Below are 115,343 nucleotides of genomic sequence, written 5' to 3'. Positions count from 1 at the left end.
GTCCGCGTGACGGCATAGCGCCGCGCCCCATACGTCAGTACTATGAGCGCTGCTATATTCGAGGTGATGTCGATTTTATTTTCGGCTCGGCAACCGCGGTATTTATGGATTGTGAGATTGTGTCTTCCGGCAAAGGCTGGGTGACAGCCGCGTCCACGTCTGAAGACGTTCAATACGGATACGTGTTTATTGGCTGTAAACTGACGGGGGATGCGCCTAGTGAATCAGTCGGACTTGGAAGGCCTTGGCGGAATTACGCCAAGGTGGCATTCGTGCGCTGCTGGCTGGGCCCGCATGTGAAGAAGGCAGGCTGGGACCGATGGAACGAGCGGGAAAGTGTCGAGGCACTTACTTTCGCCGAGTATGGGAATACCGGGCCTGGCGCGGATGTAGGGGAGCGGGTGGAATGGTCCAAGCAGCTTACGGAGCAGGAGGCGGAGGCGCTTGACGTTGACCGCATTCTTGCGGGGCGGGATGGATGGAGTCCACGAGCTGCATGGGTTGATCGGCGTGGATGACACGCACTTCTCGGTATCGAGGGCATTAGTTGAAATAGAAAGTCGATAGCTTCAATCGCGTTTGCGGTTTGGGGTATCGGCTTTTTTGGGTTGCGACTCGGAGGCTCGGTTACGAGGGGACCGCACTGATTGCGGTTCTTCGGATCGAATAGATGGAAAAACTACCGTTATTCTGCACTGCTCGGTGGCAGGGGATGAAATAGCGGCAGAAGCTCCATCTAAATCACGTGTAACTGGATGAAACCTGCTAGATCTGGCGGAATTAGTGGTAGAAACTGCAGTTATTTGGGTAAAAATGCAGTATTCACTGAAATTAGCTGGAGGAATCGGAGTTAATTATGAAAAGTGAGTCCATGAGATCATTGACAATCGTTATCATTTAAAATAAAATGAATACTATATTATAATAATTATAAATAAGAAGTTATTATCCAATAAGAGCGCACTCAAGCGCCTTAAAAATAGATCATAAATCGCAGAGGAGGTTCCACAATGGCAAAACACGATCTGAATCAAGCGCTGCAGCGCATGCGCGCCAAAAACATTCCCTTAACTCCGCAGCGTTACGCGCTGTTGGAATTTATGTACGACCAAGGTAGTTACACAACGGTCAAAGAGATTTGTGAAGCATTAGTCGTCAAATATCCGACGATCAATGCGATGACGGTGAACAGCTCCCTGCATGTGTTCAAACAGCTAGGTTTGGTGAAGGAGCTGACCATGATCGGAAGCTCCATGCGGTATGAAGCCGCGTTAAGCTCATAAGCATGAGCGGTGGTTAAAACAAAAAAAGCGCCCCAACGCTACGAAGAAGCTCTCTCACAGCTTCGCGTAGTTGATGGGGCGCTTTTGCTATTCTCACTTAAAATCAGACAACGGAATCGGAAACTCCAGAATTCCGAGCGCATAAGGGGCATACTCGTAAAGCCCGAAATAAACGACGACGGTGTCATCTTTTAAATAAAAGCCTTGATCGTTACGAATCGATTCGAACGGTTCAATAAGTTCATAATCATTCGCTTTTAATTGCTTCTTAATCTCTTGATTGATAATACTCTTGTAGGTCGTGTTATTCGAAGTCACCTGCTGAAGAGTCAGCTCATTCCCCGTATCCAGATCGAACGTATGGGCGTCCCAGGAATAGAACCCATGCGCACCGCCAGAGAAAGTGTAAACGATAAAATACAGACTTAGCTTATGGTCCTGATTATAAGTAATTCGATAATTGACATCGAACGTATTCGGAAAATCCGGTTCAGTCCCGCTGATATCCTCGGTCAGATCAGCTAACTGTTGGATGGCCGCGGCTCTATATTTGGCAATCTCATTTTGGATGAATGTGTTAATTTTCGTGCTAGCAGCTGAATTCGCCCAGCCTTCGATCTGAGGATACTGCAAGCTGATGCTTCGGTTATCGCTCTTCGTTTGCGTCTCGGACTTGTTCGTCAGCTTAAGCTCGTTTTCTTTGACTTTAGAAATACTCACGACACGGCTCTCATCATTGTAACCGATCTTGTAGCCCATTTGCTCCAGCAGCAGACGAAGCGGCAAGTAGGTAGTTCCATCGATAATGACGGGAGGCAGAGGTGCGAAAAAGGTGTGACCATTCAGCGCGTATTGCGTGCTTTGGTTTTGCATGCTCATTGTCTTGTTAGGCCCGCTGACAGTGACGGTTTTGGTCGCTGCATCCCACGAAGTCGTCAAGCCCAATTCCTTGCTAAGAAAAGCGAGGCCGACATAAGTGTCCCCATCCTTCGATTTTCCGCCAGGCACACTAAGCTGTTGATCGCCGATTTGAATATTAATCGTTGCGAGCTGTACGCTGAAATCCACGCTGTCGGATTGGGCATACACACTTGCCTGCTGCGGGAGAAGAGCAGAACTTGCAGCGACTAGCAGGGCTGTAGCCAATGCGATTTTTGCTGAGAACATCTTCTTTTTCATTTGAACTCTCTCCTTTTTGAAGTCATCTATTTAATTAGACGATATTTGTGGGGAAAAGTTTGTGGTATTCTTCGGATTTGTCGAAAAAAAGATGAGGGTCTATTTCTATTCTATACCCGAATACCGAACAAGTCTAACCCTGATGTGAGAGTGAAAATAGAAAGAATGAATCAAAAGTTAGTTTTTGGAGAAAAAAACAGCAAAAAACGAACTATTCAAAAGATTTACCTAAAAATCGTTCGTTTTTTGAAATTGACATGACACGTCAGTTGGTAGTAAACTAGGGAAGCGGGAAATGAAGCCGCACTAATTGAAAATGTCGAATCAACTCGTATAAAATCAGGGATAAGGCCTGAAAGTTTCTACCCAAAAACCATGAATTTTTGGACTACGAGGAAGCGAATGAGGGAAACCATAGGAAGATGATGGTCTTTTTGCATTCGGTTCTTTTGCTGTCCAGCGGATAGAATCATGTATTCTAGCTCTGGGCATTTTTTGGTTTAGAGGGTTTGACCATATTTACCATACAATAGAGAGTGGGTTAGTGATGACGGTACGTGTTGGTGTCATAATGGGAAGCCAGTCGGATTGGGAAACGATGAAGCACGCATGCGACATGTTGGAAGAGCTGGGAGTGCCTTATGAGAAAAAGGTTGTTTCCGCGCACAGAACGCCGGATCTGATGTTCGAATATGCAGCCGCAGCGGCAGGCCGCGGCATTCAAGTCATTATCGCCGGAGCAGGCGGAGCGGCACATCTACCAGGAATGGTAGCAGCCAAAACGGAGCTTCCGGTTATTGGTGTTCCAGTCAAAACATCGACGCTGAACGGTCTCGATTCCTTGCTTTCGATCGTGCAGATGCCGGGCGGCATTCCGGTTGCTACGGTGGCGATCGGGCATGCAGGCGCAACGAATGCAGGCCTTCTGGCTGCGCAAATCCTGGGCGCTTTCGAGCCTGAGCTGCAAGCGAAGGTCAGAGCCCGCCGCGAGCGCATTGCGCAAACGGTGATGGAAAGCAGTGACCTGTTATGACAGAGGCAACAGGTGGTAAGGTCATCAAGCCCGGCGGCACGATCGGCGTCTTGGGCGGCGGGCAACTAGGCCGCATGCTGGCCTTGGCCGGTCGCAACATGGGGTATCGCTTCGTAACGCTCGATCCCACAGAGGATGCGCCATGCGGACAAGTCGCAGATGAACAGATTCTTGCGAACTTCGATGATGTCGAAGCGGCGCGGAAGCTTGCGGCATTATCCGATGTGATCACTTACGAATTCGAGAACGTGGACGCTCACGTGACTAGCATTCTTATGAATGAGTCCTATGTTCCGCAAGGAAGCGAGCTTTTATATACGACTCAGCATCGCCTTCGCGAGAAGAGAGCTATTGAGGCGGCAGGCGTTCCGGTTGCCCCTTATACAGAAATCAAGAGCGCCGCAGAGCTGAAAGTCGCGGTCATCAAGTTCGGCACACCGTGTGTGCTCAAAACGGCAACGGGTGGTTACGATGGCAAAGGCCAATGGGTCATTCGCTCTTTAGATGAAGTAGAGGAAGCCTACGAAACGCTGAGCCGTGCCAAAACCGAGCTCGTTCTCGAACAATTCATTCATTTTGATAAAGAATTATCCGTTATTGCAGCAAGAAGCCCTCGCGGTGAGGTGAAGGCATTCCCAGCAGCGGAAAATATACATGTACATAACATCCTGCATCAATCCATCGTGCCTGCCCGCATCCCAGCGGATGTGCAGCAGGAAGCCGAGAAGCTGGCGACGCGAATCGCCGAAGGACTTGGCGTGATCGGATTGATCGCCGTAGAGCTGTTCCTGACGAAGGATGGCCAGCTATACGTCAACGAGCTTGCGCCGCGTCCGCACAATTCCGGTCATTACACGATGGAAGCGTGCCGTACGTCACAGTTCGAGCAGCATGTTCGAGCCATTTGCAACTTGCCGTTAGGCTCGACGGAGCTTTTATCCCCAGTGGTTATGGTGAATTTGCTCGGCGAGCATATCGAACCGCTTAACGGTCTGATCGACCAGCCCGGTTTCTTGGAGGATGCAGACTTAGGCGTTAGCGCCAAGGTTCATCTGTACGGGAAAAAGGAAGCAAAAGAGAAACGCAAGATGGGACATATCAATTTGCTGGCAAGCGATGTGCAGCAAGCACTGACTTGGATAGAACGCACGACGATTTGGGAAAGTAAGTAAATGATAACTATTGGAGGAACGGCAAAATGATCGAACGTTATACACGCCCCGAAATGGCGAGCATTTGGACTGAGCAAAACAAGTTTCAAGCATGGCTCGAAGTTGAAATTTTATCCTGTGAGGCTTGGGCTGAACTAGGCGTAATCCCGAAAGAAGATGTGAAAGTGCTGCGCGAGAACGCAAGCTTCAACATCGACCGCATCTACGAAATAGAGCAAGAAACGCGTCATGACGTGATTGCTTTCACAAGAGCGGTATCCGAGACACTGGGGCCTGAGCGCAAATGGGTTCACTACGGATTAACTTCAACAGACGTTGTAGATACGGCACTTGGTTACTTGCTAAGACAAGCCAACGAGATTTTGGACAAAGACATTCAAAACTTCATAGAAATCCTTCGCAATAAAGCGATTGAACATAGAGATACAGCCATGATGGGCAGAACGCATGGTGTGCATGCAGAGCCGACGACGTTTGGACTCAAAATGGCGCTGTGGTACGAGGAAATGAAACGTAACCTGGAGCGTTTCCGTTTTGCCGCTGATGGCGTACAATTCGGTAAAATCTCCGGCGCAGTAGGCACCTACGCGAACATCGATCCGTTCGTAGAGCAGTACGTGTGCGAGAAGCTTGGCACGAAAGCAGCCCCGATTTCCACACAAACACTTCAGCGTGACCGTCATGCTGAGTACATGGCTACTCTGGCGCTTGTTGCTACGTCCCTGGACAAATTCGCGACAGAAATTCGTGCCCTTCAAAAGAGTGAGTTCCGCGAGGTGGAAGAGCCGTTTGCAAAAGGTCAAAAGGGTTCATCCGCAATGCCGCACAAACGCAATCCGATCGGTTGCGAGAGCATTTCCGGTCTATCCCGTGTCATTCGCGGGCATATGATTTCTGCTTACGAGAACGTGACGCTTTGGCATGAGCGCGACATTTCGCACTCCTCCGTTGAGCGTGTCATCCTTCCGGATGCTACACAATTGCTGAACTATATGCTGAACCGTCTTGGCAACATCATCAAAAACTTGACGGTGTTCCCAGAGAACATGAAACGCAATATGCGCAGCACGTACGATGTGCCTTTCTCTGGCCGCGTCATGACGAAGCTGATCGACAAAGGTTTCTCCCGTGAGCAAGCCTACGATACCGTGCAGCCTAGAGCGATGCAAGCTTGGGAAGAGCAACGTTCGTTCCGTGACATCGTAGAGAATGAGCGTACAATTACCGAAGTATTGAGCCCGGCTGAAATTGCGGATTGCTTTGATCCAAGCTGGCATTTGAAACATGTGACTACAATCTTTGACCGTTTAGGTTTGAAATAGAAGGCACTTTGGGAGAGAAGGGATGGGTTGTCTGTGGCAGGTAAAATCCTTGATTCAGCGGTTGAACTCGTAAAAGCGCCTCTGGTACACAAAGGCAAGGTACGCGAGCTGTATGATTTGGGTGAAAATTTCCTGATCGTCGTGACGGATCGGATTTCAGCTTTTGATTACATTTTGAAGCCGGGTGTTCCTGACAAAGGATACGTGCTTAACGCGCTCAGCAAGTACTGGTTCGATATCACTAGCGGTTATATGAAAAATCATATCGTTCACACGGATGTCGAGCTGCTCCAAGATATTATTCCGGATGCGGCAGCGAGAGAGCTTCTGAAAGAGCGTATCATTGTAGCGAAAAAAGCGGAGCGCATCTCCATCGAATGCGTCGTTCGCGGATATATCACAGGCAACGGCTGGAGACAGTACGAGAAAACCGGCGAGATCAACGGCCGTAAGCTGCCTGAAGGATTGCGCAAAAACCAACGTCTGCAGGACCCTATTTTCACCCCAGCGGCGAAAAATGATGTCGGCCACGACGAGGACATCTCCATCGAACAGATGGTTGAGCTGGTTGGCGAAGAGTTAACGTACGCGCTGCAAGAGCGCAGCATCATGCTTTATACGCTAGCTCATTCCATTTGTGAGCGCAAAGGCATTATTTTAGCGGATACGAAGTTTGAATTCGGCTTTTATGCGGGTGAACTGATTATTATTGATGAAATTTTCACGCCGGATTCCTCTCGTTATTGGTCGGAAGATAAATATGCCTTGGATATCGAGATTGATTCCATGGACAAAGAGCCTGTTCGTACGTACTTGGCGGGTTCTGGTTGGGACAAAAACAGTGAGCCGGATGAGCTTCCAGCATCTGTCGTGGAAGAGACTGCGAACCGATACAAAGAGATTTTGCACCGTTTAGTCGATTCAAAAAATTAGAGCAAGCACATACGAGGAGGAGAATAGAAAATGAAAGCAACGGTCTACGTAACGATTAAGCAGAACGTATTGGATGTGCAAGGAACAGCGGTGCAAGGAGCGCTTCATTCCATGGGTTTCGAGGAAGTTGGTAAAGTGCGCATCGGGAAATATTTGGAGTTGGAACTTGGAACAACGGATAAAGCAGAAGCGGAAGCACGCGTGAAAGCTATGTGCGAGAAGCTGCTAGCGAACACAGTTATCGAAGACTACCGCTACGAGTTGGCCTAATAGAGATCAGGAGAGGGAGGAAACGTCATGAATTTTGCGGTTCTTGTATTTCCGGGATCGAACTGTGACATCGACTGCTACAAAGCAGTTGAAGACACGATCGGACAACCGGTTGATTATGTGTGGCATACGGCGGACGATTTGTCCAAATACGATTGCATCCTCGTGCCGGGCGGATTCTCTTATGGGGATTACCTGCGCTGCGGAGCGATCGCGCAATTTACGAATGTGATGAAAGCTGTGGCTAAAGCGGCGGAAGAAGGCAAATACATTCTAGGTATTTGTAACGGATTCCAAGTCTTGACGGAAGCTAAATTGCTGCCAGGCGCTTTGCTTCGCAACAACGGCATGAAATTCCGCTGCCACCAAGCGGTTTTGAAAGTGGAAAACAACACAACGGCCTTCACGCGTGATTACGCCGAAGGTGAGCTTATCAATATTCCGATCGCACATGGCGAAGGCAACTACTATTGTGACGATGCTACACTGAAAGAACTGCAAGAAAACAATCAGATCGTTTTCCGTTATGAAGCAGGGGCTAACCCGAACGGATCCCTTGACGATATTGCCGGAATTAGCAACAAAGCGGGCAATGTTGTAGGTATGATGCCCCATCCGGAGCGCGCCATTCATGAGATTCTGGGCTCCGCAGACGGCAAGAAAATGTTCACATCTATTCTAAGTGCTTGGAGGGAAAAACATGACGCAGCAGCTATCCGCTAAGGAACCAACAGCCGAACAAATCGCGGAACAGAAAATTTACAAACAAATGGGCGTAACGGACGAAGAGTTTGCCAAAATTTGCGGCTTCCTTGGACGTAATCCTAACTATGTGGAGATCGGCGTATTTAGCGTAATGTGGTCCGAGCATTGTTCTTATAAAAACTCCAAACCTGTTCTTCGTAAATTCCCGGTTACAGGACCTCGCGTTCTGATGGGACCTGGCGAAGGCGCAGGGATCGTAGATATCGGGGACAACCAAGCGGTTGTTTTCAAAATTGAAAGTCATAACCACCCTTCCGCGATCGAGCCTTACCAAGGCGCGGCGACAGGCGTGGGCGGTATTATTCGTGATATTTTCTCCATGGGCGCACGCCCGGTGGCTTTATTGAACTCTTTGCGTTTCGGCAAGCTGCAAAATGACCGCGTGAAGTACCTGTTCGAGCACGTTGTATCCGGTATCGCTGGTTACGGTAACTGTATCGGGATTCCGACAGTCGGCGGCGAAGTGATGTTCGACGAGAGCTACGAAGGTAATCCGCTCGTTAACGCGATGTGCGTTGGTCTTATCGACCACGACAAAATCCAACGCGGTGTTGCCAAAGGTGTAGGCAACCCTGTCTTCTACGTCGGTCCGGCAACAGGCCGCGACGGTATCCACGGTGCGACATTCGCATCCGAGGAATTGACGGCTGAGTCCGAAGCGAAACGCCCAGCGGTACAAGTGGGCGATCCGTTCATGGAAAAGCTTGTGCTGGAAGCGTGCTTGGAGTTAATCAATTCCGGCATCGTGCTCGGAATTCAAGATATGGGCGCTGCAGGCCTTACCTGCTCCAGCGCGGAGATGGCAAGTAAAGCCGGCAACGGCATGGAGCTTTACCTGGATGAAGTTCCGCAGCGTGAAGAAGGCATGACAGCTTATGAAATGATGCTGTCCGAGTCGCAAGAGCGCATGCTGTTCGTTGTTGAGCCGAAGCATGAGGCGCAAGCGAAAGGCATTTTCGAGCGCTGGGGTCTGCACTGCGCGAAAGTCGGTAAGGTAACCGACGACGGTTACCTGAAGCTGATCCACCACGGTGAAGTCGTGGGGAACATGCCTGTCGGCGCACTCGTCGATGAGTGCCCGGTTTACAATAAGCCGAGCAAGGTTCCGGCTTATTATGAAGCAAGCGCAGCGATCGACACGACGCGTTACCCAGAGGTAACGAAGCTGACGGATGCGCTGAAATCGGTGCTCGCGTCCCCGACGGTAGCGAGCAAAGAGTGGGTTTACAACCAGTATGACCACATGGTTCGTACGGATACAGCTGTGCGTCCGGGATCGGATGCAGCGGTTGTGACCATTCGCGGCACGCGCAAAGGTCTTGCGATGACAACCGACTGCAACGGACGTTATGTGTACTTGGATCCGGAAGTTGGCGGACGGATCGCGGTATCCGAAGCAGCGCGTAACGTTGTCTGCTCCGGTGCTGAGCCTTTGGCTGTTACGGACAACCTGAACTTCGGTAGCCCTGACAAGCCTGAGATCTTCTGGCAGTTGGAGAAATCCACTGACGGTATGGCGGAAGCTTGCCGCTTCTTGGATACGCCGGTTATCGGCGGTAACGTTTCTCTTTACAATGAGAACGCCAAAGGCGCAATTTACCCGACACCGGTTATCGGGATGGTAGGTCTGGTGCATGACATCGACCACATCACGACGCAAAGCTTCAAAAAAGAAGGCGACATCATCATCCTGCTCGGCGAGACGAAAGCAGAACTCGGCGGCAGCGAATTCCAATATGTGATTCACGGCGTAACCGAAGGCCGTCCTCCAGTGCTTGATCTGGCGGTGGAGAAACGCCTTCAAAACACAGTGCTTAAAGCGATCCAAGAAGGTCTTGTCGCTTCTGCGCATGACCTGTCCGAAGGCGGCTTGGCCGTTGCTTTGGCGGAAAGCTGCATAAGCGGCCGTGTAGGTGCTGAGGTTAACGTAGCTTCCGAGCTTCGTCCTGATTTCGCATTGTTCAGCGAATCGCAATCCCGTATTTTGCTAAGTGCTTCCCCGGACAAAGCGGATGCCCTTAAGCACTGGGTTGCTTCGCAAGGCGTGCCTTATCAAGAAATCGGAACGGTTACGGGTACAGAATTAACTGTTAAAATCAACAACGAACAGCGTCTCCAGTCTCCGGTAAACGAGCTGGCGAAAGTCTGGAAGGATGCGATTCCATGTCTAATGGCATAAAACAATCCAAGGCCCTAAAGCTACCTGCGGCTCCCCTGGTTAATCTAGGGGATCAGCAGCACGAGCTTTGGACAGGGGAGTACTTCAACGAAGGTGTAGGCGGCCATGGCGGATTGTTTGATAAGCTGAATGAAGAGTGCGGCGTTTTCGGCGTGTATGGTCATTCCGAAGCTTCCTCTCTATGCTACTATGGCCTTCATGCTTTGCAGCACCGTGGACAGGAAAGCGCTGGTATTTGTACGGTAGAAGACGGCAAGTTTAACTACTATCGCGGTATGGGGCTTGCCAAAGAGGTATTTACGAACGAGAATTTGTCACCTCTGACAGGTTCCACAGCGATTGCACATGTACGATATTCGACTGCAGGCGAAAGCAAGCTGGCGAATGCACAGCCGTTAGTTTTCAAATATCGTGAAGGCGATCTTGCGATTGCGACGAACGGTAACTTGGATAACGCGAACATTATCAAACGCGAACTTGAGCGTAAGGGTTCGATTTTCCAAACGACAAGCGATACGGAAGTTCTGGCGCATCTGATTGCCCGTTCGGAGCATGACGATATCGTGGATGCGGTCAAAGACGCTTTGACGCAAGTGATTGGCGGATTTGCCTTCCTGATTATCACCAAAGATAAATTGATTGCTGCGCTTGATCCGAACGGTTTGCGTCCATTCATGATCGGCCGTCTCGGCGATTCCTACTTGTTCGCTTCCGAGTCTTGCGCTTTCGATGCGGTGGGAGCTACGTATTTCCGCGATGTTCAACCAGGCGAACTCATCGTGCTCGATCGCGACGGTTTCCGTTCCGAGCAGTTCACGGAGAGCGGCCGACGCGCCATTTGTGCGATGGAATATATCTACTTTGCTCGTCCGGACAGCGACATCGATACGGTAAACATTCACTCCGCGCGTAAGCGGATGGGGAAAAGGCTGGCGATGGAAGCTTTCGTTGATGCGGATGTAGTAACCGGCGTGCCGGATTCCAGTATCTCGGCGGCAATTGGTTTTGCTGAACAAACGGGTATCCCTTATGAGCTGGGGTTGATTAAGAACCGCTACACGGGCCGGACGTTCATCATTCCTAGCCAAGAGCTTCGTGAACAAGGTGTCAAAATGAAGCTGAGCGCCGTTCGCAAAGTAGTTGAAGGCAAACGTGTTGTGATGATCGATGATTCCATCGTTCGTGGCACAACGTCCCTTCGCATTGTTAATTTGCTTAGAGAAGCTGGAGCTACAGAAGTGCACGTGCGGATTTCTTCCCCGCCTTTCATGAATCCATGCTACTACGGCATTGATACACCGGATCGGAAAGAGTTGATCGCTGCGATGAACTCTATCGAGGAAATTCGTAAGGCAATCAACGCGGATTCCCTGCATTTTCTAACCAAAGAAGGGCTGCTCGATTCCATTGGTCAAGGATCGGCCGGTTCCCAGAGCGGGTACTGTACAGCTTGCTTCGATAATACGTACCCAACGGAGATTGTGGATGTAACGAAGGTTGGTTGTGCTTGCGATTAAAGGATAGGGGAGGCTTCGGGCCTCCCAATATATATAGACAAATATAAGGAGTGGTTGCGAAGTGTCGGATGCTTACAAAAAGGCCGGAGTCGATATCGCGGCAGGTAACGAAGCAGTAGAACGGATGAAAAAACACGTCAAACGGACTTTCCGTCCTGAAGTGTTAACGGACCTCGGCGGCTTCGGCGGGCTGTTCAGCTTGAACAAAGACAAGTATGAGGAGCCTGTGCTTGTATCTGGAACGGACGGCGTGGGCACGAAGCTGAAGATTGCTTTTGCAATGGATAAGCATGATACGATTGGGATCGACGCGGTTGCTATGTGCGTGAACGATATTATTGTTCAAGGCGCTGAGCCGCTTTTCTTCCTTGACTATCTCGCTTGTGACAAAGTAGTTCCAGAGAAAATCGAAGCTATTATCAAAGGGATCGCTGACGGTTGTGCGCAATCTGGTTGCTCACTGATCGGTGGCGAAACGGCGGAAATGCCGGGCATGTATGCACAAGGGGAGTATGACATTGCCGGCTTTACGGTTGGAATCGTCGACAAGAAAAAGATCATCGACGGTACGACAATCCGTCCTGGAGACGTAGTGTTAGGTCTGGCTTCAAGCGGTGTGCACAGCAACGGGTTCTCTCTTGTGCGCAGGCTTTTGCTGGAAGAGAAAGGGTACACGCTTCAAGGGCATGTGGACGAACTGGGCGATAAGCTTGGCAACGTGCTGCTAGAGCCTACTAAGTTGTATGTGAAGCCGATTCTGGCGATGCTGGAAGACGTAGCGATCAAAGGCATGGCGCATATTACAGGCGGCGGTTTTATCGAAAATATTCCGCGTGTTCTGCCTGACGGCGTGAACGTGGATATCCAATACGGCTCATGGCCGATTCTGCCGATCTTCTCTTTGATGCAGCGTGAGGGCGGCATTTCGAACAACGATATGTTCCGCACGTTCAACATGGGGATCGGGATGGTGATTATCGTGAATGCAGACGATGCGGAGAAAGCAATTGCCGCAGCGGAAGCGCAAGGCGAGAAAGTTTACCGTTTGGGCGTTGTTACTGAAGGCGAGCGTGTCGTAACGTTCCAAGGAGCTGAGGTGTAATGCAGCCTTATCGAATAGCGATCTTTGCTTCGGGCAGCGGCTCGAATTTCCAAGCGATCGTGGATCAGGTACAGAAGGGGAAGCTTGATGTCAGCATCGAGCTTCTTGTCTGTGACCGTCCGCAAGCTTATGTGGTGGAGCGTGCCAAGGAAGCGAAAGTACCTGTGTTCGCGTTCCGTCCCAAGGAATATGCAAATCGCGAGGCTTATGAGGCTCTTATTTTGAAGGAGCTGCAAGACCGCCAGGTTGATCTGGTCGTGATGGCAGGCTACATGCGTATTATTACGAATGTGCTGGTTGAGCCGTTTTTCGGCCGGATGATTAACATCCATCCATCGCTGCTGCCGTCCTTTCCGGGCGTGCGCGCGATTGAGCAAGCCGTCGAGTACGGCGTGAAGCAAACCGGCGTCACCGTGCACTTCGTGGACGGAGGGCTGGACTCCGGCCCGATCATTGCGCAGCGTGCGGTGGAGATCCACGAGCACGAGACGGCGGAATCGCTCGCAGAGCGGATTCATGCGGCCGAGCACGTATTGCTGCCGCAGGTCATTCGATGGCTGCGCGAGGGCCGCGTGATCATGGATGGCCGCAGGGTTGGCATTCGGCTGTAGGTTTTATATATATATATAAAAATTACTTTTCTGGGAGGAAGAACCGTGGCAATCAAAAGAGCACTGATCAGCGTGTCCGATAAAACGGGGATCGTTGAGTTCGCGAGCGAGCTTGCGAAGCTGGGCGTTGAGATTATTTCTACTGGCGGTACGCAAAGTTTGTTGAAGGATAAAGGGGTTCCGGTTATCGGGATTTCCGAGGTTACAGGCTTCCCTGAGATCATGGATGGCCGCGTCAAAACGCTGCATCCGGCTGTTCACAGCGGTCTGTTGGCAGTTCGTGACAACGAAGAGCACCAAGCGAGCATGAAGAAGCTGGGCCTGGATTATATTGATCTGGTTGTCGTGAATTTGTATCCTTTTGCTGAGACGATTGCGAAGCCGAATGTCTCTTACGAAGACGCTATAGAGAACATCGATATCGGTGGTCCGACCATGCTTCGTTCAGCGGCAAAGAACCATGCGTTCGTATCTGTTGTTGTTGATGCAGCGGACTATGCCAAGGTGCTTGAAGAAGTACAAGAGACTGGCGATACAACGCTTGAAACGCGCAAACAACTTGCGGCTAAAGTGTTCCGTCACACAGGCTCTTACGATGCTTTGATTGCTGATTACTTGTCCAAACAAATGGGCGAGCCTTACCCAGAGCGTTACACAGTCACTTACGAGAAAATGCAAGAGCTTCGCTACGGAGAGAACCCGCATCAAAGCGCGGCTTTCTACCGCAAGCCGAATGCAGCTGCTGGCAACATTACAACGGCTGAACAGCTTCACGGCAAAGAGCTTTCTTACAATAACATCAATGATGCCAATACGGCGCTTCAAATCGTTAAGGAATTCAGCGAGCCTGCCGTAGTTGCAGTTAAGCACATGAATCCTTGCGGTGTAGGTATCGGTACGAACGTGCTGGAAGCTTACCAAAAAGCGTACGCCGCTGACCCTACGTCCATCTTCGGTGGTATCGTAGCTGCGAACCGTACGGTTGACGAAGCAACAGCGCAATTGCTGCATGAGATTTTCTTGGAAATCGTTATTGCGCCAGATTTTACACCAGAAGCACTTGATATCCTTTCTAAAAAGAAAAATATCCGTCTGCTGAAAGTAGTCGGCTTAGATACAGTGGCTGGCCGGAAGGCGGAGCCAGTTGTTACAACCGTTGAAGGCGGCATGCTCGTGCAAGACAGCGATGCTTACCAACTGACGGAAGCGGATCTGAAGGTTGTTTCCGAACGTCAGCCGACAGAAGAAGAAATGAAGCAATTGCTTTTCGCATGGAAAGTAGTTAAGCACGTTAAATCTAACGCCATCGTACTTGTCGCTGACGACATGACGGTTGGTGTAGGTGCGGGGCAAATGAACCGTGTCGGTGCGGCTAAAATTGCCATCGAGCAAGCTGGGGACAAATCGAAAGGCGCTGTTCTTTCCTCCGATGCTTTCTTCCCAATGGGCGACACGCTTGAAATGGCTGCGAAAGCAGGCATCACAGCGGTTATCCAACCGGGTGGATCGATCAAAGATGAAGAGTCCATTCGCGTAGCGAACGAGAACGGAATCGCGATGGTTATGACGGGCGTTCGTCACTTCAAACACTAAAACAACTGAGAATGCTCACGATTCGAGTGCGGACCGTGGGCATTCCCCATGAAAGGGACTGGTGACATAGATGCGTGTATTAGTAATTGGACGAGGCGGGCGCGAGCATGCCATTGTATGGGCGCTGAGCAAAAGCCCGAAAATCAGCAAGCTTTTCTGCGCACCGGGGAATGGCGGCATTGCCGGATTGGCGGAGTGCGTGCCGATTACGGAACTGCAATTCGAAGAGATCAGCACATTTGCGAAAGAGCAAGCGATTGATCTGGTTATGGTAGCTCCTGACGATCCGCTCGCTGCCGGCCTTGTTGACCACTTGGAGTCCAAAGGGATCGAGGCTTTCGGACCTCGCGCGAATGCAGCGATTATCGAAGGAAGCAAAGTATTTATGAAGGAGCTCCTGAAAAAATACAACATTCCTACGGCGGCTTATGAAACTTTTGACGCGTACGAACCGGCACTGGCCTACTTGCGCTCGCAAAAAGCGCCAATCGTTATCAAGGCTGATGGATTAGCTGCTGGTAAAGGCGTGACTGTTGCGCAAACGATGGAAGAAGCGGAGGCAGCGCTTCGCGATATTATGGTGGATCAAGTATTCGGTAAATCCGGCGCAAGCGTCGTGATTGAGGAGTTCTTGACGGGGCAAGAGATGTCGCTGCTTGCTTTCGTGGATGGCTCTACGGTTCGTCTGATGGTGCCTTCGCAGGATCATAAGCCGGTCTTCGATAACGATAAAGGGCCGAATACGGGCGGAATGGGCACTTACTCACCGCTGCCGCATATCCCGGAGTCCATCGTGCAGGAAGCACTTGTGAACATCGTCCAGCCGACGGCTGACGCGATGGTGAAAGAGGGCCGACCTTTCAAAGGCGTGCTCTATGCGGGGTTGATTTTGACTCCGAACGGTGTGAAAACAATTGAGTTCAACGCGCGTTTTGGCGATCCGGAGACGCAGGTCATTTTACCTCGACTCAAAACAGATCTGCTGGATATTTTCCTTGCCATCAAGAACGGAACGTTGGCTGAGCAGCCAATCGAGTGGAGCGAGGATGCAGCGGTTTGTGTGATCGTGGCTTCCGGCGGTTACCCAGGGCCATATCCGAAAGGATTGCCGATTACAGGGCTGGAGAACGTGCAGGACTCCTTGGTGTTCCACGCAGGAACGACGTTGGAGAACGGTCAAATCGTGACGAACGGCGGACGCGTTCTGGGCATCACGGGCATCGGCAAAGACATTGTTGAAGCTCGTCAGAAAGCTTACGCGGATGCGGACCGGATCCATTTTGACGGGAAGCACTACCGGACGGATATTGCGATGAAAGCTTTGAAATAGAACAATGAAAAACACAGTGTCTTTCTTGCGGGAAAGGGCTGTGTTTTTGTTTTTTATGGGTACTAATCCTTGCCGCCGCGGATATATTTGTCTTTGTTTTTGTATTCGTACCAGATGGCGAGGAGCACGCCGACGATGAGCGCGAGCGATATCCAGTGATCTACGATAAAGTTCCAGAGGGTGTTCATGCGATTGCCTCCTTGGGATGCCTTTCGACTAGTTTTGGCTGCCGCTCTGCGTTTCATGCATGGTTAGATAATAGATAGGAGAGAACGGTGTGATGATGGTGGGAAAAAGGGCGATGCCGTTGGTCGCTATGGGTATGTTGGTCTTGGTGGTTGGTTGTGGCGGCGTGCAGCAGGCGCCTGAGATGACGGCGATTCAAGAGTCTGCACCGGTGTCAGTGGTACAGGGGAAGGAGTTGGTGCCGATGCCTGCTGAGCGTACGGCGGAAGCTGCGGAAACAGTGGAAACCGCGGAAACAATAGCACAGTCAGCTTCTGTAGCAACGCCGCCTGTGGTGCGCAAGCTGGTTATGCTGGACCCGGGGCATCAGCGTCATGGCAACAACGAGCCCGAGGCCGTAGGCCCGAATACGCGAGAAATGAAACCTAAGGTCAGCTCCGGTACCGTCGGCGTTCGTACGAAGAAACCTGAGTATGTGCTGAACCTGGAGGTTTCGCAGTTGGTTAAGGCCGAGCTGGTAAAGCGCGGCATCGAAGTGGCGATGACCCGCGAGTCGCACGAGGTCAATATCTCCAACAAGCAGCGCGCGGAGATGGCGAATGAGGCCGGCGCAACGCTGGCCGTGCGCATCCATGCCGATGGGGATAGCTCGCCGAAAACGATCGGATTTTCGGTTTTGTATCCATCAGCTGCTTCGGCAGCGCTGAAGCCCATTGCAGCAGAAAGCCGGCAAGCTGCCGGTTTCATTGCTGAGCACTTAAAGGCGGCGACAGGGACAGCCGGCAGAGGGCTGTCGGCGCGCAGCGACCTGTCCGGTTTTAACTGGTCCAAGGTTCCAGTTGTGTTGGTTGAGCTCGGTTTCATGACTAACCCTGAAGAAGATGAGCGGCTGTCGGAAGCGGAGTACCAACAAAAACTTGCCACTGGGATTGCTGACGGGATTGAACGGTTTTTGAATGCTGGTAGCTAGCCCATCGGCACGCAGGCTACAGCCTCCGAACCCACCTGTACCAGGCCTCCCAGCCATCCCGTTGGACAAAATCCAACAGAAAGACGGATTTAGCTGCTTAAATCCCTATTTCATTGGACGAAATCCAACGGGGTGGTCTTTTTTCGGCTCTAAAAGCCGATTTTTCTAGACCCCATTGGAATTTGTCCAATGTAATGTAAGAGGAAAGCCTTAAATGTGCCCCTTCATTGGATTTCATCCAACGGGCACTCAACAAAACAGATCTTACGGATGACAATCCGCGGGTTTTATTTCGTAACACTGGAGAATACTGTAGAATATTGGTAAAATGTTTCCAATCCGGAAGAAAGGGTGATTCGTCATGCTGCCAGCCTTTTTTATCGCACATGGAACACCGAACTTGGCTATTGAGCAGCATGCTTACACCGAGTTTTTACATAAACTGGCGAAGAGCATTCCGCGGCCCAAAGCGATTGTTGTATTCAGCGCGTATTGGGAGAGTCCTGTGCAGGCGATTAGCTCAGCGATTCATCCGGAGACGATGTATGATGTTTCGGGAGCATCAGATAAGGTTTATAGCATTAAATACCCAGCTAGGGGCGATTTGACGCTGAGCTTGCATGTTCAGCAGCTGCTTCAAGAGGAAGGCATCCGCTGTGAGTTGGATGATGAGCGAGGGTTGGATCATGGGGTATGGGCGCCCCTGTACCTGATGTACCCAGATGCGCAGATTCCCGTAGTGGCGCTCTCGGTGAATCCGAGACTGACGCCGGAAGAGCATTACCGCATCGGTGCGGCGCTCGGCTCTTTGCGGGAGGAGGAAGTTCTCATCCTCGGAAGCGGCGGCACCGTGCACAATTTGGAGCGGTTAGACCGCAATAATCCGGTGCCCCAGCTGTGGGCGGTGGAATTCGATGAGTGGCTGGCGGAGCAGCTCGAAACGTGGAATCTTGAGGCGCTCGTGAGGTACGACGAAAGAGCGCCCCATACAGCTGCGGCGGTGCCGACGCCTCAGCATTTTGCGCCTTTGCTGCTGGCACTAGGTGTGGCAGACGGTGGACGCCGGGCGAAGCTGCTGCATCACAGCTTCCAAATGGGCACGCTCAGCCTATGCTGCTGGATGTTCGGCGGCTTGAAAAAGCCGGAGCGCTTCCTGGATTAAGCGCGTGCTGTGCTGCAGCGCTATTCAAGGAAGCGCTGCTTGAACTCAGGCTTCGGCAGCATGCAATGCTCAGCCTTGCCGAACCAGCGATAGCGATTGCTCGCGATGTAGGCATAGACTAGATTCCGCAGCGGAGGCGGAATAATGATGGCCGCATACGCCAGCGGATAAGCGCCGCGCAGCCGCCGGGCAATGCGCAGCGCCGCCGTCGAGCGGGTGTAGGCGCGCCCGTTCTCAATCAGCACAATCGTGCTGATATTGTCCGTGGGCAGCCGATGCTGTTCGAGCAGCTTTTGCCCGGCAGCCGACTGCAAGGACGCGAAGCGGAAATGGCCCTTCGGGTCGTTCCGCAGGATGAACTGCACAGCTCCGCTGCACAAATTGCAGACGCCGTCGAATAGAATGACGGCCTTGTCATCAGTTGGCTTGGTCATGGGCAACGCCTCCTTGGGTGTGCATCGAAATTTACTATACTTTTTACATGATGTTCGTCCGCATCTTACTGTCACCACATCGTTCTCCCTCTACTATATCTAATTACGTTGAAATCCTCCATCATGTAAAGTAAGAAGGGGGAACGCCCCCACCCAAAAAGTCTTCTATTTCTCTCTTGCCTAGCATATACATTTTCATAGAACAATAGATGAAGAGAAGAGGTGCCTATTGATGAAATCATTGTCCCTATCCCGCCGCAAAAGAACGCTCAGCGCCTGGCTCGTCCTCGGCTGCTCGGTCATAACCCTTGTCGGCTGCAGCGATACGCCGGTTTCCCTGCCAACAACGACGCCGGATACTGCAGCAGCAACGCCATCAGCTTCAACGCCAGCCACGAAGCCCGCAACTACAGCCGTAGAATCGGAGCTGCCCTACAAATTCCCGCTGACTGGTCTTCCTTCGGCTAAAGAAGTGAAAAGCCGTCCTTTCATGGTCATGGTTGAAAATGCTCCACAAGCCAGGCCGCAAACTGGCCTTGATCAAGCTGACATCGTCTACGAAATTCTCGCAGAAGGGGAGATTACTAGATTTGTCTCCGTGTTCCAAAGCCACGAGGCCACAACGATCGGTCCAGTGCGCAGCATCCGGCCTTATTTTGTAGAGATCGGCGATGCGCTCGATGCCGTTATCGTTCATGCCGGTTGGAGCCAGGAAGCGATGGATATGATGGCGGGCCGCAAGCTGGCTCATCTTGATGAGGTCTACGGCGATGGCGCTTACTATTGGCGCTCGACGGACCGCAAACCTCCGCACAATCTCTATACCTCTGTGGATAAAATGAAGAAGGGCGCCGAAGCACGCAAATTCCGCTCGGAGTGGAATGGACCGCTGCTTACTTTTGCCAAGGATGATGGTCAAAGTAAACTTACCGGCGCTGCCGCGCATTATATTCTTATTCCTTATCTCCAAGGATATTTCGTTTCCTATGAATACAATCCTACGGAAGGCTTGTATATGCGCAGCATGGAGGGCAAGCCGCATCTCGACAAGGAGACCGGCAAGCAGCTGCAAGCCAAAAATCTGCTCGTGCTGGAGAGCAAGCACAAAATCGTAGACAAAGAAGGGCGCCGCGAGGTCGACGTGTTCGGCCCTAACAAAGGCGTCATCCTGCAAGAAGGCAAATCCCAGCAGATTACATGGGAACGCAAAAACGGCATGCTGCGCGCCTACGCGGAAGACGGCAAAGAAGTGCCGCTGCTGCCTGGCAATACGTGGGTGCAAATCGTGCCCGAGGGAACCGCACTTAAGATGGAGTAGACGCAGCATGCAGATTTAACACTCTCTTAACATGCCAATAATCATGCTCATACATTGATCCCCTATGATTAAAAGTCATGGGGGGGAATATCATGAATAAATTTCAACGTAAAGTTTCAGTACCCATTTATACGATGTTTATTTTGCTGCTGTTTGGCATTTTTGGAATTAGCTATACAATCTGGGGGAACCAAAGCGGAGTCAGAGGAGGCAAAGCTGGAGCTGCAGAAGCCGTCTCGGAGTCGACCGTTGGGGTTACGAAAATCGTCTGGTGGCACGCGATGAGCGGCGAGAACGGCAAAGTAGTGGACAAGCTCGTCTCTGCGTTCAATGCATCGCATAAAGATATGAAGGTGGAAGCCGTCTATCAGGGCTCTTATTATGATAGCCTGACGAAGTTGAAAGCGTCCATCGGTACAACAATTGCACCTACCATGGCACAGGTGTATGACATTGGCACCCGGTTTATGATTGATTCGAAAGCCATTACACCGATTCAGACGTTTATCGATCGGGAGAAGTACGACACATCTCAGATGGATGAAGCTATTATTAATTATTACACAGTGGATAATACGCTGTTTTCGATGCCTTTTAACGCATCCAATCCGATCTTATACTACAACAAAGATTTGTTCACGGCAGCAGGACTGAATCCTGATCAACCGCCCGTGTTGTATGAAGACGTTAAGAAAGCAGCAACTAAGCTGACAAAAGGCGGCGTAACGGGCGCTTATTTTGGCACACATAGCTGGTATATGGAGCAGTTTGTCGCCAACCAAGGCGCAGAGTGGGTAAATAACGGGAATGGTCGCGATGGCTTAGCTACCGCATGGCAGTTGAACGGGGCAGAGGGCGTTAAGGCGCTTGCTTGGTGGAAGGAGCTTGTGGACAACAATGTAGCGACCTACTCGGCTGGTAAGGGCGATACCTCGAAGAAAGCGTTCGCCGAAGGCAAGGTTGCGATGATTTTCGATACAACGGCCGCATTGCGTGATATCCTGGACTCGGTTGAAGGCAAATTCGAAGTGGGGACAGGCTTCTTTCCGAAACCAGCTGAGACGGCGAGTGGCGGCGTAGGAGTTGGAGGCGGCAGCAACTGGATTCTGAACATTAAGTCCGAGGAGGAACAGCAGGCTGCATGGACGTTCATGAAGTTTTTGTCAGAGCCTGAACAACAAGCCATTTTTCACGTAAACACGGGCTATTTTCCAATCACGAAGAAAACCTATGAGCTGCCAATCGTGCAGGAAAACATGAAGAAATATCCGCAGTTCAAGACAGCGATCGAACAACATCATGCTTCAAAATTAAATAAAGCGACGCTAGGCGGCATTCTTGGCGTATATCCTGACGCAAGGAAGCTTACGGAGGAAGCCGTCAATCAGGCACTTAGCGGACAGCAGTCGCCGCAGGCCGCACTTGATGCGGCAGCAGCCGAAATTAACGCCAAAATAGCAGCGTATAATCAGGCATTACAATAAACCTAAAAAAGCACCCCGATTCGGGATGCTTTTTTTTATAGCTTTGTTTTGCGGTATTCGCCTGGGGAGGAGCCTGTGCGGTTTTTGAACATCCGGTTAAACGAGGAGATGTTGCGATACCCCACTTGAATACTGATTTCTTGGATATTCAAATCGGTCGAGTGCAGTAATTCCTTCGCATTGCTTACTCTTCGATCATGCAGATGTTCCATGAAGTTGGCGCCCGTCTTCTCCTTGATATACGTCGAGAGGTAGGAGGTGCTTAAATTCAGCTGATCGGCTAGGACATCGAGCGAGAGATCCTCTGCGAATTGCTCATGAATCACGCGCAGAACACGGTCAACGATGGGATCATTGGCTTCTTTTTTCTCACGTATAATCTGAGTAACGGCACGGAAATAAGCATGGAACGTGATTTCATATTCCGCGAGTGTGCAGCACTCGTCCAGCTGAAGCAGAAGGGGTTTAAGCTGCCATAAGGCTTCCCCTTGGACTTTGTAATGCTCCAACACCATCTTGGCCTTGTCCGTCACAGCAAGTGTCATGTGCCTAAACACATCAACTGACGCTTCTTTGTGATCAAGTTCTTGTAACCACGGGAGGAATAGATCCAGTGTTTCCTGCTCTTTGCCAGCCTTTAGAACGGCGGTTAATTCTTGCTCCTGCGAAAGTGTTAAGACATACGTAGAGCGGTCCGAGCGGAACTCGGTGATCGTTTGCGTTTCGTTCAGCAGCCTGGCTTGCATGGCCATTTCATTGACTTGGCGGTAGGCATAGCCAAACTGGATCGAATGTTCGAAAGCAGAACTTACGGCCGCCGTTACTAAACAGTAGCGCTTATCTTGATCCAGAACCTGCTTCAGCTGCTCTAGCATGGCGATGATGCGTTCTCTTTCATTACCCGGAAAAACAGATAGAAATTGATGATGCTCAATTTGAAAAGTATGGGATCCAGGAATGGTTTCATCCGCAAACTGTTTGAGCTGCGCACCGATCGACTGTGAAATTTGTTCCTTGCTCATTGGGACATCTACAAAAGCAGCCGCTCGATAGCGAAGCTCGTATAGAACGATGGTGTAAGTCTCTTCGGTACCTTGAATATGCGGCCATTCGCCTGATTCCAGATTAATATTTTTCAACTTATTGATGAAGTGATAGTTGGTCAGCTCGGACTGCTGCTCCTTCAGTTCTTGTTGAATTTGCCCTTTTTCCTTCAGCAGCTGACGTACAGGATTGTTAATCCTTTTGCTGAAAAAAATCGAGACCACGAAAGCAATGAAGATCGAAATACCCAGCAGGATGATCATCAAATTATCCAAACGAAAGATTTTGCCTGCGAAATCTGGATTGGTAACCCGCATGATGAAATGCAGGTTGTCTTCATTTTGATAATCGACATAATAAATCCCTTTTTCCAGTAGATACGGTTGTTCAGTGGGTGGGGAAGACAATAACGACTCAGGCAGCTTGGTTCCACTACGATTGGTCTGATAGATGAGCTCTTGTCCCGGTCCTACGATGGTTAAATCCAGATTGGGATTCTCCTTGAGCATCGCGTCCCGCAAACGGTCTGCGTCAATCATGGCGATCAACATATTATCGGCCAGTGAAGGCTTGATGGAATAAGGAATCATGGTTTTGAATGTTGGATCAGCTTGCGTAGCGCCAAAGTCAGCAGCCGGATGAAGCACGAAATTCTCCGAACGCTGAAACTGTGACTGCCAATAAGAAACAGGGTACAGCTTGCTGGCATACAGTCCTGTAAACAATTCTTCATTTGTTCCCGGACCAAATTTATTAACGGCAAGATTCGCTGAACGAAACAGAAGGATCATATTATCCAGATAAAGCTCTGAAACACCCACGATACTTTGGATATCCAGGACAATGGGACGAGTGGTTAGCGTCTCGGCATCTTTCTTAAGAATCACTTGATTATTAAGGGTAATGACATCTTTATCTGTGTATTGTTTGAAAAGGGCTTCTCTGATTTTATCCAATTGAAACTGATAACGCTCCGCCACTTTCTGCAAAGTGAGGTGATTCTGTTCGATCATTTCGCTGCGAAGGTGGCTTTTTAGCATCCAATAGATGAGCAGGCTGAAAGAGGAGAAGATCAGAATCAGGATGATGAAGCTGGTTAAAACATGTCGAAACAATGATTTATTGATGGAGAAAATAGTCATAAATCGCTGGCCCCTTTAATCGTTACGCTGATGACTTCCGGCGAGTTATATTCACTTAATTGTAGACGATTATCCCCGGTAAGGGTATGGGATTTTTTTTGGAAACTTTGCATTTTTTACGGATGGGGCGTTCATAAAAGCTTAAAAAACCAATCGAAACAATCGACAAAGATCGAAAATCATGTGTATAGGCAAGGCAGCGGCTCCACGGATATGATGGGCAAGTAACAAGCGAGGCTCATGGGAAGGAGAGGCGGTTTAAGGTTCGAATGAGCAAGATCAGTTGATGAAGATGAATGAGGGGATAGGAACGAAATGAAACACATGCGTGGTAGAACCGTGACCAACATCTATAAGAGCTTTTTTGCTATTACATTGACGGTAATCATAGGCATGACCTTAGCTGGTTCAGCGGGAGCCCATTTCTCCTCGACCGGGTATTCCGATATCAAGGTGGGTGCGGACACGATCCAATATCACCTGTCGATCCTGGAGAGCGACTTTGTTCATATATTCCCGGACAAGCCGGACGGCGGCGACAAGATCAGCGATAAACAGCTGACGAGTTCTATGGAAACTTTAACGAAGCTTGTAGACGACGGTCTGATTGTAACGGGAGACGGAAAAATAGGAAACGCCGTTATTACCGGTGTCAAACATGAGAAACGAGCCAGCATGGATATGATCGGTATCGATATTCGATATAAATTCGCTGCCACTGTGAAGCAATATTTGATGCAGTACAATTTCTTCTGGTACAGCGGAGTCGATGTCAACCATAGTAACTATGCGACGATTCAGGTCGGTGGCCAAACCATCCAGCAAGTACTTGGCAGCCAGAACTATATTGTCCAGATTCAGGGGCCGGGCGCAGCAGCAGGGAATCCGTCAGCAGCGGCACCACCTACAGCCCTTGATGCAAAACCTGCAGTTAATATGGAGGCGACTTCTTGGCTAAGTACACTCAAAACATACGTCCTCATGGGGATGGAGCATATCTGGTCGGGACTGGATCACATGTTGTTCGTGCTTGGACTCCTGTTAGCCGCTGAGCAAAGGGTCTGGAAAATAGTGCGACTGATTACCGCCTTTACAATAGGTCACTGCATTACGCTAGTCCTATCTTCTCTAGAGGTCGCTTATCTCTCACCTAAAATCGTTGAACCCTTAATTGCCCTTAGCATTCTGTATATTGCGGTAGAGAACATATGGAAGCGAAAAGAGAGTGCGCGCGTAATCGTTACGTTGTTGTTTGGCCTTGTGCACGGGTTTGGTTTTGCCGAGGTGCTGCGAGGAACGTTGTCTGGACATATGGCCCTTCCTTTATTTTCATTCAACCTGGGGGTTGAAATTGGACAGCTTGTCGTTGTAGCGATTGTGATTCCAGTGCTTCTGTGGATAAGACGTTTGCCATTGCAAATTAAATGGAATCAATACGCTTCGGGGATCATTGGCGTGTTCGGGCTTTACTGGTTGATTGAGCGCATTATTAGTCAATAAAACTTTTTATGATGAGGGGACGTTATCAAGTTGGTTAAAAAGAGTTTCAAACGATGGATATCCAGCGCGACCGTAGCTGGGATGATGTTCAGCATGCTGATGCCTATGGCGGCACAGGCGGATGAGACGCAAATCAGCGAGGTCGATTATTCGAAATTGCCTAAGCTGATGATTACGGAGCTTGTTCCGGATACAGCGAATATCAGCAGTTCAGACGCTTATGAATTTATTGAAGTTTATAACAATACGAATAAAACGCTCGATTTTAAAGATTACAATTTGGTGTACCGATATCCCGGAACAAGCACCGTTTGGGGATCTTATCAGAATGGGAATCCCAATGGGAGCATGAAGATACCTGCGCAATCCTCCATCGTCCTGTGGGTGATGAATACGGATAAAGGGATTAATTTAAATCTGCAAGCATCGGATTTTAATCAGAACTTCCATACGAATCTACAAGAAAATGTGAACCTTTTCCGTGTTGACGGCGGCGGCGGTATGCACAACAGCAGTCCAAGAGATTTGGTCATTCAAGAAAAAGACGGCACGGATATCTCGGTTGCCAGCTACCAAAACGATGAACAAACGAAACCGGAAAAAGGGATCTTCTATCGCTTCCCGGCGGATGGAACGAAGAACATGGTGATGTATGGCTCGGGCGCTGACACGACTGCAGCCGCTGCCACCCCAGGGACTATCGACCCTACTCAGGTTCCGCCTGTTCCGCTGTACTTCTCTGATCCACCTGTCATCGGCCACACGCCGGTTGCCCAAGCTGATCAGAAGAACGACTTGATCTTGCAAGCTCAGATTGCTAACACAGAGCAGAATGAAACGGTATCTGCTTCCGTTTATTATCAGTTGGCGTCGCAAACGAGCTATGAATCCGTACCTATGACAGTGACGGGCAGCAATCAATATCAAGCTGTTATTACGAAGGACAAGCTAACTGAAAGTCAATTGAATTACTATATTCAAGCAAATGACGGCTTCAGCACGGTGAGATCGAACGTTTATAACGTAAATGTTACGCTTGATCAATCCGACTATTCGAAAGTTCCACCACTTATGGTGACCGAAGTTGTACCGGATTCCACGAATGTGGGCTCAGCGGACGGTTATGAGTTCATTGAAGTTTATAACAATACGGATCAACCCGTTAACTTCAAAGACTATAAAGTCGTCTACCGTTACACGGATTCGGGTCCGGATGCGGACGTTCCATGGCCTGCGGATAAAGAAGATATGATCATTCCTTCAAAAGGGACGCTCGTCTTCTGGATCATCAACAACCAGAATGGGAACTCGACAGCAGCTGACTTCAATGCCAACTACGGAACGAACCTGGTAGAAGGCACTAACCTTGTGCGCGTGCACAGTGATGGGATGGCGAACGCCTCCAACCGTGGTCTTGTGATTGCTACGAATACGGGTGTTGAGCTTTCTACAGCTTATTACATCAACGGCGATTCAAAGGCCAATAAAGGGATTTTGTATAAATATCCAACGGATGGCGGCAAAACGATGATCAAATACAGCTCGACCGTTGCAGCAGCAACGCCGGGATCCGTAGATCAGGTTCAAGTGCCACCACAGACGGTGAAGGTTACGCCGGATACTCTTAAGCCTACGCTTAATGATTTGACGAAAGAGAGCACGCTCGATCAAGCCTTAGATCTAGAAATTATCGGAGAGGCTAAAGACGAAACATCGCTCAAAACCGTAGCTCTCTACTATAAAACAGAAAAGCAGTCCCAGTACAATAAGAGATACTTGAAAGAAAGCTTCGCGGATACGTTGTACCACTATATGGTTTATTCGCCTGAGCTTATCGGAAACTCTTACCTGGATTATTACTTCACAGCGTCCGACGGAACGAATGAAACGGTTACTCAGACGAAGCGTGTTCAAATTCAAGGTGGATCAGACCATTCCAGCCTGCGCTTGAATGTGAAAGACGGTGACGTCGTTTCGCAAACGAAAGCGTTGAAAGGAACAGGCGAGGGTGTTAGTCCGGATAGCCTGAAACTGGCGATCGACGGCAACGAGCTGACACAGTCGACTTATCATGCCGTAGAGCATGATGCTTTCTTCGCATTTGAAGTCATGGGCGTGAACTACTATTTCAAAAACGGGATTACTCAAGGGCAGGAAATTCTCTCGATTTTCCAAGATCCTATTAATAGCTACAAAACCTTATCCATTCCATTAAAAGCCGAGCGTCTCAAAGAAGGCAGCAATGCGTTCCAGATTCGTGCTGGTTCCAAGGCTTCACCGTTTGACGATCGTCCTGAAGAGAATAAAGATAATTTTGAAGTAAAGAACGTTCGTCTTGTGTTTGCAGACGGTACGGTTGTGTATGATGCGAAATATAGCGATCCTAATAAGGTGATCAAAATCGGGGATTCCTCCGGTCTGTCGCCAGTGATCGATTTCAACTTCGTCATTCCGTCAACGCAATTGGCTTCCAAAGCTTATGATTGGAACACGACGTTAACGAATGATGGTAATCATCAGGTTACAGTAAGCAGTACCACATATGGTACGATTACTTCCAACGTTCAGGTAGATAACACAGCTCCTGTTGTGCAGCCTTCCATTGAGGAAGGAAAAATGTACCGCGGAAGCTTCACGATCGATGCGAATGTAACGGATGCATTGGCTGGTGTAGACAAGGTTGAGGCCACGCTGGACGAGCAGCCGATTACGCTGCCGATGGCTACTTCATCCGCACAACTGCCGGGTGGAGCGCATGTTTTCAACGTCAAGGCTACGGATAAAGTGGGGAATGTGAAGGAAGTCACCGTTCATTTCGAAGTGCCTAACGAGGCACCGGATATGCCGGTATTGATCTCTCCGAGTCAAGGTGCGAGCAATGTGGATCCGAACGCTTCCCTAAGCGTGAAAGTAAGCGATCCAATGAACGACGACTTGAAAGTTACGTTCAATCAAGGCTTCAAATACGATGCAAGCACACAGGGAACGTTCACTGGCTATCGAGGCGCTGCGGATACAGAGCCTCCGAAGCAGGAGAAGCCTGCAAGTGAAGCGGCTATGACGCCTGAAGATTACAGTAAAATTAGCAGCGTAGACGGCAATTATCTTACCGATGATGCTGTTGAGAAGTTCCCTTATCAACGTTTTGAGGTTGCATTGGATCCTGCGATTCAAAGCACGGATGAAGTTGTCATTGACTGGAAAGGGAAGTCCTTGGAAGGGCGTAAAGTTTCCTTGTATGCTTGGAGCCCAAGTAAGCTGGAGTGGGTCGCTTTGAAGACCGTTATCGCGGGTAGCGAAGACTTTGAACTCAAAGCGAATGTTCAAGCCGGTGATTATGCTAATAACGCGAAAATTCAAGTGATGGTGCAGGACGAAATTGCTATCACACAGAATCAAGCCGCTGATACCGACTATGATTTCTCCTTCGTGTGGATGTCCGATACCCAGTACTATTCCAAGAGCTATCCATACATCTATCAAAAAATGGTGAAATGGATCGCCGATCACAAAGAAGACAACAAAATTAAATACGTCATTCATACTGGCGACATCGTCGATAACGCCGATCAAGAGTACCAATGGATTGAAGCTGACAAAGATATGAAAGTTTTGGAGACGGCAGGAATCCCATACGGGGTGCTTGCAGGTAACCATGACGTAGGCCACCAAGACAATGATTACAGCTATTATGACAAATGGTTTGGTGAGGATCGTTTCAAAAACCAACCAACCTATGGAGAATCTTACGATAACAATCGCGGCCACTATGACTTAGTTTCCTCGAATGGTAACGATTTTATCATGGTTTACATGGGCTGGGGTTATGGAGACAAAGAGATTGATTGGATCAACGAAGTGTTGAAAAAGTATCCGAACCGCAAAGCGATTCTGAACTTCCATGAATTCATGCTCGTTTCCAATAACCGCGCGCCAATGGCGGAAAAAGTGTTCGAACGCGTTATTAAGCCGAATAAGAACGTTATTGCCGCTCTATCCGGTCACTATCACGACGCTGAGTTGAAAGTCGATCCGATCGATGATAACAACGATGGCATTCCAGATCGTAATGTGTATCAAATGTTGGCGGATTACCAGGGCGCGCCTGAAGGCGGACTTGGGTATATGAGATTAATGCAATTTGATTTGGCTCATGGCAAAATCAACATGAAAACTTATTCGCCTCATTTGGACGATTACAACTACTACGATCCGAGTGAATATCCTGGGAAAGACGAGTTCAGCCTGGATCTGAATCTGGATGCTGTAACCAAACGTGTAGCTACCGATTATATCGGTGTGAATGTGTATACGAACAAAACGATCGGAAGCGTAGCAACTGTGAAAAGCGGAGAGAACGCCTCGGTAACGTGGCCGAATCTTGCTCAGAATACGACATATCAGTGGTATGCTGTCGCAGAGGATGCGTACGGCGGTTTGAGACAGTCGGATATTTGGAAGTTTACGACTGGAACGTCTACGACGGATCCGTCTGATTCTGTGAATGATCTGAGCGGACTAAGTCTGAGCACTGGAGCTCTCAACGAGCAGTTCGTGGCATCAAAAATGAATTACACACAATCGGTTGCGAACAACGTTGAAAGCGTGAAGGTAACTCCAACAGCAGCCGGTGCTGCGGCAACAGTGAAAGTGAATGGCGTGCAAGTTGCAAGCGGCCAAGAGAGCAGCGCGCTTCCTCTTCAAGTAGGGGAAAACACGATCACCGTAGTTGTTACGGCAAAAGATAACACAAGCAAAATCTACACCATCGTTGTCACAAGGTTGAGCAACAATGCATTGTTGAGCAATATGACGACAGATAAAGGCGTGCTAAGTCCTGCGTTCACTTCTACACAGTCTGATTACAATGTAGATGTCGCTTATGGGGTTACAAGCTTGAACCTGAATGTAACCAAAGATGAATCGCACCAACAATTAAAGGTAACCGGTGCTGAGAATGGCTCTGTTTCTGGTAATGTGTATACTTACACAGCTTCAAATCTGGTGGTTGGTTCTAATCCAGTTACTTTTGAAGTTACTGCGCAGGATGGAACGAAGAACTCGTACAATTTGACAGTAAAACGTGCAGCTGATACAACATCGGGATCTGACTCCGATTCTGATTCAGACTCTGGCTCAGGTTCAACTTCACCATCTACTCCAGTTGATACTAAAGTTACCTCGACAGATGGTAAGTTAACCCTACCGGTAGGCAGCACGGGTGAAGTAAGCTTCGAAAATGCGGTTACCGTTGCAATTCCGGCGGGCGCTTCTATGAAAGAACTGAAGTTGACCATCGAGAAGCTGAATGAAACGAAAGATCTTTTGAAGAATAATGAAGTGCTAGCTAGCCCGATCTATGAGATCCTCAAAAACTTCACCGAGAACTTCAATAAGCCGGTAACATTAACGTTTACATTCGACCCGGCAAGCTTGAAGGGCGACCAAAAAGCAGCAGTCTTCTATTTTGACGAAGCGAACAAGCTGTGGGTGCAAGTAGAGGGTGGCAAGGTTAATGGCAATCGCATCAGTGTAGAGGTTAATCACTTTACGAAGTATGCGGTTATGGCAGTTGGTTCAGCTGTCGTGGATCCTACTACGCCGGCCGTTACCTTAAACGACATCAAAGGACACTGGGCAGAATCTAACATTCTTGAACTAGTAAAAGCGGGTTCCATTAACGGTTATGAAGATGGCACATTTAAACCGGAAAACCGCATCACGCGTGCTGAGTTTGTTTCAATCGTTGTGAAATACCTGAAATTGAACGAGCAAGGCAGCAGCAATAAGTTTGCGGATGCAGCGAACCATTGGGCGAAGAATGCGATCGCCACTGCTGCAGCGCAAGGCATTATCACAGGTTACACGGATACAACCTTTGGTCCGGATGATTTCATTACCCGTGAGCAAATGGCGGAAATCATGGTTCGTGCCGCTCATTTGGACAAAGTGGCAGGGAATACGAGCTTCACCGATAACGCTGCGATTTCTGAGTGGGCACAAGCGGCAGTAGCTACGTTAACCTCCAAAGGCTTCATGAACGGTTATGAGGACGGTACGCTGAAGCCGCAAGGATTAACAACGCGCGCAGAAGCATCTACCCTTATTCTAAGAGTATTGAAAAAGTAAAAATGAAAAGGCTCCTTCGTCTGATAAGACGGGGAGCCTTTTTTTGCTCGCAGAGTCTCTCTCGTGGGTAGGGAGGGGAACTACAGGGCACTATTTTGCTCAAAACTGCTCTATGAGCGGGGGAGTGGGGACTGTGATCCGCTAATTAGCTGATCTGGGCAGGTTTTTTGGCGAAGGCAACGAAATAAGAGCCTGTAGTTCCCCTTCGCCTAGTGAAACTCCACGTTCCCCCTAAATAAGGGAATGGAGTTCCCTTATCATCCGATTATCTGCGTTTGCGCTTCGCTGTTCCGGATTTGGAACCGCCTTTGCGTCTGCGGGCCGACCCGGATTTCTTACGGCGTTTGCGTTTCGGTCTGAATACCTCAACCGAGTCTCCCGAGGCGACTTTGCCTTTACCAAGAGCACCAAAAATCGTTTTCACCATCGGAGCCATTTGCTGAAAGCTGGACATGAACTTCTGAACCTTGCCCATCGTGCCGAGGATGCCGTCGATGCCACCCATCCGCTCAACGAAGCCGGAGATTTGCTTCATGTTGAGGCCGCTCAGCGGGTTGGAGCTTCCGCCAGTTGCAGCGCCACCACCGCCACCCCCAAGGAGGTTGCTGAGGAAATTACCGCCACCGCCACCGCCTCCTCCTGTGGCACCGGCATTTCCGCCGCCGCCTCCGAAGAAGCCGCCACCGCCACCACCGGTGTTACCACCGCCGCCAAAAAATCCACCGCCACCGCCGGCATTACCGCCGAAGAAATCGCCGCCTCCTTGGAAAGGAGTAGGGAACCCTCCGCCTTGAGAGAAATCCGAGAACGGATTGCCGCCGCCTAAGCCTGGATACTGGCCGAATGCGCGATCATCACCAATTTGCGGAGGTAAAGTGGTGAGGCTTCTTGTATGCACTTCAGGACGGTTACCGCCATTACCAATGATTTGTCTAGGGTTAGTCACTGGGATTCACGATCCTTTTTATCAGATTTGTCTCCTACAGGATATGTCACTTGCCTATCGTTGGTATGGACGAATGTCACGGGTCCTAGATATTTGTCACAATTCAGCTCATTAACGCATAGAAATTTTAACGTTTCGCAATCCTAAAGGCAGGATTTAAAGCGGGCGTGTCGAATGATACTCTGGAGCTTACTATAATAAGCTAACATGCATTTCTACCAGGAGTTGATAACGTATGCAATTAAAAAAATTAAATGATAAAGCTATAGACCAACTTTTTGAGGCCATACTGACCCTTAAGGATATAGAGGAGTGCTACGTCTTTTTTGATGACCTGTGCACCGTGAACGAGATTCAATCGCTTTCCCAGCGTCTGGAGGTAGCTCGCATGCTTCGCAAAGGCTGCACATACAATCAGATCGAAGCGGAAACGGGCGCATCTACAGCCACCATCTCCCGAGTTAAGCGCTGCTTGAATTATGGAAATGACGGTTATGTATTGACATTAGATCGTTTAGGTCGTTAAATATTTGTATCATAAAAGAATTCAAGATCCTGCATTGCCAAGTGTAATGCGGGATTTTTCCTGTTTATAGAGAGCTCAATTGACATGTGGGAACACATTCGTTAGCATAGGATTGTAGCCATGGATAGAACGGGTGGGGAGAACATAATGAGTAAGGTTGGTGTCCTGGTCATAAGCCATGGATCTAGGGATAAAGGCTGGGTTGACCTGGTCGACGAAGCTGTATCTGCGGTTCACATGCCGGAAGGAATGCCAATCTATGCCTCCTATCTGGAACTGGTGGAGGGCCGGTTGATTCAAGACGGTATTTACAGCTTAGAGGCACAAGGTGTGACGGATATCATCGTCGTTCCCCTGTTCGTGTCTTCTGGAAGTACACATATCGATGAAATCAGCTACGCTTTAGGCGTTATCGAAGAGCCGCTGCTGGAAACGGACATGGAGCCTTTTGAAATAAAGGCACGGATTCATTTTACATCCCCGATTGATGACGATCCTGTTATAGCAGAGATTATGTATGCCAAAATCAAGGAACTGTCCGAAGAGCCAACGCAGGAAATCCTTCTGCTAATTGGGCACGGAAGTCAAGAAGAAGGCTTTCATCAGAAGTGGCTTCAAGGCTTGGAGCAGCTCGCAGAGCGGTTGAAAGCTTTGGGTGGCTTTGACGAAGCGGATGTTGCCATGCTGTTGCCAGATCAAGTGCATGCCAAGATGACAGAGTGGGCGGTGAAGAAGCCTGGACATGCTGTTATTGTGGCGCCGCTTTTTCTGAGTGAGGGCTATTTCACGAGACAAGTAATCCCTTCCCGATTGAAGGGATTTGCATATATATATAATGGACGGGCGCTGCTGCCAAGTCCGCTAATTTCCAAATGGATGGAGAAGCAGATCGCTTCCGCAAATTCGAGACGGTGAACAGGTGATGAGACACAATGGTCAAAAGAGCAAGACTGATCTATAACCCGACTTCCGGCCGGGAAGAAATGAAGAAACGCCTGCCAGAAGTTCTTCAGCGCCTAGAGCGCGGAGGCTTCGAAACATCTGCTCACGCAACAATCGGTGAAGGGGATGCCACGCTTGCCGCGGCTGAAGCTGTGAACCGTGGCTTTGATCTCATTATCGCCGCTGGCGGAGACGGCACGCTGTGCGAAGTCGTGAACGGTATGGCCGAGAAAGAGGGGCGTCCGCCGCTCGGCATTTTGCCGCTGGGGACGACCAACGATTTTGCCCGCGCGCTGGGCATTCCCAAGAACCTGGAGCAGGCATGCGACCTGATCATCCAGCAGTACAGTACAGATATTGATGTAGGCAAAATCAACAACCGCTACTTCATTAATATTGCCGGCGGAGGCTCGATGACCGAGCTGACGTACGAAGTCCCGAGCAAACTCAAAACCATGATCGGCCAGTTGGCCTATTATATGAAGGGACTCGAAAAACTGCCTAGGCTCAAGCCTATCGAACTGTACGTTAAAGCAGGCGATCTCGAATTTCACGATGAAGTCATGATGTTCCTTGTCGGCAACACGAACTCCGTCGGCGGGTTCGAGAAGCTCGTGCCGGAAGCCCGAATGAATGACGGATTGTTTGACGTTTTGATACTGCGTAAGTGCAATCTTGCGGAATTTATCCGAGTGGTCACACTCGCGCTGCGCGGGGAGCATCTGAATGACCCGAATCTGATTTATTTTCAGACCAATCATATCGAAATTAATTCACCGGACTACGTCCAGTTGAACTTGGATGGCGAATTCGGCGGCACGCTGCCGTGCGTCATGACGAACCTGAAAAGCCACCTACAAATCATCGTCGATGAGTCGGGTCAGTCCATTTATAAGAAGACGCTGATTGAGACTTTGACGACGCCGTTTCAATTGAAGGAGCGGATCGGGGATGAGGAGCATGACGGGCATCATCCGCATCAGCCTAGGGAGTAGTTCTAAATAATGGAAGAACAAGAGTGAGGGTATTATGAGTGTAAAAGATAAAAGGGCTGCGAAGTCCAACGGGAAATCTGCGGATCGGAGAGCGGGGAGTTCTGCAGGACGTTCTAGGGAAAGAAGAGCAGGGAATTCTACGGGGCAAAGAGTAGGGAATTCTGCGCCCAAGGCGGCGCCGGCCTGGATGGCGGATCTGCCGGTGCAGATCGGGCAGCAATACGAGGCTGAGATCATCGGGATCAGCCATGATGGGGAAGGGGTGGGCCGTGTGAACGGCTTTACCCTTTTTGTCGCTGGTGCGCTGCCAGGTGAGCGTGCTCTGGTGCGCGTGGAGCATGTGAAGAAACAGTATGGGTATGCGCGACTGCTGCAATTGGTGGAAGAGAGCGCGGAGCGCGTCATGCCGGTTTGCAGCATTTATGAGGAGTGCGGCGGTTGTCAGCTGCAGCACCTAAGCTATGAGGCGCAGCTACGCGTGAAGCGGCAGCAGGTAGTGGATAATTTGCAGCGGATTGGGAAGCTGGATGTGCACTCAGAAACTTCTGAGGGGATAGTTGTCCATCCCACGCTTGGGATGTCCGAGCCATGGCGGTACCGGAATAAGGCGCAGGTTCCTTTTGGGGAAGAGCGCGGCGGCCTCATTGGCGGATTTTATGCGCAGGGAAGCCATCGCATCATTGATATGGAGGAGTGCCTGATCCAGCACGAGGCGAACGACGAAGTTGTCGCTCGGGTGAAGGAGATCGGCGCGCGGCTGGGTATTACCGCTTATCGGGAAGAGACAAATGCCGGACTGCTGCGCCATGTCGTCGTCAAAGTCGGCTTCCGCACGGGTGAGATTATGGTCGTTTTGGTGACCAACGGCAGCACGATTCCGCGTGTGGACGAGTGGATTGATGGTATTAGGGCTGCGCTGCCTTCAGTGAAGAGCATTTGTCATAACATTAATGTGAAACAGACGAATGTTATTTTTGGGGATGAGACTCGCGTCCTGTGGGGCAGCGAGGTCATCTATGATTATATCGGCGATGTGAAATTTGCTATTTCCGCGCGATCCTTCTTTCAAGTGAACCCCGTCCAGACGGAAGTCTTGTACGGGAAGGCTCTCGAGTACGCCGGGTTGACCGGCGATGAAGTCGTCGTCGATGCCTATTGCGGCATCGGGACGATCTCCCTGTTCCTGGCGCAGCGCGCGGGACAGGTCTACGGCGTTGAGATCGTCGAAGAGGCGATCGCGGATGCACGGAAGAATGCCGAGTTGAACGGCATGACGAACGTGCATTTCGAAGCGGGCCCAGCGGAAGTGGTCCTCCCCGAGTGGACACGTCAGGGCATTCGCCCCGACGTGATCGTGGTGGACCCGCCCCGCAAGGGCTGCGACGCCGCACTGCTCGCGACGATCCTAGAGCTGCAGCCGCGCCGCGTCGTCTATGTGTCGTGCAGCGCATCGACATTGGCTCGCGACTTGCGCGTGCTGGTTGATGGGGGCTACGGCGTCGCGGAGGTGACGCCGGTGGATATGTTTCCGCATACGGTGCATGTGGAATCGGTTGCTTTATTGGTGAGGGATGATGTAGATAATAAATAAACCCATGCTATAACAAATAAAGTCTTGCCAAAATCGTAATAAACTCCTGCGATTCCCTATCGAGAGCCGGAACAAGAGCAGGTAAAAGATCCTAATTTTCTTCTCAAGCATTACCCCAATCCGAGCGTTACTCAGGCTTTACCTCCTGATCTCGCTCGGCTTTTTTATTCCCATCATAAGAATAAAACGATTCGCCGCGGCACCGAAACCCTTGATATTCCTATGTTTTCCCCAGGCTTATTCTCATCCAAATGCTTTTCCCAATCAATCCCTAATCATTTACTCAAACGCATTTCCCATGGTTTTACCCGATCAATTATCCTGGATGCTCCAATATAGTCAGCACAAAAACGAAAATATAAGAGGAATAGCAATTCTTATTGAATGATGAGAGTAAATTTGTTAGAGGACATGCTCATTCAGCTTTACATGACATAAAAATGTTTTGTAAGTAGTCACGCTTCAGAGATATCTCTGAGGCGTTTTTTTATTGAGGGGGTGGGTGGCGATTAATCCCAATTTAAAATCTTCAGTCAGCATAACCATTATCGATCCTGTATTAGTTTTTCCTCATCCTTGGCTTTTTTATTTTTTACTCGCAATATCCGCTAAATTTACTCTTTTATTTCTCTGTAACTATTCTATTTTAGTAAAATTATTTGATTTTAATGATTTGCTAACAATCTTTTAAATCTTTGATAACAAAATTCAAATATGGAACACAATGATTTTGAAATGATCACAATGTTTAACACTTAGAAAACAGACAATTGCACTTTCCTGTCGTACCATGGCAATAGACAGCAGAATTAAGCAAACTATCGAAGGTGAATATGATGCGCAAGTGGCTCAAATTGTTGTTTAAGATAGGTCTTGTCATTGCGATTGTAGCCGGTGCGCTTTATTATTGGCTGCGTCCGCTTTTGGTCAGAATCGAAAGCACGACGCTGGCTAGCGGCATACATGTAAAGTTTAGGACCCAAGGAACGAATGTAGAAGAATACACGAATCAAGCCTGGCAGCCCTATTTCGCCAAGGGGATTAATATGGGGGCGACGATCCCCGGACATTTTCCCGGTGAATTGGCCATTTCGGAGGATGAATATGAGAGATGGTTTGGCATGATTCAGGACATGGGCGTGAATGTGATTCGGGTGTATACGATCATGATGCCCGAGTTTTACGAGGCGCTCTCCAAATACAACATGAAGCATCAGAAAGATCCGCTTTTCTTCCTACAGGGCATATGGAGCCCGGAGGAACAGCTGATTGAAGGGCAAGATGCCTTCGATCTCAAGATCAAGGAGAAATTCGAGCAAGAGATTAAAGACGCGGTTACGGCGGTTTATGGAAAAACGACACTCACGCCCGAGCCGCATTCGGGAAAAGCAGGAGGTGCTTATAAATATAATGCAGGTCCTTATCTGATGGGCTGGATTGTCGGGACGGAATGGGACCCGAAGATGGTGAAGGGGACGAATGACGGGCACGCGGACACACCGGACTATGCAGGGAAATATTTCCGTACGAAGCCGGGCGCGAACGCTTTTGAGAAGTGGTTGGCCCTGATGGTCGACACGGCGGCACAGACGGAAATTCAGTATGGCTGGCAGCATCCGATGGCCTTCGCCAACTGGGTGACGACGGATCCGATTGCGCATCCGGGCGAACCGCTCGTTGAAGAGGATCTGGTGAGTGTCGATCCGACGCATATTGAGGCGGTGGATTGGGAAGCAGGATATTTTGCCTCGTATCACGTGTATCCGTATTATCCGGATTTCTTTGCTTTCGATAAGTCGTTTCAGGAAATGGCCAACAGCAAAGGAGAAGCCGATAGTTACCTCACCTATCTGAATAAGTTAAAAGCAGCGCACCCCAATATGCCGGTCATGGTTACGGAGTATGGCGTGCCGGCTTCCTTGGGCGTAGCCCACTTGGGCGCGCTCGGCCGCAATCAAGGCGGTCATAACGAGCAGCAGCAGGGAGAGATCGATGCGGACTTGCTGCAGGAGATTCACGGAGCCGGCTATGCTGGTGCGATATTGTTTACGTGGCAGGACGAATGGTTTAAGAAAACGTGGAACACCCAACGCTACGATGAAGCGGATCGCCGGGCTTACTGGTATAACACGCTGACGAACGAGTCTTTCTTCGGGGTACTCGGGATGTTCCCGGGCAAAGACGAAGCGATTCACATCGATGGGGACGCCTCGGACTGGAACAAACTGAAGGATAAGAAGAAGCTTGATGTGCAGGCTCCCGGCTTTGAGGAGATTTGGGCCACGCATGACGAAGGCTACCTTTACTTGATGGCCAAGCTATCGGAGCCGTTCGACCCGTCTAATGAAAGCATCTACTTCGGGGCAGATACGCTGCCTGGTGGCAATCGTCACGGACCCGAGCTTCATGGCATGACACTTGATGAGGGGCTGGAAACCTTAATTGAGCTGTTGGATAAAAATAAAAGCCGTATGACGATCGCTTCCAATTACGATATTCATGCCCGCTTGTATGAGCGTTCCGGACTACCGGACATCGATCCGAAGGAAAAACAGGATGATTCGGGGATTTTCAAGCCTTGGAAGCTGGCAGTCAATTATCTGCTGGAATATCCCGATTCCCGGGTGAACCACCCCTTTGGGGATGTCGAGGTTGGCCTTTTAGAGAAAGGTTACAGTGATCCGGCGCGTCCCGACTACAATTCGAAGGCGATGTGGCAGGTTGGGGGGCAGGTGCTCGAAATGCGGATTCCGTGGATGCTGCTGGGATTCAGCGATCCAAGCTCTCTGAGCGTATTCAATTACAACGCCCCGAGTAAGAATACTTTTGAAGTGAGACATGTGGAAGGCGTCCGTTTTGTTCCTTGGATTGTGAAGAATGATCAAGTCGTTGGTCGGGATAGCTCGGCAGCGGCGCAGCCGGTGCAGGTAACCACGATGCCGCTATACACCTGGCAGGGCTGGGAGGATAAGGTGAATTATGTGGAACGGCCGAAGCAAAGCTACTACATCATGAAAGAGGCGTTGCATAAGATCAATGGCCCCGTTATCTCTACCAATTAATCGGGTAGCTGAAAAAGAGGAGAGTGCAGGTGTGTACACCAATCTTCATACAGCCATACAAGCGTTATATATCATTTTAGCTTTTAATCTGGTTTGTGTGGCTATTATTTATGCCATTAAGTTGAGAAGTATTAGAAGGAGAAAGCTGAACGATCGCTTCAAAACGAAGTTCAAGGATTACCTGACGTATGTGCAAGCCAATTTGGATGGGATAGAGCCATTAAGGGTCCCTCCCTGGACGATGAACCCAGTGGAAAGAGAGGCGATGCAGGAAAAGCTGAATGATATGATGGAAATCTTCTCGGGTGAACAGCGGCACAAGCTGGTTCAGCTTTGCGTAGATCTAGGGCTCGTGCAGCACCATCTAGCGCGTTTTAATAGTCGAACTTATCGGGTGAAGCTGGATGCCGCTTATCATTTGGGGTGCATGAGGGTGAAGGAGGCAGTGCCGGCGTTACTGGACATGTTAAAAGAGCATCCGCTCAATTCGGCGCTGTTTGTCGTCGCCCGAGCGGTCGCCAAGTGCGCCCGCAGCCAGCAGGAGCTCGAAGCCATGGTGCAGATTCTCCTTCAGCACAACAAGAACTGCTACGAGCTGATTGTGGATATGATCGCAGATTCGGAAGTGGATGCCGGCTCTTTGTACACGGGCTATGTGACTCACAAGAATCAGGCTTACGTTCGGATTGGGCTGATTGGGCTCCATGTCTACACCGATCCGGCAGCGGCCTCTGCGGTCTACCGTCTCATGGATGCCGAGCAGGAAGACATTCAAATCAAAGCAGTGGATTTGTACCTGAAAAGCTCCCGCCTGCTGCCTAGAAACGTCATTAGCAAGCTGCTGAGTCATCCCAATCTGGACATTCGCCGATTGACGATAGAGACTTTGGCCAACATCAAAAATCCGGCTTACGTCGAACTGATGGAAACCAGTCTGGGTGACACCGATCAGCGCATCGTGTATGCGTCGGGCCGAGGCTTGCTCCGTATGGGAGAAGAAGGTATGGTAGCGCTCTGTGAGCGTGCAGCAGCGGTGCAAGGGACGGATCGTGGGCAATTTATGCAGCAGCTGATTGAGGATGAGATTAAGCAGCTGTCTATGCAGCTTCACAATTGGGAGAAGCTCACGCAATATAACCTACTGATGTATACCTATGACAAAATATTTCGCAAGTCTACACGTATCTATCGTGTCGTATAGGAGGGTTGTGTAAACATGTGGGTTTTCGGATATCAAGCGGTTTTGGATTCATTTCTGAACGGGCTAAGGGAGTTTTTGCTCTATTACAGCTACGCCGCTCTCTTTTACGTTGTTCTCGTTACTCTGCTCTATTATTTTATCTTCGGATTTTCGATTCGGCATATTTTCTCGATCAAGCGGGGAATCCAGTACAACCGGATTAATAAGCTATCCAGTTCCAGTCAGCTCCCGCCGGTTTCCCTCTTGGTGCCGGCCTATAACGAGGAGTTAACCATCATTGAGAATGTAAGGTCACTGCTGGCGCTCAATTATGCGGAATATGAGGTGATCGTCGTCAATGACGGTTCACAGGACCAGACTTTGAAGGTCATGCTTGAAGAATTCAAGCTGGAGCTCATTCATCCGGTGCTTTCCAGCAGCATTAAGACCGGAAAAATCAGAGGGGTGTACCATAATCCCGAGTATCCCAATCTTTTTTTCATAGATAAAGAAAATGGAGGGAAGGCGGATTCGTTAAACGCAGGCATCAACCTTTCCCACTTTGCGTTGATCTCGACGATTGACGCAGACTCATTGCTAGAAAAGGACGCCCTAACGCGGATTGCTCGGGTCTACATGGAGAACCCCGAGGAGACAATCGCCGTTGGGGGCAATGTTCGAATCGTGAACAGCTGTACGGTGGAAGACGGCATTGTGAAGGATGTTCAATTTCCTCGTAAGCTGCTGCCGGCACTGCAGCACGTCGAATACACGAAAGCCTTTCTCGGCGGCAGGATCGGTTGGGGCGCCGTCAATGGCCTCATTATTATCTCGGGAGCCTTCGGCGTGTTTCAAAAGAAGATGGTCATCGCTGTCGGCGGTTACCGTGGGGGCTACCCTGGTGAGGATATGAATATTGTGATTAAGCTCCACCGTCACTGCTTGGATAATAAAATCCCATACCGGGTAGCGTTTTGCCCGGATGCCGTTTGCTGGACACAAGCCCCTGATTCGTACCGGATCTTGAGCAGTCAGCGCAAGCGTTGGGGGCGGGGGAATCTGAAAAATATGATTGAGGAAGGGATTTACATGTTGCTGCGCCCGAAATACAAAATATTCGGGATGCTGACCATTCCCTATAACATCGTGTTTGAAACACTGAATCCGTATTTCCGACTCAGCGGCTTGTTGGCGATATTGGGCTACTGGATGCTGAATATGACGGATTGGCACACCATTGTTATCTTTTCGTTAGTCAATTTCTTATCCTGTTTTGCCTTAAGCCTGGGTGCCTTGTTTATTGAAGAGACGGCCTTTAGCCGGTATCCCAAGCTGGGTGACCTGAACAAAATGATCTTGTTTTCGATCTTAATGTTTGCGGGGTATCGGCAAATTGGTGTTTGGTGGAGGTTAAACGGACACGTCGAATTCCTGCGCAATAACAACTCGTGGGGAACGATGGTCCGTACCAATTTTAATAAATAGCAAATCTAAACAAAGACAAGAGGAGTGGAGAAGATGGCTGTATTAGTGCATGATCCGATTCAAGAAGCAATGTTGCAATTAGCAGAACAAGTTCAGGCTTCGTATGAAAAGGGTGCTCCATGCGGGATGATTCTTGCGCCAAGCGCAGAGGTGGGCCAGAAGGTACTGGAACATATGCAGTCCTATGTGAGCAGCTTTGAGCCTGAAGTACCCCTTCATGGCTTCTACTTGGATCCCAGCGGCCTTCTCGGAATCGTTCTGTCCGGGCAAAAGCTGATCAACACGCATTATACATCGCTCGTGCTCAAAGAGTTCCTGGAACAGCAAAATTTGCTCGAAGGTCAGATGGTTGTCGCCAGCTTCCCGGAGAGTGGCGAGCTGACGGAACAGTCGATGTCACAGCTACTTCATACAACACTGCAAGGGAAAGGGGAGAACAGAGACATTCACCTGTTCATGCATCATGGGGTTCAACAGGGAATCACCTCGATTCTCATCGCCGATCCGGACGAGGTGAGCAGAGAGTTTGTCAAGCTGCGGCTTGAGATAGGCGGCTACAAGGTCGAAGAGGCCAAGGACGGCAGTGAAGCGCTCGAGAAATTTGAGAAAACCATGCCGGACCTGGTGATTACGGAGCTAAACCTGCCGATTCTTGACGGATACCAGTTGATCGACAAAATCCAGAGGGACCATGCCGGCGAAGGACAAGTTATCGTGCTTACGGATAAGCAGTTACCGAAAAGTATGGACCGTGCCTTTGAATTAGGCGCATCTGATTATGTGACGAAGCCCTTCTCCATTTCAGAGTTGGAGTGGAGAATCAAAAAGCTGGTTTCCCGTCTGGGCTAATCCACGTGAAAACATAGGAGGGAGAATTACAATGAACGCATATACCAATTTAAAATATAAATTCCAGGCAGAAACAGCCGAAATCGGGGTCATCGGTCTCGGCTATGTAGGGCTGCCTCTCTGCATGGAGATGGCAAAAGGCGGGTTTACGGTATACGGCATCGATCTCGATTTCCGGAAGGTAGAGTCGCTTCAAAGCGGCCAATCGTATATTCAGGACGTTCCGAACGAAGAAGTGGCGAAAGCGGTCGAGTCCGGCCGGTTCATTCCGACCGACGACTACCATACCGTTCAAAGGCTGGATGCGATCTCCATTTGCGTACCGACGCCGCTCAGTGAAAACCAAGACCCGGATACCTCTTATATTCAAAGTGTTGTCCGGGAAATTAAGAAAAATCTCAAGCGCGGAGCCCTGATCATCCTTGAGAGCACGACCTATCCGGGAACGACGGAGGAGCTCATCCAGTTCGAGCTGGAAGCACAGGGACTCAAGGTGGGCAAGGATTTCTTCCTCTGCTTCTCGCCGGAGCGGGTCGATCCAGGTAATCCCAAATTCAACACCTTTAATACGCCTAAGGTGATCGGTGGTACGACGGAAGCATGCATCGACCTCGGCGTCACCTTATACAGCCATGTCGTGAAGGACGTCGTACCGGTCTCCTCGCCAAAAGTAGCGGAGATGTCCAAGCTGCTGGAAAATACGTTCCGCAGTATTAACATTGCGTTCATTAACGAAATGGCCATGATGTGCGACAAGATGGAGATTGACGTCTGGGAGGTCATTAAAGCGGCGTCGACGAAGCCGTTTGGCTTTATGCCATTCCATCCGGGGCCTGGCATCGGCGGTCACTGCATCCCGCTGGATCCGATGTATTTATCGTGGAAAGCCAAGGAATTCCGCTTCTACAGCAAGTTTATCGAGCTGGCGCAATCCATCAATGATAATATGCCGGAATATGTTCGGTATAAGGCTTCGCAGGTGCTCAATATGTATACGAAATCTATTCGCAATTCGAAGATTCTTATTTTAGGCATGGCGTATAAGCCGGATGTAGATGATCTCCGTGAATCGCCGGGACTGGAGCTGTACGAGCTTCTTCGGGAGAGCGGAGCTCAAGTGGACTATTACGATCCGCATGCCGTTTCATTCTTCGATAAAGTTGGGGATACGGTACAATCCGTGAACTACGATCTGTCCGCTTTTGCCGAGTATGACTGCATGGTGCTGATCACGAATCACCGCAACTTCAATAGCCGTGAACTCGTGGAACTGGGCGTGCCGATCATCGATACGCGCAATGCATTTGCCGACGTCCAAGGGGACAATATTTATAAATTAGGTACAGGTATTCGCAAGCAAGAAGTGAGGATCGCCGTAGGCGTTTAAACTCATCCTAGAAGAGAGAGGAGATAACAACGATGTGTGGCATTGTAGGGTATATAGGAAAGCGAGATGTACAGCCGATTCTACTGAACGGATTAAGCAAGCTGGAGTACAGAGGGTATGATTCCGCGGGGATCGCGGTACTGGTGCAGGATCAGGTCAAGATTAGCAAGGCGGAAGGACGGCTTGCCAACTTATCGGTTCAGCTGGATAAACAGCCGTTGATCGGATCGATCGGTATCGGGCATACGCGTTGGGCTACGCACGGCAGACCGTCGGATGCCAACTCCCATCCGCATACGGATATGTCGGGTAAATTTACTGTCGTGCACAACGGCATCGTGGAAAACTACATGGAGCTGAAGAAAGAACTGGAGGATAAAGGCGTCACCTTTACTTCCGAGACCGACACAGAGGTGATTGCTCACTTGCTTGCCGAGCATTATGAAGGCGACATCTACATCGCCATGCTTGCGGTCATTCAGAGATTACAAGGGGCTTATTCGCTTGGTGTCATGACGGAGTACGAGCCGGATAAGCTTGTTGCAGTCAGACAATCGAGTCCGCTTGTGATTGGTGAGGGTCAGGGAGAGTACTTCCTTGCATCGGATATCTCGGCTCTAATTGAGCATACCCGTAAGGTTTATATTTTGGAGGATGGCGATTTGGCTATCCTTACGCAGGAGGGTATCTCCATCACGAAGGTCGAGACAGGGGAGCCGGCGGCGTGTAAGCTGCTGCATATCGATTGGAGCGCGGATCAGGTGGAGAAGGGACCGTTTGAGCATTTCATGCTGAAGGAAATTCACGAACAGCCGTTAACGCTGCGGAATACGATGCTCGGGCGCATCAACGACCAAGACGAAGTGAGTTTCCCGGAGTTGGCGCACGCAGCAGGCGAGTTTCAACAGGTGGATAAAATCTTTATCGTGGCTTGCGGCACCGCTTATCATGCCGGACTTGTCGGCAGCACGGTCCTTGAGAAGCTAACGCGAATCCCGGTGCAGTGCGATATCGCATCGGAATTCCGATATCGTGACCCGATTATCACGGAACGAACGCTCGTCATCGTCGTGAGCCAATCGGGGGAAACGGCGGATACGCTGGCTGCCCTGCAAGAGAGCAGAAGGCAAGGCGCTAAAGTGTTGGCAATTACAAATGTGCCAACCAGTTCAGTTGCGCGAGATGCGGACTATGTCATCGCAACGAAGGCCGGACCGGAAATTGCAGTGGCATCCACGAAAGCGTACACCGCTCAGCTGCTCGCCTTCTATTTGTTCAGCATTTACTTGGCCCAGGAAAGAAAGACGCTGTCTGATGAGCTTCATACGGAGCTGATCCAAGGCTTGAAGTCGCTTCCTGTTCAGGTGGAGAAGGTGCTGGAAAACGCCAACGAAGTGAAGCGGTATGCGGAATCGATCAAGGATGCGGACAGTCTATTCTTTATCGGTAGGGGCTTGGACTATGCCGTTGCGCTTGAGGGTTCTCTCAAATTGAAGGAAATCTCTTATATCCACTCGGAGGCTTATGCAGCCGGAGAGTTAAAGCACGGTACATTGGCGCTGATCGAGAAGGATACGCCGGTGATTGCGCTAGCTACGCATATGGATCTGTACGAAAAAACAGTTAGCAACATTAAAGAAGTCAAGGCCCGTGGAGCCCATGTCATGGGGATTACGGTAGAAGGCAATGTGGGGCTGCTGAATAGCGTCGATGAAATCTGCTTCATCCCGCCGACCCTCCAACTTCTGGCACCGATATTGGCTGTCGTGCCGCTTCAGTTAATCTCTTATTACGCCTCCCTGTCTCTGGGGAACGATATTGATAAACCGCGAAACTTGGCCAAAAGCGTGACGGTTGAATAACCATTCAGAGGGGAGTTGAACCACATGGAAGCATTCGCTATTCTGTTAGCTGCAGGCAAAGGTACACGGATGAAGTCGGAGCTGCCCAAAGTGCTTCATCCCGTCGGAGGCGTGCCGATGATCGGCCGCTTGGTGGGCAAGCTGGAAACGATGCCGATTACCCGTATTGTGGCGGTGATCGGGCATCGGGGAGAACTGGTGAAAAAGTGCTTGGGAACGCGGGTTACCTACGTCCAACAGGAGATTCAGCTTGGAACGGCACACGCCGTTCATCAGACGGAGCCTCTGCTCCGTAAACGCAGCGGGTCTACCTTGGTGCTGACTGGCGATACGCCACTCATCCGACAATCGACCATCGAACGGCTACTTGCCGCCCAGCGGGCAAACATAAGCGCCGGTGTAGTGCTAACCGCGATCGTTCAGGATCCAACCGGCTATGGAAGAATTATTCGAGATCCTGCAAGCAGCGAGGTTGTCGATATCATTGAAGAGAAGGACGCGACGCCTGAGCAGAAATTGATTAATGAAATTAACACAGGGATTTTCTGTTTCGATAATGATAGCTTGTTTCAAGCGCTCCCTGGCATTACCAATGATAATGCGCAGCAGGAGTACTATTTGACCGATATCGTGAAGGTGATGCGACAGGCCGGAATTTCCGGGGGCAAGAAGCGATTTGAGGCCATCATCCTCGAGGATCCGACAGAGGTGATGGGGATTAACACTCCTGAACAATTGGAGGAGGCAAATCGTGCCTTTTATGAACACATGGGGATTTTTGCATAACAAGTCATAGGGAGGAAAGCTAATATGGGAGCTATTTTCGGTACGGATGGCGTCAGAGGGGTTGCCAACCGCGAGTTAACGCCAGAGTTGGCTTTTGAATTAGGGCTTATTGTTGGTTACATGCTATCCCGCAGCTGTGGAAGTATTCGGCCTACCGTCGTCATCGGACGGGATACCCGCATCTCCGGGCACATGCTGGAAGCAGCTTTGGCTGCCGGGTTGTTATCCACTGGGGCGGATGTCGTAAGACTGGGCGTACTACCGACGCCGGGTGTGGCTTATGTCACACGGCACTCAGGTATAGATGCAGGGGTGATGATCTCGGCATCTCATAATCCGGTGGAGGACAACGGGATTAAATTTTTTGGCAGGGACGGATTCAAAATGCCGGATGCGTGGGAAGCGGAGGTAGAGAGCCGCCTGGAGGGTGACGAACATTGGATTTCCCGCCCTACGGGAGCAGGAATTGGCACCCTGCGTGATGATCCGCAGGGCGCGCAAGACTATGTGAGCTACTTGAAGTCGACGGCTACGGCGCCGCTGTCAGGCTTCAAGATCGTGCTTGATTGCGCGAACGGGGCTGCTTCCTTGCTAGCTCCGCAGCTATTCACAGAATTGGGTGCAGAGACCATTCTTTTGTATCATCAGCCGGACGGTTTAAATATTAATCAGGATTGTGGCTCAACGCATCCGGAGCATCTGCGTAAGGCTGTGCTGGACCATCGAGCCCATGCGGGGCTCTCGTTCGACGGTGATGCGGACCGGTTGATTGCGGTTGATGAACGGGGCGAAATTCTGGACGGGGATCACATCCTCTATATCCTTGCCGCTCGTCTGGCCAAGCAGGGACGGCTGAGGCAAAACACCGTCGTTTCTACCGTCATGAGCAATCTTGGCTTTCATCAAGCGCTGCAAACCATCGGTCTTAACTCGTTAAAGAGCAAGGTCGGAGACCGGCATGTCATGGAAGCGATGCGGATAGGCGGGTACAACTTGGGCGGTGAGTCGTCCGGACATATCATTTTACTGGATGAATCGACGACAGGGGATGGCTTGTTATCGGCTGTTCAGCTGCTGCAGGTCATGCTTCAAGAAGGAAAACCTTTGTCGGAGCTCGTGTCCCCTGTCGTAAAATACCCACAGCTGGTGGTAAATGTACGAGTGATGAATAAATACAAGCTGGAAGGCAATCGCCGAATTGATGCCGCAATCCGTCGGGTGGAAAGTGAGATGGCCGGTCGAGGCCGTGTATTGGTGCGGCCTTCGGGCACGGAATCACTGGTGCGTGTGATGGCGGAAGGACCGGATGAAAGGGAGTTGTCCGGTTATATTGAAGGCATTGTAGAGGTGGTAAAGGAAGAGCTTGAATATAGCATGGTTTAATCCGTTAGTCCCTATGAGAAAGATGATTGTATGCTTGGTCCTTGTACAAATTTTAACAAGTGGTCCTTTGTTTCTCCCGGCATACTCTCTTATCACTGAGCTTGGGGTGGAGGTCAACGGGGAAAAGATTGCCTTTACGGATGTCCAGCCTTACATCGATGAACAGACAGGTAGTACGATGGTGCCGGCTAGAGAAATTGCCGAAAAACTAGGTGCTGAAGTGGAATGGGATCGTTCCCTGGAACAGGTGACCTTTCGCAGTCAGCACGCTACAACATTATTAACCATTGGTCAGAAAGTTGCTTCGGTTGATGGCAAGCAGGTGGAATTGGACTCTCCCGCTGTCCTTAAAAATGACCGAACCATGGTTCCGCTGAGAGCTGTTAGTGAGAGCCTCGGAGCCGATGTCGATTGGGTGGGAGAACGGAATTTGGTACTGATAACTTCGGCGGACAAAGCGCAAAGGTCCACTTGGATCTGGGACAGCAAGTTAATTGAGACGGATGGTGACCGCATCCTCCAGTTTGCGGCGGACCAAAAACTGACTTCCATTTATGTGCGCTATGAAACGTATCCAGGTCAAGACGTTTATCGGAATTTCATCCGCAGAGCGAGTGGTCAGGGCATCAAGGTTGAGGCGCTGGCCGGCAAATCAGATTGGATATATGAAGATAACCATATTTATATCCGGCAATGGATTGCAGCGGTTACGCAATATAACGCTTCGGTAGGTGCGCTAGAACGCTTCCAAGGCTTTCATTTTGATATTGAGCCCTACACATTGGACATGTGGAAGAACAATCAGACCTGGGTGCTCGAACGGTGGATGGATACAATCAGATTCATTGAATCGGAAGTGAAAAGCTCTGATCGCAGCATGACGATGGCCTTCGATATTCCCTTTTGGATCAACAGCTGTACCGTTCCGGGATCCAGCTACTCCTTTAGCGCTTGGCTGCTGGAAAAGGCGGATACTGTCGTCATTATGGCTTATCGTAATACGGCACTAGGCAACAACGGCATCATTGCCAGAGCCAAATCCATTATTTTAGAAGCAGCTACGCTGAAGAAACAGGCAGTCATTGCAGTGGATACGTTGCCCAGTACGGAAGCCGATTATACGACCTTTTATAAGTCCAACTCTTCGCTTATGGAGTCGGAATTGAAACAGGTCAAGGAAAGCCTCTCCCTTTATCCGAGCTATATCGGCATCGCTGTCCATGATTACGTGAGATGGATCGAGCTATTGAACGCTAATCGTTAAACGGGTTCGATGAACAAGAAGGAGGAGGATGCAAAATGAAAAAAGCAGGTTTGGTGATCACTCTGTTGGCTAGTGCGGCGCTCGGCGTCTCAGGAGTGGCTTTTGCTTTCGCAAGTGGCCATGAGACGGCTGGAACCTTTCAGGAATCGTCTTTACCGGGAGGAGGACTTGAGGTCCCTCATAATGATCGGATTCATCTTTCTACCGATAAGCAATGGATCTCCTCGGAAGGCCATTTGTCGGATCTCATTCGGCTGCAGTGGACGAAAGACCGAGCGAAGCCGGCCATCGCTTGGCTGGATGAGAATGGAAAGGACAAGGCGGCTATCATTGCTCATGCCAAAGCGAATAACCCGGAGCAGCACGATCATAATCATATGTCGTTCGAAACGACGATGTCACCTGACGGCAAAAACGCAAATGAGCTGTTTACGCGTCTGGAAATTCCGTTCGATCAGGATGTGGCCGAAATTCGCACGCATTCCTCTAATTTCAATGTAATGGACGGGATTCTACGGATAGCCGGAACCGGTGGCGTCAATCGTGATCTGACTTGGGCCAAATCGGATGATGGGAATGTGACGACGCCTCGCTGGGCGATGCGTGCAGATACCTCCGAGGAAACAGGAGGAAATGCCGGCTCCAATCTGCAAATTATCCGTTATTCGGATGACGGTAAAGCACTCGACAACCCGTTAACGATTAACCGCAGCAACGGCAATATCGGTATTGGAAATTCGGACGCCAAGACCAAGCTGGACGTCAGTGATGACAGCATTCGCATCAGGAAATCTATGACGCCGGCTTCGTCTACTGCCCCCGGAGAAGTGGGGCAGATGGCATGGGATGACGGGTATGTATATGTTTGTGTAGCACCTAATACATGGAAAAGAACGGCACTATCCTCGTGGTGAAAATAACTCCTTTCTTTCCGAAACATTCAAAGCATTTAGCCTCGACGACTCATTTTTCATTCATATTAGTTCAGAAGGTAAAGCCCTCTATTTCATAGAGGGCTTTTTTTGAGCGATAAGCGGAAAATGCCTTGTATGACGCGGGGGCTGACGGCATTCAACGCGCTTCCAAAGCGGCTTTTTGACACATTTCTTGAAGGTTGTTATGTGGTTTCTATTATGCAATATAAATCATACAACTTCGAATACCCCCTTAAAATGTAAATAATTTCAGAAGTCTATGAGAGGATCATAGAAAGGTGTGAACCGCTTGTGACTTGGAAAGTGTTGATTGTGGATGATGATCCGAATGTGAGAGAAATCATCCGGCTCTACTTCCGTCAGCAGCTTATCGAATTAATCGAGGCCCCAGATGGCGTCTCGGCCCTGACCATGTTAGCGGAAGTTAAGCCTGATATCGTGATACTAGATGTGATGATGCCCGGACTCGACGGTTATGAAACGTGCCGGGAGATTACCAAGCGTTATGATGTGCCGGTCATTATGTTGACGGCGAAGAACGATGAGTTTGATCGGGTGCTGGGTCTTGAGTTGGGCGCCGACGATTATATGACCAAGCCCTTCAGTCCGAGGGAGCTGGTGGCGCGCATTAAAGCGATTTTTCGCAGAATGCAGAAGGGACAGTCGATTATTGAGGTGGATGCACCCGTCCAATATGAGTTTGATAATTTAGTCATACATGTGAACCGCCGAGAGGTGCTCTCGGGGAGTATGAAAATTGACATGCGCCCCAAGGAGTTTGAACTGCTCGCATTTTTTGCGAAATCTCCGGGCAGCGTGTTTACAAGAGAACAGCTGCTGGAGCAGGTGTGGGGATATAATTTTTTAGGCGATATGAGAACGGTGGACGTTCATATTAAAAAGCTTCGTGAAAAGCTAAGTACGTGCCATCATGTTTGTATTCATACGGTCTGGGGAGTGGGCTATAAATTTGAGGTAGCAGCATGTACCTAAATCCAAATAAAAGCATTCTCCGCAAAATGTTGACCAGCTCCATCGTTACGGTGCTTCTTGGGCTATGTGCGGTAGGAATCGTTATTTCGTTGTTTGCCAAGGATTATATCGTCAACTCCAAAAGTAATGAGATGATCCGGCAAGCCAAGCAGGTTAATCTCGCCATTCAGAATCAGACGGAACCGAATGATAGATTTAAGGAGCAGCTGCGTTTTTTCGATCAAGCCTTTGATTCGCGTATTTGGATATTTGACTTGAACGGAAACATCGTTACTACATCTTCAAAGGATGAGGTGAACGTAGGCAAGACCGTCAGCACTGAAGTTGTAAAACAGGTCCTGAATGGTGAACCCGCCATATGGAATTTATCCGAAGGTTCTAAGGAAGGCATGCTTTCGATTGCCGTCCCATGGGGAAAAGACAACGACGTATACGGTGGTATTGTACTGCATTCGCCTCTTAAAGGGATGAATGAGACCATCGCGCAGCTTAGAGAAACCATCCTTTGGGTTACCTTGCTTGGTATATTCTTTTCATTTGGTGTATCCTCCTATTTATCCTGGTCCATTACCCGACCCATCCAACAGATCGACAAGGCGGCAGCCAAGATTGCCGTCGGTGATTACAGTGAGAGAATTCAAATAGATTCCAAAGACGAGATTGGTGAGCTGGCGACAACCATTAATCACATGGTGGAGCAACTTGCGCGCGTTGATCTGGAAAAGAGACAGCTGAATCAGCTGCGGCATGACTTTTTGGCTAATGTTTCCCATGAGCTGCGAACGCCGCTTACGGCGATGCAGGGTTTTTTGGAGGCGCTTCAGGATGGTTTGATCGAAGAAGGAGCGCGGGAAAAATATTACGAGATCATGGTTAACGAAACGCTTCATATGAACCGGCTGGTCGATGATATTACCGATTTAATGAAGCTGGAAAATAAGGAAATCGATCTTGTGTGGTTGGCGGTCGATGTTCAGGCGATGCTGTCCAAGCTGTCCTTTAAATTCCAACCGGAAGCAGAACTCCGCGGGACGGTTATTCACTGCCTTGAAGATGAAAATTCGCCACAAGCTCACGCTGATCCGGATCGACTGGAACAAATTTTTAATAATTTGATCAAAAATGCAGTTAAGTTCACCGAGAACGGAACGATAGAATTGAAGGCGATGGCGGTTCCGTCGGAAGGGTGTGTCCTCATCACGGTAACCGATACGGGAATCGGTATATCACCGGAGGATCAAGGGCTCATCTGGGAGCGCTTCTTCAAAGTGGAGAGAGGCAGACCAGTGAAGCATAAAGGCTCATCCGGCTTAGGGCTCGCCATTGTGCGAGAGCTTGTAGAGCTTCACAATGGAAGCATTCGCGTGCGAAGCGAGCTAGGGATGGGAAGCGCCTTTGAAGTCAGAATTCCGCTTTATGACAGCCGTCAGTATGTGCGGCCGTTGGTAAATTTGGATGATGTTGGATAACTCGTGTCTACCTATCCTACCTATCGCTAGAACCCAACAATCCATTAAATAAATAATGCATGAGCCTCCATCTCCTTCACAAAGGGTTGGAGGCTCTTTACTTAAGCAGGCGTCCTTGCAAAATTCGAGCTTCTTAGACGAGTTAAAAAGAATTCGCGCCTGCACAGTGGAACTATCTATATCAAATGTTCTAAAATATCGAGAGAAGCTCATTCGAAGATATGACCTTGAACAATTCCCTCGTGGATAAAATGGGAGTTTATGGACCTGGCTGCGCGTTCTTCCTAGATCGCTATCTTCCCACTTCAGCCGGCGAAGGCAGCTAATTTTATTTTACGTTGTCCAAGGTTGACAATGGAACGGATAGCTAATAAATGAGATGAATTGGGATATTGAACAGTCCTGATTTCCATAGAGAGGTTTATGATATGATCAATAATTTTTGGCGCGAATTGCCACGACCTTTTTTTGTATTGGCTCCCATGGAAGATGTAACGGATGTTGTGTTTCGTCATGTCGTGAGCGAAGCGGCAAGACCCGATGTTTTCTTTACGGAGTTTGCGAACACGGAGAGCTATTGTCACCCGGAGGGGAATCACAGCGTTCGCGGGCGTTTGACTTTCACAGAGGATGAACAGCCTATCGTCGCACACATATGGGGAGATAAGCCGGAATACTTCCGGCAGATGAGTATCGGCATGGCGAAACAAGGGTTTAGAGGTATCGATATCAATATGGGCTGTCCTGTAGCCAACGTTGCGGAGAATGGGAAAGGAAGCGGCTTGATCTGTCGTCCTGAAGTTGCAGGGGAGATCATTCAAGCAGCCAAAGTCGGAGGACTGCCCGTAAGCGTAAAAACAAGGCTGGGTTTCAGTGCTATAGACGAATGGCACGATTGGCTAACCCATATCTTGAAACAAGATATCGTTAATCTATCCATTCATCTGCGCACAAGAGAGGAAATGAGTAAAGTAGACGCTCATTGGGAGCTAATCCCGGAGATTAAGAAGCTTCGCGATGAGGTGGCACCGGATACGCTGTTGACCATTAACGGAGATATACCTGACCGTGAAGTCGGGTTACAGCTCGCACAACAGTATGGTGTAGATGGAATTATGATCGGGCGTGGTATATTCAATAATCCTTTCGCCTTTGAGAAGGAGCCGAGGGAGCATAGCAGTGGGGAATTGCTTAACCTTCTACGGTTGCATCTGGATCTCCATGATCACTATTCAGCACGGGAGCCGCGTCTGTTTAAGCCTATGACTCGCTTCTTTAAAATCTATGTCCGTGGATTCCGAGGAGCTGGCGAATTAAGAAATAACTTAATGAATACGAATTCAACGAGTGAAGTGCGTGCATTGCTCGATGAGTTTGGAAGCAAGTAATTGTAAATTGGTGATATAATAAGGCGGTAGTTGCAAGTTGTTAAGTAAAGAATGATTTTATTGGAGCAAGGGGGGCATTAATATGCTTCAAAACATGATAGATGCCATAGATAATGAAGTAATTGAAGATGATGTTTATTTAAGCTTAGTAAGCTTTGTAGTTAATGGAAATAGTATAATACTCACTCTTGAACTTACCTATCAGGATGATGAGAACGTACTTCAAAAATGGGAAATTCAATGCAATGATTTTGGTGAACACAAACTTGAATTGTTTTACTTTTCTGATTTTAAGGTTTTAGATGAACATGTATATTTGTGGGACTACAATAAAGACTATTTTGAACTTTATTTCAATGGACATGTAAAAGATAGCAAGAAGATAATTGGAGAACTTTACATTGCCCATAGAGATATTACAAATAACCTAATACCTTTTGGAACATATATGAATGGAAATATAGATTGGTTATTAGGATTTGATTTAGGTTTGTTCGCGAAAGCCCCAGTAAATCTTATTAAGGAATATTTTAACGTGCTGGAGGATAACGGTTTAAAAGGCACATTACTTCCAACCAAAAGTGATAAACAGTGGAACGGTAAGCAAACAGATTACAAGGTCTTAATTTTTGGTGATTCGTATGTGGTTGCCAAAGAATTTATTGCAATTCAACTAGATAATAGTTAAATGCACGATTTTATAAAGAGAGGGTATGGTTTCAATCAGGGAAGTGGACTCTTATACCTTATGGATTGAAGCAGAAAATTGGGCTGAAGGAGAATGGGATGAGCTTGACTCTAACACGGATGTGATTGTTAACTTTCCAGATGCGTCAAAATGGATTGCTTCTTTTTTTACCTATAAAAATATGAATACACTCGTTGAAAAGAACATAAAAAGTGGCGAGTGTTTGCAGGGTAAGTACTACTGGTCAAGCGACATGATATTTATTCAAAAATGCAGTAGAGATTTAATTGAAGAAGTGATCGATTACCTAATTGAGGAAAATATCTTTTCAACTCTATTTAGGAGAATTCATCCAACTGACTTAGAAGGTGATTCAATATTTTTAGGGAAAGATTGGACAGAGTTATCGCTTCATTTTGGGATTATTGGTGTGGAATATAATGGTGAGAACGATGAACAAATACTTATTAAGACAAAGAAGTTCTTAGAATCCATAATATTGACTAATAGAGAAAAGGAAATAGCAGATGATATTAGACAGTTTCTGAAGATGCTTTATCATAACACCGATGGATACAAGGAAAGTTCGTCTATTTGGAAAAGTATGTTGGAGATGGAACACGATTATAATCTGATAAAGTACACAATAAGATTGCTTGATTGTATGTCGAAGTAGATTAATAAAGAGAGTAATCAGTCAAACGTCTAATTCATGTTAACTGTGATATAATGGTAATAAGCGTAGGGAGGGGACCAACTTGAACTTTGGTAAAATAGATATATTAAAAAATGAATTAGATAAATTGCGTCCTCTACCAGCGGCTGCTGTACGAAATTTGGAGCAAGTTTATAGGGTCGAATGGACGTACAACTCTAATGCCATTGAAGGTAACACATTAACACTTTTAGAAACCAAATTGGTTTTAGAAGAAGGTTTAACAATAGGTGGTAAAAAACTGCGTGAGCATTTTGAAGTCGTTAACCATTCAGAAGCAATTAATTACGTACAAGATGTAGTAAATAGAAACATGGAATTGACTGAATATGTCATAAAATCAATTCATCATCTAGTACTTAAAAATATTGACGATGAGAATGCAGGGCGATATCGGATGATCAACGTTTTGATATCAGGCTCTGAGCATATCCCTCCAAACTTTTCAGTGCTTGCGGAGAAAATGGAACAGTTAATTCAATGGTATGATGAACACAAAGATAAATTGCACCCAGTTGAACTAGCAGCGGAATTTCACTTCCGTTTTGTATACATCCATCCATTTTCTGATGGTAATGGCCGTACAGCACGGCTTTTAATGAATTTAATTTTAATGAAATACGGATTTCCACCAGCTATTGTTAAAGCTGCAAATGATGCTCGTTTGAAATATTATGAAACTTTAGAATTAGCAAGTATGGGGAAAAATTTAGAACCATTCGTACAATTAATTGCCGAATGTGTTGAGGAAAGTTTGAAAAAGTACATAGGTGCGGTTAAGTGACTTAGGGTACTAAATTTATATAAATTGTCTAATAGCCAGCGAAGGAACTCGAGCCCTTCCCTGGCTGTTTTTAATAAGGGAACATGTATTTGGTGACAAGTAGTAGTCAAAACTTTAAGCTTGGTAACACTGTTTATATTATTGGTGAAATGGTAGCGTTATTTTATAACGGATGAGTAGGTGAAATCTATGAAGGTATATATTAAAAGAGGTTTTGATAACGAAATTGCCAATCATAATTTTTACGCGGCTTTTGATGGGTTTAAACAAATGGGATTTGAAATTCAATATTTTAATGAGATCAACGACATATCAGATCATAACAAGGAAGATATCATTGTTGGTTATGTTGATGATGTTAGAACAGTATTCTCACAGTATAGAATAGTCCCGCCCGAAATTGATTATCCAGAAGAATTACAAAGCTACTTGGGTAGGAGAATTTGGAAGTCCAAACTAAGCTTAATAGCAAACAACCCTGAGAAATGGAACGTATTTATCAAACCGGTAGAGGATAAAAAGTTTACTGGAGCTGTAATTAGAGGTACTAAAGATTTAATGGGGTGTGGTGTATACGGTGAAGACCCGGAGATTTTTTGTTCAGAAGTAGTAAATTTTGTGGCAGAATGGAGGTGTTTTGTTAGGCACGGTAAGATTTTAGATATCCGTCGGTATAAAGGGAATTGGAGAGTACACTTTGATTATAAAATAGTTGAAAATGCTGTATCGCAATTCACATCTGCTCCTCACGGGTACGCTATTGATTTTGGACTAACAGATAAGGGAGAAACGTTATTAATCGAAGTTAACGACGGGTATGCGTTAGGGCATTATGGATTATTTTCTTTAGATTATGCAAAGTTACTATCGGCACGATGGGCGGAGTTAACCAATACGATTGATGAATGTAATTTTTAAGCAAGTAATAATTGGGTACATATAAAAAATTGGTGGCAAAATCTCTCCTAAACTAAGGCCTCAGCGGACTACAACAGACTCTATTAAACTCTTGATTTCCCGCATACCGTTCACGTAGAATAGGTGGCGTTGTTGACCTATAACGTTTAGCAGGCTTCTACACAACAAAACCCAGCCTTTATGAGGGCTGGGTTCTTTAGTAACCAATTAATTTGATTGAGCAGAGTACATTTCCATCTTTTTAAGATCAATGATCATTTCACCGCTTTTTAATAGGTCGAGACCAATCAATCCGTTAATATGAGTAATCTCTTCATGAAAAACACCAAAATCAATAGGTATATCTGTTAGAATTAATGAGCCTAATTGGATGTGGTCGACACGTTTTTGAAATGAATACTCGTCTCCGCCGATACCAAAGCTTCGTACAAGCTTGTCCGATTTGCATCTTACCGGCCTCTGTAGAAAGCATTTTTTCTAATTTCTATAGTAATCCGATCTTGACCTGTATGATAAACAATATTATTTTGTCTGCACTGTAAAAGTTCTTTTGTTGCCTCATCGGGATCTGCAATAGCTTTAATCAATGCGACTTCATCAACGTACTGAATGCTTTCTTCTGTATGGGAATTCAAAATTTCGAGAAGGACGTATTGATCAGGGTAAATATTGCGGACTTCCTGCCATTGCATAGTAATCACACCTCTCCATTTGTATTAACCTTCTTAATTATATCATACTATCGGTTTTGTTGGCTTTTCTCAGGTACGGAAACGAGTCCCACTCCCCTCACCTCTATACTAGTAACCTACTCTGTGAGCGATTTTCTTCCTTTTTGAGGAAACGTATTACAGTTCTCAACTCAGCAATGAGTAAAGTTTGTTAAACTTCGACTACTTATACTAAAAAACTCGGCCTCCTCTCCCAACGGTAAAATACCGAAGGAAGGGTACCAAGTTTTCTTGTCGCTTTTATTCCAGATTGGCATGATTCTTAAACATAGTCGCACCTTGAAGTTCTTTTATCTCCATAAGGCTTAGTACGACCGTATCCAGCAGCAGCAGGAGGGCTTGTTCGAATAAGCTTCCCATAGGCTGCCTGGAGCTGCCCGATGTGCTTTCTTTGGTAGAAGCGGGAATGCGTACGACCGTAGAAGATAATGTACCTAAGGTTGATTCTGATACAATTGTAATGGCAGCAACCGAGGCTCCTGTGCTTTTGGCTTTGGATGCCATTGCCGTCAAGCTTTTGGTCTCGCCAGACCCTGACCCAACCAGAAGCAGGTCACCTTGGGTAATACCTGGGGTTATGGTCTCTCCTACCACATAAACACGGAGTCCCATATGCATAAGTCTCATCGCGAATGCGCGCATCATCAGCCCAGAGCGTCCTGCTCCTGCTACAAAGATCGTTTCAGCTGTTAAAATCTGATGAGCAAGCTCATCAATCTCATTTGGTTGAATACCTTGAAGTGTGCGCTCCAGTTCTTGAAGAATAGAGGATACAGATTGCAGCGTACTCATTTCCATTATCTCTGTCTGATCAGTTGATGCATTTGAGCTGCAACTGCTGGTTTGTCTTCAACGCCGGTAATACCGCCGCCTACGATAACCAGATCAGGCTGTGCGTGGATGACTTCAGGCAGTGTCTGAAGTTTAATGCCGCCAGCGATTGCTGTTTTTGCCTGTTTTACGACACGCTTAATTGTAGCCAAGTCCTGAAAAGAGTTTTTACCCTCTGCTTGATGGTCGTAGCCGGAATGTACACAGATATAGTCAACGCCAAGGTTGTCGATTTCTACTGCACGTGCGGCAATATCTTTCACATTAATCATATCAACCATGATTTTTTTGTTTTGTTTCCGAGCTTCTTCCACAGCGCCTCTAATCGTGGAATCATCGGATACACCAAGCACGGTAATGATATCAGCTCCTGCTTCGGAAGCTTTCATCACCTCATAACCGCCGGCGTCCATGATTTTGAGATCGGCGAGTACTTTAAGCGATGGGAATTCTGCTTTGATTTCTTTAACGGCGCGAAGCCCTTCGTTGATCACAACTGGAGTTCCAATTTCCACGATATCGATATAAGGCGCTACCTCTTTTATAAGTTGTTTTGCCTCAGGGATGTTGACCAAGTCGAGTGCCAGTTGAAGTTCCATATAATGAAATGTCTCCTTTAGATGAATTATTATTTTAGGGCTGAGTTCATAGTAGGACGATACCGAAATTTATGGAAGTACGCACTTTCAAGTAAGTCTGTATCCTGTAGGATACTGTAAAGCGCAAAAAAGCAGACTCCATGCGGAGTCTACCGGTTTGTAATAGATATTTGCCCGTTTATTTTTCAGTAGATTGAAGTGGTATTAGCTCAGAATTAGAGGTTCTGCCGAGCACTTCTTCGCCATAATTTTTCCCCCAGTTGTACATCAGCTTAAGAATCGGGACGAGGCTTTCTCCATATGGAGTCAGCTTATATTCAACCTTTGGCGGGACAACCGGATACACGGTTCGCTCGACAAGCTGGTCTTCTTCCAGTTCGCGGAGCTGGTTGGTTAAAATCTTTTGCGTGATATGGGGAATGAGCCTCTGAAGCTCACTAAATCTCTTAGTACCGTCGATGCCCAGATGCCAGAGGATAATAAGTTTCCATTTGCCTCCGATTAACGCGAGAGTGAGTTCTTTCTCACAGTTAATTTGATCAATTTCAATTCTTGAACGGATATCTTTCGCCAAAGTTTAAGCACCTCCACATTCCTATAGTGTCACAATAGATTACAGGATTATAGGGCACATGTCTATGGAAGAAGATGTCGAGTATTATTCAGGAAGATTGGGGTTTGCTAGATGAACTCCGAACTGAGAAAGCAGTTGTCGCAGAGTATCCTCTGTGATGGCTGCTTTTTCTTTTAGGGCTCCGGCCACATAATATCTGACAAAAAGGGAGAAGTCGAATGGCAACCAGCGCTGAATTTGCAAGAAAGATTGTTGATAATGATCGGATACATCGAGATTGTCACCATTAAAATCCCCCAGCGATGCCAACGATGATTGAGTCAAAGGCGTAAGTCCTATTTTGCTCAGAATTTGCTCAGAACGGTGTGCTATGGTTAATGGGTATATGACAAAAAAATACACAATGCGACAGAATTAATAACTGGGCCTTGTGCAAAGGATTGGGGATATCAATGAAGAAAATATCTGTGTTTCTCATCATGGTTGCCATGTTATTTGTTAATTGTTCCTTTGTATCTGCTGCTGTAAAAACGGGGTGGGATATAAGCGCTGCTCGTGGCGTGGCGGTTGACGCAAGCGGTAAAATATACGTCGCGGATCTGGGGAATCATCGGGTTCAGATTTACAATAGTGACGAAAGTTTATATAAGACGCTTGGTGTTAAAGGCGCAACCGGTTCAGACAACAGCCACTTTAACTCGCCGAGGGCAGTTGAAGTCGAGAGGACGACAGGGGATATCTATGTCCTAGATAGTAACAATAATCGTGTACAGGTGTTTGACGCGCAAGGTAACTGGTTGCGAACTATCGCGCTGCCGCCAAATGCTAGCCCATCACCAATACCCGAAGCAATGACACTGGATGGCAATGGGCATCTATTCGTGTCAGATCAAAATATTAATATCGTATACCGATTTGACCTCGATGGGAGCAATAAGATCGTCGTTGATTCTTCCGGGGTTAGTGGAAGGCCTATGGGGCTGGCCGTGGATGATTCAGGAAATCTGTACGTCTCACAATATAATTCTCAAGTTGTGTTCAAATACCAATATAACTCAGGTTCGGGTACGTACTCAAAAGTGAAAACGATGGGGGCTCTGAACGCTTCAGGTACAGACAATAGCCACTTTAATGGTCCTTGGGGTTTGTACACGGATAGCAGCAACCGACTATATGTTACAGACCAGACTAATAAACGCGTGCAAGTTTTTAATAGTGACGGCAGCTATGCGTTAACATTGTCCGATACAGGTTTTATAACTCCGCATGATGTAGCTTCAGATAGCAGTGGGAATGTTTATGTGTTGGATAGAGGGGCTAATAAAATATTTTTATTTAAACCGCAAGAAACCTCTGGTACAGCACTTGGTCAAAACATCGTTCCGACTTTTATAGGTAGTATCACGACCCTGACTGTCGATCAAAATTCCGGTGCTGCCGATATTGCAAGCTTATTGCACGCCAGCGACACGGATCTCGGCCAGATCGTGACATGGACAGCCAGTACTCCACCTTCCCATGGTACACTGAGCATCACCAATGTGACAGCAGCCAGCGGTGGTGCTGACATCGCTCCAGGCAACCCGATTACGTATACACCGACAGCGGGATACTCCGGTACCGACAGCTTTACGGTACAGGTAAGCGACGGAGTCGGAGGAACGGTAACCCGTACCATCTCGGTGAACATAAGAGGGCAGGTTGCAACGCCGACAGCCAATCCGGTAAGCGGCGCTACGGTGGCGAACAACAGCAAGGTGACTTTGGGATCCGCAACAAGCGGAGCGACGATCTATTACACGACCGATGGCACGTCGCCAACGACGGGCAGCACGAGCGGAACAAACGTGACGATCAGCGGCGGTCCTGGCGCAACCGTAACTGTCAAAGCGATAGGGGTAAAGGCAGGTAGTTTGAACAGCAGCATGGCAACGTTCACGTATACGATTCAAGCTCCTGCGCCAACAAACTTGACGGCAGCAGCAGGAGACGGCCAAGCGACGTTGAGTTGGACCGGGGTTCAGGGAGCAAATACGTATAGTGTTTATCAAGGAACATCTAGCGGTAGTTACGATTCGATTCCAGTGGCAACGGTGAACGGTGCGCCTTATACGGTAATGGGATTGACGAATGGCAGCACTTATTACTATGCAGTCAAAGCCAATTACGCAGGAGCAAGCAGCGGCTACTCTAACGAAGCCATTGCAAAGCCTAAATCAGGCGATGCGAATTTGAGTGGCATGGCATTATCGAGAGGTACGTTGAATCCGATATTTTCGCCGAACATGACCAGCTATGAATCAGATGTAACGTACGACGTGACCAGCGTTACGGTAACGCCGACGGTATCCGATCTCGGCCATGCTACGGTAACGGCGAGCGTTTACACCAGCAACGGTGATCTTAAGGGCGGACCGTTTACTTTGACGAGCGGTACGGCTTCTCCTGCGATTACCCTGGACGAAGGAAGCAACGTGATTAAGGTAGTTGTGACAGCGCAAGATAGCACAACGAAAACGTATACGGTGACGGTGTCAAGGGATTCCGCACCTGCGCCGACCAATTTGACGGCAGCAGCAGGAGACGGCCAAGCGACGTTGAGTTGGACAGAGGTTCAGGGAGCAGTTACGTATAGCGTTTATCAAGGAGCAGCTAGCGGTAATTACAATTCGATTCCAGTGGTTACGGTTGGCGGTGCGTCTTATACGGTAACGGGATTGACGAATGGCAGTACTTATTACTATGCAGTCAAAGCCAATTACGCAGGAGGAAGCAGCGACTACTCTAACGAGGCCATTGCAAAGCCTAAATCAGGCGATGCGAATTTGAGCGGCCTGGCATTATCGAGAGGTACGCTAAATCCGATATTTGCGCCGAACATAGTGAGCTATGAATCAGACGTAACGAACGACGTGACCAGCGTCACGGTAACGCCGACGGTATCCGATGTCGGCCATGCTACGGTAACGGCGAGCGTTTACACCAGCAGCGGTGATCTTAAGGGCGGACCGTTTATTTTGACGAGCGGTACGGCTTCTCCTGCGATTACCCTGGACGAGGGAAGCAACGTGATTAGGGTAGTTGTGACAGCACAAGATAACGCAACGAAGACGTATACGGTGACGGTGACCCGCGTTGGGAGCAGCAATGCGAACTTGAGCGGCTTGAGTCTGTCGAGCGGGTTGCTGAGTCCAGTGTTTGCATCGGGTACGACGAACTACAACGCGACTGTGCCTAATGATGTATCAGTTACCACAGTCACCTACAATACTGCTGATAGCCATGCAACTGCGGATTTACGACTTAATGGAGCTTCGGCTAACAATCCAGTTAATCTGACCGTGGGCTCAAATATCATTAGTGTTGTTGTTACTGCGCAGGATGGAACTACGAAAAGCTATTCAGTGACAGTTACACGTGAAGGTTCAAATAACGCAGTCTTAAGTTCGCTGAACTTAAGCGGCATTACGCTAGATCAACCGGTAACAGGAAATGTTTATGCGTATACCGCGACCGTGCCTTATGAGGTTTCTGTTACTACAGCTACGTATGCAACTACGGATAGCCATGCCACTGTTGCTTTGAGTTTAAATGGAGCACCAGTTAATAATCCGATAAGTTTACAAATGGGCTCAAATATCATTAGTTTTGTAGTGACTGCTCAGGATGGAACGGTGCAAACCTATACAGTCAATGTTACACGGGAACCCCAACGGGTTGTTAATATTTCAGTGTCCAGTGCTAGCGAAACCATGTACGTCGGAGACTCACTACAATTTAGTGCAAGTGTAACTCCTGACAATGCAACGGACAAAACACTTAGCTGGTCGGTAGTTCCAGGTACGGGGGCGGCAACAATCAATGAGGATGGTTTGCTCGTTGCAACTCAAGTGGGTATGGTTACCGTTCAGGCAACTGCACAGGATGGTTCCGGTATTGTAGGAAGCAAAGTTATTACGATCTCTAACAGATCTACTAGCGGCGGTAGTCATTCTGATTCTCATACAGACACTCAATCGCCGTCTGCACCTGTACAGACTCCTGAACCTGCTCAGACACCGGATTCGACACCAAAACCTGCAACAGATGTGTTTAGGTCAAATGTAGTAGAAGGCGACAATAATGTTGTTAAGAACATAGAAACACGGATTCAGGAAGCTAAAAAAGACCCGACTATAGCTAATCTTTCGGACACTAAAGGACATTGGGCAGAAAAGACAATTGATATTTTCGTAAAACTACATGTGATTGAAGGTTACGACGATGGTGCGTTCAAGCCGAATGGTGATATCACACGCGCTGAATTCGCAATGATTCTGAGCCGGGTATTCGATATCAATGGCGGCGACAATACTAGCACTGTCTTGAAGGACGTTGGCAGCCACTGGGCGAAAGGCGCAATCGAGAAATTTGTAAAAGCAGGGGTAATCAGCGGCTACGAGGACGGTACGTTCAAGCCTGATAAAACGATTACTCGCGAAGAAATGGTAGTCATGTTGTCCCGCATAGTAAACCTTAGCAACGTAGCGAAGGACACTTCCAAAGGCAATTTCAATGATTTGGAGGGGGCTTATGCAACAAATGAGATTAAAGCTGAAGCGCAGGCAGGAATCATTAGTGGTAAAGCGGATGGGAAATTTGATCCCAAAAATAATGCCACACGCGCTGAAGCTTTGCAGATTATATTGAATACGCTGAAGCTCAACCCGCAATTGAAGACGTTATTGGATTCGTTTAATAAAATAGGAATTTTCACTCTTAAGTCCGAGAAATCGGGCTTTTTTACTTTTCCATGTATTGACAATGGCGCGTAAAGCTATATAATAACAATTAGATATTAACAAAATGTTATTAACAAAACAAAAACAACAGGTGGCTAAGATGACAGAAATAATCATGAGAGACCGCAACGGGTTGACGGAGCGGGAATTTTTGCAAAAATACGATGCCAGTATATATGAACGTCCTTCGGTTACCGTGGATATGCTTATTTTTACTGTTTTTGATAAAGATCAAGATAATTACCGGAAGCTGCCCGAGAAGTCTTTGCAATTGTTACTCATTAAGAGGGGAGAGCACCCTTATTTGGGTCAATGGGCATTGCCAGGAGGATTCGTATCTGTACGTGAAAGCATTGAAGAAGCCGCGCAAAGAGAATTGAAAAGCGAAGCCAATATCGAGAACCTCTATATGGAGCAGTTATTTACATGGGGCGACGTGGGGCGTGACCCGAGAACGCGGGTCATCAGTTCCTCTTATATGGCGCTTGTGGACCGGACGTCTCTAGATGTTAAGGCAGGTGACGACGCAGAGGATGCGCGCTGGTTTGAAGTCAAACATCAAGTTTTTCAAGAGAAAAAAACGGTTCTGGAAGATGGTTACGAATTTGAGCGAATCATAAAAATAACGCTGAACCATGAAACGGAGCTTCTAGCCGCAACGGTGAAGATAACGACGATGATTACTGGTCGGACGAGGAGAGTCAGCCGCGAAATTGTCGAGTCGCAGGGGCTCGCTTTTGATCATGCCAAGATTATTGAATACGCCGTAGAGCGGTTGCGCAATAAAATCGAATACACCGACATCGCGTTCCATCTCATGCCTCCGTTATTCACGCTGTCAGAGCTTCAACAGGTTTACGAAGTCATTCTCGGAAAAGAGCTGCTTGCTGCAGCATTTCGAAGAAAGATAGCGCCTATGGTTACAGAGACGAATGAATTTACAAAAGATGCCGGGCATCGCCCCTCCAAGCTTTATCGTTTTAACCCCAATTGGGAGAACATTTAACCATGCGAGGACGGATTTAATATGGAAAAGTTCACTTTTTTCTATCCCAATTGTACGAGTTCGCCAAGGAAAACCAATGTTCAGTAGCACTTCCCTACAAAATTGGCTGCGACCGCGGCGGTGGGGATTGGCATGTTGTTTTAGGAATGATCAGTGATATTTTCACGGATGTGGAAATTACACTATATAAATTGGAATAGGAAATTGGATTAAACGGAAGTTCAAATAATGGAGTGAGTTGTATGAATTTACAAAACAATAATAGAGAAATAAGATCGCAAATAGCGAAAGAAACGTTAGCTATTCTAGAAAGAGGCTACTACCTTAACACGGAAGAGAACACAATTACAATACAACAAGAGGTAGAGACGGCTATACGTGACTCAAAGCTATATTCACCAAATGGATTACAGATAATTAAGCAGGAGGCAGTATCCCGGATAAATGATCATCAGGGAATTCAGGCAAAAATTGAAGTGACGGACGAATCTACATTAGCTGCCGCGCGAAGACTTGTGGTACAGGAAGGTTTGCAGAACACCTTGTGTCTTAATTTTGCCTCTGCGAAGAATCCGGGCGGGGGGTTCCTTGGGGGAAGTCAGGCTCAGGAAGAAAGTTTAGCTCGTTCCTCTGCTCTATACCCCTGCATTTCACAAATGGATGAGATGTATACCTATAACCGAAATCTTAAGACTTGTCTGTATTCAGATTATATGATTTAATCCCTAGAATTCCCGTCTTCCGAAGCGATGATTGTACACTTCTAGAGAGTCCGTATTCAGTTTCCATCCTCACAGCGCCAGCTGTTAATGCTGGGGTTGTCCGTGAGCGGGAGCTGCAGCAAGTGAATATGATTGAACCGGTCATGCTGGAGAGAATCCGGTACATTCTTTCCGTAGCGGCAAAACATGGGGAGAAAGCCATCATTCTGGGGGCATATGGATGCGGCGTTTTTAGAAATAATCCTAGTGATGTTGCTAGAATATTTAAGCATGTGTTGATCGATGAGGGCTATCGGACGTTATTTGATCATATTGTTTTTGCAATCCTAGATAAGACTGACGAAAAGAGAGTTGTTAACCTATTCAAGAGGGAGATGAAATTCTATGAGTCTGACTAGCAAAATTAAAGGCGGTCTCTACGGAGTAGCAGTAGGCGATGCATTAGGCGGGACGACGGAATTTATGAGCACCCGAGAAATCCAGAAAAAATACGGATATCTCACCGATATCGTCGGTGGCGGCGTTTGGGATCTCACGCCAGGAGAAGTAACAGACGATACTATGATGACCCTTTGCGTTGCGGAAGGAATTCTAATTGACCCACATGAACCCAAGCAGGCGATCGGCGAGAAGTTTCTCGAGTGGTACAGATCAGATCCCAAAGATATCGGAAATATCATTAGAAGATCTCTAAGCAACTATCAAGGTAACTGGTTTGAGGCTGCGTTTTTAGCTGACTTGGATTTAGGACAAAGTGCAGGTAATGGCTCTCTTATGCGCTGTCTCCCTGTTGGTCTGATCTACCCTAATCTTTCGGATATTGAAAGGGTATCTCGTTTGCAATCGAAAATGACCCATTACGATGAACGTTGCAATCAGGCGTGCGAGATATACAACCGAATCGTTTGGAGATTGCTGCAAGGTGAAAAGCTTACAGAGGCCATTCAAAGAGAGATCATGAACACGGAATACGAGGATATTTTAAATGGGACTCCTGATTGTGAACCAAGCGGTTTTGTCGTCCATACGTTTCGTCACGTTCTCCATTTGTTGCTGACAAGAGACTCGTTCTCGGATGTTGTTGAGCGAGCGGCTAACTTGGGAGGAGATTCTGATACCATTGGGGCTATAGCAGGAGGTCTTGCTGGGGTCCACTTTGGATATGAGGGAATACCTGAGCAGTATTCGGGTGTGATTCTTATTAAGGATAGGCTTGATGTTTTGTCGGAACGGATTTTTGAGTTGCGTAGTGGGTTGGTTTGAGTTGTTGAAGTAGGGTGTAGGTAGAGTGATAAGTAATACAGAGTTAAGGATAGTATGCTCTTAACATTTTTCGATTCCAAACCATCATAGATCCAGTATAATAAAACAGGAAGCATCTTCTAATTCTAGGAGGAACAACATGAGAGAACATCAAGGAGTATTCGAAGAGATATTACATAAAAACAAAGAATATCCTTCTAATCAAATTACATATAACCTATTGCCACAGAATCATAACAATGCATTGATACAGCAAGTCATGAAGGATATCAGTAAATCGTTTAAATATTTAGCAGATCAAAACCAGCATGCTAAAATACTAGAATTAACGAATCAACTAAGGGCAATCATTCCTGATTTGGACTCAAATGAGTTGGATATGCCGCTTAAAGCAATTCATTACAGGAATGATGATATTTCGTTGCCGATGTATCCTGAATTATTCCTATCGCATCCACTGCTACTAACGAATTCTACTTCTGACCCTATACATTTATTTAAAGCCCTTAAATATGAATTGTTAACCGCGGACAATGCATTTTTTATGGTTAGCTTTGTGCGGTGGTCAGGATTACAACTGCTAATCAGAGCCCTAGATGATCTAAGAAAAGAAGATCCATCTAAGAAAGTCAAGATATTAACATCAACTTATCTCAAAATCACAGAGCCTAAAGCGCTTCGACGCTTGTTAGAGCTGCCAAATGTAGAGACAAGAGTATTTGACTCTGGTCGAGTATCTTTCCATACCAAGGCATATATGTTCGAACGTAAATCTAGTCTAAATACGGTGATAATTGGTTCTTCTAATTTAACGTACTCTGCGCTACAGACAGGACATGAGTGGAATGTGAAATTACCAGGTGATTCTTACTATTCGATCTATGAGAATGCCAGAAAAACGTTTCAAATGTACTGGGATGATCAGAAGGCGATCCAGCTAAATATAGATTTAATTACAGCTTACGAACATGAATATAACAATAAAAAAATCATGTTAGTCAATCCCTACTTAGCCGCGCAACACGTTGATCTAGTAAATGTTATGAACGACGACAATAGCCCAACAAAGAAGGAGATTTTACCGAATAAAATGCAGGAGGGAGCTCTTCAGGCACTAAAGCAGACTAGATTAAATGGTCACAACAAGGGTGTTGTTATAGCTGCGACTGGAACTGGTAAAACGTATCTTTCTGCTTTTGACGTGAGAAATTTTGGGGCGGATAGAGTATTATTTCTTGCCCATAGAGATGAAATATTAGAGAGTTCTAGAAAAACATTTGCGAAGATATTTGATGAAGCCAATAATTTATGCGGCAAGCTCACTGGAGTTGAGAAAGATTGGGACAAACCGTACTTATTCAGTACTGTTCAAACTCTTTCTAGAGATGGCGTGTTAGAGAAATTTACTCCAGATTATTTTGATTATATTATCGTTGATGAATTTCATCATGCTGAGGCATCTACCTATAGAAGGGTAATTGATTATTTTAAACCTAAGTTCTTACTAGGACTTACGGCGACCCCTGATCGAATGGATGGTAGGGATGTTCTAGCAATTTGTGATAATAATGTCGTATATGAAATACGTTTAAGGGATGCACTTAAGGAAGGGCTCTTAACTCCTTTTCGGTATTTTGGTTTGAGTGACCCTACGATTGACTATGCACAGATTGAGATGCTAGGTAGTGGTCAATTTGTTGAGAAAGAGCTAGTACGTGCTCTGAACACGCATGAACGTGTTGATTATGTAATTAATATGATTAACAAGTTTGGACATGATGGTAATGTTATGACGGCATTGGGTTTCTGCGCTTCAATTGAACATGCTCGTTATATGACGGATGAGTTTACAAGTCGAGGCTATAGGGCAGCGTATCTAACAGGTAATGATTCCCCTGACGTTAGACAAGATCTCATTAGTAAGTTGGAAAATGATGATAATCCATTTCAAATCATATTTACAGTAAATATTTTTAATGAAGGTGTAGATATTCCTAAAGTGAATTTAATCTTATTTTTGCGACCGACGGAATCGGCAACTATTTTTATACAACAACTTGGTCGGGGATTGCGGAAAGTCCCAGGAAAAGAATATGTAACCATTTTAGATTTCATTGGGAATTATCAAAAAACATTTATTGTGCCGCTAGCTCTATCTGATCAACATAATCATAAAGCATTTGACCGGGATTCTCTGCGAATCGCTATTGAAACTGAGTTTGCTGATTTACCAGATGGCTGCTTCGTAGATCTAGAAGAGGTATCACGGAAAGAAATTCTCAAGAAGATCGAGAATATTCGTATGGATCGAGACCTGCTACTTATGGAGCTTTATAATCAATTTAAGAGAGAGTTGGGCTATTCGCCTGAATTAAATGACTTCTTATACTATGATGGAGCTCCTAGCCTGCACTTTTTTATAGCGAAGTATGGTTCGTGGGTCGAAACGAAAAAGAAGATGAAGGATGTTAGTTCATTCGACGTCGAGCTATTGAATAATAATGAAATGCTAGAAGTAGTTCAAAGACTAGAAGATATGTTGCCGCTTAAATGGCCTTATGACTTTTCAGTTATTTCTGCAGCTTTTGAGAAGGAAACTATTACAAGAGGCGATGTACTAGATGATCTGGCCTACAGATTCGGAATACGTGTTTCAGAAGAAATACATGGTAATAAGATTGATAAAGCTATGGAAAAGCTAGCAACTAAACTGGCTAAGCAGCAATGGACTTTCGGTAATTATGATAATGGTAGTTTCTCTGGATCAAGTGTATTACAACAAATTAAAGCAAATAAGGAATTATTTAATTATATTAAAGATCGCTTAGAATATGGTTTGGCTGAATTTAGAAGGTTCTATAGACCTGATGTATTTTTTGAAAGTCATAAGAATGTAGTACGTTATCAAAACTACACACGAAATGATCTCATTTACTTGTTTGAGTCACCTGCGAAGGAAGGTACTTGGCGAGAGGGGGTAAGTCGGGTTGGAGATCATTATTTACTCTTTATTAATTTAAATAAAGGGGAGAAGGTTGCCGATCACTTACTGTACCACGATTATTTTGTAGATCAGCAACACTTCCATTGGCAAAGTCAAAATGCAACTTCTCACGAATCTCCCCGTGGACAAGAATATATTCATCACACCAGTAAGGGGATTCATATACACTTATTCGTTAGAAAGTTTGAAAAGATGCATAACGAAGTTCTACCTTTTACATATCTAGGTGAAATCGATTATGTGAGTAGCCATGGCGATAAACCGATGAATATCACTTGGAAATTACATGATCCTATTCCGGAAGCCATGTACACCGATTTTATTCGTTAATCATTGATTAGCAAATGACTGCAAGGGTGGGTAGGTCGGCAGGCGCCCACTCAAGCTCTTTAAGTTTATTTAAAGGCAACCAAAGTAATTTCTCATGTTCATTAGCAACTGCGACGCCATCGATAATTTTAGCTTTATAAGTAATTAATCTTACAATAACGTTGGGATACTCATGAGTAGCATCTGCAACAAGTTCGCCAACCTCAATTGAACAGTTCAATTCTTCTTTAATTTCACGGGCAAGGCTTTCTTGAGGGGTTTCATTGTCTTCGATTTTCCCTCCAGGGAACTCCCAATAACCAGGCAATGACATTTGTTGAGAGCGGAGTGCACATAGCACTTCGTTCTTTTCGTTATAAATAACCGCTCCGACAACATCGACTTTTTTCATGTTTTGTAATCTCCTACTCTAATTTAGATGTACTTATATTATAGCTTTAAATTAATGAGGTTCAAATAATAGGATAAATCCAATTTAACTAAGAAAAGAGCGACCTCGAATACCAATTCGATGTCGCTCTTTTGATTTCATTTTTTCGTAAGTAGAATATCCCTAGATATTTTATGTATCAATTTTATTTCATCAACGCTTCTATCTTCAAGGAATTGTTTATGTACCTCTAATACTGCCGTTTTATCAAAATCATTGGATGCAACGTCAATTTCATTAAAGTTAAAGAAAGTTCCAAGGTCCATATCAAGAGCAGCTATGATCTTGTCCAGTGAATCGAGAGAGATATTTCGAGCGCCTCTTTCGACATCCCCGATATATGAATTCTTTAATTGAGCTAGTTCTCCGAGCTTTTCTTGTGAAAATCCTCTTTGTTTTCGAACCATTCTAATGCGTTCGCCAACTAATTTACGTAAGTTACCCATAATAACCACCTCAGTAATAGAGTAGGTTTTAAATAATGTAGCAAACAGACCTTTAATAGTGTATATTATTAATAATTACACTTATAAGTTATTTTTTTTGTTCGAAGAAGCACCGATTATCTGGATTTACAAATGATGATACAGAAAGGAGATTATTTCCTCATTTTCGCAGGAGCCTGCACTATAGCTATTGCGAACTACTATTCTCAGCATTAACAGAAAAGAATTTGGTTAAACATTGCCCATCATCGGAGGTGAACCACATGAACGATATCCTTATCAAATACAATGAAGCCATTAAAGAAGAACAAATACTTATTCAAAGAATCAACGTGTGTAAAGAATTCGTGGACGTTATACTAACGTACATCTCCGAGAAGGCAGATTCTATTCATATACTTACGGCAGAGGATATTGTTACTGCGGTTCATACCATAGGTCAGGATTTGGATACGGAATTGCTTCATTTAAGGCTTGAGAAGGGAATTCTGGATAATAAGATTAAAGGGCAAATGGATTAACAGGGTCTTCAAAACCTCTCAAGTTGAGAGGTTTTTTTGTTCTTTTGCTGAACGGAAAACGCCCCGACAATACTTTCAATATCAACTCTAGTATGTTAACGTAGAAAACAGATGTCTATGTAGGAAATATATGTATTTGCGCCATGCGGATGATATCCAAAACTAAAATCTTTGAGGTGACAACATGAAGAATGTGCTCGCTATTTTGTTGTTAGGTTCTCTTCTTGCTATTAGTGGAACATTGGCCTACAACCTGTATGAGAAAATCACGGCCCAGCCTGTCTACGTAAGGTCAGAACTACCTTCCCCCATACCTCCTGGCCAGAACGCCAATGAACCGGTGACGGATATCGCCTCCAAGTCTGGAGAGAATGGCGCGGCAACTGAAAGCATGCCAGCGACTGCATCGTCAGTGCCTGCCAAAGCGGATAAGCCTGGCGCTGCTGTGAAGGAAACGACGGTCAAAATGTCCGATAAAACATACAAATACATAGGTGAGGTAGTAAATGGTGTAGCGCATGGACAAGGGGCAGCTTACTACCCGAACGGACAAAAGCGTTACGAAGGCGAATTCATAAACGGAAAAATAACTTTGGTCGGTAAAACATTTTTCGAAGACGGGAAGCTGCGCTCAGAAGGGAAAAAGGTCAATGGAGTCATTCAGGACATAGGCTACAATGAGGACGGCAGCGTGTATTCGGAAATGACACGTCCGGAGAATAATAAATTGGGGGATGCCAAGATTTATGCGCCTGAAGGTTATCTGCAATACGCTGGGCAGGTTACTCCAGATTCGGTCATTCCTGAGGGAACGGGAACTGAATATCATTCGAATGGAAAAAAAAGATATACGGGAACGTTCAACAACGGTACATACAACGGAACGGGTACATTTATTTCCGACGATGAGCGGGATAAGTATGTAGGCCAGTTCACAACTGGAGCTATGTCAGGGAAAGGCAAGTTCTACGAATACGGAACGATTTATTATGATGGAGAACATCAGGATGGTATTTATCAGGGTAAAGGCAAATTTTATATGAATGGCGCGATTGCATACGACGGCGATTTCGTGAATGGAAATGCCAACGGAACCGGCAAGATGTACGATAATGGCAAGCTTGTGTATGAAGGAGAAGTTGTAGACAATATACCAACGGGCAACGGAACAAACTACTTGGGAAGTACCAATCTGAAGATTAGCATCACGATACGGAATCCTAGCGTGCAGCAGTCATCCGGCGTATCCTCCTTTAATGTGCCTCAGGGAGTCCGTATTCCGACAAAGGGTAATATAGTGAAGTAAATGAATTTTTTAGTTTCTAATATCAGTTTCAATAAAATGAAACCTCCAATTTCCACTTTATCACATCTTTAAAACATGAAGGAAATACTATTATTTTTGAAGTTCCCCCATCCGGAAAAATAAACACTTCAAGTACAAACGTAACGGGTCCTATGAGATTTTATTATGTTGATAAGAAGGGCACACAAAAAGAAGTTCCTGCTAATGTGGAAATGATTCATGGTGTCTCAACTACCTCCGGAACAATAGGAAAGGCAGATGGCAAATCAGAAAATATAGCAGAAAAACTTAGCTTTTATGTAGGTACAAAAGAACAGTGGGATCAAGCAAGACCTTATAAAGAACTATAAGTCCTGCATCTTAACTAAAGTAAGTAGGAGCCCTTAGGGGCTCCTTTCTCATAGCTGAGGTTTTCCATAGTGTTAAAAGAAAGAGTATGTTAAGGTATCTGTAGTCTGTTAAATATTAAGTATGCATCATAGTACCGCGGGTATTTAATGGCACTGAATTCAAGATGGAGGAATAACATTGAACAATCTTGAGAGGTACAAGCAATATAGACAAACACAAGTCAAACTACATACAAAAATTTTGGATGATTACATTGATGAAGTTAATTTCAAGCAGGCCGGTCATACTCTGGGTGTTCTTAATAATCGGAATCAAGTGGTCATGGAACATGAGACTGAGTACGATGCTCTATATGACTTTAATATTTATGAAAGATTGCGTGCTGGCAAGAGTTCATTATCTCTTTTCGCAGAGAACTATTCCCCCGAGGATCAGATAGAAAACGAATTAATAGCATCAATGCTGCAGTCACAGGCTTCCTTATACGAGGTCATACACATCGATAAGACAGAAGGAGTGCTTGTGCTAAAAGACATTTTAAATGATCTAAACGAGCTTGTTAAAATTATTGATATTAGTTTGAGCAGTAACACTATAAGCAATCCCCTGCTCTTTACACGAGTGCTCAATCTTGAGGGATTTAGCATGACATCTGGCTTAGGTTTTGTTTTTTTCATTGACCATAAAGACTATATTTTGAATCGCAGCCGGAAAATGATTAAGAAGATGAAAAGCAGCGATACTTCGCTGAACAACTTTATCACCTATTTTCATCTGAATCGTTCGGACGGGATTTCTATGAGGTTTGAGAATGTAAAGTGAATTGAAAGAGAAAGGAGCAGCCATTAAAAGGCCTGCTTCTTTTTTTTAACCAGTAGATATCTTTTCATTTATTAAATTTCAACAAAGTCAGAGGGGAATTCTACATGTTGACGAAGTCATTAGAGTTGCTATTCAAGATTAAAAAGGGGAGAAACATATTGAAGTTTAAAACAAAGCTACTCAGTGATGCAGAAGTAAATGGAACAACTACTTGTTATATTCCGTTAACGAAGCTCGAGGAGAACTGAGATGCCAGATTTTGAAGCAAGAAAAAGATTAATGTGTTTAATTATTGTATTGCTTTTTGCAGTAGGGTGGCCGATTATGAGTTCAACATACCTTCTATTTCACCCGTCCTACGGAACAGAGGATAATAATTTAAGTTTCGGTTTTAGCTTGGTCTTGGAACTTCTCGGATTAATCTTATTGAGAGTGGCACTCAAAAGCCAGGGGAGAAGCTTTAAAGAACTCGGCTGGACCTTCAAATTTACCGATATTGGTCACGCGTTATTACTATATCTCTGCTTTTATGTGCTCGAAATTGTATTGGTTCTATTCGTTCCCCACTTAAGGTCTGAGCCCGAGAGCATTGGATTCTTAAAAAGCAACATCACGCTGTTTTATTTTCTTTTCATTATTGTGAATCCTTTCTTTGAAGAATTAATTGTTAGAGCGTATGGAATAACTGAGTTTCTTCACTTTTTTAAAAAGGAAGAGATTGCTGTGCTTGCAAGTACGCTGATCCAAACTTCTTATCATTTGTACCAAGGTGCAGTACCCGCGATATTAAACGGATTACTATTTTTTATTTTCTCTATTTATTTTGCTAAAAAGAGGCGTATTATTCCCATTATTCTGGTTCATGGATTTTTTGATATTTATGCGATGTTTCAATTGCATGGAACGTGATGGAAGTGTACTTTGAGGGTCAGTTTGGCAAGTTGAAGGAGGATCTAATGGAATTAATTAATGTATGGTTCCCTCTAATCCTTATTATGATCGTATTTAACTTAATAATTAGGCTATTAATTCGCTATAAATTTAAGAGCATGACTCGGCGTTTTGAAAATACTTTAGTATGCGTTGGATTGCTCCTTATCCTTTATTTCTACGCATGTTATGTATGCTATACATAATTCACATAACCCGGAATCTCCACATATAAAAATAGGTGAATCACACTTACTTCATTATGAGGAGAAGTACATGATCGTAATCGAAGGCATCAACTATATAACCTTTGGGGAAGGTATGCTGTCTGAGCTGGAACTAGCCATTTTCCAAAAGAAGCAGGCCAGTCCTTATGAGTATCGGTATGACTCCATTCATGATTTGCTTTTTGAACTGCACATGCGAACGCAGATTATGGAATCGGCGAAGGAGCTGAGTGGAGCCGGTGTCTATTTTGCCGGATTCCAAAAAACGCTGTGCAACCCGACCTATTGGCATTTAACGAACGAGGGAAGGTTCCAGTTGAATCATGGAGTTAAGCCGCGAGACGCGATAAGGGATATTTTTGAAAATGGCGGTTCCTACGGGTTCGAGTGTTCAATGGCTGTCATCGTTGTTATGTATCATGCCCTGTTACACTCCATAGACCCTGCTCAATTCGACCATTTATTCGCGGGTCTTTTATTATTTGATTGGCATTCCAATGGCAAATTGAACCTCATCGACCGATTCAATAAGGAGGAGGCGGTGGTGGGGGATGTGCTTTATTTTGAAAATCCCGACGTTGAAGAGCTGCTTCCCTGGTGGAAAGGTGAGAATGTCGTGCTGCTGGAGAACGAACTCTATTATGGACATGGTCATGGCCTCGGAATTGCATCTGGGGAAGAAGTCATTAATGTCCTAAATAAATATAGAATGCCTGGCAGTACAAAATCAGCATTTCTGACGGATCGTTATGTTCATCCGGATTTCTCCTACTTCTCAGAATTTCAGCATCCTTTGCGGGAGAAGCCACTTATTACGAAAATCGGAGACTGGATTCATGTTCGTAAGGCTGGGTTTTTCACGACTCTTGGTAAATGAGCCCATTTTCTATAGACATATAGCCTAATGGCGAAACGATGCATAGGATGACGTATGCCTACTTCAGGAAGGGGAAAGAAAATGCCAAAAGACAGTCTGCGGGCGGAGGATAGCCTCCCTATTTATCAAGTTGGAACAAGAACAGAGAAACTCCCAAAAGCTCAACCGATTCAACCCGTTACACCAGCTCAGCCGATTCAACCCATTCAACAAGCTCAGCCAGTTCAACCGATTCAACCGATTCAACAAGTTCAACCCGTGCAACCAGCTCCACAATGGTCCGGAGATAACCTCCCGATCTACCAACAACCTATCGTAGCGCCAGTAGGTCATGCTCCAACGCAAGCCCATCACGCACAAGCACAAGCTCAAGTTCACCATGCCCAGCCTCATCACGGTTACCATCCGCAGCATCATTATGCCTATCACCCACACCATGTTTATCATCCTATGCATCATATGGCTTACCATCCGCAGCATCACTACGTTGCCTATGTTGCACATCCCTACCATGCTTATATGCATCATCATCCCATGCACCACCTTCAACACCATGTTCAGCACCATCAACATACCGGACATCAAGGACAGCAGCATCACACGGGCCAGCATCACAACATGGGGCAACACCACCACACTGGGCAAAATCAACAACATTATACGTCTACACAAAATAATTAATACGGTCGCCGAATTCAAAATAGACCCTGGAGGCTTCAAGCATCCGGGGTTTTATTCCTGTTCGCTGATGATTTGTTCCGACAATATTCGAGAAAACTGATATAATTATAGAGATTTTCACTTTCTTCCACTTTGCATAAAAGCTAGAATCTGATAGTATATAATAAAATACCGATGGATTTAGTAAGAATTAAAAGGAGGCACCTTTCCATGCAAAAACTGATGCTTGATTCCATACAAGAAATGACGCATCTGGATCAACTCGAAGCTGAAGCGATTTATATTATCCGAGAAGTAGCCGCGGAATGTGAAAATCCCGTGATGCTGTATTCGATCGGGAAGGATAGTTCCGTGATGCTGCATTTGGCGCTCAAAGCTTTTTATCCCGAAAAGCCGCCGTTTCCTTTCATGCACATTGATACAACGTGGAAGTTCAAAGAAATGATCGAGTTCCGCGACCGCAAAGCGAAAGAGTTCGGAATCAAGATGATCGTTCACTCCAACGAAGAGGGGATTGAACAAGGGATTAACCCTTTTGATCACGGTTCCGCGTACACGGACATCATGAAAACCCAAGCCCTGAAGCAGGGATTGGACAAGTACGGATTTACGGCTGCATTCGGCGGCGGTAGACGTGACGAGGAGAAGTCGCGTGCGAAAGAGCGGATTTTCTCCTTCCGCAATAAGAACCATGCCTGGGATCCGAAGAACCAACGCCCGGAGATGTGGAAACTTTTTAACACAAGAATTAATAAAGGCGAAAGCATCCGCGTATTCCCGATATCCAACTGGACGGAAAAAGATATCTGGCAATACATTCGCAGAGAAAATATTGATATTGTGCCGCTCTATTTTGCCCAAGAAAGACCTGTTATCGAACGCGACGGCCATCTCATCATGGTGGATGATGATCGCATGAAGTTGGAGCCGCACGAGAAAATTGAAATGAAGAAGATGAGATTCCGCACATTGGGCTGCTATCCTCTTACTGGTGGAGCCGAGTCGGAAGCGAATTCGTTGGATGCTATTATTGAAGAAACGCTTGGCGCGGTTTCATCCGAACGGACAACCCGGGTTATTGACCAAGAAGCGGCGGGAAGTATGGAAAGACGCAAACGGGAGGGTTATTTCTAATATGAAAAGTCTGCTTAAATTTATTACATGCGGAAGTGTGGACGACGGGAAATCCACTCTAATTGGGCATATGCTTTATGAGGCAAAGCTTTTGTTCGCCGATCAGGAAAAAGCGCTAGAACTCGACAGCAGACTTGGCAGCCGCGGCGGCAAAATTGACTACTCCTTGCTTCTTGATGGATTATTGGCTGAGCGTGAACAAGGGATCACGATTGACGTAGCCTATCGATATTTTACGACGGACCACCGTTCCTTCATTGTAGCGGACACACCGGGGCACGAGGAATATACACGTAACATGGCCGTAGGGGCGTCCTTTGCGGATCTTGCCGTCATTCTTGTGGATGCAACCAAAGGGATCATTACTCAAACCAAACGCCATACTCGCATTTGCGCACTTATGGGCATTAAGCATCTTGTTTTAGCTGTGAATAAAATGGATTTAGTTCATTTTGAACAAAAGATTTTTGAGCAGATTAAAGATGAGTTCTTCCAAACAGCTGGTGAGTTCCATTTCCAAAGCATAGAAGTAATCCCTGTTTCGGCAACAGAAGGGGATAACATTACGAAGAAATCACAACATACCCCTTGGTATGAGGGCCTTCCTTTATTATCTTACTTAGAAAATGTGGATGTTCTTGAGACAAATGACACGAAACAATTCATGATGCCGATCCAGCGTGTATGCCGACCGGACCATACGTTCCGCGGTTTCCAAGGCCAGATTGAGGCTGGCAGTATCGCGGTCGATGATGAGTTGACGATTCTGCCGAGTCGTGAGAAAGCGAAAGTCAAACGCATCTTAGTGACAGACAAAGATAGGGAATCCGCCTATGTTGGACAACCCGTAACGATTCAGTTGGATCGTGAAGTCGACGTTTCTCGCGGTTGCGTATTCACGAAAGACAGTGAAATCAAAGAGGCTGATCGTTTTAGCGCGACGATTCTGTGGATGGATGACTCCGTACTGACTCCGGGTAAAAATTATTTGGTCAAAGTAGGAACGAAAATCCTGCCAGGTACCGTGACGGCGATTAAGCATAAAATCGATATCAACACAGGAAATACAGTTTCAGCCGATCAAATTGTCAAAAATGAAGTGGCAAAATGTGAATTTTCCTTATCGGACGACATTGTTTTTGATTCCTTTGAACAGTATAAAAGCATCGGCGGATTTATCTTGATCGATCGTGTTACCAACATGACATCCGCTTGCGGAGTCATCGAAGAGGCACTGCAAAGCTCTGACAGCGTTGTAAGCTTAGATGCGGAAGTCACCAGAAACGTTCGTGCTGAGCAAAAAGGACAGAAGCCTTTGACCCTCTGGTTCAGCGGTTCAGTTTCGGATAACTTAGCCTTGGCTAAGGAAGTCGAGAAACGTTTGGTATCGACAGGCTACCATACGATGTTACTCGAGAATAGCCGCGGAGAATCGTCGCTACGAATCGCGGAAGTTGCCAAATTGATGAACGATGCGGGACTTATCGCCTTGGTCGTGAATCAGAATGAAAATGACCATGCAGCCGTGCGAGACATCATTGGGCAAGAGCTGATGGAAGTTGATTCAAGCAACTCGATTGAAGAGGCTGCGGGTGTTGTGAAGCGGGTTGTGCGGTTTTTGATTAATTAGTGGTAAATTTCGAATGAAATAAATAGTTTTGAGAAAAGAATCTCTACATCAGCGATGTAGGAATTCTTTTTTTTTGTTCCCATAGCATAGCCAGAGACTTATTAATTCATGTGTTTTACAGAACGTGTGAAGCTAAAGAAGATTATTAAACTGAGATAGGTCTTGTTTGAAGGAAACTGGTGGTTCTATTTAGGAGCATATTAATGAAAGTAATCTAATTATTAATGTTCTGTTAAAATGTCGAATGCCGTGAATTTATCGTGGAAAATACTGGGTTCCTATAGTATGATTCAATTTAGTAGAAAAATAAACAAAATATAGAAGGGACATCGTACATGACACTTGGAAGAAAGAAATGGCATCTATTCGTGTTATTTTTATTAATGTTGTTTAACTCATGGGCAATTGTTGCACCTGTAGCCAGCGCGGACACACCAACGGCTGCTCTAGAGCTTTCGCTCCCGAATGACTTGACAGACTGGATTTTAGATGAAAACGCGGGATATATATATGCAATCTCGAGCACGTCGAATAATCTTTATTTCATTCGACTTAGCGATTTGAAAATTGAAAAAACGCTTAATATTGGTTCAAACCCTTATTCTCTTGCGAGGGATGGGCAGTCTCTGCAGATTGCACTTTCTGGAGCGACTATGATCAAGACGGTTAATCTTGCGACTCAACAAATTTCCGATACGATTATTACCAGCACCATTCCATACTCAGTAGCAGCCTCTTCTAACTATCTTTTTTACGGGAGTAGAGACGGGAAGATCTACAAATATAATAAGGTTACTCATACAAGTAGTTTATTATTTAGTAATTTTATATCTAATGATTTAGCTCTATCGTTTGATGAATCAACGAACACACTTTACTTTGGCAATGTGTCCTCTTATGGTGGTATAACGGCTATTAATGCTGATACCGGAGCAAAGCTGAGTAAGGACATAGACGATGATATGGAGATTGGTGGCCCTTCATTATCACTTAAGCATATTTTTATAGACGATCAATCCGTATATTTTGGTGGACATCAATTTAATAAAGCGAACCTCTTGGAAACCACTGGCACCTACTCAAGAACGAACAACGACTACACCTATCTTGAATCTGTCATACTGGGTGTAACAGACGCTTATGTACTCACAACGAAAGGGGTATATGATAAAAATACTTATACGCCTTTGGTTCTGTTCCCTTCTAACAAGAGGTTTGCCCTGCTTGACTCGCAAGGACATGCCTATCTTGCAGGTATTGAGAATTGGTTTACGGATGCAAATAAAATTACTCGAATCGATCTTTCTATACCACCGAGGATTACCGCTAACTTTACAACGGATTCCTATTCGATCAGAAGCGATCAAGCGATTAAGGATTGGGCTACCACAGACAATTTACCTTATATCTATGCCATTACGGCAAGTACCAACGAGTTGGTCATTATTCGCAAGAACGATATGAGTTTAGTCAAGAAGATGATTATCGGTTCTAACCCGAGTGAAATTAAAATCCTAAACAATAAGGTTTATATTATTTTTAATGGTGAAAACCATATAAAGGTAATGGATATTAATGACGGTATTCTCACAGAAGCTAACTCTTCCAAAATCACTACGAAGAACTATCCGCTTCATGTTTATCCGGATAATAATAATCGGATATTGTACAATGGGGGTGCTTTTGCTGGTGGCATCAGCGTGACCTCTTCAGTCTATACCTCTGTTACGGATACGGTATATGAAAAGAATACAGGAATTTGGACCCCTGACACTTATACGTTAGACCCGAATAGGAACATTCTCTACGGCGGAGATGGTTCTAGCCTATATAAATATAACAGCCAGAACTTTAATTTAATTGAAAGAAGAAACTTGAACAATTCATCCAATTATTACAATATCTTTTTAGACGATAACTATCTGTACTATGGCAATCGCAGGTATGATGCGACTGTAACTTCCACCGTATACGGGACATATCCAGAAAGCGTGATTTACGCACGCGGAAGTTATGTGTTCAGTAATAGTGCAATTTACGACAGAGACAGCTTTAAGAATACCTATAATTTGTTAACGTTCATCACACATGCATATGTTGACACAGATCATAGCATTATCGTTTCTTCTGAAAACCGGTTATATAAATTTAATAATATCGAAGAGATGCAGCGAGTTATGACTGAGAATCGCTTGCCTTCTAATGCTGTTTTCGTAGATGAAGATTTGACATCTGATCGCATAGACGGGTACTTAACCTTTGATCCGCCGACCGATCAGGATGGTCTTAAGGGGTATTCCGCGTACTATCTTGATCAGAATGGCAATAAACTTCAACAGATCGGACTATATAAGAATGCGGAATTGTCGACTGATTCACGCTTTGTTTATGAGATAACATATTCGACCCTTCCCAGCGGTGCAGTTAACATTGGGTTGTATCCGGTCGTTTCTGTTACTAATGGAATCGATCGTATGCTGGACGTCCACCTCTCGGTTCCCATCTATGATGCACCCAACTATTTGCCTGTAGACATGTCACTGACAGATATGAATCCGGACCCGAACAAGTTTGCGGGTGTAGTTACATGGAAGCCGGGAACTGCTGAATTACCAAATGCTCGTTATTACCTGTACTTTATTAATGAACAAGGTCCTATTGGAGATAAGATAGTCGTTGTGAATGGTGGGCAAAAGGTATATTCCGTTACTATTTCCGAGAAGGATGTGCCGACGGAAGCGTTAGGAATTGGTCTTTTCATGGAAAATGATGATTTTGCATCACCATTTTATAATAGAAAACTATTAGAGGATAAACGAACACCAGCAATCCCGTCATCATCTATTACTGTTCATAAATACATGGTACAAGCGGACAATATTGTCGTGAACAATCTTGCGCCTGGGGATATTATTCGTGTGTACAATGAGGGACAAACCGCCATTATTGGGGGCGGGATCGTTGCACCGAGCCAGAATTCCATTACAGTTACCATTGGGAATCTAGGAAACCCAGGAGACAAACTGCTTATAACTCGACAAACTTCCAATAGGGGTGAGAGCACGGGGACATTAGTTGTTGTACCACCGCTTACGAATGATAATAATGGTGTTGGTGGTATCGGTGGTGGAGCTGGAGCTGGAGGCGGATTCGGCGGAGGAGGAGGCGGAGGAGGCGGTGGCAGCACAAGTCGTCCATATACTGATCCTAATGGCAAAATGACGTACGAAGTGCAGCCAGGTCACGTTGACATGCTAATTGCCCTTAGCACTGATGCGAAGGAACTTGTATTGGACGCTACAGCTAAACAACATCTTGATATCACCACTGTTAGCTTTGATGGAGACATTGTGAATAAAGCGGCATTGAAGGGGAAAGCAATTGTTATAAAAGCGAACGAAGTTCAACTCAAATTCCCTATTAATGCTATACCTGTAGCAAACGAAAACAACATGGTGAAGTTCAAAGTATCGTCTGAAGCTGCACCTGTACTCAGTAATTTTAATGCTGTATCTTCGGTTTTGGAGTTCACATTGGCCGAGAAGGACTCGAAAATTACAAACTTTAATACACCGATTGAAGCCACTTTCCACTATGACCTGTCCAAAGTGAAGGATGCAAGTAATCTTGGTGTTTACTGGTTAGACGAGACAACGAACACGTGGACTTCCATAGGAGGGAAGGTAAATGGCGATGGAACTATTACGGCTAACGTGCCACACTTCTCCAAGTACGCGGTCTTAGAGAAAACAGGAAATACACCAACTTCCTCAACCGATGCAAAAACATTTGATGATATTCAAGGGCATTGGGCACAAAAGGACATTGAGGAGCTTGTAAGTAAGCAGATTATTGATGGTATGAGCGATAAGCTCTTTCAACCGAATCTTGAGATGAACAGAGCTCAATTAGTTACGATTCTTATGAAAGCAATGAAACTTCAGGACCCGAATATGTCCAAATCCTTCGATGATGTTGCATCTGATGCTTGGTACAAGGATGCCGTGTACGCTGCTTACAATGCCCAAATCGTAAGTGGGGTTACCGACAACTCTTTTGCTCCGAATGCGAACGTAACTCGTGAGCAGTTAGCGGTTATGATTGTAAATGCCTACTTGAACGCAACTGGTAAAAAGTTGATCGATGTCGAACCGGCACAAGTACCTGGTTATGTTGACGCCATTACTATTAGCAATTGGGCTAAGCCATATGTGAGCGCAGCTACGGCTCTCGGACTGCTGAACGGAGTGGATGACTCTCACTTCGCACCAATGGAACAAAGCACAAGGGCACAAGTTGCTGCGGTTATGGTACGTATGCTCGGGATGCTCGCGGAAGACAAGTAAGTCTTAAAAAAGCCCCCTACATCACAGTGATGTAAGGGGCTTTTTTTCTTGCCTCTGCATGGGGAGGAATAACTCTTAGATCAAATCCAAAACGGTAGTCTCATTAAGGAGAAGAGCTGATTGTAACTCGGCAGAGGACATCGTCACCGCGTGTACACCTAGCTAAAAACTAATTCCACCCAGTAATCCCCATTTTTTAATCATCAAGACAACCCTCACCAAAATACATATAAGGGCATAGCATTTTAGAAATGTGAATGCCCGTGACCCACAGACAAATTTGACGGTGGTTTTGTTTGAGGAGGTGGAGTGGGAAAATGCAAACATTCCAGAGGGGGGCAGAGTCTTTTCAAGATCAAATAATTACATAAAAATGGGAAGCAGATTGCACAAGGAAATCCTTTTTAATCCTAGTTGGTGAATATGAAGGAGGAAGATACATGGAATGGTATTCGAAGGTGTTGAAAAACTACGTTGGATTCTCAGGTAGGGCTCAACGCAAGGAGTACTGGATGTTTGTGCTTTTTAATCTGATTATCTCCATCATCCTTGCCATATTGGAATCTTTGTTGGGGATTACAAATGTTTTGACTGGCCTTTACTCACTGGCGGTTCTATTGCCATCCTTGGCCGTTGCATTCCGGAGGCTTCATGATACCGGGAGAAGTGGCTGGTGGATTTTGATTGGTTTAATTCCACTTATCGGAGCTATTATTCTTATCGTATTTTACTGCCAAGATAGTGATCCTAATGAGAACCAATATGGTCCTAATCCTAAGTAGTTAGCATGAGCAGTGGTGTTAGAATAGAACCCCATCCTAAATAGGTGGGGTTTATTTGGCGTTCATATGTTGTATGTTATAATTAATAAAATTACTTGTAAAAGGGGGATTTGTGATATGAGATGGTCTGAGATTTGTAACCATTACCCCGGCCGCTTCGTTTTAGTTGAAGCAATTAAAGCAGTGTCTAAGAATCGCTTACGAACAATTGAAGAAATGACGGTTGTCGAGGAATATGATAATCCAGTAACCGCTTGGGAAGGTTATAAGCTTCATCATAAGGAAAATCCTGAACGTGAATTCTATGTTTTTCATACCAGTAAACAAGAAATTGAAGTTATTGAAGAATACTTTACAGGAGTTCGCAAATAAAGATAAAAGCTTAGTAAGAAGTAAGCATAAGCAAGTGGAATGGCATCAGAACAGAACCCGATCCTAAATCGGTGGGGTTTATTTGGCGCTAGCTTATTTTGAAATATAAAAGGTGTTGTTTTCAAAGTTTAGATCGTAAAGTAGGCAATTAATGATCCCACAAGAACAAGGGTCAGGCATACAAAAAAGTTTGCTTTTTTTTTCACTTAGCTTTGTCTTTTCAAAAATAAAAATAACTACTCCTACTAGAAATAAATATTGAACAGATGAAAGAATATCGTTACTTGGAAATATGAAAAAGATATTCTTAAATAATTGAGCTAACCCTGCAAAGACACATAGTACTAGGAATATTAAGGGGGAAACGAAGTTTCAAAAAAACCACCTCTCATTATTTTAGGGATTTAACATTTGAAAAAGCGTGTTATATACATTTAAACCATAATAGCATGTAATTTCCAGTTTAAGTTAAATCCTGAAATAAAAAGACACCCGTGTGGGTGTCTTTTGTCTTCCTCTCTTTTTCCCCTACCAACCCCACTTATGCTGAAGTTTCGAACTGACACTTTTTCAGTTCTCCATTCAAGCGCTGAATCGCTATTGAGCTGGGGTTAAACTTTGACACTTTTAGAATCTTATTTAGAAATATAAAAAGTGTTGTTTTCAAACTTTATAGCTAAACCCAGTTCATCAACCGCATAATGCCATGTCATTGGAAAATAGGTTACATCATTTAGCACCAATAACGGGTATTCCTCGGAACCATTATCAATCCAAGCATCATTCACATAGATATTAAAATCAGGTTGACTAGCATACAGGTTAGAGCTAGTACTGCCAAAGTCCAATTCAAGCTTTCCAGCCTTATTGGAAGTCTTGCGAATGACGAATCCAGTTTCAGCGTCCCATACTGTTTCTAGTGCAAGTGCTTGAGTAAACTTAAAGGTCATTGGAAAATACGTAATGTCCTTATAAGAGATGACGGGATATTTAAGGGATGAGTTGGTGATTGAAGTGCCATTTACGTTAATTGTGTATGTTGGCTTTTCAACTTTGACATACCCACTTGGAACTGTTTCTACTGGAGTTGCTGCTGGTTTAGTACTGGAAGTTGACCCACCGGATGATGTTGATGATGAACTGCTACCGTAGGAAGATCCACCATTGTGATAGTGGTAGCCCGTACATAATCCTTTGGCCTTGGAGCTGGCTGAGCAATTATGCCCTCCGTTTGCGTCTGTTCTACCTGAATGTGCATAAGCGGATTGTGAGAAAGTCGTTACTAAAACGAATGTTAATACAAATAGTCCGATTTGCCTAAATTTCATTGCTGTTCATCTCCTAAAATCTAGTAGTTTTTACCTACGTGATAGTACCAGATATTTCAAGGGTTTTCAAATATTATTTTTATGTTCTATTTAACTAGAACACTAAACGTGGTCCAATGAGGAGTGATGATATTCGGAGTTAAAATCAAAAAAATCAAAGTCGTAATACTTTCGCCATGTTCGCGCCATCCAATTTGTGGGAAGATTACACCAAGAAACATCCCATCGCTTCAGGCTATTGCCGTCCTTCCTTCTACAACTTCCCTGACTTTAGGGCGGCAGCTTCCCTGAACAATCAATCAGGCTATTGCATCTCTTCCTTCTAAATCATTGGTCGATATAGAGATGCAAGTTACCTGATTTTATGAAAATCCCAAGAGGAGGCGTTATGCCGCAATGAGAAATACCGTTTATTTAAGAAGAAGTAGGAAGCTCATTGTACATCCAGGTCATAGCCGCCTTCCTCGAACATACATCGCTACAGCAATGAAAAACATAGAGTACTTAGGTTTTACTTTTTCCAAAGAGCTTGTGGAAGTACTTCAGACTTTATCTATTGAGACGTTTACTGAGCTCTACCATCAGCTTGTGATGGATTTGAAATCGCTCGTAGGAGCGAACGTCAGCTTCAAACCAATGTACCCTAATTTTCCTAAACAAGTGATGCTGACAGGTGAAGCAGAGCTTTACCTAAACGCCATTCTTCACTATTTAACGTTTCAGTTGCCTGAGCATGTAGCTTTGGATAGATTTCCTCTATTGGATCAAGTTGATCTGGAAACTATCGATCTCGGAAGCCCAGCGAACTTTGATCAAAGCATTCGTAATCTCATCGAGGCAAAAGGCTCGATCTCCGAAACGGACAAGGAAGATATCGAATGGGTAATTTCAACGTTTGATGATCTAAGCACAATACTGCCTGATGAAATTCCCATGAAAGAAAATGTTGGGTTCGTCGTGGGAGCGCTCCTCACATATCAAAAGGCCAATATCAAGCACATTGCCAAATACATGAAGACTGCTACGGATGTATTGCGGTTAGCTGTTGCTCTATCTGATGGTGATGTAAGTCTTGCGACGAATACAAAATTTCGGAAGTTTAAGCGCCCTGAAAGGCGGTTGCTTTTGGAGCTTCTGGAGCAATGCGGCAATAGGGTTGAAGATATGCTGCGCTATAAAAATCGTTGGATCCGTCTTGGAGAAATCCTACACCCTGCTGATTATAAAAATAAATATGAAGGCTGCAAGGAAGCCTTTGATATCCTTCGAAATAATAAGCCTTTTGAGACATTCGGTGGCAGGGTGGAACATGCGCTCCGCATGCAAGATACGAGATTAGCTGCCGATCTATTGAAAAATCGCGCAGGGGAGTTCGCTAGACGGCTGGATCACTTGCTTAGAATCAACAAGGATTTCAAGCCAATTGTTGCAATTTTTGCTGAAGTCGCAGGACATATTTTAACTCCCGTATTACTTCAAGTGATGGCTCATTTCGGCCATAGGAAGGAAAGGCATGACCTGCGGACCTTCTTTCCGAAGGGGAATGTAGCAAAAGCCGTAGCTATCCCTAATACACTTCCCGAGATTGAAGATAAAGCGTGTGAAATGATCGTACAAACGTGCAAAAACACGTTAATGACGCGATTCGCTGAGCTTCCTTCATTGGGAGATGTGTATGTCGACGCCAGATTAAAGCAATATGTGATGCCTTTTTCACAAAGATCGGCAAGTAAAGCACTTCGCACGATCGTTCGTGGCAGCCGGTTAGAAATGCCGGAAGGCGACACAATCCGCTTTTTCTTATGGTGGAAAGAAGGAACAGTTAGTGGTGGAAAGCATACAGGAAGAGTCGATATTGACCTCTCGGCTGTCATGTATGATGAGCAATGGCAGTATATCGAACATATCTCTTACACGAATCTGCGCTCGTATAAATATAACGCGGCTCATAGTGGGGATATCACTTCTGCGCCTTTTGGGGCATGTGAGTTTATAGATTTGGATATTCCCTCTGTTATTAAATATGGTGGACGCTATGTTGTCGCCTCATTGAATGCTTTTACGGAGCAGCCTTACTGTGATTTACCTGAATGCTTTGCGGGGTGGATGATGAGGAAGCATCCTAACTCTGGAGAGATTTTTGAGCCTTCGACTGTGATGGATCGCATTGATATTGCTGCAGATACGAGAATTGCTATTCCTGTCATTCTAGATTTAGTGGAGCGGGAGATCATTTGGTGCGACTTAGCCTTGCAAAACCATCCTAACTACTACAACAATGTGGAGGGCAATCAAAAAGGTATGGTCCTAATGGGAAAAGCAATGACCTCGTTAATAAAGCCTAACTTGCATGATTTATTCATGCTCCATGCTGCGGCTAGGGGGCGAATCGTGGAAGATGCCGATAGTGCCCAGACGGTGTTTTCAGTGAAAAAGGGGATTACTCCGTTCGATATCAGCAAGATTCTAGCCGAGTTCATTGCTTAAGCAATTACTCGTTGACAATATCTGGGGTTGCAGTTAATATTTCAGTAGCTAATAAGATAACGAAAGGAGCACGATGAAGATGAAATTATTCCAATCATTCAATTCAAAGCATAGTGATCAAAGTAAATTCAATTTGGATAACGGAATATATTCATCATCTCTCATCGGCTCATCTGGTATTTGCGCACGCGGATTCAACTAGGCATTTTTGCTGGTTTCTCTGTGTGAACGGTTTGTACCTGGTCATGGACTCTTGAGTCCATGGCCTTTTTTTATATTTTAATATCCAAGGGGAAGATAACGATGGCTATTGTCCAAGTAAGATCGACCAACCCGCAGCTTTCTTTTATTATCAAAAAAAATCCAAATTCCGGCGTCATGCTCCGATCTATCCGGAAGGGAATGGCTTATGGCTGGTACACGGATGCCTCTGCGTTCAATGTGTATTTCAAGGATGCGGATAATGAAATCTCGTATAAACAGAACGAACAAGAGAACTTTGAATATCTCAATGTGTCTCGCTATAATACGCCTTTATTTCCGTTAAATGCAATTAACGAGTTTTTTTTGGCTCCGCTTAAGGCACAGGACGAGCGGGATGCGGAAGGATACGAGCATACGTTTTATATTAATATGATTCATATTGAAATGGTGCGGTATGTGGAATTTTTCCAAAAATATTTGAAAGACTTTACGTTTGAAATCGTGCATCAAGCTCACAAAAGCTACTCGCTTACGGTAACAACGCGGCGAAGCCTCTATCACCTGATGCATGCCGTGAGTGTGCTGTGCTTGTTCTTATCCATGTTTGGCAATGAATATATCGATATCTCAGATAGCATTTTGGATAAATATATCAAGAGTATCAATGTAATCGATGCGCCATTTTATATTCGCAGTTTGTTTGTTCGCCACTTCTTATCTTCGAAAGAACGCTTTAAGAATTACAAAACGGAGCTGGAGAGCACAAGCCGATACGATATTCGTTTTGACTATGGGGGAACGGGGCTGCAGCGGAGGAATTATATTGCTCGTGCGCTTCCTTTTGATAAGTCTATCCTGGACGTTGGATGTGGAGAGGGCTTCTATGCGATTCCGTTCGCAAAAAAGATTGAAGATAGCTATTACGCCATTGATATTAATGAGGAATTGCTCGAAACGGTAAGTCGGAAAGCCAGATCCAAAGAGATCGACAATATCGTTCCGTTCAGCTCGATTGATCGTTTCTTGGAGGCTTATAACGGGGAACAGGTCGATATTATTATGACGGAAGTCATTGAGCATATGAGCGAGGATGAGGCCAAAACGCTGATTCGGCACATTTGTGAGCAGGTCGATTTTGACCATTTTATTATTACGACGCCTAACTCTGACTTTAATATCTATTATGAACTTCCAGGATTCCGGCATGAGGATCATAAATGGGAGATGGGGCAAGCGGCGTTCCAGCAGTGGCTGACAGATGTCATTCGTGAAACCGGACTGGTCCATGAATTCGTTGCCATCGGGGACGGGGTCAATCATATCCAGACAACGCAAGGCGTTATTCTTAAGAAAAGGGGGGCGTAGAAGGTGGAGATTCAAACCAAAGTTCATACGATTTTCATGCTGATTGGTTCGACGGAGTGCGGAAAAACGACTTTTGCGAAGGAAGTTTTGATTCCTGGGTTGAGGTTCGCTGATGAGTCCAGGAATGTAAAAGCAAACGTGCAGTATTTATCTTCCGATAGCCTCCGCCAAGAGGTTTTGGGTTATGACTATGATAAATATGACCAGGTGATGCTGGAGGCGAGCGATCAGGCGTTTCACCTGTTGTTCGAAAAGCTGAAGATGGCGACGTCATTCCCGGTCAACGCAGAATTCGTGATTGTGGATACGACGGGGCTGGCCGAGGAATTCCGTGCTAAGGTTCGGGAGATTGCGCGAGCTAATCACTATAACTTGGAAGTTATTTTGTTTGATTATCGCAAGCGGGAGGACTACTACGCCTCGGATCGCTCGAAAAAGTTGATTACAAACCACATTAACCGGTTGAGAAAAGAAGTTTTAGGTTCACTCTCTAGAGAAGACTACTCCAAAATTCATAAGATCCGGTTTAAGGATTTTTACTCCGTGACGGAGGGGCGAGCGAATCCTGCCTACCAAGTGATGATTGATGATCGAGAGGAGTACCTTTCCACTATTCTTCCGCAAAATATGAAGTACATTGTCATTGGCGATATTCATGAATGTGTGGATGAACTCAAAGCGCTGCTGCTGAGCTACGGTTACCAAATCGAGGGCAACAAGCTAGTGGTGACAGATAAAGTGCGGAACACGAAAGTGATTTCTGTGGGAGACTGGATCGATAAGGGGAAGAAAACGAGAGAAATCATCGAGTTTTTGCATGACAATCAGGAGCATTTCTTATTCGTAATGGGGAATCATGAGAATTTTGTATATAAGTACATGCAGGGAGAGATCGGCGGGGTCGATCAAGAACTGCTTCATACCTACTTCGATTCCACACAGGTGTTATCGCAAGATGCAGAGCTGCTTGAGAAGTTTAATGAACTGGTAGCGGTTGCTAAGCCATTTTATCGATTGAATGGGCTGAATAATCCCTCCTTCTATGTGACCCATGCCCCGTGTAAAAACAAATACATTGGCAAACTGGACGCGAATTCGGTCCGTCATCAGCGTAATTATCGCATTGATCGTAATGCGCCATTGGAGGAGCAGCTTACTTTTCTCCGAGATGAAGCGGTGAAGAATTATCCCTATCACATCTTCGGGCACGTTGCCGCCAAAAATGCGTTTCGTATCAAAAACAAAATTCATCTGGACACAGGAAGCGCGCATGGTCATATGTTGTCTTCCGTCAGTATTTCATACAAACCCTTCATGAAATCGCAGAAGTCCGAGCAAACCGTGATGACGGATGCACTTCAAACTTTGTTTCACGAAGAACGCAAGGTGTCGCTGCAAGATATGGGTGAGGATGAGATTCGCAGACTGCATTACGTATCCAGGAACAAGGTTAACTTCATCTCAGGGACAATGTCTCCGGCCGATAAGGATGAGGCTGCGCAGGATCTGGAATCTTTGCGCCGTGGCTTGGGTTATTTTGCTGAGCGGGGTGCTTCGCAGGTTGTTCTGCAACCGAAATACATGGGATCACGCTGTAATATTTACTTAAATAAGGAGATAGACGAGTGCTTTGCGGTCAGCCGTAATGGTTATCGCATCAACCAGATTGATTTGACGGAAATCTATGTAACGCTGCTGCATAAGTTCGGCGGCTATATGGAAGAAAATCAGATTGAAATGCTCATTCTGGACGGTGAGCTTTTGCCGTGGAAAGCGATCGGCGACGGATTGATTCAAAGGCAGTTCAAGCCAATTGAGAAGGCTCTGGAAAGTGAATTGGCATTTTTACAGCAAAATGGGTTTGAGCATGCATTTGGCAAGTTGACGGCCGATTATCGGGCAAGCGGGTTTGAGAAGGATCAGTACAATATGTCTAAGACTTCGCTCAGCGACAAATACGGCTCACATATCTATCAAAACTATAAGAATATCCACGATATTCTGAACTCTTATGTTCCGTTGGAGCAACATGTTCAAGCGTACCAAACCTACAGAAGGCAGCTTGAAATTTATGCGGAAGATGGTGAGCTTACTTACAAACCATTTGCTTTGTTGAAAATTATTTATGAAAATGGCGAGGAGTGCCTACCGGACTGGAAAGCTTCGGAGGTATACAGCTTTTTGTCGGAGGATGATTTTCTACTGCTGGATCTTGCTGATCCGGATTGCTACGAGAAGGCTGAACGCTACTTTTCTAGGCTAACTGTGGATAACTATATGGAAGGCGTCGTGATCAAGCCCGAAGTCATCCAAGCAAATTTGGCGCCTTATATGAAAGTGCGAAATAAGGATTACCTGTCGATCATTTACGGTTATGACTACCGTTTCCCGCACAAGTACAAGAAGCTGATGAAACAAAAGAATATAAATCAAAAGCTTCGTACCTCCATAAATGAATATCGACTAGGGGAACGAATGCGCTTGATTAGGTTCGATGAAATCACACCGGAGAATGACAAGTATAAGGAAGTTGTTGCGAATTTATTATTCGAGGTTGCTGGGGAGAGGGAGATGGATCCTCGGTTGTAGCCAAATAAAACCGTCAGGGTGAAACTGGCGGTTTTTATTTTTTCGATCCCCCCACTTACGCCAAAGTAACTAACTGACAACTTTTTCAGTTCTTATGCAGCTTTTCCTTTGCCTGTATAATAACAAGTGTAAGTAAATCAGTGGATGGAGGACGGAAGATGAACGTTAGAACGCTTGGAAAAACAGGACTGCAGATATCGGAAATCGGATACGGCGCATGGGGAATAGGTAAAACGGCTTGGATTGGCGCTTCCGACGAGGAATCCATTCAAGCACTGAATCGCTCGATTGAGCTGGGGTTGAACTTTATTGATACGGCTTTGGGTTATGGCGATGGTCACAGTGAACGTCTTGTCGGGCAAGTGGTGAAAGCTCATAATAAGCCGATTTATGTAGCGACCAAAATCCCTCCGAAAAACAGACAATGGCCGGCACGCGATGGCGTACCTGTGGAGGAGACTTTTACAGCGGAGCATGTCATAGCAAGTACAGAGCAAAGCCTGCGCAATCTAGGTCTAGAGACGATTGATGTGCAGCAGTTCCACGTCTGGTCGGACGAGTGGGTGGGACAGGGAGACTGGCTGGAAGGGGTCCGCAAGCTGAAAGAGCAGGGCAAAATCCAACACTTCGGCATATCAATTAACGATCACCAACCGAACAATGCGCTCAAGCTGATTGAAACGGGGCTCGTGGATACGGTGCAGGTGATTTATAACATTTTCGATCAAAGTCCTGAGGATCAACTGCTTCCTGCCTGTGCAGCGCACAATGTAGGCGTTATTGTCAGAGTTTCGCTGGATGAAGGCGGTCTCACGGGACGTATTACACCTGACACGACGTTTAGCGAAGGCGATTTCCGCAACAACTATTTTCGGGGTGATCGCAAACAGCAGGTGTATGATCGCGTTCAGAAGATTACAGCTGATCTGGATATTTCTGTTGAGCAAATGCCGGAAATCGCACTGCGGTACGTGCTAAGCCATCCTGCTGTGTCGACGGTCATTCCGGGTATGCGTTCTGTTCGCAACGTGGAAGCAAATATGCGTGTTGGTGACGGACAGGGACTGACCAAGGAACAAGTGGAAAAGCTGAAAGCCCATCGTTGGATTCGGGATTTTTATAGAGGTTGATTAGATATAACGAGGAGGATTTAGGTTTCATGGATAAAAAGAGGATCATTGTAACTGGCGGCAGCGGTAAGGCGGGCCAGTGGATTTTAAAACATTTTGTGGAAAATAATTATGATGTTATTAATTTGGACGTGAAAGCTCCAGCGGAACCGATTTGCCGGACGATTATTACTGATCTTAATGATTTGGGTCAAGTACATAATGCGATATCGCAATTCAGTACTGGCAATCGGAAAGAGGTCGAGGGTATTGTGCATTTTGCCGCTATCCCTCAAGCCTACACGCATACCAATGAGGTATGTTTCCGTAATAATGTGATGAGCACCTACAATATATTGGAGGCGGCGGCCAACTTGGGAGTCAAGAAAGTCGTGCTTGCGTCGAGTGAGTCCTCGTATGGCATTTGTTTTGCCAGTGAGTTTTTCGAGCCTCAGTATTTACCCATCGATGAAGATCACCCACAATTGCCGGAGGACAGCTATGGCTTGTCCAAAGTGGTGAATGAAGTGACCGCGCAGGCGTTCAATCGGCGTACTGGTATGCAGGTGGTCAGTTTCCGCTTAGGCAACATTCTGGTGCCTGAAAGTTACGAGCAGTTGAAAGCTAATTTCGATAATACGGACGCGCGCTTGCGCATCCTGTGGTCCTACATCGATGCAAGGGACGTAGCAACTGCTTGTCTTAAAGCCATTGAGGTCGATGGGCTTGGCGCGGAGGCGCTTATCATTGCAGCAGATGATAGCTCGTCGAATCGACCAACGCTGGATTTAGTGGCGAAGTACCTGCCAGGTGTCAAAGAAATTCGTTCCTCGTTAGAGGGGAGAACATCCCTCATTTCCAACGCGAAGGCGAAAAGATTATTGGGCTGGGAACCACAAATTAAACTAATGGAGCAGTAAGGGGAAGAGCGGTCAATCCTTTGGGATTGGTCGCTTTTTTTGTATTTCAGACATGATATTGCAGGACTTGGACAAAATAATACTGGATTTCCATATTTATGCTTACCGGGGGGTCATAACCACGTCTGATATTCTTACTTCCGTCTATAGTTTAAATGAACAAGAAGATACTCTGTCTTTATTCGAACGCTTAAAAAAAGCTTTTGCGGATTCTGCCGACTATGCGACGATATTGATCGGAATGGAGAATGCGGCCGAATTGTATTTATGTTTTATTTCATCCTTATGCTCCGCACAGAGGTTGGATTTTCTGCTCGGTACCCCCATCACCGGAGATTTGTCCGCGAGGCTTGAGCGTTATAGAGGGACTGGATTTAAGGAAGGGACTTTCGAAAATTGCGTGCAAGCGCTCTGCCACGGCTCAGCCGTTATCTGTAAAGCAAGATCGTCTTCCGGACTGATACTGAATTTATCGGAAAGCCAGCAAAGATCGGTAGGGTCGCCGGTAACTGAAAATGTTCTTCAAGGCCCTATGAACGCTTTCAACGAAAGTCTTGACGTCAATACGGCATTAATTAGACAACAAATTCGTTCTTCCCAATTAAAACTGTGGGAAACGATTGTCGGCACGGCCAGCCACACCCGAGTCGCTCTGTTTTCATATAGTGATGCCGTCGATCCCGATCTGTTGTCACAGCTCAAAGAAAAGCTGGAGCAGATTCAAACGGATGGCATTCAGGACAGCGCACAACTGCTGCGACTGCTAATGGCCAGAAAAAGAATGTTGCTGTTCCCATTGGCCGTCTCCACGGAAAGACCTGATCGTGTATCGGAATCTCTGCTGGCAGGCAAGGTGATCATCATGATAGATGGTTCTCCGTTCGCCTTGATTGTGCCTTCTGTTTACACAGATTTTTGGCGTTCACCCGAGGATAAATATGTCAATCCGCACGTTACCTCTTTTCTGCATACGCTGCGCGTTCTGGCCATGTTTATTAATTTGTTTCTTCCCGCTATGTATGTGGCGCTTACATCTGTCAATGTTGATGTGAACCGCTTGGAGATTAGTCTCGCCGCAGCAGCGAGTAGGGAGGGCGTCCCCTATCCTGTTTTTGTGGAGACACTCCTAATGCTTATAACGACAGATTTCATAACAGAGGCGGGGTTGCGTTTGCCCAAGACGATAAGTTCGACGGTTACGATGGTTGGCGGTGTTGTCCTAGGACAAGCGATTATTCAGGCTAATATTGTCAGCCATCTGTTAGTCATTGTTGTGGCAGCTACGGCCATCACTAATTTTATCGTTATTGATTATCAAATGGGGCTAGTACAGCGAGTCCTGAAGTATTTTGTCGTGATTGGCGCTACGATCGCTGGCCTCCTAGGTATCGTATTCTGCTTAGTGTGCTTAGTTATCTATCTAAGCTGTCTTGAATCCTTCGGAACTCCTTACCTCACACCCTTATGGCACAAGAAGAAAAGGTTGGGATCTTCCTAGCTAGTATTTCAAGAAAGGAGCCTTTGTAATGAAAACTTCTTCCGGCATAACTGGCTATGAAATGTTTGTGATTCAAATGCTGTTCTCAGGTGCCGCGGCAGGTTTCATCTATCCGAGCTTTCTGATTCGCAGTACGTCAGGAAGCTATTGGATCCCGATTGCTGTCTGGGTCGCGGGCGCTCTGCTCAGCTCTTGGCTTTACAGCAGAATGCTGGCCAGGCTGGAAGATAACAAGCTGATTGCTGCCATACGATCCGCGCTTGGCAGCGTGTGGACAAGCATTCTTTGTCTACCCGTATTACTATTCCTGTTCGGAACACTCGTCGTGATGTTGAGAGCCTATTCGGAAATTGTTACGATGACGATGCTGCCCACCACGCCAATATCGTTTTTGAATGGAATGCTCCTTGCTCCTGCTGCACTTGCCTTGGCCGGAATGATGCCAATTGTGAGGGCAGCGAGGGTTTTCTTTCTGTTGGCGTTTATCTGCACATTGGCGCTGCTGATTCTAGGTTTTAGTGATATTGAGTGGACTTTAGGTACACCCTGGCTTCGGACGAACGGCGATTTTCTCCTCAACAAGCACTTTTATGCCGGATCGTTTGTGTGGATGGGATTTACGTTTACCTCACTGATCGGATCATATAGGATGCAGTCCGCAAGGCGCGCCTGGAGAAGCTACGTTGTTGCCCTCCTTTGTGCGCTTCCTTTGATTGCAGGCTATGTTTATTTGCCGGTTATGACCTTTGGAAGGGATTTAAGCCAACGCTTGACCTTTCCTTTCATTTCCAAAATGGATTCGATCTATCATTACTGGATCGTATTTGAGAGTATGACCGCCATTTTTGTTTCCGTGACTATGCTCTATGTTCTGATCACTATGGCGCTGCAGCTGCACGCCTTGGGAGAAATGATCAAAACTTTAATGCCGAGAGCGCACAATGGCCTGATTTACGTCATTATCTTCATTTTTGTTTATACGGCGGCCACGTTATTGTCTTCTTGGAGAGAGGTCGAACATATTGTCTTAGTTACGATTGCCATTCGTCTGTATATCATGTTTGCTTTTCCTTTACTTGGCATGGCTGTCCTGGTTTTTGCTCGAAATCGGAGGGGAAAGGGTAATGAACTATGAGGCGAAAACACCCGATATGGAAGTTAGCCATCGTATGCTTCCTGACGATGACGGTCGGATCCGGATGCTGGGATTCCAAAGACATTGATAATCGGCTCATGATCGGTGTAATAGGATTGGAGAAAGCGCCGGAGACGGGTCTCCGAGTATGGTTCCGATTCCCTCTTCCCAGGGCAGGACAGGAAACGTCGAAAAAAGATTTCTTTACGATGAGCCAGAAAGGGTTCACCGTCCCCGATGCCATGAACAAATTAAGATATAAACTTCCCAAAGCGTTGGAAACTTCCTCAACACGAGCATTGCTGCTAGATGAGCCGTTGGCCAAGACGGGTCTCACCCCTTTTTTGGAATTTGCAATCAGAGAGCGTTCCGTCCCCTTAGATGCTGTAGTTGCTGTGGTCAGGGGCAATATGGAACGGATATTTAGCAGTCCCAATCCGACCGGGGAACTCTCTGGTATTTATACCAAGCTATTTTTCGAACCTTATGCAGGGGGTATCCCTAGAAAAAATGTAACGAAGCTGTGGGAGGTCTACGCCAAATTCTATAACCCGTTTCATGCTAATCTAATCCCGGTATTGATCGAAGGTGAGAAAAATTCGTTTAGCTTTGGCGGCAATGCGATTTTTATCAGCGGTAGGATGGTTGGGGAAATCAACAAGGATGAATCGCTTTTGTATGAAATATTCACGCGCCGGTTTCATGATTCAGAAGTTGAGTTGATGAGTAGATCGGATATTAGGATTGTACATAACCATACCCGGATAGCTACGTCACTTGAGGGTGGGAAACCGATCATCAAAATTGATTGTTCGCTAGTCACAGTTTTAATCGACAGTTCCCGTCAGCGAAAGTTGAATGAATCAGAGATCATTGCTGAGCTGGAGTCGGACCTGAACGGCCATGCCAAATCGTTGTTCGAGAAGACCCAGCGAGAAGGAGCAGATGTCTTTGGCTTCGGTAATCGCTTTCGGAGTCGTCTGGAGCCATCGCAGTATGATCATTGGAACGAGATGTTCAAGTCTGCCGAAATCAGCTATAGTTTTCATATTGATATGAGAAACACGGGATTGGAGTTTATAGACTCGAAGTAGCCAGAAAACGTGGGAGGGAAAGCCATGCAAGAAAAAATCACGTATACATCCATCGATGAGTACATAGCAGCCTTTTCGCCGGAGATTCAGGAGATTCTGCAAAAGCTGCGAGAAGTCATCAAAGAATCCGCCCCGGATGCCAAGGAGAAAATCAGTTACGCGATGCCTACCTTTGAGCAGCATGGGAATTTGGTGCATTTTGCAGCTTTTAAAAATCACATTGGATTTTATCCGGCACCGGACGGAATTACCCAATTCCAAGATGAGGTCGCAGAATATCATGCATCAAAAGGGACTCTGCAATTTCCTCTTGGAAAACCGATACCTTATGAATTGATCAGTCGGATTGTGAAGTATAGGGTTGCTCGGAAATAGAGAAGGCGAAGAGTAAGAGTAGGAAAAAGAAGTGAATGGTTCTATTTGTAATTTCTATGGTCATGCTAGCATATCCAAGCCCCCCACCGCATATCCATTAACAAAAGCATAAAACAGGCAAAGGTGCCTCAGGTCCAAGAACGTCGAGCGTTCTCCGAACCGGGGCACCTTTTTGCTTCCATTCGAGGCGGAGAGGTGAAGGGAGTGCCCCCTAACGAGAAACCGATACGCGCTGTACCACTCGCCGTCCGGATCATCCCGAACGTCGACGCCGGGCTCGCGCAGAAGCTGGAGCTGAAGCCGGGCATCCGCAGCCTCGGCCTGCTGACTTCAACCATCGACGATGTAGGTTACACCGCCATCGATGAAGCAACGAAGAACGCAGCGGTAGAGGTGGTGTATGCCCGCTCGTTCTATGCCGGATCAGGGCATGCGTCGGGGCCACTGTCCGGTGAATTCATCGGCATCATCGGCGGTGCCTCGCCGGACGAAGTACGTAGCGGGCTGGATGCCGCCATACAAGTGATGGAGAGCGGCGCCTGCTTCTACGCGCTGAATGACAACGCAACCCACGCGTACTATGCGCATGTAGTATCCCGCACAGGCTCGTATCTCTCCAAAGAGGCGGAAATCCGGGAAGGCGAGCCGCTTGCTTACTTAATTGCTCCTCCATTGGAAGCCGTCTACGCCATGGATGCCGCACTCAAAGCCGCCGATGTGCGCTTGTGCAAATTCTATGGCCCGCCGACGGAGACGAATTTTGCGGGCGGATTGCTGACAGGCAGTCAATCGGCCTGTATGGCAGCAGCTGAAGCATTTGCGGAGGCTGTCCGTAGCATCGCTAGAGAACCGAAGAAAATAGGCCAGTAAGAGGCAGGTGTCCGTAATGATTGAACAAAAGCTAGCCTTGGGCATGATCGAAACCTACGGCTTGCCGGCATTAATTGCCGCCGCAGACGCTGCAGCAAAAACGGCGGATGTAAAGGTCACGATGTATGAGAAGGTGGATGCCGGCATCGTAACGGTTTATATCTGGGGCGATGTGGCAGCAGTCAAAGCGGCTGTAGATGCGGGGGCAGACGAGGCGAAGCGGGTCGGCAAGTTACTAGGCACACAGGTGATCCCGCGTCCGGATCCTTCGGTCTATACGATGCTGCAGAGTGTTCAAGAGCGGGAGCAGACCAAAGTCCCTGAACAACCAGAAGCACCCAAGCCAAAAGAGCATGAAGAGCCTCCTGCAACTGCACCGAACTGGAGCAAAATGACCGTCGCCCAGCTCAGAGAGCTCGCTCAGAGCATGCCAAAATTCCCGCTGGCCGGACGAGATATTCAGCTGGTTAGCAAAGCGGAGCTAGTCCGGCTTTTCACGGAGCTGTCCGCTGAAGAAGGAGAGCGACTGACATGAAGCTGGACAGCGATTTGCAAGCGATCCAGGAGGTGCGCAATTACCTGCAAGAGGCGAAGGCAGCGCAGAAACTCCTAGAAAAAATGACGCAGCCACAAATCGACGCGATCGTATCCGCTATGGCCGAAGCGGCGGAGCAGCAGGCTGAGCGCCTTGGCGCTATGGCCGTCCACGAGACCGGCTTCGGAAAAGTCGCCGATAAAAAGGCGAAAAATCTGTTCGTCGCGAGGGACATCTATACAGCGATAAAGGACATGCAAACGGTGGGGGTCATCCGCAAGGACAACACAAGGCAGGTCTGGGAAATCGCCCAGCCCGTCGGCACCATTGCCGCCATCATTCCCTCAACGAACCCGACTTCGACGGTGCTGTTCAAATGCCTGATCGCGTTGAAAGCACGCAATGCGATCGTGATCTCCCCGCATCCGTCAGCGCTTCGCTGCTCGCAAGAGTCAGCCGCCGTCATGCGGGATGCAGCAGAGCGTGCGGGAGCTCCGCCGGGGCTCATCCATTGCCTCTCGCATCCCACTTTGGAGGCGAGCGGGGAGCTGATGCGGCATAAGCTGACGGATCTCATCTTAGCCACAGGCGGAACCGCCATGGTGAAGGCCGCCTACAGCTCCGGCAAACCCGCCTATGGTGTCGGGCCCGGCAATGTGCCGGTGTACATTCACCGGAGTGCGAACATCCCAAGTGCGGTGAACCACATTTTGCAGAGTAAAACGTTCGACTACGGCACGATCTGCGCTTCCGAGCAAGCGCTTGTTGTGGATCAAGCCATTAAGCCGTACCTCATCCAAGAATTACAACGTCGAAACGCCTATTTCCTCAATAAGCACGAAAAGCAGAAAATTGCCTCTATCCTGATGACCACCAAAGGGATGAATCCGCAAATTGTTGGCCAATCACCACAGGCCATAGCAGGCAAAGCCGGCATCGATGTCCCGGATAACGCGCAGATGTTAATCGCAGAAGAGACGGAAATTGGGCACGATTACCCTTTTTCCATGGAGAAGCTTTGCCCTGTGCTTGCCTTATATACGGTGAACGACTGGCAGGAGGGCTGCCAAAAGTGCATACAGCTGTTAACGCTCGGTGGCTTAGGACATACGCTCGGCATTCACGCTGAGGACCCAGCGATTATTGAAGCTTTCGGGTTGGAAAAGCCGGCATCGCGCATTGTCGTTAACACGGGAACAACGTTCGGTGGTATCGGTGCTACGACAGGAATCTTCCCCTCCATGACACTGGGCTGCGGGACGTTTGGCAATAACATCACCTCGGACAATATTGGACCGCAGCATTTGCTGAACATCAAGCGGGTCGCCTTCGGCATTAAGGAAATGCCTCTGCCTGAGGAGCCTGTGGCGCCGAATTCCGACGACTCTAGTCAAATAGCCAGCCAAGTGGCGGACGGACTAATCAAGACGAATCAGCTCGGCATTACGCGTGAGGAAGTTGCTCAGATTATCAGAAAGGTCCTTACGGATATGCAATTGTCTTAATCCCATCATCCAAGGAGGAGATCGCAATGGCAGGAGAATTGGCGGCATTAGGTTTAGTGGAAACGAAAGGCTTGGTAGGTTCAATTGAAGCAGCGGATGCGATGGTGAAGGCGGCGAATGTCAGGCTGGTCGGAAAAGTGCATGTCGGCGGAGGGCTAGTGACGGTGATGGTCAGGGGAGATGTCGGTGCTGTCAAAGCAGCCACAGATGCAGGCGCAGCAGCTGCGGAGAAGGTTGGAGAGCTGGTTTCGGTGCATGTGATCCCCCGTCCGCACTCCGACATTGAGTTCATTCTTCCTAAGCTTGAAGGGTAAAAGATGGCGCTCATTACGGAAACGTATCTGCGCGCACAGCTGATCAAAGGTTTGGCGAATCCTTTTCCAGTTACAGAGGGGGATAAGCTGACTCCCGCAGCTGCCGATTTCCTGAAGGAGCGAGGAATTCGTTTACAGCGTGTGGCTTCCGAGCCATCCGGCACCCTGCCACCGAACTTCCTACCTGTTGGCGTCTCCAACCGGCATGTGCACCTCGCACCTCATCATATCGATATGCTGTTCGGCAACGGTTACCGGCTGACACCTTTGCGCGAGCTTTCCCAGAAGGGGCAATTCGCCGCCGTGGAAACAGTGGCAGTCAAAGGCCCGTACGGCAGCCTGTCTAACGTCCGCATCCTGGGACCCTTACGTGGTGCGACCCAAGTGGAAATTTCGCGCACAGACGGATTCGAGCTTGGCGTTCATCCGCCGATTCGCCTATCCGGCGATCTTGCCGACACACCGGGGATTACGCTGGTTGGCACAAAGGGAACCGTCACTTTAAACGAAGGGCTGATCATCGCCAAAAATCACGTACATGCCTCCCCGGAGGAAGCCCAGATCTTGCGCCTAAACCATGGGGACCGCATACACGTGCAAGCAATGGGGGAGCGCTCCATCATTTTTGCCGATGTGATCGTGAGGGTGAGCCCGCAGTATTCGCTGGATTTCCATATCGACCGGGATGAGGCGAATGCAGCCCATTTAACGACAGGGGACACGGTCCAGATCATCTCTAAGAATGCCGAAAGGAGGCTGCGCTAGGTGGAAATCAAGCAAATGGTCGAAGCGATCGTTCGTGAGATTTTGAACCAGCAGGCCAAGAGGCCGAAGGTGCTCTATCTGTTTTACGACAGCACGGCGCATGAAGCTTTCACCGATCATTTTATAGCATTAAATATTCACGGCATTGACCATGATCTGATGTTCCTGGACGGCGAAGCCTCCTGCTGGCTTGGTAAGCACAAGATTGAATGCGCCGGTCGCGGCCAGACTATTGCTTCAGATGAGTTCGCTCCTGCTCCCATAGAGGTGCCGCTTGCGTACGAAGGCATCGTGATTCCTGAAATCGATCTGGATAGTGCGGCGAGAGCAGCCCTTGGCATGAAAGGGACGATCGTCTCGGAAATCATTTTTTCTACGCTGGTTCAAAATAAATTCGTCCTCATCGGTGAGGATATCTCAGGATTGAAAAAGGCGGACCGCCGGACGCTCCAAACGCTGACGCTGCCCACCCCGTATCGCAATCTTTTTGATTATTACAAAATGGAGCTCCAAATGTACGGCGTCGAGTTTGCCCCCAGCAAACAGCTTGCCGAGAAAGCCGTGAGCAAAATCCGCCCTGAAATTTTTGAAGCTCTAGAGGCTCCTGAAACTCCTGTAACTCCAGAATCTTCTGCCCCAGCAGCACCCACATCCGAACCCGTATCCTCAGCCATCGTCTACGAAGGAAAGCTGGTCTCCGCAGAATGGGTCCAACGAGAGCTAAGAAATCGACCATTTCGCTCCTTGCAAATCGGCAGAAAAACAATCATTTCCGCTCTAGCGCAAGACATGCTGAAGGATAAAGGCATCCAGATCGAATATATGGCCGAAAGGTGAGGTCCTATGTTTTACGGGAAAGTCATTGGCAGTGTATGGGCTACGCAAAAGGAAGCAGGCATGGACAATTTAAAGCTGCTCGTCATCCAACCGATGGATTTCAAAGACAGCGAAGCGGGCACGCCCATTATCGCCGCAGACCGCATTGGAGCAGGTGTTGGCGAACGTGTGATCGTATCCAGGGGAAGCCCGGCTCGAACCTTGTTCAAGGATAAAATGGTGCCCATCGATGCGATGATCGTCGGCATTGTCGATAGCTTCGAGGTCGCGAAGGAAGCCGAGGAGGAAGCATGGAAGAGCACAAACAGAGAGTGATTCAGGAATATGTCCCTGGCAAGCAGCTGACACTGGCTCATGTCATTGCCAATCCCGACCCGGTTTTGTATACGAAACTCGGCATCGAGCAGCGCAGCGCGATTGGCATTCTTACGCTGACCCCAACGGAGACGGCGATCATCGCTGCGGACATTGCGACCAAAGCAGCCGACGTGGGCATCGGCTATTTGGACCGATTCACCGGCTCGCTGGTGCTAACGGGAGAAGTTGCTGCTGTGGAGATGGCGATTGCGGCTGTGAATGTGTTTTTGCTCGAAAAGTTGAAATTTTCGACGGCACCGATCACGAGGTCATAACGCGATGAAAAAAGTGATGATCATCGGTGCCGTCGGCGCAGGCAAATCAACGCTGATCAAAGCCTTATTCGGGGAGTCCCAGCCCGCATCCAAAACACAAAGCCTCATCTACCGTGACTGGGTGATCGATACTCCCGGCGAGTACAGCGAGAATCCGCTGTATTACCGCTCGTTAATGGCGACCTCGCATGAGGCCGCAGCTGTTCTGCTGGTTCAAGATGCTACGCGGGACAGGAACTATTTTCCCCCTGGCTTTGAACAAGGTTTCGCCGTGCCGGCTTTAGGGGCTGTGACCAAAATCGATCACCCCCAGGCAGATATCGATCATGCGATCGAACTTCTGAGGCAGGCGCTGCCGGAAGGCGAAATCTTTCTGACATCCGCTGCGTCAAACGAGGGCATTGCCAAGTTAAAAGATAAGCTTATGCAAATCGTACACTCTTGATCCTAAAGTGAAGAGGGATGCACTATGGCGTCCATTATGGAACTGTGCAGGAAGTATACGCTTTTGAGCTCGGAAGAGGCCCAAACCATCCAAGAAATGGCGGATCATCTCCAATTATTTGCCGATGTATCCGAATCCGATGTCTTCATAGACTGCCCACTCCCTGACAAAGGGATGGCGCTAGTCGTGGCGGAGGCGCGTCCCTCCAAAGGCTCTTCCTTGTACAAGACATCAGTCGTAGGTCAGTATGCTTTTGTGCAAAATGAGCCCGCCGTCATGTTCTGCCTGCTTTCCGGGCAATCCGTGATCGGCTCGAGAGGCATTTCGCAGGAGCAGATTGCCATCCAGCAAAATGTCGTGCCGATCCAGTCCAGAACCGGCCAGGTGATCGGGGCACTCATCATGGAGAAGGACATTACGGAGAAGCTTGAGCAGGAGAAGAATGTGACCCGACTGATGGAGACAACGGAACAGCTGAGCGAAACGCTGCTTAGTGTGGCCATGTCGCAGGGCAGCATGCAATCGCTTATGCATGAAGGCGTTATTGTTTTTGATGATAAGGAACGGGTCACCTACACAAATCCGCGTGCTCTCGACATGCTGAAGGAAATCGGTCACACGGCTGACGCGACTAACGGCTCCCTGATCACCCAGTTATTTTACGGGAAATTAACGGTACTTGGCCGCTCAGGCCTCATCCAGCAGGAATTGCAAATCGGGCATGTGACCTTCGAACTCAAGGCCATGTCCATTTACCGGGATCAGCGGGAGGTAGGCGGAATTATTTTACTACGCGATATATCGGATATGAAAGAAAAGGAAAAGCAGCTGATCATCAAATCCGCCGTCATTAAGGAGATTCACCATCGTGTGAAAAATAATTTGCAAACCGTTTCCAGCTTGCTTCGCCTGCAGATGCGAAGAACGAAGCACGAAGAGGTCGTGCAGGTGTATCGCGACAGCATCAACCGCATTAATTCGATAGCTGTCATTCATGAAATGCTTGCGTTTGAAGGACTGGAGACGATCCATTTTAACGAGGTTGTGGACCGCATCATCAAGAACATTATTTCCTCCTCGTCCAAACCGGATCAGACCATTGTCCCGGTTATTTCCGGAGATGAGCTCATTTTACAATCCGATGCCGCTACGACGCTTGCGCTTGTTGTGAATGAACTGGTGCAGAACTGCGTACTGCATGCTTTTGGAGAACGGCGTATGGGACATATTGAAGTTTCTCTGCAGCACCAAGACAGCTTTGCCCGGGTTCGGGTGTCGGATAATGGCATCGGCTTCAAAGCGGCGAATCACTCTGAGCGAAAAGGCCATCTCGGCTTGAAGATCACGGAGACATTAGTAGAAGAAAATCTCGGCGGCGTGCTGGATATCATGACAGATGAGCGAGGAACCGAAGTGCAGCTTACATTTCCAATAGCGAGAACGCAGTCAAAGGAGGACGAAATGCCATGAGAAATGCCATCGTCGTCGTCGATGATGATCCGATCATCCGCATGGATATCCGTGAAATGCTTGAGGAGGGCGGCTACCTTGTCGCAGGCGAAGCCAAAAATGGTGAGGAAGCAATAGAGCTCATAGCTCGCGTGAAACCGGATTTGGCGATTATGGATATTAAAATGCCCGTCATGAACGGCATCAAGGCGTCTCATATTATCCGCAAGCTGCAGCAGGATACATCGGTGCTGCTCCTAACTGCTTACAGCCAGAAGGAGCTGGTGAAGGATGCGCGCGAGGCGGGGGTGGCTGCTTTTTTAGTCAAACCGGTGTCGGAGGAAGACTTGCTGCCTGCTGTCGAGATTGCTTTGAGCCAGAAGGAGAAGATGGACTCGCTAAAACAGGACATCAAGCTTCTAAAGCAATCCATTGAGGAACGGAAGAGCATCGAAAAAGCGAAAGGCCTCGTCATGCAGAAGCATGCTTTGAGTGAGGAAAAGGCCTACGCCAAAATGCGCGAAGTAAGCATGGCGACCCGCATCCCCCTTTCCAAGCTGGCGGCAGATATTCTGCAAGATGGAGCTGAGGTCTTAGCAGGTGCGGGTGAGCGAAAACATGGCTGACCAATGGATTACGAGTGTCGGACTCGATATCGGAACAAGTACAACGAAGATGGTCATTTCCAAGTTGAAAATTGTGCGCTCCTCCGGCGTGCTCAGCCTGCCGCGCTTCCAGATTGCGGAGCGGGAGCTGCTGTACGCAAGCCCGATTTACAGCACTCCGCTCCTCAGCAGCGATGAGATCCACGCCGATCGTATTTGGGCCATCGTGGCTCAAGAGTACGAGCAGGCAGGCATCCTGCCAGCGGATATCAAATCCGGCGCCGTCATCATTACCGGTGAGACGGCGAACAAAACAAACGCGCAGCACATCCTCCATCTGCTCGCAGAACGAGCGGGCGATTTCGTTGTCGCGACTGCCGGCGCGGATCTCGAAGGGCTGCTCGCCGGCAAAGGCGCCGGTGCGGAGCAGCGCTCCTGGCAGCTTCGAGGCGCAGTCGCCAACATCGATATCGGCGGCGGTACGGCGAATGCCGCGATTTTTCATCGCGGCAGGCTGCTCGGCACGGTGGCCTTTCATGTCGGCGGAAGGCTTATCCGGATCGACTCGGCCGGCACGATCCTTGAGGTGTCGCCGTCGATACGCCCTTGGCTGCAGGAGGCCGGCTACACCGTTCAGCCGGGCGACCGGCTCAGCCTGCTGCAGCTGAACGAGATCTGCACAGCCATGTGCCGCTGCATCATGGACTATTTAAGCGGCGTCCGTGTTGCAGACGCTGCAATTAAAGCCTTAATAATCGGAACGCCGTTACCTGCCATCCCATCTATAGAAGAATGGATGGTCTCCGGCGGTGTAGGCCAACTGATGGCAGAGACAATGCCGCCCCGCAGCTTGGAGGACGCTGCCGTTCATCAGGATATCGGCCCGCTGCTTGCCCATGCCTGGAAAGATCTGGCCGCTGGCTACCCTGCTCGCCAGATTCAAGCCGATCAAACGGTCAGAGCGACCGTCATCGGCGCCGGCATGCAGAGCACGGAGATCAGCGGTGCGACGGTGCACTTGGATGCTTCGCTGCTGCCGATCCGCAATTTGCCCGTGCTCAAGCTGGACCTGTCGCCGCAGCTGCTAGTTCAAGACAGCGCGCTCGCAGAACGGTTTGACGCTCTCATGCGAGACGGCGCAAGCTTGTTCGCTCTAGATCGTTCGCCTCCGTTTGGACTCGCGTTGTCAGGGACGCACCACTTAACCTATCCAACTCTTCAATACATAGCCGATAAGCTGTATCTGAGTTTTATTCACCATTTTCCTCATAGTGAAGCGATGGTCGTCATATGCGAAACGGACATCGCCAAAGCGCTCGGCCAATCCCTCTCGAGACGCTGCACGCAACGTCCGAAAGTCATATGCATCGATCAAATCCGCGTGGAGCACGGGGATTACATCGATTTAGGCGAGCCGATTTCCGGCATTATGATTCCCGTAGTGGTCAAAACATTGGCCTTCCAAGGCCAGGGCAGAGGGGAGGAGAGCGGCCGGTGAATTTGAAAACGACACTGCTCGGCACAACGTTTCAATTCAAAAATTTGAAGGAAGTGATGGCCAAAGCGAATGAGGAGAAGTCTGGCGACCAGCTCGCGGGCATTTCTGCGCAGGATGCGAAGGAACGAATCGCCGCCAAAGAGGTGCTTGCCGATTTGACGCTGGCGGATATCCGGAACCATCCCTTGCTGCCTCCGGAGACCGATGAAGTTTCTCGAGTTATCGAGAATGCTTTGAATGAGAAGATCTATGCCGAGGTGCGGAATTGGACGGTGGCTGAGCTGCGGGAGTATTTGCTGCGGCAGGAGACAGGTAATCCCGAAATTCGCCGTCTTTCCCGAGGCCTAACGAGTGAGATGGTGGCCGCTGCCGCCAAGCTGATGACCAATCTGGATCTGGTGCAGGCTGCGTCCAAGATGGAGGTCACTAGCCATTGCAACATCACCATCGGTCAAAAAGGCGTGCTCGCCGGGAGGGCGCAGCCCAATCACCCTACGGATAATATTCAGGGCATAAAAGCAGCGCTTTTTGAAGCATTAAGCTACGGGATTGGTGATGCGGTAATCGGCATCAACCCCGTAATCGATTCCGCAGATAGCGTGAAGCATATTTTGCAGATGACCAAGGAGGTCATGGAAAAATGGCAGATACCTACGCAGAACTGCGTTTTGGCGCATATCAAAACGCAGATGCGGGCTATCCGGCAAGGAGCTCCTGCGGATATGGTGTTCCAAAGCTTGGCGGGAACGGAAGACGGCAATAAAGCTTTTGGCATCGATGTCGCTCTGCTGGATGAAGCGGATGAACTGATCACGCGGGAGGGGACAGGGACGGGGCCGAATCTGTGGTATTTTGAAACGGGCCAGGGCTCTGAACTGTCTGCGGAAGCGCATCACGGCATCGATCAGGTCACGCTGGAGTCGCGCTGTTACGGGCTTGCCCGGAAGTATAAGCCGTTTATCGTCAACACGGTCGTTGGCTTCATCGGGCCCGAGTATTTATATGACAGCAAACAGGTCATTCGCGCCGGGTTGGAGGACCATTTCATGGGCAAGCTGCAGGGGCTGCCGATGGGTGTGGATGTTTGCTATACCAACCATATGAAGGCGGATCAGAATGATATGGACAATTTGGCTGTGCTGCTTTCCGCCGCAGGCGTTAACTATTTGATCGGAGTCGCCATGGCTGACGATTGCATGCTCAATTATCAGTCTACCAGCTATCACGATATCGCCACTTTGCGGGAATTAATGAGACTGCGCCCGGCTCCTGCTTTTGAACAATGGTTAGTTCGAATGGGCCTTATGGACAACGGCCGGCTAACGCCGCTTGCGGGGGACCCGAGTCTATTTATGTGAAGGAGGTGTAGCGATGAACCAAGCTGTCCCCATCGATGCGCTAGTGGATCTGGTGATGGCAGAGCTGGAGAAGAAGCTGTCCGTTACTGTATCAAAAGAAGAAGAGTCCCCGCCGACCGATCAGCCAGATCTCTCAATGCCGTCAGAGGAAGAGCCGCAGTCGCAGGTTCCGAGTCCCAAATGGGAGGAAGGGATGAACGAACTGCTCGCCAGCACACCTTCGCGAATCGGCGTTTGGCGGACCGGAACGCGGGCGTTAACCAAAGAAGTGCTGAAATTCCGCCGTGATCATGCGGCTGCTGTCGATTCCATCTATGGCGAAGCAAGTCAAGCGCTTTTAGACCAATTCGGTTTATTTACCGTGGAAACGCGATACGAGAATACGGAAAACTACCTGAAACGCCCCGACATGGGACGTATTGTTACCGAAGAGGGAATCGCTCTTATCCAGCAAAAATGCAGCAAGCATCCACAAGTGCAGATTGTTGTGTCCGATGGACTTAGCGCCAACGCGGTAGATGCCAATCTGGCCGATGTCTATCCCTCGCTTCTTGACTCGCTGGCGGCTTATCAGTTATCCACAGGTACTCCGTTTTTTGTACGAGGCGGGCGGGTTGCCGTGATGGATCACATTGGGGAAATCCTGCAACCGGATGTGCTTGTGCTTTTGATCGGAGAACGTCCTGGATTGGTTTCGTCCAAATCTTTGAGTGCCTACATCTGTTACAAACCGCGGAAAGGCACGGTAGAAAGCGACCGCACGGTTATATCCAATATTCATCGCGGAGGCACACCTCCTCTGGAGGGCGGCGCACATATCGGCACCATCGTACAAAAAATGCTCGAACAAAAAACGAGCGGAGTTAACCTGGAAATCTGATTTCAGCGAAGGAGGTGGGGCGGAATGGGACTGGCGATTGGCATCTTAATTGTTGTCATCACGTGTTTGTTTGCGGGGTGGATCGTTAACGTTGCGAACAAGGGCATTCGGGAATTCGATGAAAGCAAGCACGAAAGCTTTTTGGGGAAATGAGACTTGGCTGCACAAATCGTTGTGAATGGATGAGGAGGAGTAAAGATGAGCGTATCTTCCAATCATCAGGACAAAGACAAAAGTGATTTGAACAAGTTCGGTTATGCCCAGGAGCTGCTGCGCAGTATGGGCGGATTTTCCAACTTTGCGATCTCATTCTCCATCATTTCCATTTTGACTGGCGCTGTATCCTTATATGGTCACGGATTAACCTATGGCGGATCGGGCATGATGGGCTTCGGCTGGCCGATCGTCGCATTTTTTGTGATGTGCGTTGCGGCGGTTATGGCTGAGCTGGCTTCGGCCATTCCAACGGCAGGCGCTTTATACCATTGGGCTGCGATTCTAAAAAACAAACGCTGGGGCTGGTACACCGCCTGGATCAATCTCATTGGCCAAATCGGCATTGTCGCCGGCATCGATTATTCCGTTGCACTTTTCGCTGATCCTCTTATCGCGAGCGTCTTCGGTTATGAATCTAGCAATACAACCGTGTTGGTTTGCTTCTCGGTCATTTTGCTTACGCATGGGATTCTCAACCACATCGGCATTCGAATCGTTGCGAAGCTGAACGACTTCTCCGCCTGGTATCACATCGCTGTCGTGGCGGTTCTTGTCTTGTCTCTGGCCTTTTTCACCAAAGGCAGCCTAAACCCGGTCTCGTACTTGTTCAAAGTTGGCGAAACCTTCTCTGACAAACCTTATATGTTTGCCTTTTTGATCGGACTTTTGCAGGCACAGTGGACGTTTACGGGTTATGACGCTTCGGCTCATACCATTGAAGAGACGATTAATCCGCGTGTGCGCGCACCTTGGGGCATTTTCACATCCGTCGCTTATTCGTTTGTCATTGGTTTCATTATGCTTGCATTTGTCACTTTGTCCATCAAAGATGCCAGCGCTGCTGCCGGTTCCAGCAATGCGTTCATCTATGTGATCAGCGAAGCGCTTGGCGGCACGTTCGGTTCCGTCATTTTATGGCTGGTCACCGCTGCGATGTGGTTCTGCGGACTTGCGTCTATTACTTCTTTTTCCCGCATGATGTATGCTTTTTCAAGGGATAAAGGGATGCCGTTAAGCTCGCAGTGGGCGCAAATTTCAAAAAAATACCGGACCCCGGCCAAAGCCATCTGGCTGGCCATCATCCTCTCCTTCCTGCTTGCTTTCATCGACTATCTCATCAAAATGGTGAACCCGGATGCCACGTATACAACAATAGCGTTCCTAACGGCGGTTAGTGTTGTTGGTCTTTATGTTGCCTATGGCGTTCCGATTTACTTGAAGCTTCGGGCCAAAGCCGAAGGAAGATTTCAAGATAAGCATCTCGGTCCTTGGAATCTCGGAAAATATAGCAATGCGATCTCCATTGTCGCGCTGCTCTGGATTATTTTTATTTGCGTCATCATGGTTATCCCGCCGAACCAAATGGCCGGCTATGCCGTAGCGGGAATGCTCATTCTCTTGGTCATCATGGATTTGTCCTACTATAACAAGCACTTCCCTGGTCCTCAGGCTGCGCTTAATAAGTCTATGGAGGAGATTTTGCGCCGGGAAAAAGAGCTGGAATAGACTCCGCTTACTGGTTTAGCATTTGATAGATTTGGGCATCCTTTTACTAGAGTTGAAGATTCTAGTGAAGAGGTGCCTTTTTATATGCAGAAAAATTGGGTTAACGCCATTATTGCACTTTCTATTATCGGCCTTATTTTTGGCTGGGTTCGTCATGCAGATGCTCGCAGCGGGCAAGAAGCGCTTCAGCTTTTGAACACGGTGAAACCGTACATGGTGAATGAGCAGCATATCACTTTTAAATATACGGGCTATTACGGAACTTGCGCTGGTAGCGATCTCAATATCCTGCAAACTGGCAAGAAACTTTCTCAAGCCTTCGATATCCCGCAAAAAGAACAATTGGGCGAGTCCAATTCTCATGCTGTGTACACAGCGAGTATGGAGATTGCTCACGGTACGGTCGTTACTTTAACAGTTGCAAGTCCAGCTGGGTCAAACGGCTGCTACACCGTCCTCAAACTAGAGGCATCTGAACAAGCAGATCAATCTGAGCTTATGAATTGGCAGGAGCAAGCGGGCGATCAATTAAAGAAACTAGGCATCCAAGGACAGTGGAATATGATGGTGCAAGGTTATGTGAACGATCAGGTATTATACGGGAAAAATAGTGCCAACGAGGTTATTCAAGTGGTAGCGCAGTCTTTTAAAGGCAAAACTGTAGAGAGCTATAGCGATTCGAAGACGATTAGCTTGTCATTGGCTTCTGATGAGTTTCAAACTTCCATCCAAAGCGGAAATCAAACCGTGAATTTACAGCTTGCTCTGCATCAGGAATCAACTTCAGGCAAATGGCGCCTGACTGCGGGAACACCAATTATCACGATGGAATATTAAAAGGAGTGAGGATATGTCAACGATTATGAAGCCGGTCATCCCGGGTGTGATTGCCGAATCCATTGAAAGCTTGCGACGGGAGGGATGGGAAGACGACGATTTCTTCAACTTTCCCAAGTATGATGACGAATCGACGGAGGCTCGTATTCTGTTCCATTATTTTCGAAATAATCGCGTAACGTTCGCCGCGGCGATCATCAACAGCTATACCGTTCATGATGGATAAAAGATGACATTCACACTTGCTTGAAAGGGCAGGTGTTTCTTTGTTTTAGAAAATGAAAAAAAGAGTTGCATTCCACTTGTTGGACATGTTATATTGTCATTCCGGCCGCAAGAAAGCCGCGAAATAAGCGTGTCAAAGCAGCTCGAAAAAAGAATTAAAAAAAGAGTTGCACAATGAAAAATAGTATGGTATATTACTTTTCGCTGCTTCGGTAACACGGCAGTGAGCGAAAGAAATTGATCTTTGAAAACTGAACAAC

The 115,343-nt window shown here is 47.1% G+C and carries 96 protein-coding genes, 2 pseudogenes and 1 riboswitch (1 of these 99 running past the window's edge); of the genes and pseudogenes, 85 read left to right on the top strand and 13 right to left on the bottom strand.

Features of this window, described 5'->3' with window-relative positions:
• Positions 1-518: the 3' portion of a pectinesterase family protein gene (locus tag GON05_RS00480; protein ID WP_157317302.1), read on the top strand. 460 nt of this gene lie to the left of the window's left edge; 518 of the gene's 978 nt are visible here — the last part of the coding sequence; its start codon lies beyond the left edge, outside the window; the stop codon is at positions 516-518.
• Between the two features lie 492 nt (positions 519-1,010).
• On the top strand, positions 1,011-1,283 hold the full coding sequence (locus tag GON05_RS00475) for a Fur family transcriptional regulator (RefSeq protein ID WP_157317301.1): 273 nt from the start codon (positions 1,011-1,013) through the stop codon (positions 1,281-1,283).
• Between the two features lie 93 nt (positions 1,284-1,376).
• On the opposite strand, the gene GON05_RS00470 is transcribed toward GON05_RS00475, so the two are convergent.
• The gene (locus tag GON05_RS00470; RefSeq protein ID WP_157317300.1) at positions 1,377-2,462 is read right to left on the bottom strand and encodes a stalk domain-containing protein; all 1,086 of its coding nucleotides are present in this window, start codon (positions 2,460-2,462) and stop codon (positions 1,377-1,379) included.
• Positions 2,463-2,771: 309 nt separating this feature from the next.
• A riboswitch (purine riboswitch) is annotated at positions 2,772-2,873 on the top strand.
• Positions 2,874-3,009: 136 nt separating this feature from the next.
• On the opposite strand from GON05_RS00470, the gene purE reads away from it, so the two are divergent.
• The 12 genes from purE (at position 3,010) to purD (ending at position 16,289) form a co-directional block, all read left to right on the top strand.
• Positions 3,010-3,495: a 5-(carboxyamino)imidazole ribonucleotide mutase gene (gene purE / locus GON05_RS00465; RefSeq protein ID WP_127455578.1), complete on the top strand. Its 486-nt coding sequence runs from the start codon at positions 3,010-3,012 to the stop codon at positions 3,493-3,495.
• On the top strand, positions 3,492-4,667 hold the full coding sequence (gene purK, locus GON05_RS00460) for a 5-(carboxyamino)imidazole ribonucleotide synthase (protein ID WP_157317299.1): 1,176 nt from the start codon (positions 3,492-3,494) through the stop codon (positions 4,665-4,667). Before purE ends, purK begins: the two co-directional genes overlap by 4 nt.
• Positions 4,668-4,693: 26 nt before the next feature.
• Positions 4,694-5,989: an adenylosuccinate lyase gene (gene purB / locus GON05_RS00455; RefSeq protein WP_157317298.1), complete on the top strand. Its 1,296-nt coding sequence runs from the start codon at positions 4,694-4,696 to the stop codon at positions 5,987-5,989.
• A gap of 33 nt (positions 5,990-6,022) precedes the next feature.
• Entirely contained in the window at positions 6,023-6,922 is a 900-nt protein-coding gene (locus GON05_RS00450) for a phosphoribosylaminoimidazolesuccinocarboxamide synthase (RefSeq protein ID WP_181646664.1), read from the top strand.
• A gap of 30 nt (positions 6,923-6,952) precedes the next feature.
• Positions 6,953-7,192 (top strand): phosphoribosylformylglycinamidine synthase subunit PurS, encoded by a 240-nt coding sequence (gene purS / locus GON05_RS00445; RefSeq protein WP_079414612.1) that lies wholly within the window; start codon positions 6,953-6,955, stop codon positions 7,190-7,192.
• Between the two features lie 27 nt (positions 7,193-7,219).
• Positions 7,220-7,915 (top strand): phosphoribosylformylglycinamidine synthase subunit PurQ, encoded by a 696-nt coding sequence (purQ, locus tag GON05_RS00440; RefSeq protein ID WP_127455582.1) that lies wholly within the window; start codon positions 7,220-7,222, stop codon positions 7,913-7,915.
• Positions 7,893-10,136, top strand: coding sequence for a phosphoribosylformylglycinamidine synthase subunit PurL (gene purL, locus GON05_RS00435; protein WP_157317296.1), 2,244 nt, complete (start codon positions 7,893-7,895; stop codon positions 10,134-10,136). The genes purQ and purL overlap by 23 nt, the downstream gene beginning before the upstream one ends.
• Entirely contained in the window at positions 10,121-11,653 is a 1,533-nt protein-coding gene (purF, locus tag GON05_RS00430; RefSeq protein WP_157317295.1) for an amidophosphoribosyltransferase, read from the top strand. The genes purL and purF overlap by 16 nt, the downstream gene beginning before the upstream one ends.
• A gap of 61 nt (positions 11,654-11,714) precedes the next feature.
• Positions 11,715-12,755 carry a phosphoribosylformylglycinamidine cyclo-ligase gene (gene purM, locus GON05_RS00425; protein ID WP_127455585.1) on the top strand — a complete coding sequence of 347 codons (1,041 nt, stop codon included), beginning with the start codon at positions 11,715-11,717 and terminating at the stop codon, positions 12,753-12,755.
• Entirely contained in the window at positions 12,755-13,366 is a 612-nt protein-coding gene (gene purN / locus GON05_RS00420; protein WP_157317294.1) for a phosphoribosylglycinamide formyltransferase, read from the top strand. Before purM ends, purN begins: the two co-directional genes overlap by 1 nt.
• A 45-nt stretch (positions 13,367-13,411) precedes the next feature.
• The gene (gene purH, locus GON05_RS00415) at positions 13,412-14,959 is read left to right on the top strand and encodes a bifunctional phosphoribosylaminoimidazolecarboxamide formyltransferase/IMP cyclohydrolase (protein ID WP_181646663.1); all 1,548 of its coding nucleotides are present in this window, start codon (positions 13,412-13,414) and stop codon (positions 14,957-14,959) included.
• 70 nt (positions 14,960-15,029) lie between these two features.
• Positions 15,030-16,289: a phosphoribosylamine--glycine ligase gene (gene purD / locus GON05_RS00410; protein ID WP_157317293.1), complete on the top strand. Its 1,260-nt coding sequence runs from the start codon at positions 15,030-15,032 to the stop codon at positions 16,287-16,289.
• A gap of 62 nt (positions 16,290-16,351) precedes the next feature.
• Here the strand turns inward: purD and GON05_RS39600 are convergent, their stop codons facing one another.
• Positions 16,352-16,477, bottom strand: coding sequence for a hypothetical protein (locus GON05_RS39600; protein ID WP_258567647.1), 126 nt, complete (start codon positions 16,475-16,477; stop codon positions 16,352-16,354).
• 209 nt (positions 16,478-16,686) lie between these two features.
• On the opposite strand from GON05_RS39600, the gene GON05_RS00405 reads away from it, so the two are divergent.
• Both GON05_RS00405 and GON05_RS00400 read left to right on the top strand, forming a co-directional pair.
• Positions 16,687-17,445: an N-acetylmuramoyl-L-alanine amidase family protein gene (locus GON05_RS00405; protein WP_157317292.1), complete on the top strand. Its 759-nt coding sequence runs from the start codon at positions 16,687-16,689 to the stop codon at positions 17,443-17,445.
• A 361-nt stretch (positions 17,446-17,806) separates the two neighbouring features.
• The gene (locus GON05_RS00400) at positions 17,807-18,607 is read left to right on the top strand and encodes a DODA-type extradiol aromatic ring-opening family dioxygenase (protein WP_157317291.1); all 801 of its coding nucleotides are present in this window, start codon (positions 17,807-17,809) and stop codon (positions 18,605-18,607) included.
• Positions 18,608-18,627: 20 nt separating this feature from the next.
• On the opposite strand, the gene GON05_RS00395 is transcribed toward GON05_RS00400, so the two are convergent.
• Positions 18,628-19,041: a thiol-disulfide oxidoreductase DCC family protein gene (locus tag GON05_RS00395; RefSeq protein ID WP_157317290.1), complete on the bottom strand. Its 414-nt coding sequence runs from the start codon at positions 19,039-19,041 to the stop codon at positions 18,628-18,630.
• Positions 19,042-19,273: 232 nt separating this feature from the next.
• On the opposite strand from GON05_RS00395, the gene GON05_RS00390 reads away from it, so the two are divergent.
• A complete protein-coding gene (locus GON05_RS00390; RefSeq protein ID WP_157317289.1) occupies positions 19,274-20,359 on the top strand; it encodes a DUF3048 domain-containing protein in 1,086 nt (361 codons plus the stop codon).
• Positions 20,360-20,451: 92 nt separating this feature from the next.
• Positions 20,452-21,843 carry an ABC transporter substrate-binding protein gene (locus tag GON05_RS00385; RefSeq protein WP_157317288.1) on the top strand — a complete coding sequence of 464 codons (1,392 nt, stop codon included), beginning with the start codon at positions 20,452-20,454 and terminating at the stop codon, positions 21,841-21,843.
• Positions 21,844-21,878: 35 nt separating this feature from the next.
• Here the strand turns inward: GON05_RS00385 and GON05_RS00380 are convergent, their stop codons facing one another.
• The gene (locus tag GON05_RS00380) at positions 21,879-24,029 is read right to left on the bottom strand and encodes a helix-turn-helix domain-containing protein (protein ID WP_157317287.1); all 2,151 of its coding nucleotides are present in this window, start codon (positions 24,027-24,029) and stop codon (positions 21,879-21,881) included.
• 315 nt (positions 24,030-24,344) lie between these two features.
• Here GON05_RS00380 and GON05_RS00375 point away from each other — a divergent pair, with 315 nt between their 5' ends.
• Positions 24,345-25,529 carry a HupE/UreJ family protein gene (locus GON05_RS00375; protein ID WP_157317286.1) on the top strand — a complete coding sequence of 395 codons (1,185 nt, stop codon included), beginning with the start codon at positions 24,345-24,347 and terminating at the stop codon, positions 25,527-25,529.
• 30 nt (positions 25,530-25,559) lie between these two features.
• Positions 25,560-31,658, top strand: a complete 6,099-nt coding sequence (locus GON05_RS00370; RefSeq protein WP_157317285.1) for an S-layer homology domain-containing protein — start codon at positions 25,560-25,562, stop codon at positions 31,656-31,658.
• 265 nt (positions 31,659-31,923) lie between these two features.
• Here GON05_RS00370 and GON05_RS00365 read toward each other — a convergent pair whose 3' ends face one another.
• Entirely contained in the window at positions 31,924-32,604 is a 681-nt protein-coding gene (locus tag GON05_RS00365; protein ID WP_157317284.1) for an aminotransferase, read from the bottom strand.
• Between the two features lie 235 nt (positions 32,605-32,839).
• Between GON05_RS00365 and GON05_RS00360 the strand changes: the two genes are divergently transcribed.
• From GON05_RS00360 to GON05_RS00260, 21 genes are all read left to right on the top strand, one after another.
• Positions 32,840-33,130, top strand: a complete 291-nt coding sequence (locus GON05_RS00360) for a YerC/YecD family TrpR-related protein (protein WP_079414635.1) — start codon at positions 32,840-32,842, stop codon at positions 33,128-33,130.
• 147 nt (positions 33,131-33,277) lie between these two features.
• Entirely contained in the window at positions 33,278-34,045 is a 768-nt protein-coding gene (locus tag GON05_RS00355; RefSeq protein ID WP_157317283.1) for a sirohydrochlorin chelatase, read from the top strand.
• A gap of 17 nt (positions 34,046-34,062) precedes the next feature.
• Positions 34,063-35,067, top strand: a complete 1,005-nt coding sequence (locus tag GON05_RS00350) for a diacylglycerol kinase (RefSeq protein WP_157317282.1) — start codon at positions 34,063-34,065, stop codon at positions 35,065-35,067.
• Between the two features lie 34 nt (positions 35,068-35,101).
• Entirely contained in the window at positions 35,102-36,658 is a 1,557-nt protein-coding gene (rlmD, locus tag GON05_RS00345; protein WP_157317281.1) for a 23S rRNA (uracil(1939)-C(5))-methyltransferase RlmD, read from the top strand.
• An 833-nt stretch (positions 36,659-37,491) separates the two neighbouring features.
• Positions 37,492-39,720 carry a hypothetical protein gene (locus GON05_RS38745; protein ID WP_246238722.1) on the top strand — a complete coding sequence of 743 codons (2,229 nt, stop codon included), beginning with the start codon at positions 37,492-37,494 and terminating at the stop codon, positions 39,718-39,720.
• 31 nt (positions 39,721-39,751) lie between these two features.
• The gene (locus GON05_RS00335; protein ID WP_157317280.1) at positions 39,752-40,921 is read left to right on the top strand and encodes a HEAT repeat domain-containing protein; all 1,170 of its coding nucleotides are present in this window, start codon (positions 39,752-39,754) and stop codon (positions 40,919-40,921) included.
• Between the two features lie 15 nt (positions 40,922-40,936).
• Positions 40,937-42,385, top strand: coding sequence for a glycosyltransferase family 2 protein (locus GON05_RS00330; RefSeq protein ID WP_157317279.1), 1,449 nt, complete (start codon positions 40,937-40,939; stop codon positions 42,383-42,385).
• A 33-nt stretch (positions 42,386-42,418) separates the two neighbouring features.
• On the top strand, positions 42,419-43,234 hold the full coding sequence (locus tag GON05_RS00325; protein WP_157317278.1) for a response regulator: 816 nt from the start codon (positions 42,419-42,421) through the stop codon (positions 43,232-43,234).
• 31 nt (positions 43,235-43,265) lie between these two features.
• The gene (locus GON05_RS00320; protein ID WP_157317277.1) at positions 43,266-44,621 is read left to right on the top strand and encodes a nucleotide sugar dehydrogenase; all 1,356 of its coding nucleotides are present in this window, start codon (positions 43,266-43,268) and stop codon (positions 44,619-44,621) included.
• Between the two features lie 32 nt (positions 44,622-44,653).
• Complete coding sequence (glmS, locus tag GON05_RS00315; protein WP_157317276.1) at positions 44,654-46,483, top strand: glutamine--fructose-6-phosphate transaminase (isomerizing); 1,830 nt, start codon at positions 44,654-44,656, stop codon at positions 46,481-46,483.
• 24 nt (positions 46,484-46,507) lie between these two features.
• Positions 46,508-47,269 carry a sugar phosphate nucleotidyltransferase gene (locus tag GON05_RS00310; protein WP_127455607.1) on the top strand — a complete coding sequence of 254 codons (762 nt, stop codon included), beginning with the start codon at positions 46,508-46,510 and terminating at the stop codon, positions 47,267-47,269.
• A gap of 24 nt (positions 47,270-47,293) precedes the next feature.
• The gene (glmM, locus tag GON05_RS00305) at positions 47,294-48,652 is read left to right on the top strand and encodes a phosphoglucosamine mutase (RefSeq protein WP_157317275.1); all 1,359 of its coding nucleotides are present in this window, start codon (positions 47,294-47,296) and stop codon (positions 48,650-48,652) included.
• Positions 48,653-48,665: 13 nt separating this feature from the next.
• Complete coding sequence (locus GON05_RS00300; RefSeq protein ID WP_157317274.1) at positions 48,666-49,916, top strand: copper amine oxidase N-terminal domain-containing protein; 1,251 nt, start codon at positions 48,666-48,668, stop codon at positions 49,914-49,916.
• 35 nt (positions 49,917-49,951) lie between these two features.
• The gene (locus GON05_RS00295; RefSeq protein WP_157317273.1) at positions 49,952-50,830 is read left to right on the top strand and encodes a hypothetical protein; all 879 of its coding nucleotides are present in this window, start codon (positions 49,952-49,954) and stop codon (positions 50,828-50,830) included.
• Between the two features lie 312 nt (positions 50,831-51,142).
• Entirely contained in the window at positions 51,143-51,844 is a 702-nt protein-coding gene (locus tag GON05_RS00290) for a response regulator transcription factor (protein WP_309492681.1), read from the top strand.
• Positions 51,835-53,313, top strand: a complete 1,479-nt coding sequence (locus tag GON05_RS00285) for a sensor histidine kinase (protein WP_157317272.1) — start codon at positions 51,835-51,837, stop codon at positions 53,311-53,313. The genes GON05_RS00290 and GON05_RS00285 overlap by 10 nt, the downstream gene beginning before the upstream one ends.
• A gap of 428 nt (positions 53,314-53,741) precedes the next feature.
• Entirely contained in the window at positions 53,742-54,701 is a 960-nt protein-coding gene (locus GON05_RS00280) for a tRNA dihydrouridine synthase (protein ID WP_157317271.1), read from the top strand.
• 82 nt (positions 54,702-54,783) lie between these two features.
• On the top strand, positions 54,784-55,389 hold the full coding sequence (locus GON05_RS00275; RefSeq protein ID WP_157317270.1) for a hypothetical protein: 606 nt from the start codon (positions 54,784-54,786) through the stop codon (positions 55,387-55,389).
• Positions 55,390-55,414: 25 nt separating this feature from the next.
• Positions 55,415-56,065 carry a hypothetical protein gene (locus GON05_RS38740; protein WP_181646662.1) on the top strand — a complete coding sequence of 217 codons (651 nt, stop codon included), beginning with the start codon at positions 55,415-55,417 and terminating at the stop codon, positions 56,063-56,065.
• A gap of 82 nt (positions 56,066-56,147) precedes the next feature.
• Positions 56,148-56,888, top strand: coding sequence for a Fic family protein (locus GON05_RS00265; protein ID WP_157317269.1), 741 nt, complete (start codon positions 56,148-56,150; stop codon positions 56,886-56,888).
• A gap of 189 nt (positions 56,889-57,077) precedes the next feature.
• Positions 57,078-57,806 (top strand): ATP-grasp domain-containing protein, encoded by a 729-nt coding sequence (locus GON05_RS00260; RefSeq protein WP_157317327.1) that lies wholly within the window; start codon positions 57,078-57,080, stop codon positions 57,804-57,806.
• A 449-nt stretch (positions 57,807-58,255) separates the two neighbouring features.
• On the opposite strand, the gene GON05_RS00255 is transcribed toward GON05_RS00260, so the two are convergent.
• The 5 genes from GON05_RS00255 to GON05_RS00235 form a co-directional block, all read right to left on the bottom strand.
• Entirely contained in the window at positions 58,256-58,498 is a 243-nt protein-coding gene (locus GON05_RS00255) for a hypothetical protein (RefSeq protein ID WP_157317268.1), read from the bottom strand.
• A 279-nt stretch (positions 58,499-58,777) separates the two neighbouring features.
• Entirely contained in the window at positions 58,778-59,329 is a 552-nt protein-coding gene (hxlB, locus tag GON05_RS00250) for a 6-phospho-3-hexuloisomerase (RefSeq protein WP_157317326.1), read from the bottom strand.
• 5 nt (positions 59,330-59,334) lie between these two features.
• Positions 59,335-59,967, bottom strand: a complete 633-nt coding sequence (hxlA, locus tag GON05_RS00245; protein ID WP_157317267.1) for a 3-hexulose-6-phosphate synthase — start codon at positions 59,965-59,967, stop codon at positions 59,335-59,337.
• A 178-nt stretch (positions 59,968-60,145) separates the two neighbouring features.
• Positions 60,146-60,541, bottom strand: a complete 396-nt coding sequence (locus tag GON05_RS00240) for a winged helix-turn-helix transcriptional regulator (RefSeq protein ID WP_157317266.1) — start codon at positions 60,539-60,541, stop codon at positions 60,146-60,148.
• 84 nt (positions 60,542-60,625) lie between these two features.
• Complete coding sequence (locus GON05_RS00235) at positions 60,626-60,865, bottom strand: hypothetical protein (RefSeq protein ID WP_181646661.1); 240 nt, start codon at positions 60,863-60,865, stop codon at positions 60,626-60,628.
• 128 nt (positions 60,866-60,993) lie between these two features.
• Between GON05_RS00235 and GON05_RS00230 the strand changes: the two genes are divergently transcribed.
• The 5 genes and pseudogenes from GON05_RS00230 (at position 60,994) to GON05_RS00210 (ending at position 71,647) form a co-directional block, all read left to right on the top strand.
• Positions 60,994-65,355, top strand: a complete 4,362-nt coding sequence (locus GON05_RS00230) for a cadherin-like beta sandwich domain-containing protein (protein ID WP_157317264.1) — start codon at positions 60,994-60,996, stop codon at positions 65,353-65,355.
• Between the two features lie 67 nt (positions 65,356-65,422).
• Complete coding sequence (locus GON05_RS00225) at positions 65,423-66,328, top strand: NUDIX hydrolase (RefSeq protein ID WP_181646660.1); 906 nt, start codon at positions 65,423-65,425, stop codon at positions 66,326-66,328.
• Positions 66,329-66,570: 242 nt separating this feature from the next.
• Positions 66,571-67,448 (top strand): annotated as a pseudogene (locus GON05_RS00220) (TIGR02452 family protein).
• On the top strand, positions 67,435-68,313 hold the full coding sequence (locus GON05_RS00215) for an ADP-ribosylglycohydrolase family protein (protein ID WP_157317262.1): 879 nt from the start codon (positions 67,435-67,437) through the stop codon (positions 68,311-68,313). The pseudogene GON05_RS00220 and the gene GON05_RS00215 overlap by 14 nt, the downstream one beginning before the upstream one ends.
• 139 nt (positions 68,314-68,452) lie before the next feature.
• A complete protein-coding gene (locus GON05_RS00210) occupies positions 68,453-71,647 on the top strand; it encodes a DUF3427 domain-containing protein (protein WP_157317261.1) in 3,195 nt (1,064 codons plus the stop codon).
• 7 nt (positions 71,648-71,654) lie between these two features.
• Here GON05_RS00210 and GON05_RS00205 read toward each other — a convergent pair whose 3' ends face one another.
• Both GON05_RS00205 and GON05_RS00200 read right to left on the bottom strand, forming a co-directional pair.
• Positions 71,655-72,038: a (deoxy)nucleoside triphosphate pyrophosphohydrolase gene (locus GON05_RS00205; protein ID WP_157317260.1), complete on the bottom strand. Its 384-nt coding sequence runs from the start codon at positions 72,036-72,038 to the stop codon at positions 71,655-71,657.
• Positions 72,039-72,175: 137 nt separating this feature from the next.
• On the bottom strand, positions 72,176-72,523 hold the full coding sequence (locus GON05_RS00200) for a helix-turn-helix domain-containing protein (RefSeq protein WP_157317259.1): 348 nt from the start codon (positions 72,521-72,523) through the stop codon (positions 72,176-72,178).
• Between the two features lie 263 nt (positions 72,524-72,786).
• On the opposite strand from GON05_RS00200, the gene GON05_RS00195 reads away from it, so the two are divergent.
• The 12 genes from GON05_RS00195 to GON05_RS00140 all read left to right on the top strand — a co-directional run bounded on the left by GON05_RS00195 (position 72,787) and on the right by GON05_RS00140 (position 86,502).
• Positions 72,787-73,044 (top strand): hypothetical protein, encoded by a 258-nt coding sequence (locus tag GON05_RS00195; RefSeq protein ID WP_157317258.1) that lies wholly within the window; start codon positions 72,787-72,789, stop codon positions 73,042-73,044.
• Positions 73,045-73,228: 184 nt separating this feature from the next.
• A complete protein-coding gene (locus tag GON05_RS00190) occupies positions 73,229-74,350 on the top strand; it encodes an MORN repeat-containing protein (RefSeq protein WP_157317257.1) in 1,122 nt (373 codons plus the stop codon).
• 152 nt (positions 74,351-74,502) lie between these two features.
• Positions 74,503-74,700: a hypothetical protein gene (locus GON05_RS00185; RefSeq protein ID WP_157317256.1), complete on the top strand. Its 198-nt coding sequence runs from the start codon at positions 74,503-74,505 to the stop codon at positions 74,698-74,700.
• 178 nt (positions 74,701-74,878) lie between these two features.
• Positions 74,879-75,523 carry a DUF7986 domain-containing protein gene (locus tag GON05_RS00180; protein ID WP_157317255.1) on the top strand — a complete coding sequence of 215 codons (645 nt, stop codon included), beginning with the start codon at positions 74,879-74,881 and terminating at the stop codon, positions 75,521-75,523.
• A gap of 249 nt (positions 75,524-75,772) precedes the next feature.
• Positions 75,773-76,432 (top strand): CPBP family intramembrane glutamic endopeptidase, encoded by a 660-nt coding sequence (locus GON05_RS00175; protein WP_157317254.1) that lies wholly within the window; start codon positions 75,773-75,775, stop codon positions 76,430-76,432.
• A 297-nt stretch (positions 76,433-76,729) separates the two neighbouring features.
• Positions 76,730-77,557, top strand: a complete 828-nt coding sequence (locus GON05_RS00170; protein WP_157317253.1) for a protein-glutamine gamma-glutamyltransferase — start codon at positions 76,730-76,732, stop codon at positions 77,555-77,557.
• An 81-nt stretch (positions 77,558-77,638) separates the two neighbouring features.
• Positions 77,639-78,238: a hypothetical protein gene (locus tag GON05_RS00165; RefSeq protein WP_157317252.1), complete on the top strand. Its 600-nt coding sequence runs from the start codon at positions 77,639-77,641 to the stop codon at positions 78,236-78,238.
• Positions 78,239-78,448: 210 nt separating this feature from the next.
• Positions 78,449-79,372 carry a sulfate adenylyltransferase subunit CysD gene (gene cysD / locus GON05_RS00160; RefSeq protein ID WP_157317251.1) on the top strand — a complete coding sequence of 308 codons (924 nt, stop codon included), beginning with the start codon at positions 78,449-78,451 and terminating at the stop codon, positions 79,370-79,372.
• A 1-nt stretch (position 79,373) separates the two neighbouring features.
• Positions 79,374-81,002: a GTP-binding protein gene (locus GON05_RS00155; protein ID WP_157317250.1), complete on the top strand. Its 1,629-nt coding sequence runs from the start codon at positions 79,374-79,376 to the stop codon at positions 81,000-81,002.
• Between the two features lie 335 nt (positions 81,003-81,337).
• Positions 81,338-85,348 (top strand): S-layer homology domain-containing protein, encoded by a 4,011-nt coding sequence (locus GON05_RS00150; RefSeq protein WP_157317249.1) that lies wholly within the window; start codon positions 81,338-81,340, stop codon positions 85,346-85,348.
• Between the two features lie 440 nt (positions 85,349-85,788).
• A complete protein-coding gene (locus GON05_RS00145) occupies positions 85,789-86,130 on the top strand; it encodes a DUF805 domain-containing protein (protein ID WP_127455640.1) in 342 nt (113 codons plus the stop codon).
• 117 nt (positions 86,131-86,247) lie between these two features.
• Positions 86,248-86,502 carry a hypothetical protein gene (locus tag GON05_RS00140; RefSeq protein ID WP_157317248.1) on the top strand — a complete coding sequence of 85 codons (255 nt, stop codon included), beginning with the start codon at positions 86,248-86,250 and terminating at the stop codon, positions 86,500-86,502.
• Positions 86,503-87,137: 635 nt separating this feature from the next.
• Here GON05_RS00140 and GON05_RS00135 read toward each other — a convergent pair.
• Positions 87,138-87,830, bottom strand: coding sequence for a YHYH domain-containing protein (locus GON05_RS00135; RefSeq protein ID WP_157317247.1), 693 nt, complete (start codon positions 87,828-87,830; stop codon positions 87,138-87,140).
• A 396-nt stretch (positions 87,831-88,226) separates the two neighbouring features.
• On the opposite strand from GON05_RS00135, the gene GON05_RS00130 reads away from it, so the two are divergent.
• The 27 genes and pseudogenes from GON05_RS00130 to GON05_RS00005 all read left to right on the top strand — a co-directional run bounded on the left by GON05_RS00130 (position 88,227) and on the right by GON05_RS00005 (position 115,084).
• Positions 88,227-90,317 (top strand): TerD family protein, encoded by a 2,091-nt coding sequence (locus GON05_RS00130; protein ID WP_157317246.1) that lies wholly within the window; start codon positions 88,227-88,229, stop codon positions 90,315-90,317.
• A 303-nt stretch (positions 90,318-90,620) separates the two neighbouring features.
• Positions 90,621-91,886, top strand: coding sequence for a class I SAM-dependent methyltransferase (locus GON05_RS00125; RefSeq protein ID WP_157317245.1), 1,266 nt, complete (start codon positions 90,621-90,623; stop codon positions 91,884-91,886).
• A gap of 3 nt (positions 91,887-91,889) precedes the next feature.
• Positions 91,890-94,475 (top strand): metallophosphoesterase, encoded by a 2,586-nt coding sequence (locus tag GON05_RS00120; protein ID WP_181646659.1) that lies wholly within the window; start codon positions 91,890-91,892, stop codon positions 94,473-94,475.
• Between the two features lie 158 nt (positions 94,476-94,633).
• Positions 94,634-95,605 carry an aldo/keto reductase gene (locus GON05_RS00115; RefSeq protein WP_157317244.1) on the top strand — a complete coding sequence of 324 codons (972 nt, stop codon included), beginning with the start codon at positions 94,634-94,636 and terminating at the stop codon, positions 95,603-95,605.
• Between the two features lie 29 nt (positions 95,606-95,634).
• Entirely contained in the window at positions 95,635-96,504 is an 870-nt protein-coding gene (locus GON05_RS00110) for an NAD-dependent epimerase/dehydratase family protein (RefSeq protein ID WP_157317243.1), read from the top strand.
• Between the two features lie 67 nt (positions 96,505-96,571).
• On the top strand, positions 96,572-98,002 hold the full coding sequence (locus GON05_RS00105; RefSeq protein ID WP_181646658.1) for a spore germination protein: 1,431 nt from the start codon (positions 96,572-96,574) through the stop codon (positions 98,000-98,002).
• Positions 98,003-98,030: 28 nt separating this feature from the next.
• Positions 98,031-99,137 (top strand): GerAB/ArcD/ProY family transporter, encoded by a 1,107-nt coding sequence (locus GON05_RS00100; RefSeq protein ID WP_157317241.1) that lies wholly within the window; start codon positions 98,031-98,033, stop codon positions 99,135-99,137.
• Positions 99,134-100,231 carry a Ger(x)C family spore germination protein gene (locus tag GON05_RS00095; protein ID WP_157317240.1) on the top strand — a complete coding sequence of 366 codons (1,098 nt, stop codon included), beginning with the start codon at positions 99,134-99,136 and terminating at the stop codon, positions 100,229-100,231. The genes GON05_RS00100 and GON05_RS00095 overlap by 4 nt, the downstream gene beginning before the upstream one ends.
• 24 nt (positions 100,232-100,255) lie before the next feature.
• Positions 100,256-100,641, top strand: a pseudogene (locus GON05_RS00090) (iron chaperone).
• A 169-nt stretch (positions 100,642-100,810) separates the two neighbouring features.
• Positions 100,811-101,476, top strand: coding sequence for an ethanolamine utilization microcompartment protein EutL (gene eutL, locus GON05_RS00085; RefSeq protein WP_181646657.1), 666 nt, complete (start codon positions 100,811-100,813; stop codon positions 101,474-101,476).
• Between the two features lie 16 nt (positions 101,477-101,492).
• Positions 101,493-102,011 (top strand): BMC domain-containing protein, encoded by a 519-nt coding sequence (locus tag GON05_RS39595; RefSeq protein ID WP_220138894.1) that lies wholly within the window; start codon positions 101,493-101,495, stop codon positions 102,009-102,011.
• Complete coding sequence (locus GON05_RS00075) at positions 102,008-103,516, top strand: acetaldehyde dehydrogenase (acetylating) (RefSeq protein WP_157317238.1); 1,509 nt, start codon at positions 102,008-102,010, stop codon at positions 103,514-103,516. Before GON05_RS39595 ends, GON05_RS00075 begins: the two co-directional genes overlap by 4 nt.
• Positions 103,517-103,542: 26 nt before the next feature.
• On the top strand, positions 103,543-103,830 hold the full coding sequence (locus GON05_RS00070; RefSeq protein ID WP_127455654.1) for a BMC domain-containing protein: 288 nt from the start codon (positions 103,543-103,545) through the stop codon (positions 103,828-103,830).
• Between the two features lie 3 nt (positions 103,831-103,833).
• Positions 103,834-104,595, top strand: a complete 762-nt coding sequence (gene pduL, locus GON05_RS00065; RefSeq protein WP_157317237.1) for a phosphate propanoyltransferase — start codon at positions 103,834-103,836, stop codon at positions 104,593-104,595.
• Positions 104,596-105,432 (top strand): hypothetical protein, encoded by an 837-nt coding sequence (locus tag GON05_RS00060; protein ID WP_181646656.1) that lies wholly within the window; start codon positions 104,596-104,598, stop codon positions 105,430-105,432.
• A gap of 6 nt (positions 105,433-105,438) precedes the next feature.
• A complete protein-coding gene (locus tag GON05_RS00055) occupies positions 105,439-105,747 on the top strand; it encodes a EutN/CcmL family microcompartment protein (RefSeq protein ID WP_127455657.1) in 309 nt (102 codons plus the stop codon).
• Complete coding sequence (locus GON05_RS00050) at positions 105,723-106,064, top strand: BMC domain-containing protein (RefSeq protein WP_127455658.1); 342 nt, start codon at positions 105,723-105,725, stop codon at positions 106,062-106,064. The genes GON05_RS00055 and GON05_RS00050 overlap by 25 nt, the downstream gene beginning before the upstream one ends.
• A 4-nt stretch (positions 106,065-106,068) precedes the next feature.
• Positions 106,069-106,509, top strand: a complete 441-nt coding sequence (locus tag GON05_RS00045; protein WP_157317236.1) for a EutP/PduV family microcompartment system protein — start codon at positions 106,069-106,071, stop codon at positions 106,507-106,509.
• Positions 106,510-106,533: 24 nt separating this feature from the next.
• A complete protein-coding gene (locus tag GON05_RS00040; RefSeq protein ID WP_157317235.1) occupies positions 106,534-107,979 on the top strand; it encodes a sensor histidine kinase in 1,446 nt (481 codons plus the stop codon).
• Positions 107,976-108,584, top strand: a complete 609-nt coding sequence (locus GON05_RS00035; RefSeq protein WP_157317234.1) for an ANTAR domain-containing response regulator — start codon at positions 107,976-107,978, stop codon at positions 108,582-108,584. The genes GON05_RS00040 and GON05_RS00035 overlap by 4 nt, the downstream gene beginning before the upstream one ends.
• The gene (locus GON05_RS00030) at positions 108,577-110,061 is read left to right on the top strand and encodes an ethanolamine ammonia-lyase reactivating factor EutA (protein WP_157317322.1); all 1,485 of its coding nucleotides are present in this window, start codon (positions 108,577-108,579) and stop codon (positions 110,059-110,061) included. The genes GON05_RS00035 and GON05_RS00030 overlap by 8 nt, the downstream gene beginning before the upstream one ends.
• Positions 110,058-111,419 (top strand): ethanolamine ammonia-lyase subunit EutB, encoded by a 1,362-nt coding sequence (locus tag GON05_RS00025; RefSeq protein WP_181646655.1) that lies wholly within the window; start codon positions 110,058-110,060, stop codon positions 111,417-111,419. The genes GON05_RS00030 and GON05_RS00025 overlap by 4 nt, the downstream gene beginning before the upstream one ends.
• 13 nt (positions 111,420-111,432) lie before the next feature.
• On the top strand, positions 111,433-112,299 hold the full coding sequence (gene eutC / locus GON05_RS00020) for an ethanolamine ammonia-lyase subunit EutC (protein WP_157317232.1): 867 nt from the start codon (positions 111,433-111,435) through the stop codon (positions 112,297-112,299).
• Positions 112,300-112,323: 24 nt separating this feature from the next.
• Positions 112,324-112,452: a hypothetical protein gene (locus GON05_RS39590; protein WP_258567645.1), complete on the top strand. Its 129-nt coding sequence runs from the start codon at positions 112,324-112,326 to the stop codon at positions 112,450-112,452.
• Between the two features lie 45 nt (positions 112,453-112,497).
• A complete protein-coding gene (locus GON05_RS00015) occupies positions 112,498-114,021 on the top strand; it encodes an amino acid permease (protein WP_157317231.1) in 1,524 nt (507 codons plus the stop codon).
• 84 nt (positions 114,022-114,105) lie between these two features.
• The gene (locus GON05_RS00010) at positions 114,106-114,858 is read left to right on the top strand and encodes a YwmB family TATA-box binding protein (RefSeq protein WP_157317230.1); all 753 of its coding nucleotides are present in this window, start codon (positions 114,106-114,108) and stop codon (positions 114,856-114,858) included.
• Positions 114,859-114,871: 13 nt separating this feature from the next.
• The gene (locus tag GON05_RS00005) at positions 114,872-115,084 is read left to right on the top strand and encodes a hypothetical protein (RefSeq protein ID WP_157317229.1); all 213 of its coding nucleotides are present in this window, start codon (positions 114,872-114,874) and stop codon (positions 115,082-115,084) included.
• Positions 115,085-115,343: the final 259 nt, after the last annotated feature.

It is taken from the genome of Paenibacillus anseongensis, from assembly GCF_009757995.1.
Taxonomy (GTDB): domain Bacteria; phylum Bacillota; class Bacilli; order Paenibacillales; family NBRC-103111; genus Paenibacillus_E; species Paenibacillus_E chondroitinus.
This window is presented reverse-complemented; position numbering and strand designations above follow the sequence as displayed.

What these genes read in the sequence shown, in the direction of transcription:
- GON05_RS00475 (WP_157317301.1), top strand. Translation starts at nt 1,011, where the DNA reads ATGGCAAAACACGATCTGAATCAAGCGCTGCAGCGCATGCGCGCCAAA.
- GON05_RS00470 (WP_157317300.1), bottom strand. Translation starts at nt 2,462, where the DNA reads ATGAAAAAGAAGATGTTCTCAGCAAAAATCGCATTGGCTACAGCCCTG.
- purE (WP_127455578.1), top strand. Translation starts at nt 3,010, where the DNA reads ATGACGGTACGTGTTGGTGTCATAATGGGAAGCCAGTCGGATTGGGAA.
- purK (WP_157317299.1), top strand. Translation starts at nt 3,492, where the DNA reads ATGACAGAGGCAACAGGTGGTAAGGTCATCAAGCCCGGCGGCACGATC.
- purB (WP_157317298.1), top strand. Translation starts at nt 4,694, where the DNA reads ATGATCGAACGTTATACACGCCCCGAAATGGCGAGCATTTGGACTGAG.
- purS (WP_079414612.1), top strand. Translation starts at nt 6,953, where the DNA reads ATGAAAGCAACGGTCTACGTAACGATTAAGCAGAACGTATTGGATGTG.
- purQ (WP_127455582.1), top strand. Translation starts at nt 7,220, where the DNA reads ATGAATTTTGCGGTTCTTGTATTTCCGGGATCGAACTGTGACATCGAC.
- purL (WP_157317296.1), top strand. Translation starts at nt 7,893, where the DNA reads ATGACGCAGCAGCTATCCGCTAAGGAACCAACAGCCGAACAAATCGCG.
- purF (WP_157317295.1), top strand. Translation starts at nt 10,121, where the DNA reads ATGTCTAATGGCATAAAACAATCCAAGGCCCTAAAGCTACCTGCGGCT.
- purN (WP_157317294.1), top strand. Translation starts at nt 12,755, where the DNA reads ATGCAGCCTTATCGAATAGCGATCTTTGCTTCGGGCAGCGGCTCGAAT.
- purD (WP_157317293.1), top strand. Translation starts at nt 15,030, where the DNA reads ATGCGTGTATTAGTAATTGGACGAGGCGGGCGCGAGCATGCCATTGTA.
- GON05_RS39600 (WP_258567647.1), bottom strand. Translation starts at nt 16,477, where the DNA reads ATGAACACCCTCTGGAACTTTATCGTAGATCACTGGATATCGCTCGCG.
- GON05_RS00400 (WP_157317291.1), top strand. Translation starts at nt 17,807, where the DNA reads ATGCTGCCAGCCTTTTTTATCGCACATGGAACACCGAACTTGGCTATT.
- GON05_RS00395 (WP_157317290.1), bottom strand. Translation starts at nt 19,041, where the DNA reads ATGACCAAGCCAACTGATGACAAGGCCGTCATTCTATTCGACGGCGTC.
- GON05_RS00390 (WP_157317289.1), top strand. Translation starts at nt 19,274, where the DNA reads ATGAAATCATTGTCCCTATCCCGCCGCAAAAGAACGCTCAGCGCCTGG.
- GON05_RS00385 (WP_157317288.1), top strand. Translation starts at nt 20,452, where the DNA reads ATGAATAAATTTCAACGTAAAGTTTCAGTACCCATTTATACGATGTTT.
- GON05_RS00380 (WP_157317287.1), bottom strand. Translation starts at nt 24,029, where the DNA reads ATGACTATTTTCTCCATCAATAAATCATTGTTTCGACATGTTTTAACC.
- GON05_RS00375 (WP_157317286.1), top strand. Translation starts at nt 24,345, where the DNA reads ATGAAACACATGCGTGGTAGAACCGTGACCAACATCTATAAGAGCTTT.
- GON05_RS00360 (WP_079414635.1), top strand. Translation starts at nt 32,840, where the DNA reads ATGCAATTAAAAAAATTAAATGATAAAGCTATAGACCAACTTTTTGAG.
- GON05_RS00355 (WP_157317283.1), top strand. Translation starts at nt 33,278, where the DNA reads ATGAGTAAGGTTGGTGTCCTGGTCATAAGCCATGGATCTAGGGATAAA.
- GON05_RS00350 (WP_157317282.1), top strand. Translation starts at nt 34,063, where the DNA reads ATGGTCAAAAGAGCAAGACTGATCTATAACCCGACTTCCGGCCGGGAA.
- rlmD (WP_157317281.1), top strand. Translation starts at nt 35,102, where the DNA reads ATGAGTGTAAAAGATAAAAGGGCTGCGAAGTCCAACGGGAAATCTGCG.
- GON05_RS38745 (WP_246238722.1), top strand. Translation starts at nt 37,492, where the DNA reads ATGATGCGCAAGTGGCTCAAATTGTTGTTTAAGATAGGTCTTGTCATT.
- GON05_RS00330 (WP_157317279.1), top strand. Translation starts at nt 40,937, where the DNA reads ATGTGGGTTTTCGGATATCAAGCGGTTTTGGATTCATTTCTGAACGGG.
- GON05_RS00325 (WP_157317278.1), top strand. Translation starts at nt 42,419, where the DNA reads ATGGCTGTATTAGTGCATGATCCGATTCAAGAAGCAATGTTGCAATTA.
- GON05_RS00320 (WP_157317277.1), top strand. Translation starts at nt 43,266, where the DNA reads ATGAACGCATATACCAATTTAAAATATAAATTCCAGGCAGAAACAGCC.
- glmS (WP_157317276.1), top strand. Translation starts at nt 44,654, where the DNA reads ATGTGTGGCATTGTAGGGTATATAGGAAAGCGAGATGTACAGCCGATT.
- GON05_RS00310 (WP_127455607.1), top strand. Translation starts at nt 46,508, where the DNA reads ATGGAAGCATTCGCTATTCTGTTAGCTGCAGGCAAAGGTACACGGATG.
- glmM (WP_157317275.1), top strand. Translation starts at nt 47,294, where the DNA reads ATGGGAGCTATTTTCGGTACGGATGGCGTCAGAGGGGTTGCCAACCGC.
- GON05_RS00300 (WP_157317274.1), top strand. Translation starts at nt 48,666, where the DNA reads ATGAGAAAGATGATTGTATGCTTGGTCCTTGTACAAATTTTAACAAGT.
- GON05_RS00295 (WP_157317273.1), top strand. Translation starts at nt 49,952, where the DNA reads ATGAAAAAAGCAGGTTTGGTGATCACTCTGTTGGCTAGTGCGGCGCTC.
- GON05_RS00285 (WP_157317272.1), top strand. Translation starts at nt 51,835, where the DNA reads ATGTACCTAAATCCAAATAAAAGCATTCTCCGCAAAATGTTGACCAGC.
- GON05_RS00280 (WP_157317271.1), top strand. Translation starts at nt 53,742, where the DNA reads ATGATCAATAATTTTTGGCGCGAATTGCCACGACCTTTTTTTGTATTG.
- GON05_RS00275 (WP_157317270.1), top strand. Translation starts at nt 54,784, where the DNA reads ATGCTTCAAAACATGATAGATGCCATAGATAATGAAGTAATTGAAGAT.
- GON05_RS38740 (WP_181646662.1), top strand. Translation starts at nt 55,415, where the DNA reads ATGGTTTCAATCAGGGAAGTGGACTCTTATACCTTATGGATTGAAGCA.
- GON05_RS00260 (WP_157317327.1), top strand. Translation starts at nt 57,078, where the DNA reads ATGAAGGTATATATTAAAAGAGGTTTTGATAACGAAATTGCCAATCAT.
- GON05_RS00255 (WP_157317268.1), bottom strand. Translation starts at nt 58,498, where the DNA reads ATGCAATGGCAGGAAGTCCGCAATATTTACCCTGATCAATACGTCCTT.
- hxlB (WP_157317326.1), bottom strand. Translation starts at nt 59,329, where the DNA reads ATGAGTACGCTGCAATCTGTATCCTCTATTCTTCAAGAACTGGAGCGC.
- hxlA (WP_157317267.1), bottom strand. Translation starts at nt 59,967, where the DNA reads ATGGAACTTCAACTGGCACTCGACTTGGTCAACATCCCTGAGGCAAAA.
- GON05_RS00230 (WP_157317264.1), top strand. Translation starts at nt 60,994, where the DNA reads ATGAAGAAAATATCTGTGTTTCTCATCATGGTTGCCATGTTATTTGTT.
- GON05_RS00225 (WP_181646660.1), top strand. Translation starts at nt 65,423, where the DNA reads ATGACAGAAATAATCATGAGAGACCGCAACGGGTTGACGGAGCGGGAA.
- GON05_RS00215 (WP_157317262.1), top strand. Translation starts at nt 67,435, where the DNA reads ATGAGTCTGACTAGCAAAATTAAAGGCGGTCTCTACGGAGTAGCAGTA.
- GON05_RS00210 (WP_157317261.1), top strand. Translation starts at nt 68,453, where the DNA reads ATGAGAGAACATCAAGGAGTATTCGAAGAGATATTACATAAAAACAAA.
- GON05_RS00205 (WP_157317260.1), bottom strand. Translation starts at nt 72,038, where the DNA reads ATGAAAAAAGTCGATGTTGTCGGAGCGGTTATTTATAACGAAAAGAAC.
- GON05_RS00200 (WP_157317259.1), bottom strand. Translation starts at nt 72,523, where the DNA reads ATGGGTAACTTACGTAAATTAGTTGGCGAACGCATTAGAATGGTTCGA.
- GON05_RS00195 (WP_157317258.1), top strand. Translation starts at nt 72,787, where the DNA reads ATGAACGATATCCTTATCAAATACAATGAAGCCATTAAAGAAGAACAA.
- GON05_RS00190 (WP_157317257.1), top strand. Translation starts at nt 73,229, where the DNA reads ATGAAGAATGTGCTCGCTATTTTGTTGTTAGGTTCTCTTCTTGCTATT.
- GON05_RS00185 (WP_157317256.1), top strand. Translation starts at nt 74,503, where the DNA reads ATGAGATTTTATTATGTTGATAAGAAGGGCACACAAAAAGAAGTTCCT.
- GON05_RS00175 (WP_157317254.1), top strand. Translation starts at nt 75,773, where the DNA reads ATGCCAGATTTTGAAGCAAGAAAAAGATTAATGTGTTTAATTATTGTA.
- GON05_RS00170 (WP_157317253.1), top strand. Translation starts at nt 76,730, where the DNA reads ATGATCGTAATCGAAGGCATCAACTATATAACCTTTGGGGAAGGTATG.
- GON05_RS00165 (WP_157317252.1), top strand. Translation starts at nt 77,639, where the DNA reads ATGCCAAAAGACAGTCTGCGGGCGGAGGATAGCCTCCCTATTTATCAA.
- cysD (WP_157317251.1), top strand. Translation starts at nt 78,449, where the DNA reads ATGCAAAAACTGATGCTTGATTCCATACAAGAAATGACGCATCTGGAT.
- GON05_RS00155 (WP_157317250.1), top strand. Translation starts at nt 79,374, where the DNA reads ATGAAAAGTCTGCTTAAATTTATTACATGCGGAAGTGTGGACGACGGG.
- GON05_RS00150 (WP_157317249.1), top strand. Translation starts at nt 81,338, where the DNA reads ATGACACTTGGAAGAAAGAAATGGCATCTATTCGTGTTATTTTTATTA.
- GON05_RS00145 (WP_127455640.1), top strand. Translation starts at nt 85,789, where the DNA reads ATGGAATGGTATTCGAAGGTGTTGAAAAACTACGTTGGATTCTCAGGT.
- GON05_RS00140 (WP_157317248.1), top strand. Translation starts at nt 86,248, where the DNA reads ATGAGATGGTCTGAGATTTGTAACCATTACCCCGGCCGCTTCGTTTTA.
- GON05_RS00135 (WP_157317247.1), bottom strand. Translation starts at nt 87,830, where the DNA reads ATGAAATTTAGGCAAATCGGACTATTTGTATTAACATTCGTTTTAGTA.
- GON05_RS00130 (WP_157317246.1), top strand. Translation starts at nt 88,227, where the DNA reads ATGAGAAATACCGTTTATTTAAGAAGAAGTAGGAAGCTCATTGTACAT.
- GON05_RS00125 (WP_157317245.1), top strand. Translation starts at nt 90,621, where the DNA reads ATGGCTATTGTCCAAGTAAGATCGACCAACCCGCAGCTTTCTTTTATT.
- GON05_RS00115 (WP_157317244.1), top strand. Translation starts at nt 94,634, where the DNA reads ATGAACGTTAGAACGCTTGGAAAAACAGGACTGCAGATATCGGAAATC.
- GON05_RS00110 (WP_157317243.1), top strand. Translation starts at nt 95,635, where the DNA reads ATGGATAAAAAGAGGATCATTGTAACTGGCGGCAGCGGTAAGGCGGGC.
- GON05_RS00100 (WP_157317241.1), top strand. Translation starts at nt 98,031, where the DNA reads ATGAAAACTTCTTCCGGCATAACTGGCTATGAAATGTTTGTGATTCAA.
- GON05_RS00095 (WP_157317240.1), top strand. Translation starts at nt 99,134, where the DNA reads ATGAGGCGAAAACACCCGATATGGAAGTTAGCCATCGTATGCTTCCTG.
- GON05_RS39595 (WP_220138894.1), top strand. Translation starts at nt 101,493, where the DNA reads ATGATTGAACAAAAGCTAGCCTTGGGCATGATCGAAACCTACGGCTTG.
- GON05_RS00075 (WP_157317238.1), top strand. Translation starts at nt 102,008, where the DNA reads ATGAAGCTGGACAGCGATTTGCAAGCGATCCAGGAGGTGCGCAATTAC.
- GON05_RS00070 (WP_127455654.1), top strand. Translation starts at nt 103,543, where the DNA reads ATGGCAGGAGAATTGGCGGCATTAGGTTTAGTGGAAACGAAAGGCTTG.
- pduL (WP_157317237.1), top strand. Translation starts at nt 103,834, where the DNA reads ATGGCGCTCATTACGGAAACGTATCTGCGCGCACAGCTGATCAAAGGT.
- GON05_RS00055 (WP_127455657.1), top strand. Translation starts at nt 105,439, where the DNA reads ATGTTTTACGGGAAAGTCATTGGCAGTGTATGGGCTACGCAAAAGGAA.
- GON05_RS00050 (WP_127455658.1), top strand. Translation starts at nt 105,723, where the DNA reads ATGGAAGAGCACAAACAGAGAGTGATTCAGGAATATGTCCCTGGCAAG.
- GON05_RS00045 (WP_157317236.1), top strand. Translation starts at nt 106,069, where the DNA reads ATGAAAAAAGTGATGATCATCGGTGCCGTCGGCGCAGGCAAATCAACG.
- GON05_RS00040 (WP_157317235.1), top strand. Translation starts at nt 106,534, where the DNA reads ATGGCGTCCATTATGGAACTGTGCAGGAAGTATACGCTTTTGAGCTCG.
- GON05_RS00035 (WP_157317234.1), top strand. Translation starts at nt 107,976, where the DNA reads ATGAGAAATGCCATCGTCGTCGTCGATGATGATCCGATCATCCGCATG.
- GON05_RS00030 (WP_157317322.1), top strand. Translation starts at nt 108,577, where the DNA reads ATGGCTGACCAATGGATTACGAGTGTCGGACTCGATATCGGAACAAGT.
- eutC (WP_157317232.1), top strand. Translation starts at nt 111,433, where the DNA reads ATGAACCAAGCTGTCCCCATCGATGCGCTAGTGGATCTGGTGATGGCA.
- GON05_RS39590 (WP_258567645.1), top strand. Translation starts at nt 112,324, where the DNA reads ATGGGACTGGCGATTGGCATCTTAATTGTTGTCATCACGTGTTTGTTT.
- GON05_RS00015 (WP_157317231.1), top strand. Translation starts at nt 112,498, where the DNA reads ATGAGCGTATCTTCCAATCATCAGGACAAAGACAAAAGTGATTTGAAC.
- GON05_RS00010 (WP_157317230.1), top strand. Translation starts at nt 114,106, where the DNA reads ATGCAGAAAAATTGGGTTAACGCCATTATTGCACTTTCTATTATCGGC.
- GON05_RS00005 (WP_157317229.1), top strand. Translation starts at nt 114,872, where the DNA reads ATGTCAACGATTATGAAGCCGGTCATCCCGGGTGTGATTGCCGAATCC.